Consider the following 109,794-nt stretch of genomic DNA (forward strand, 5'->3'; position numbering starts at 1 on the left):
TCCGGCTTACCGTCCTGCCGTGGCTTGTCGTGAGTGGTATTTAGGGTTCTAACCCTAAATACCACTCACGACAAGCCACGGCAGACCACCCGGCTACCACATCCGACGACTTCGCCACAGCACCATCTGACGTACCCAACGCCACTGGGGCGCATCGGCCCGGGAGTCAAACATCGAGCGCGCCGCGGTCCGCTAGCCGACGCGCTCGGCCCGCTGCCGGGCCAGTTCCTCGACCGCGCTGGGCAGGGTGGTCTCGAAGTCGATCAGCTTGGCCCAGGTCGGGGTGATGATGATCCGGACCATGCCGTCGTAGAGCGAGCGCACCTCGCGTTCCCATTCGACCCGCTGTTCGGGGGTCATCTCGTAGCTGCCGTTCATCTGCAGGTACTCCTCCGGGATGCCGTCGACGACGTCCAGTTCCGCGCGGCCGCGGACGAGGAGGATCGTGGGCGGATGCACCTCGGTGTCGATGGTGAGGGCGACCGCGGGGTTGGCGCGCAGGGACGGCAGCTTCGGGGAGTTCTTCGCCGTGCACAGGACGATGTGCGTGCCGTTCCAGGTGAAGGCGATGGGGATCGAGCGCGGGGTGCCGTCCTTGGCGACGTAGGCCAGCCGGGTCACGTCGCGGGCCAGTAGTTCGCGGCTGAGCGGGCGGTTGAGCACCTCGGTGATCTCGTTCTGCTGCATGGTCGGTCTCCTTCTCCGTGCCGGGGCCTTCGTGGTTGCTTCTGCCCCTGGGACGGAGCCGGCGGAGCGTTCTCGACACACGCCGGGGAGATTCTCAGCGGCCGAGTGCGTCGAGGGCGCCGGCGACCGCGGCGGCCTTGAGGTCGGCGACGGGGACGTCGGGGAACTGCATGCAGACGTCCTGCAGGCCGCCGAGGGCCAGGATCGCCCTGGCCTGCTGTTCGAGGGTCGGCGACGGGCCGCTGATCAGCTCGGTGAGGCGGGTCCGCCAGCCCAGGACGCGGTCGACGAGCCCGAGGTCGGCCAGGGTCGGCAGCTCGGACAGCAGCATGACGACGTCGGCGCGGTGGCGGTAGTTGAAGTCGAAGAAGCCTTCGATCAGCTCGCGCACCGGCGCGTCGCCGCGGGCTTCCTGGTCGAGGAGGAACTTCTCGCCGTCGTCGAGCAGGGGTTGCACGATGCTGCGGACCAGGTCTTCGCGGGACTGGAAGTGGTAGTAGAGCGCGGGTTTGGTGATGCCGAGCCGGTCGGCGATGTCCTGGAGGCTGGTGCGCTGGACGCCTTGGCTGGTGAACAGGTCGCGGGCGACGTCGAGGATGCGCTGCTTGGTGTCGGAGGGCTTCGGCACCGCCCCAGCATAACTGACTTAACGATAGGTAAGGAACTGTGGTACAACTTACCTACCGTTAAGTCAGGGAGGTACTCGTGCGGATCCTCGTCTCCGGCGCCAGCATCGCCGGCCCGGTGCTGGCGTACTGGCTCACCCGCCACGGCTTCGCCGTCACCGTCGTGGAGCGCGCGCCGGCCCTGCGCAAGACCGGCGGCCATGCCGTCGACCTGTTCCGGCCGGCCATGGACATCACCGAACGGATGGGCGTCCTGCCGCGGGTGGCGGCCGTCGCCACCGGCACCACCCGGATGACGGTGCACCGCGAAGGCAGCGACAAGCCCATCCGGGTGGACCTGGCGAAGGTCTTCCAGGCCACCTCCGACCGGCACGTCGAGGTGATGCGCGACGACCTCAGCGAGATCTACTACGACGCCGGCCGCGACGCCGTCGAGTACCTCTTCGGCGACTCGATCACCGGCATCTCCCCCGACGGCGACGTCACCTTCGAGCACGCGCCGGCACGCCGCTTCGACCTCGTCGTCGGGGCCGACGGGCTGCACTCGAACGTCCGGCGCCTGGTGTTCGGGGACGAGGCCGGGCTGACGACGTTCATCGGCGCGTACCTTGCGGTGCTGTCCCTGCCGGACGCCCTCGGCCTCGACGGCGAAGCCGTCACCCACCTCGGTCCCGGCCGCACCGCCTCCCTCTACAGCGCCGGGCACCTGGACGACGCGCGCGCGGTGTTCCTGTTCCGCCGCGACGAGCCGCTCGACTACCACCACCGGGACGTCCCGCGGCAGCAGCAACTGCTCCGGGCAGCTTTCTCGGGGATGCACCCGCAGGTCGCCGGCTGGCTGGCCGGCCTCGACGGCCCGGGCCCGTTCTACTTCGACTCGATCACCCAGCTGCGGCTGGACACGTGGTCCCGCGGGAGGGTGACGCTCGTCGGCGACGCCGGATACTGCCCCGGCCCGGCGGTCGGGGGCAGCACGAGCCTCGCCGTTCTCGGCGCGTACGTCCTGGCCGGCGAGCTGGCCGAGGCGAACGGGGACCACGAGCGTGCCTTCGCCGCCTACGAGCGGGAGATGGGCGAACTGGTGCGCCGCAGCCGGGCGTTCGCGATGGGCGCCGCGCGAAGCCTGATCCCGGCGTCGCGCTCCGGGGTGTGGGCGCTGGCCCGCGGCGGGCAGCTGGTCTCGGCACTGCCTGCCGGGCTGACGCGGGCGATCGCGAAGCTCAACACCGGCGGCGTGCGCATGCACGACTCGATGCGGGTCAAGGACTACGCGGCGAAGGCGACGGCCTGACGCTGGAGGGGACCCGCGGGCCCCCTCCAGCCACGACGGCGGGATCTTCTCGAACTCTGTCGGTCACCGGCGGAAACCGGGCGGGCGCGCGGAAAGGAACCCGCGCGCCCGCACCCCCAGTGGCCCGGCGGAACCCGCCGTCAGGGGACAGGAGACAACGAGTACCGCGCTGGATACGGGGCAAAGTGACGGATTTCAGCCCACCAGCAACCCCGGATCGTTCTCCGGCGCCCCCGCCGGCCACCACTCGTCCCCCTCGCGCCGGTACGGGTGCCACCGGCCCCGGCGATCCAGCCTCAGCTGCACCTCGCCGACCGTGCACCGGTTCCGCTCGAACACCGGCTCCTCCTCGGCCTCCGCCAGTGCCGCCCGCGCGGCCGCCACCACGGCTTTCGGCGGCGTCCACGGCGTCTCCAGCACCTCCAGGCCGTCCTGCCCGCCGTACCGCCACGCCGCAACCGCCCGCGCCGACCCCGCACCCAGCCGCGCCGCCGCCGAGGGGAACTCCGCGGCCAAGCGGACCGCGTCGTGCCGCCGCCCCGGCCACGGCCGCCCCTCCGACAACGCCCGCGCCTGTCCGGCGGCGTTGGCCACCAGCAGCGCGAACGTCTCGGCCGGCACCCCGGGTGCCGCCGGGATCGACGGGGCTCCCGACGGCCGGAACGCGGCCAGGTCGGGCAGCTCGCCCGGCACCCGGTCCGCCGCCGGTTCCGCGACCGGCACCGGCGCCGTGCGGCTCTCCAGCTCGTCGCGGATCTCCCGCTCCCCCTTGCCGCGCATCAGCAGCAGCAGGAACGGGTCCGCGTCGAGCAGCCAGGAAGCCTGGAACGACAACGCCGCCGCGTGCCGGCACGGCAGCTCCCAGCCCGGGCAGTCGCACTCGGGATCGAGGTCACCGATGCCCGGCAGGAGGTCGACGCCGGCCGCCTCGACCAGGTCGGGGGGCAGGTCGCGGTCCAGCAGCGCCGCCAGGTGCCCCGCGCGGGAGGCGACGCGGTCGAGCAACCGCGTCCAGTCCGCCTCCGGCAGTTCCGCCAGCCGCAGCTGCGTGCGGTACGGGCCGCCGTCGGCGTCCTCGACCACCGCCGCGATCCGGCCCGGGCTGACCGTGATCGGGCCGACCAGGCCGGCCGCGGCGTATTTGCGGCCCTTCTTCAGCTGACGCAGGTCCAGCGCGGTGTCCTCCATCGCGTGCACCCACGCCCGGCCCCACCACGAACGGGCGAGGTGCCCGGCCGCGCCGAACGCGGGAAAGCCGCGTACCCGGTCGTCGCTCATCCGCGGCTCCTCAGCTCGACGAGCTCGGCCAGCTCGGTGTCCGACAGTTCCGTCAACGCGGCCTCGCCGCCGGCCAGCACGGCCTCGGCCAGTGCCCGCTTCTCCCGCAGCATCGCCGCGATCCGGTCTTCGACCGTGCCCTCGGCGACGAGCCGGTGCACCTGGACCGGCCGGGTCTGCCCGATCCGGTACGCCCGGTCGGTCGCCTGGTCCTCCACCGCCGGGTTCCACCAGCGGTCGAAGTGCACGACGTGGTCGGCGCGCGTGAGGTTCAGCCCGGTCCCGGCCGCCTTCAGCGACAGCAGGAACACCGGTACCGCACCGTCCTGGAACCGCGCCACGAGCTCCTCCCGACGCGCCACCGGCGTCCCGCCGTGCAGCAGCTGCGTCGCGATCCCGCGCCCGGCCAGGTGCTTCTCCAGCAGCCGCGCCATGGCGACGTACTGGGTGAACACCAGCACCGCGCCGCCGGTGGTGAGGATCGTGTCCAGCAGCTCGTCGAGCAGGTCCACCTTGCCCGACCGGCCACCGGGCTCTTTGAGGTACTGCGCCGGGTGGTTGCAGATCTGCTTGAGCGCGGTCAGCAGCTTGACGATCCGGCCGCGGCGGGCCATGCCGTCGCTGGCGGCGATGTCGGCCATCATCTCCCGCACGACCGCCTCGTACAGCGCCACCTGGTCCGTGCTGAGCGCCACCGGCCGGTCGGTCTCGGTCTTCGCCGGCAACTCGGGCGCGATCCCCGGATCGGATTTCCGGCGCCGCAGCAGGAACGGCCGCAGCAACCGCGAAAGCCGGTCCGCCGCCACCGGATCCCCGGCCTCGATCGGCTTCGCCCAGCGCGTCCGGAACTCGCTCAGCGACCCCAGCAGCCCGGGCGTGGTCCAGTCGAGGATCGCCCACAGTTCCGAGAGCGTGTTCTCCACCGGCGTGCCGGTCAGCGCCACCCGCGCCGCCGACGGCACCAGCCGCAGCGCCTTCGCCGTACCCGAGCGGTGGTTCTTGACGTGCTGGGCCTCGTCGGCGACCAGCAGCCCCCACCGCACCCCGGCCAGCGGCGCCGGATCGGTGCGCAGCGTGCCGTAGGTCGTGAGGACGAACCCGGCGGCATCCTCGACGTCGTCCAGGGACCGGGCGCTGCCGTGGAAGCGCCGCACCGGCACGCCGGGGGCGAACCGGCGGATCTCGCGTTCCCAGTTGCCCAGCAGCGAAGCCGGGCACACCACCAAGGTCGCCCCCGCAGCCCGGTGCAGGTGCAGCGCGATCAGGGTGACCGTCTTGCCCAGGCCCATGTCGTCGGCGAGGCACCCGCCGAGGCCGAGCCCGGTGACGGTGGCCAGCCACTGCAGCCCCCGCAGCTGGTAGTCCCGCAGCGTCGCGGCCAGCCCGGCCGGCGGCGCCGGTGGTTCCGGAGGCTCGGACAGCCGTTCCCGCAGCCGCGCCAGCCAGCCGTCGGTGACGACCTCGACCACCTCGCCGTCGACCTCGGTGCTCCCCGACAGCACCGCGCCCAGCGCGTCGACCGGGGTCAGCGGTTTGAGGGCCCGCTCCCGCGCCTTCGCCGCCAGCGCCGGGTCGACCAGCACCCACCCATCGCGCAGCCGCACCACCGGGCGGCGTGCCTCGGCGAGCGCGTCCAGCTCCGCCTCGGTCAGCACCGCACCGCCCAGGGCGAGCTGCCAGTCGAACGCCAGGGCGCGCCCGCCGCCGAAGAACGACGGCAGGTCACCCGGGGTGTCCCCGGCGCGGACGACGGCCCGCGCGGTCAGCGACCCCGCCAGCTCGGCGGGCCAGTGCACGTCGATCCCGGCCGCCGCCAGCCGTGGCGCCGCGGCCGCGACCAGCTCGGTGACGTCGTCCTCGGCCAGCTCCAGCTCGGCCGGCACGGCCGAGGTCAGCAGCGGTCCCAGCGCCGGCCACACCTGCGCGCCGCGGCGCAGGGCCAGCAGGACGTCGATGCGCGCCCGCGGCCCGAACCGCCCGGTCTCCCACAGCTCCGCCGCGTCGGCGACCTGCCCGGGGTCGGCCAGGCTGTGCACCTGGACCACGGCGTGGAAGCGGCCGGAGCCGAACCCGTCCGGGGCTTCGAGCCGCAGCGACACCCGGATTCCCGAGTCCAGGCCGGCGGCCAGATCGTCCGCCCAGACGCGCAGGGAATCCGCGCGCTGGGGCGCGACGGCGGCGAACAACCGCGTCCCGGCCGCCTTGGCCGCGGCGGGAGTGCGGGGCAGCGTGTCGGCGACGGCGTCGAGGAACGCCCGCAGCAGCGGCCCCGGCGCGCGGTCGTCCGGGGGCATCGCGGCCGCGAGGTCGCGCAGCCACGCGGCTTCCGCCGGTTCCAGCGGCCCGGCGCGCCAGGCGTCGTGCCCGGCCGCGGTGACCCCCGGCAGCAGCCGCCCCGCGGCGACCAGCCGCACCGCTGCCTGCGCCGCCGTCGCCCAGAAGGCGTCGGCGCCGGCCAGCAGTTCCGGCAGACCGTCCGCAATGGACAGCTCGCGGCCGTCGACCACCAGGCGTCCCGCCCGCGGTGGTTCGCCCGGTTCGAAGTGGACGTTCAGTTCCCCAGCCTCCCGTACCGGCGCACCGACAACGGCACGAACACCGCCAGCAGCACCAGCGGCCAGACCACGGCCATCGGCACCGCGTGCGAGCTCACCCAGGACGTGCCGGCCGCGCCCGGGTTGCCGAACAGCACCCGCGCCGCGGTCACCGTGGCGGACAACGGGTTCCACTCTGCCACGGCTCCCAGCCAGGCCGGCATCGTCGAGGTCGCCACGAACGCCCCGGAAAGGAACCCGAACGGGAATTCGAGGGTCTGCGCCAGCGACACCATCGACGGATCCGACGTCAGCAGGCCCAGGTAGATCCCGGCCCACACCAGCGCCATCCGCAACAGGAGCAGCAGGCCGAGCGCCGCGAGGGTCTCGCCCGGGCTGCCGTGCGGGCGCCAGCCGACGGCGAGCCCGCAGCCGACCAGCACCGCCAGCGCGAGCACCGCGTTCACCAGATCCGCCGCCACCCGCCCGGTGAACACCGCCGACGGCGCCATCGGCAGCGACCGGAACCGGTCGGTGACGCCCTTGCCGGTGTCGTCCAGCACCGCGATCATCGTCCCCGAGAGCCCGAAGGCCATGGTCATCGCGAACATCCCCGGCATCAGGAACTCGCGGTAGGAGCCGCCGCCGGGCACGCTCATCCCGCCGCCGAGCAGGTAGGCGAAGATCAGCACCATCAGGATCGGGAAGGCCACCACGCCGGCCAGGCGGGCCGGGCGCCGGCCCAGTTGCGCCAGATAGCGCTGGGTCAGCGTCCAGCCGTCTTCGAGCGCCCACCTCATCGCGACACCTTCCCCGTCAGCTCCAGGAACACTTCGTCGAGCGTCGGATGCCGCAGCGCGACATCGGCGAACGCCAGCTCGGTCGCGGCCAGTTCACGCACGACGTCGGTCAGCATCGACGGCTCGGCCGGCGCGCTCACCCGCAGTTCTTCGGTGACCGGCTCGGCGCCGGTGACCCGGGCGAGCAGCCCGGCCGCGGCGCCGAGGGCGTCGGGGTCGGTGAGCACCAGCTCGATCCGGGTCGCCCCCAGCGAGCCCTTCAGCTGCGCCGGGGAGCCTTCGGCGATCACCCGGCCGTGCTCGACGAGGGAAATCCGGTCGGCCAGCCGGTCGGCCTCCTCCAGGTACTGCGTCGTGAGCAGCACCGTCGTGCCGTCCGCGACCAGCGACCGCACCGCCCGCCAGACCTCGGCGCGGCTGCGCGGGTCCAGCCCGGTCGTCGGCTCGTCGAGGAACAGCACCCGCGGCGCCGCCAGGAGCGAGGCGGCCAGGTCGAGCCGCCGCCGCATCCCGCCCGAGTAGGCCGACACCGGCTTCGACCCGGTATCGGCGAGGTCGAACCGTTCGAGCAGGTCGTCGGCGCGGCGGGTGGCCTCGCGCCGGCCCAGGTGGTGCAGCCGGCCGAAGAGGATCAGGTTCTGCCGTCCGGACAGGATTTCGTCGACGGCGGCCTGCTGCCCGACCAGCCCGATCGAAGCACGCACTTTCGCCGGTTCGGTGGCGACGTCGAACCCGGCCACCCGGGCGACACCGCCGTCGTGGCGCAGCAGCGTCGAGAGGACGCGGACCGCGGTCGTCTTGCCCGCACCGTTGGGTCCCAGCAGGCCGCACAGGGTGCCGGCCGGGACGGAGAGATCGAACCCCTCGAGGGCGTACGCGTCGCCGTAGCGCTTGCGGAGTCCCTCGGCGTGAATGTGTGCGGTCATCGTCCCCCACTAACTCTGTACGCTGTACGAAGAAGAGGTTAGCACAACTCTGTACGTCGTACGGAAATCGGGTGGGCAGAATGACCGGCGTGAGCACGCAGGAGAACGGTGACGGCGACCCGCGGCGGGCGATCGAGCTGCTCTGGGGCGTCGCGGCACCCCCGCGCCGCGGCCCGAAACCCAAGCTGGCCACCGCCGACGTCGTGCACACGGCGGTGGCGCTGGCCGACGCCGACGGCATCGAGGCCGTCACCATCCGCCGGGTCGCCGAACAGCTCGGCGTCTCCCCCATGTCGCTCTACACCTATGTGCCGGGCCGGGCGGAGCTGCTGGACCTGATGATCGACCACGTCCACGGCGAACTGGCGGCTCCCGAAGAGGGGCTCGGCTGGCGGGCCGCGCTGACCGCCATCGCCGAAGACCAGTGGACGCTGTTCCACCGCCACCCCTGGCTGCTGCAGGTCACCACCAGCCGGTCGGCACTGGGCCCGCACAGCTTCGCCAAGTACGAGCGGGAGCTGCGCGCGATCGACGGCATCGGCCTCGGCGACGTCGAGATGGACGCCGTGGTCAGCCTCGTCACCGGCCTGGTCCGCGCCACCGCGCGCAGCTCCCTCGACAACGCCCGACTCGTCCGCGCCACCGGGCTGACCGACGCCCAGTGGTGGGAGCGCGCGTGGCCGGTGCTGGCCGGCATCCCGGCCGCCGACGCGGCGCACTACCCGATCTCCTCCCGCGTCGGCCAAGCTGCCGGTGAGGCCCACAACGCCGCCGAGAACCCGGCCTACACCTTCCGCTTCGGCCTGGCCCGGGTCCTCGACGGCATCGAAGCGCTGGTCAGCACCCGCCCCCGGCGTCTTGAATGACTCATTCCTGGCGTGCGACGCCAGGAATGAGTCATTCAAGACGTGCGGACCGGCGGTCGGAGCGCCAGCAATAGCCGCGCCGGGCGCCAGGTCCCGCCGTCGGGCGCCCGCGGAACGTCCTCGGTGAGCGCCAGGTCCGGGAAGCGCGCGAACAGCGACGACAGCGCCACCTCGGTCTGCACCCGCGAAATCGAAGCGCCCAGGCAGAAGTGCGGCCCGTGCGAGAAGCCCAGCTGCGCCGGCCCCGAGCGGGTGACGTCGAAGCGGTCCGGGTCGTCGAACGCCCGCGGGTCGCGGTCGGCGGCCACCATCGCCGCCGTCACCCGCTCGCCCTCGCGGATCAGCTCCCCGCCGATCTCGACGTCCTCGCGCGCGAACCGCGGCGTGGTCAGCAGCTGCGGGCTGCACCAGCGCATCAGCTCCTCGACCGCCCCCGGCCACCACCCGGCGTCCGCACGCAAGAGGGCCAGCTGGTCCGGGTGCCGCAGCAGCGCTTCGACGGCGTTGGCGATGAGGTTCACCGGTGTCTGCCCACCCAGGACCAGGTGCCAGACCAGGGTGACCAGCTCGGTGTCGGTGAGCCGGTCACCGTCCTCGGCCTGGATCCGCACCAGGTCGCCGATGAGGTCGTCGCCCGGCTCGGCCCGGCTGCGCGCCACGGCTTCCTTCGCGCCTTCGATGATCGCCGGGATCGCCGCGGCGAAGTCCGGCCCCACCCCGCTCGAGACCGCGGCGCCATAGCCGCGCCAGCGGGGCCGGTCGGCTTCGGGAATGCCGACCAGCTCGCAGATGACGTCGATCGGCAGCGGCCGCGCGAAGTGCGGAACCAGGTCGACGACGCCGTCCTCGGCGTGCCCCGGCAGTTCGTCGAGCAGCCGGGCGGTGATCGCCGCCAGCCGGGGCCGCAGCTGCGCGGCCCGCTTCGGCGTGAACGCCGGGGCGACCAGGCGCCGCAGCCGCAGGTGCTCTTGGCCGTCCTTCTCGGCCATCGTCTCCAGGTACGCGAGGCAGTGGTCGGGGATGCCCGGCGGCCGCATAAAACTGCCGGAGTTCACCTCGAACCGGGCGTCGCCCAGCATCGCGCGCGCTTCGGCGTAGCGGGTCACGGCCCAGAACGGGCCGAACCCGGGGATGACCAGCCTGGCCACCGCGCTCGCTTCCCGCGCGTGGTCGTAGGCGGTGAACGGGTCGGTCAGCACCTTCGGTTCGGTCAAGTCGATCTCGGGGGTCATCCACCACTCCAGATGTTGATATCAGATGTTCTAATCATCTCAGTGGTCACGGTATCTTGGCTCGCGATCCCACGGCAAGGAGGACCATGGTCAGGCTCAGCAGGGCGCAGACCCAGGAACGCAACCGCGCCAAGGTGCTCACCGCCGCCCGCGACGAGTTCGCCCGCCGCGGCTTCCGCGAGGCGAAGATCGACGTCATCGCCGAACGCGCCGAACTCACCCGCGGCGCGGTCTACTCCAACTTCCCCGGCAAACGCGCCCTGTACTTCGCGGTACTGGCCGACCTCGCCGAACGCGCGCCCCGGCCCGCCACCCCACCGCGGGACCCGTCCGCGGCCGACGTCCTGGCCGCGTTCGCCCGCGCCTGGATCGCCCGGCTCCCGCTGTCCACCGACAGCGACAGCGAAGAGGCCCGCCTCGCCCGCGACCTGCTGCCCGAGGTCCTCGCCGACGAGCACACCCGCCGGCCCTTCGCCGAGCTCATGCGCGTCGACGCGATCCTGCTCGGCCTCGCTCTCGAACGCGTCCGCCCGGGCCGCCGTCTCGTGCGGGTCGCCGAAGCCGCGCTCACCACGCTGCACGGCGCGAGCCAGCTCGCCTCCGCCGCACCGGGCTTCGGCGAGCCGTTCCACCTCGTCACCGCCTGCGCCGCCCTGCTCGACCTCGGCCTGAGCGACGACTGGCCGGCCGAGCCGCCGATCACCACCCAGGCCCGGCCCGCGAGCGCGCCGTGGCAGCCCCCGACGGCGACCGACTTGCTGACCGGCGAAGCCTTCCGGCCCGGCGACGGCGTCGTCACCGTCCTCGGCCTGCACCGCGCCGCCGCCTTCGAAGAGGCCCTCCGCACCGGCGCCGACGTCACCGCCGTGCTCGTCACCAGCGACCCCGGCGAACTCGCCCCGCTGGCCCGGCTCGCCGTCGCCGACCTGCGCGGCTGCCTCGACCAGGCGATCGCGCCACCGGCCCGGCCCCGCCTGCGCCTGGTCTGCGACGCCGGTGGCGAACTCGCGGCGGCCGCCGGCGTCACCGCCGTCAGCGACGCCACCGAGACCGCCGTCCGTGTCGAAGCCGGCCGGATCGTCGTGCGCGCCGACGGGTTCGGCGCGTGTCACGCCGCGGCTGTCGGTCCCGGACCGTCCCGTTCGTCGGGGAGCTGACCGGCCGGAAAGGAGCGGGTGGTGGATGTCGAGACCGCGGTCGCCGAGGCGTTCCGCGAGGAGTGGGGCCAGGTCGTGGCCACGCTCATCCGGATCACCGGCGACTGGGACCTGGCCGAGGAGTGCGCCCAGGAAGCCTTCGCCCTCGCCCTGCGCACGTGGCCCCGCGACGGCATCCCCGACCGGCCGGGCGCCTGGCTGACCACCGCCGCCCGCCACCGCGCCACCGACCGGCTCCGCCGCGACGCCGTCGGCGCCGCCAAGCTCAGGGAGGCCGGCCTCGTGCGAGTCCCCGACGAACCCGAACCCGACGACAGCGGCGTCACCGACGACCGGCTGCGGCTCATCTTCACCTGCTGCCACCCCGCGCTGGCCACCGAAGCCCAGGTCGCGCTCGCGCTGCGCACCCTCGCCGGCCTCTCCACCGCCGAAATCGCCCGCGCCTTCCTCGTCCCCGAAGCGACCATGTCCCAGCGGCTCGTGCGGGTGAAGCGCAAGATCCGCCACGCCCGCATCCCCTACCGCGTCCCGCCCCCGCACCTGCTGCCCGAACGCACCAGCGCCGTGCTCGGCGTCCTCTACCTGACGTTCAACGAGGGCTACTCCGCCAGCGCCGGGCCCGATCTGCTCCGCCCGGACCTCGCCGCCGAGGCGCTCCGGCTCGCCCGCGTACTCGCCGGGCTGATGCCCGACGAACCCGAAGCACTCGGCCTGCTCGCCCTGATGCTGCTCCAGCACGCCCGCCGCGCCACCCGCGTCGACGCCGGCGGCGTCCTCGTCCCCCTCGAAGAGCAGGACCGCACCCGCTGGGACACCGCCGCGATCGCCGAGGGCACCACCGTCCTGGAGACCGCGCTGCACCGCCGCAGGCCCGGGCCGTACCAGATCCAGGCCGCCATCGCCGCCTGCCACGCCACCGCCGCCCACGCCGCCGACACCGACTGGCCCCAGATCGCCGGCCTCTACGACCAGCTGCGCAAGCACGTCCCCAGCGCCGTCGTCGAACTCAACCGCGCCATCGCGATCGGCATGGCCGACGGACCGGCCGCCGGGCTCGCCCTCCTCGACGCGCTGCCGCTGGCGGGCTATCACCTGCTGGCGGCCACCCGTGCCGACTTCCTCCGCTGCCTCGGCCGCCACGCCGAAGCCGCCCACAGCTACGCCGAGGCCCGCGACCTCGCCGGCACCGAAGCCGAACGCACCTACCTCACGCGAAGAATTTCGGAACTGGTGTCGGTCCCGGGCGACGCCGTTCGTCGGGCGGGTGAAGCCCGACCACCGGAGGAACTCCCATGACGACCCTCGCCGTCCCCGGCGCCACCCTCACCTACGACATCCACGGCCCGGTGTTGCTGCTGGTCCCCGGCGGACCCGCCGACGCCCAGGTGTTCACGCACATCCGGCCACTGCTTGCCGACGACCACACCGTCGTCACCTACGACCCGCGCGGCCTGTCCCGCAGTCCCCTCGACGGCGCCCCCGGCCAGGACACCGTCCGCGACCACGCCGACGACGTGCACCGGCTGCTCGGCGAAGTCGGCCCCGCCGACGTCCTGGCCAGCAGCGGCGGCGCGATCACCCTGCTCGAGCTCCTGCGTCACCACCCCGCCGACGTCCGCACGGTCGTGCTGCACGAACCGCCGGTCACCCGTTACCTGCCCGCCGACGTCCGGAACGGACCCGACATCCCGGCCCTGTTCCGCGACCACGGCCTCGCCGCCGCCTTCGCCGCGTTCATGAAGGTCGTCGGCGTCGACCCCGCCCCGCCGCTCGACCCGCGCGCCGAAGCCAACTTCGCCTACTTCTTCGGCCACCTCATGCCCGCGACCGGCGCCTACGAACCCGACCTCGACACGCTCCGGGCGACACCGGCGCGGCTGGTGGTCGCCGTCGGCGAGGAGTCCGCCGCGCTGCCGGTCCACCAGGCCGCCGTCGGGCTGGCCGCGGCCCTCGGCGTCGGCACCGAGGTGTTCCCCGGGGGCCACGGCGGATTCGACACCGACGCGGAAGCCTTCGCCGCGCGCCTGCGCGAAGTCCTGAAAGGATGCTGACATGCAGTACCTGCTGATGATCTGCGGCGACGAAACCGCCGAAGAACATGCTCACGACGGCTGCGGCGGCTGGAGCGAGGACATGGAACGCCGCGGGAAGATCCGCGGTGGTGGCGGCCTGCGCCCGCCGTCGGAAGCCACCACGATCCGCGTCCGCGAAGGTGAGGTGCTGCTCACCGACGGGCCGTTCACCGAAGCCAAGGAACAGATCGGCGGCTTCGTCGTCCTCGACTGCGCCGACCTCGACGAAGCTCTCGAACTCGCGGCCCGCCACCCCGCCGCGACCTACGGCAGCATCGAGGTCCGCCCGATGCTCGGACCGGAGGACTTCGCCTGATGCCTGCCGTGGTCGAGCGGCCCGCCCAGCGCTACGTCGCCGAACGCGCCACCGTCGGCATCCCGGACTTCCCGCGGATCGCCGACCGGCTGCCACCCCTGATCGGCACCCTCGCCACCGGCGGCGTCGCCCTGGCCGGAGCCCCGTTCTTCCGCTACCGGGTGCTGCACCCCGGCCCGCGGTTCACCGTCGAAGCCGGCGTCCCCATCGACGGCGAGCACACCCCGGACGAGCCTGCCTTCCTCGGCGAACTCCCGGCGGGCCGGTACGTCCTGGACACCTACGTCGGCGCTCCCGGCGGCCTCGCCGCCGCCACCGAGGCCGTCCTCGCCTGGGGTGCCGCCGAAGGTCTCACCTGGGACCGCACCGACGGCTCCGACGGGGAGGTCTGGGGCTGCCGCCTGGAAGTGCTGCGCAGCAACCCCCGCGAGGTCCCGGACCCCACACAGTGGGTCACCGACCTGCTCTTCCGCATCGACGGCTAGTACTACAGGGACAGTTCTTCGGTCGGCGTGGCAGTGGTGGCTGGTCTGCCGGGACAGGAACGGCCAACTTACCGCTCGCAGCAGCCAACTCACGCACCGCAACGGCCAACTCGCCGGACACGCAGGTGAGTTGGCTGCTGCGGTTGCTGAGTTGGCCGTTGCGGTTGGTGAGTTGGCCGTTGCGGACTCCCCGCGCTGTCGGTAGTCACGTGACCGTTGGGCCTGACGCGCCGTACCGCTCACGACAGGTGCGGCAGGCCGGCCGGCCGGGTTTTGCCAGGTCGCGCGCACAAGTGTCCCTGAAGTACTAGCCGCGCCCGGTGAGCACGGCCGCGACCAGGCAGCCGAAGCCCGCCGTGCTCACCAGCGCGCGCAGGATGTTCCAGCGCACCCACGTCGTCTCGAACGCCGCCCGCACCGCCGCGTAGTCGTCGCCACCGCGGTCGAGGGCGTTGTTGAGCGGGATGTTGACCGCCCCGGTGATCAGCACCATCGCCACCAGCAACACGAACCCCGCGATCACCCACGGCCGCGGCCCCGGGTGCAGGAACACCGCCACGCCCGCCAGCAGCGGCGCGCCCAGGAACGTCAGCATGAACACCGGGTTCACGATCGCGAGGTTGATCCCGCGCATGCCCTCGACGAACGTCTTGTCGTCCGCGCGCGCCAGGCCCGGCAGCACCGAGCAGGCGTAGGCGTAGAACAACCCCGCGATCAGTCCCGCCGCGACCAGCGCGGCCACCAGTACCACCGTCGACATCGGTTTCCCCTTCTCCGTCACCGCGTCCAGACCCCGGTCGCCGCGGCGACCCGCGCGAAATCGGCGAAATCCGTCGCCGGACGGCCCAGCACCCGCGCCACGTCCGACGTCACCGACTCGTTGCGGCCGTCCAGCACGTGCGCGAACAGCTCGGTCAGCGCGCCGACCTCCGCCTCGGGCACCCCCTGACTCGCCGCCGCGGTCGCGAACTCCGCTGCCGAAACCGGAACATAGCGGACATCCTGCCCGGAGGCGGCGGCAATCTCCGCGGCCGCGTCGGCGAAACTCAGCAGCCGCGGCCCGGTCAGCTCGTACAGCTCGCCGGTGTGGCCGGGTTCGGTCAGCACCTTCACCGCGACGTCGGCGATGTCGCGGACGTCGACGAACGGCTCCGTCACCGTCCCCGCGGGCAGCACGATCTCCCCGGCGCGCACGGCGTCGAGGAGGAAGTGCTCGCTGAAGTTCTGCGCGAACCAGCTGCACCGCAGGATGGTCCAGCCGGTCCCGGCCGCCCGGACGATCCCTTCGCAGGCCTCGGCTTCCTCTTCGCCGCGGCCGGACAGCAGCACCAGGTGCCGTACCCCGGCGGCCACGGCGAGCTCGGTGAACGCCCGGATGTCGTCGGCGGCCTGCGGCACCACCAGATCGGGGTAGTAGGTCAGGTAGACCGCGTCGACGCCGGCGAGCACCGCCGCCCAGGTCCCGCGATCGCTCCAGTCGAACGGCGGCGCCCCGCGCCGCGACGTGATCCGCACGCCCACGCCGCGTTCACGCAGCCGGTCCGCCACCCGGCGCCCGGTCTTGCCGGTGCCACCCACCACCAGGAAGTTCGTTGTCATGCCGTTCAGTCAAGCGGCTACCGGTGAGACTCTCCATGGTTCAAAGCCTCGATCCCATGTTCCAGCGTCTACAGTTGGCAGTATGGACCCGCTCGCTGCGCTCCTCGACGGACCTCGCGCCCATGGCGCGTTCCTGCTGCGCTCGGTGCTGACCCCGCCGTGGTCGCTGCGCATCGAAGACCGGGCGCCGCTGACCGTGGTGTCGGTGGTGCGCGGCGACGCGTGGATCGTGCCCGACGGCGGCGAAGGCGTCGTGATGGGGGAAGGCGACGTCGCGATCACCCGCGGCCCGGATCCGTACCTCGTCGCCGACCACCCGTCCACCCCGCCGCAGGCGCTCATCCTGCCCGGCCAGGAATGCCGCACCCCCGACGGTGGTCACCTGACCGAACTCGCCGACGTCGGGGTCCGCACCTGGGGCCACGGCACCGACGGCCCGGTCGTGCTGCTCACCGGCACCTACGGCATGGAAGGCGAGCTGAGCAAACGGCTCCTCGCCGCGCTGCCGCCGGTGCTCGTGCTGCGCGCGGCCGACTGGCCGACCCCGCTCGTCGGACTGCTCGCCACCGAGATCGGCAAGGACGTCCCCGGTCAGGAAGCCGTCCTCGACCGGCTGCTGGACCTGTTGCTGATCGCCGCGCTGCGCGCCTGGTTCGACCGGGCGGACACCAGCGCCCCGGCGTGGTACCGAGCACACGAGGACCCGGTGGTCGGCCAGGCACTGCGGCTGCTGCAGCACCAGCCGGCCGAGCCGTGGACGGTTGCCAAGCTCGCGGCCGACGTCGGGGTGTCCCGGGCCGCGCTGGCTCGCCGCTTCGCGGCCACGGTGGGCGAGACCCCGATGGCGTACCTGACGGGGTGGCGGCTCGCGCTGGCCGCGGACCTGCTGCGCCAGCACCCGGAGACGACGATCGCCTCGATCGCCCGCCAGGTGGGCTACGGCAGCGCGTTCGCTCTCAGCGCGGCGTTCAAGCGCGAGTTCGGCGTCAGCCCGCAGCACTACCGGCTTCGGTGAATCACTTCAGTTCGTCGCCGAGCCGATCGAGCCAGTCGCCGGTGCCCTGTTCGCGCCACTCCGGCTTCTCGGCGCCGTCGAGGAAGGTGTCCTGCTCGGTGAGCACCAGCCGGGTGCCGTCACCTTCGGCGAACAGCTCCACGGTCGTGGTCGAGACGGTCGCGAGCGCGCCGTCGCCGGTGAGCGTGCCGGAGAAGACGATCCGCTGCTCGGGCACGATGTCGTGGTAGGTCGCGACGAAGGTCAGCACGCCGCCGGCGGGGGTACGGCCTTCGACGGCTTCCCGGCCACCGGCGCGGAAGTCCAGCTCGTGCTCGCCCGCGGAGACGAACCAGCGTTTCTTCGCCTCCGGGTCGGCCCAGGCGGCGAACACCCGCTCCGGCGGCACCGGGTAACTGCGCTCGAGGCTGAACGTGCTGTGCAAGACGGTCATGACGTGCTCCCTTCCGTGGTCTCCGGCCCGGCGAGGAAGTCGCCGAGCCGGTCGAGCCTGCTCTCCCACGTGGTGCGCTGAAGCCCCAGCCACTGCTCGCCGGCGCGCAGCATCTCCGGCTCGATCCGGCAGGTGCGGACGCGGCCGGTCTTCTCCGACCGCACGATCCCGGCGGTCTCCAGCACCTGCAGGTGCTGGACGACGGCGGCGAGCGACATGGTCAGCGGCTCGGCCAGCTCACTGACCGACGCCGGGCCGCGCACGAGCCGCTCCACCAGCGCCCGCCGGGTCCGATCACCCAAGGCACGAAACACCAGGTCCAGCGACTCCTCATGGTTAAGCACCTACTTAAGTTAACGCGGCCGCGGCGATCAGTCAAGTAACTGCTTAAGTGTTTCGGGGAGGTCAGGTGTCTTCCGCAGGACCGTGAGCACGCCTGCCAGCTCGCGTTCGGCGGCGTCGGCCCGGCCGGCCGCGATACGCAGTTCGGCGCCGAGGTTCGTCGTGGTGTCGTGCATCGACCGGACGGTCTGCTCGTGCGCCGCCTGCAGCTCGGCGAGCCGCTGGTCGAACCCGGCACGCAGGCGCTCCGCCTCCGCGCGGGCACGGTCGAGGGCCGCTTCGTGCGCCGCGGCCGCCTTGGCGTGGTCGCCGCGTACGGCGTCGAGAGCGGCCTCCTGCGCCGCGCTTGCTTTCGCGTGCTCGTCACGTGCGGCGTCGAGGCGTTCCTGGAGGGCGTCGGCGCGCGCGGCGGCGGCCTGACCTCGACCGCGTTCCTCTTCCAGCGTGGTTCGCGCGGCCGCCAGCTCGGCGGTCAGCGTGGCGATCACCGCCGCGCGTTCGCCGGCGAGTGCCGCGGACGCATCGGCCCGATCGGCGACCCGGGCGAGTTCGTCGCGGACCGCGGTCAGCTGCCCTTCGGCCCGCTGTTGCTCCTGGAGGGCGGCCCGCCGGGCGGCGCGCTCCTCGTCCCGCTCCCCGAGCGCGGCCGCCCGTTCCCGCTCCGCTTCGGCCGCCGCGGCGACGGCGGATTCGGCGATGTCCCGGGCCTGGGCGGCTTCGGCTTCCGCACGGCCACGCTGCAGGCGGTGTTCGTCCGCCTCGGCGAGCGCGGCGTCCCGTTCGGCCAGAGCGGTGGTGGTCGTCGCCTCGAGCTGGTGGCGCAGCGTCGTCAGGGTCTCGACGAGCCCGCGGGCCGGTTCGAGTATCCGGTCGACCTGGCCGGCGAGCGTCGTGACGGCGGTGTCGTCCAGCTCGGTGTCGCTCTCCCGCAGCGACTCGGCGTCCGAGAGCACAGCCTCGGCGTCACGGCAGCTGAGGTTGCGGCGGCCCCAGGTTTTGCCGTCCTGACAGAAGCGCGCCCGGCTCCCGCGTCCCACCGCCGGCGGCAGCGGTGCCCCGCACCTCCGGTACTCGCATACCCGCACCTGACCTGCATCTTCCGTCATGGTTGCCACCCTATCAAAGATTCTAATCAGAACTAAAAGCAACTGTTCTAAATCTAAAGATTAGATAGAGTGGTCTTGAGTTCGGATAAGGTCACATATCCCAACTCAGAACCAGACAGAAGATCGAGGGTGCACCGAGGTCAAATTCGGGCCCCGAAAAACTGGGACCCTCAGAACGTCAACCGCGAGTTGACGCGCGCTTCCGCTCCAGCAGCGCCCGCTCCGCGGCGTTGTGGGTGAGATCGATGGCCGCCGCGTAAGCCGCGGCCGCCTCCCCTGGCCGGCCGGCCCGGTCCAGGAGGTCCGCCCGGATCGCATGGAACAGCGGGAACCGCGGCAAGTCGAGGTCTTCGACCAGCTCCAGCGCCACGGCGGGGCCGTCGACCTCGGCGACCGCCACCGCCCGGTTCAGCGCCACCACCGGCGTCGGCGTGTGCGCCAGGAGCTGGTCGTAGAGCGCCTTGACCTGGAACCAGTCCGTGGGCGCGTCACTGTGGACGGCCTGGATCGCCGCCTGGATCTGGTACGGGCCCGGCTGGTTGCGGCGCAGGCAGCGGCGGACGATCTCCTGGCCCTCGGCGATCAGGTCCGCGTCCCAGCCTGACCGGTCCTGCTCGGCCAGCAGCACGACTTCGCCGGATGAGGTCGTGCGTGTCTCGCGGCGGGCGTCGATCAGCAGCATCAGCGCCAGCAGACCCCAGACCTCGGGCTCGTCCGGCATCAAGCCCGCCAGGACGCGGGTGAGCCGGATCGCTTCGCGGCACAGCTCGGCGCGGATCAGCTCCTCCCCCGCGCTGGCCGCGTAACCTTCGTTGAAGATCAGGTACAGCACGGCGAGCACCGCGGCCAGCCGCGCCGGCAGGTCCGCGTCCCGCGGGACGCGGTACGGGATGCCCGCGTCGCGGATCTTGTTCTTCGCCCGGACGATCCGCTGCGCCATCGTCGGCTCGGCGACCAGGAACGCGGCCGCGATCTGACCGGTGGTGAGCCCGCCGAGCAGCCGCAGCGTCAACGCGACCTGCGCCGGCCGGGCCAGCGCCGGGTGGCAGCAGGTGAAGATCAGCCGGAGCCGCTCGTCGGGCACGGCGCCCTCCTCCACGGACTCGGTTTCGGTGTGGAGCAACGCCCCCTGGGCGTGCTTGTCGGCCCGGGCCGCCTCGCGGCGCAGCCGGTCGATCGCGCGGTTGCGGGCGGTGGTGATGATCCACCCCGCCGGGCTCGGCGGGAGCCCGGCGGACGGCCACCGCCGGACCGCTTCGGCGAACGCGTCCTGCACCGCTTCTTCGGCGACGTCGATGTCGCCGAAGACCCGTACCAGGACCGACACCGCGCGGCCGTACTCCGCGGCGAAGACGTCCTCGACGCTCATCCTTGGAACGGCCGCACCTCGACCGGCAGCGGGGCGACGGCGTCGGCGAGCCGGCCGCCCCAGGTCAGCGCGGCGTCGAGGTCGGGCGCGGTGATGATCGTGAACCCCCCGAGGTGTTCCTTGCCCTCGGTGTAGGGGCCGTCGGTGACGAGGGTGTCGCCGTCGGCGGCGCGCAGCACGGTGGCACTCGACGGCGGGTGCAGCCCGCCCGCGAACACCCACGCCCCGGCGGCCTTGAGGTCGGCGTTCAGCGCGTCGAGCTTGCGCACGATGCCGTCCAGGACTTCCGGCGATGGGGTCGGGCCGTCGGGCTGGTAGATGCTGAGCAGGTACTGCTTCACGTCGTCCTCCTCGGATCGGGCTTCCGACGTTGATACGAACGGCACCCGCGTGGATCGACACGTGAACCTACCGAGATCCCGTAACCTCGGCGCGTGCCCGAGCTGGAACCGGTGACCGACGCCGCGCTGAGCGCCCACGAGCGGCTGGCGCTGCTGGACGAGGCCGCCGCCCGGCACGTCGACGAGCAGCGGCCGCCCAACACGCTCAAGGCCTACGCCCAGGACTGGCAGGTCTGGCAGGACTACACCACCGAGGCCGGGATCCCGCCGCTGTCGGCGACGATCGGCGCGCTGACCGGGTTCGTCGTGTGGCTGGAACGCGGCCGCACCCTGCGGCCGGACGAACGGGCCGTGCCCGAAGTACCCGAACGGGCGGCCCCGGCGGCGCCGTCGACGATCGAGCGGCGGCTCACCGGCGCACTCGCCGGGCTGCGCCACCACAAGGTGATCGTCGACCCCGAAGCCAGCCGCGCCGCGTGGCGGGCTCTGAAAGGATATCGGCAGCGGCTGGCACGGGAGGGCGTCCAGCGCGGCCGCGGCAAGGCCACCATGGTCACCCTCGCCGACCTGCGCGCGATGTCGCGAGCGTGTCCCGACACGCTCGCCGGCGCCCGCGACCGGGCGATGCTGCTGATCGGTTTCCCGATCGCCGCGCGCTGCTCCGATCTGGCGAACCTGCTGGTCACCGACGTGCAGCCGGTCGACGACCGGGGGCTGGCGGTGACCGTGCGGCACGGCAAGAGCACCGGCGACATGGTGGTCCCGCGACGCGAGAGCGCCGACACCGACCCGGTCCGGGCGTGGCACGCCTGGCGGTCGGGCGCGGGGATCGCCGAGGGGCCGGCCTTCCGCCGCGTGGATCGGCACGGCAACGTCGGCGAGCCCGCGTTGAGCACGACCGGCGTCAACCAGATCCTCACCCGGGCGGGGGTCCGCGCGGGGCTGCCGTACCCGGTGACCGGGCACTCGCTGCGATCCGGGTTCGCCACCGAGGCGCGCCGGGCCGGGGCCGACGACCTCGCGATCGCCGACCAGGGCCGCTGGGTTCGCGGCAGCCGGGCGCTGTACGAGTACATCCGACGGGTCGACCAGTGGAACGACAACGCGGCGGGCGCACTCGACCTCTGAGCTACGGCACCGATCGGGTCGCGCCGACGACTTCGCCGTCCCAGCGGGCGAGCCAGCTGCCGCAGACGCAGCGCACGTAGTCGAGCCGGGGAGTGACGGGCTGCGCCGCGGCCGCCGGGAGTTCGGCGAGCGGCCAGCCGCAGCGGGGGCAACGGTTCCGGTCCATGCCCCGATCGTGCTGTAATGGCTCAGTGCACTTCAACCCTTACGGCGGCCCGGCCGCGCTGGTGGCCGCCGACCTGGTGAACGCCGGTTCCGCGAGCGAGCTCCTCGACGGGATGGTCCGCAACGGCATGGCCATCCCGGCCCTCACCGACGGCGAAGCGATCGTGATCGGCGCCTGGAGCCGCCGCCTGCGGCCGGTGTTCGCCGCCGCCGTCGCCGACCGTCCGGAGCTGGTCAACGAGCTGCTGGCCGAAGCGGCGTGCCGCCCGTACATCACCACCCACGACGGCAAGCCGCCCCACCTGCACTACTCGGCGGAGGACGCCGGGCCGGTCGGTCGGGTCCGCGCGTACACCGCGGGCGGGCTGGCCCACCTGGTGTGCGAGGCCCCGGACCGCCTGGGCATCTGCAACCGCGAAGGGTGCGAAACGGCGTACGTCGATACCTCGCGCAACGGGCGTCGCCGGTTCTGCTCGACGCGCTGTGCCACGCGGGTGCACGTCGCCGAGCACCGGGCCCGGCAGGTCAGCGCCTAGGTCAGCTCGTGGACGGCCGCGGCGGAGCTGTCGTCGGACAAGCCGAGGACCAACGTCCGGTCCGGGAGCGCGACCGCGCTGAGGAGGTCGCCCCACAGCTCGAGCCGGTACGGCAGTTCGGAACCGTCCCGAAGGTCGCGCACCGTCGTGTTCCGCTCGTAGTCGCAGGCGACCGCGATCGGGGTGCCGTCCGGAAGGGACGTGCACACGACCGCTTCCTGGGCGTCGATCAGGCCGGTGATGGTGTGGCGCAGGGCGCGGCGCCGCAGGTCCCAGATGCGGATCGTCTTGTCCCGGCTCACGGACACGGCGATCGGCGTGCCGTCGGGCAGTGTCGTGGTGTCGATCGCCTGCACGGAATCGGTGTGGCCGCGCAGCTCGAACCGGGTCTTCCCGTTCTTCAGGTCCAGTGCCTTGATCGGACCGTCCCAGTCGGTGGCCAGGGCGACCGCCGTGCCGTCGGGCAGCACCACCGGGTACATCCCGTCGACGCACACGTCGTAGGAGCTGTTGGCGACCTTCCCGAGTGCCTGGTGGTCCCGCAGGTCCCACAGCCGGATCCCCTCGGACACGTTGTGGACGACCACGGCCGGCGTGCCGTCGGCCAGGGACAGGCAGCTCACCCCGTGCGGCTCGTAGCCCACTTTCAGGGGCGCGCTGCGTTGCGACCCGTCACGGAGGTCCCACACCCGGGCGGTCCGGTCCGGGCTGACCGTCACCGCGACCGGGACACCGTCCGGCAGGACCATGGTCGCGATGCCCACCACGTCGTGGGTGTGGCCGTCGAGCGTGTGCCGCCACGAGTCGTCGGACAGGTCCCACACCCTGGCCGTGTTGTCCCGGCCGCCGGTGATCGCCACCGGGGTGCCGTCGGGCAGGACCAGCGCCGTCATCGACTGGAGGTCGCCTTTGTGCCGGCCCAGCGTTCGCGTGCGCGGCGGCTCCTCCTCCTCGGGTGTCCACTCGGCCGGGTCGACGTCGGCCCACGTCGCCTGCTCCTGCTCCGGCTGCGGCGCGGCCGGCCGGCCCTGCGTTCGCGGGCGTCGCGGCTCCTCCTTCGGTGTCCACTCGGCCGGGTCCACGTCGACCCACGTCGTCTCGGCGAACACCGGCGGGAACCGGATGTCGGCGTTGGCAGCGCTTTCCGCGGCGATGGCCGCGGTCATGGTGCGCTTGGCCCACAGCAGGACCCCGACGAACACGATCGCCACCATCGACCCGACCACGATGGCGGCGGCGGTCAACCCCGCCATCCCCAAGACGATCACGATTCCGATCATGGGGAACAGCCCGAAGCCCGCGACCTTGGCCGCGGTCATCCCGGCCTCGAACGACGGCGGCTGCGGCGAGGGCAGGACGACCGGCGGCGCCGGTGGCAAGGCGGTCGGCGGCGCCGGTTCCGGAGCCGGTTCGGGCAGGTCCGCCACCAGCCTCGTCAGCTCGTCGCGCAGCCGCGCCGCGTACACCGCGCGCACCCGCTCGTCGAACTCCGGCAGGTCGAGCACCCCCGCCTCGACGGCCTCGTGCAGCTGCGCCACCACGGCTTCCCGATCCACATGGGACGCCCGCGGCGACCGGGCCGCGCCCGCACCGGCGGGCAGATCGGCCACCAGCGCGGCCAGCTGCGCGTCGCTCGTTGCCCGCCGGACCGCGGCCACCCGGTCGTGCTGCTCGGCCGGATCCAGCAGCCCACCGGCGACCGCGGCCTCGATGCGCGCGACGGCCTGATCGCGTTCGGTGTGACTGGCCTTGGCATCCAGCTTGCCGACCACGGCATCGACGTCGGCGTAGGTGACGGCCCGGTTCAGCAGTTCCTCGGCGCCGGCGTAGGCGCGTGCGTCGAGGCGTCCGTCGGTCAGGGCACCGGCCAGCCGGACCAACGCCTGTTCCCGGTCGGCGGCGGAGATCCGCAGTTTCGGCCCGGTCCGGCCGGAACCATCGGGCAGATCGACGACGGCCGGCGTCAGGTCCTTGCGCACCCGGGCGGCCTGGACGACCGTCAGCCGCCGTTCGTACTCGGCCAGATCGAGCCGGCCTTCGCGCAACGCCGCGTCCAGTGTGCGGGTGGCCGCCGCGCGGGCTTGATCACCGATTCGGACTTCCCCAGTCATCGCGGGAGAATAGCGACCCGTCCCGGATGGTCAGCGGTTGGTTCCTTCGGCGTAAGGCTTTCTCGCCCGCCACGCGAAGACCGTCGGCGTGGGCGCGCCGCCTTCGGCGAATCGCTCGAACACCAGGCCTGCCTCGAGGACCGCGTCCAGCAGCGCGGGCAGCGGCCGGTGGGTCGCGCCGACCTTGTCCCGCAGGCCCCGGTCGGTCCACGACTCCATGGTCCAGCCGGGCTCCCGGTAGCCGGGCCGGATGACGACCGCGCGGCCGTCGGCGCGGTCGGCGAACCCGCCGCAGAAACACGGGTGGACGCCGAGGTGCACGAACACCCCGCCGGGCGCCAGGACCCGGGCCGATTCGCGCAGCACGGCGGGGTATTCGGGCATGTCGGTGTGCACCATGATCGCGACGGCGGCGGGCAGCGCACCGGTGGCGATCGGCAATGCGGTGGCATCACATCGCAGGACCGGTAGTCGCGCAGCGGCGTGGCGCAGCATCCCGGCGGAGACGTCGACGCCGAGCGGGGTGCGACCGAGCTGCCGGATCCGGTCGGCGTGGGCGCCGGTGCCGCAGCCGAGCTCGAGGCACGGTCCCGTGCCCGGCCCCAGCAGGTCGCGCAGTATCGGCCCGAACTCGAGCGGGTCGTCGCGCCAGCTGGGGACGAGCGTGGTTTCGTACCAGTCGGCGATGGCGTCGTAGGAGGTCATCCTTCCCGTGTACCGGCCGGACGCGGGGAGGTCCACGGATTTCGCGCCGGGCGTTCTACAGCAACCGCAGCAGCCGTCCCGCCGCCGCTTCACGGTGCTGTTGCCGGTACATCGCCAGCGCCCGCGACCAGGTGTCCCGCGCCGCGCGCCGGTCACCGAGCGCTTCGTGGGCGCGGCCCTGCCGTTCCAGGGTGTCGGCGGCGAAGTACTCGCCGCCGCAGGCGAGGTACGCGGTCACGGCCTGCCGGTAGTAGCCGACGGCGGCCTGGTGCTCGCCGGTGTGGTCGGCGATGAAGCCGAGGCTGTCCAGCACGTCGGGTTCCAGCGTGGGGTGGCCGAGCCGGCGGATCAGCTGCAGGGAGGCCGCGCAGTGCGCCTGCGCGGGCTCGTACTGCCCGAGCCGGGCGTGGTACCAGCCGACCGAGTTCAGCGCGACGGCCTTGGCCTGCGGCAGATCCAGCTCGTCGTGCAGCCGCAGCGCGGTCCTCGCGTGCGCCAGCGCGGCGGCGGGATCGTCCTGCTGGCCGTAGGCCTGCGCGAGGATGACGTGCGTGCGGGCCTGCGCGGCGACGTCCCCGGACTGCTCGGCCAGGCGCAACGCTTCGGTCAGGTGCGTGCCGGCCTCCCCGTGGTTCCCGGCGTGCGCCGCGGCGTGCCCGAGACTCGCGTGGACGGCCATGCGCACCTGGCTCGGTTCCTCCGGGGCCACCGCGGCCAGCGCCGCCCGCCACGACTCGAGCCGGTCCCGCACCCGGCCCTGGCGTCGTTGCGCGACGTCGAGGCTCCACGCGAACCGCCACAGCACGTCGCCCCAGCCGCGGTCGGCCACGAGCCGGAACGCCGCGTGCAGGTTGGGCATCTCGACGGTGAACCACTCGACCGCTTCGGCCCGGCCGGCAAAGTGCCGCGGCTCGCACCCGGGGCGGGGTGGGTCCAGCGGGGGCACCGGGTACAACGGCTCGGCCAGCGCGCCGGCGGCGGCCGCGGTGTGCAGGGAGAACTCGACGAGCCGGGCCAGCGCGGCCTCCTGCTCCCCGGCCGGGACATCCCGCCGGGCGCACCGGATGGCGAAGAGCCGGATCAGGTCGTGCAGGCGCCAGCGGCCGGGTACGTGCTGCTCGACCAGGTGCAGCTGCTCCAACGCGCGCAGCACGGGTTGCGTCTCGGACACGGTGAGCCGGGCCAGCGCGGCGGCGGCGTGCCCCGCGATGTCGGGCCCGGGCGCGAGCCCCAGCAGAGCGAACAGCCGCGCGTGGGTGACGGGCAGGGTGTCGTAGGTCGACCGCAACACCGCCGGGAGGCTGGTGGCCACGCCGTCGTCGAGCGCGTCCAACCGGCTGTCGGTCTCTCGCAGCTCGGCCGCCAAGGCCGCGAGCGACAGCCGGGGCGCGACCGCCGCGCGTCCGGCGACGATACCCAGCGCCAGCGGATACCCCGAGCAGTACGCCAGCAGTTCGTCGACGGCACCGGGCTCCGCGGCCGGCCGGCCCGGCCCGAGCCTGGTCACCAGCAGCCGGCGTGCCTCCTGCGGGCTCAGCACGTCCAGCGGGAGCGGTCTTGCACCGTGCCCGATCACCAGCTCGGTCAGCGAACGCCGGGACGTCAGCACGACCACGCACGAGGAACCGGCCGGCAGCAGCGGCACGACCTGTGCCGAGTCGGCGGCGTTGTCCAGTACCACCAGCATCTTCCGGTCGGCCAGCACGCTGCGGTACAAGCCGGCCATGGCCTGTGTGGTCGACGGGATCGCCGTCCCGGCGATCCCCAGCGTCTCCAGGAAGCCCCGCAGCGCGGTCGCCGGCTCCATCGGCGGCGTCGACGGGCTGAAGCCGCACAGGTCGACGAACAGCTGCCCGTCGGGAAAGCGGTGTGCGTTGCGGCGAGCCCAGTTCAGCGCCAGCCACGTCTTGCCGATGCCGCCCGCGCCGGCGATCGAGGACAGGATCACGGCGCCACCGCGGGCGTCCGCGACCGCCGCGTCGAGAGCCGCCAGTTCGGCGTCGCGGCCGACGAACGCCGCCGGCGCCGCCGGAACCTGGCGCGGCGGCGGCAAATTCGCCGTGTCCCGCCGCGGCGCGGCCAGCGCCGGATCGGCGTTCAGGATGCGCGTGTGCAGTTCCTGGGTCCGCGGCGCGGGATCGGTGCCGAGCTGCTCGGCGAGCCGGTCACGCAGGGACCGGTAGTGCCCCAGCGCGTCGGCGCCGCGGCCGGCCCGGTAGAGCGCGAGCATGTATTGGGCGGAAACCCTTTCGTCCCAAGGGTGATCGGCCGCACGGGCGGCCAGTTCCGTGACCAGGCCCTGTTCCCGGCCGCTGCGCAGCCGGAGGTCGGCGTGGTCGCACACGGCGTCGAACAGCTCCCGGTCGAGTTGCTCCCGCTGCCTGGTGGCCCAGTCGCTGTCCAGGCCGCCGAGGGCGTGGCCGTGCCACAAGGCCATCGCCTGCTCGAACAATTCCGCCGCGACGTCGTCCTCGGCGGCCCGGGCTCGCGCGCAGAGCGCCCGGAAGCGGTGCACGTCGACCGCCGTCTCCGGGATCGCCAGCAGGTATCCGCCCGACCTCGCCACCACCTCCGCGGTCAGCAGCCGGCGCAGCCGGGACACGTAACTGGCCAGCGTTTCCCTGGCCCGCCGGGGCGGATCCGCGCCCCACACGCGTTCCGCCAGCTGCGCGGCCGGCAACACCCGGTTCGGCTCCATCGCCAGCGCCGCCAGCACGCACCTCTGTTTGGCCGGCCCGGCCGCCACCTGCCGCCCGGCCACGTACGTCGTCACATCGTCCAGAAGCACGACCTCGACCGTCATGGCGCTCCCCTCGCCAAGTCCAGGCATAGCCGACCCCGTGAGCGCGTCGCACCCGAACCGGGCGAAGTCCACACGAACGGCCGACACGGCGTTCGCAGCAGGCGATTGCAGGATTGCGCAACCCCGGCGCAATGCGGCGGCCGCATGCTCTGCGCCGAGGGGGAACAGATGAACCGAACGCCGATCGTCACAGTCTTCGTCACGCTGGCCGCCGTCGCCGCCGGCTGCGCCACCCCACCGGCCGCGCAGCCGGCGGCCCCGGTGCCCGACGCCCAGGTGCTGCACGATGCCGAACAGCTGGTGCTGCGCGACTGCATGGCCAGGGCCGGCTTCGAATACCGGATCACCCCGCCGTCGTCCGTGCCCGATCAGCGGGAGTTCCCATACGTCGTCGACGACGTCGAATGGGCCCGCAAGCACGGCTACGGCTCCGACATCCAGCAGCAGCTGGACGCTCTCCGTGCCGATGATCCCAACCAGCGTTACTTCCGGAGCCTGCCGGCGGATCGCCGTCCGGCGGCCGCGGCCGCCGCGAACGGCACGAAACCGCTCGGCCTCACCGCCAAGGACCCCGAGGGCGTCACCGTGACCCGCAGCGACCAGGGCTGCCGGACCGAGGTCTTCCGGGAGCTGTACGGCGACCCGCAGACGTGGTTCCAGGCCAGCACCACGGTCACCGGACTGAAGGCCCTTCGAGTACGACGCGTCATGGCCGACCCGAAGTTCGCCGCCGCGCTCGTCCCCTGGTCGGCGTGCATGCGCTCGGCCGGCTACGACTACTCGAGCCCCGCCGACCTGCGCGCCCGCCAGCCCGAGCAGCCGGTGCCGCTCGCCGACGAACAGCGCATGGCGGTCACCGAAGCAACCTGTGCCGGGCAGAGCGGGCTCGCCGCCACCGCCAAAGAACTCGACGCGCACTACGAAGCCGAACTGAACACGCAGTACCAGCCCGCGCTCGACACGCAGCACCGGCTGCAGCAAGCCGCCCTGCCGCATGCGCGGGAGCTGCTGCTCCGCCAGGACCGCCCGGGCTCGTAGGCCCGGGGGAAACGCACCATCAACGAGGGAGGACCACCATGCGCAAGTCCCGGATCGCCGCGGGGGCGGTCGCGATCGCCGCAACGGCACTGGTCGCCGGGGGCGTCACCGCCGAGGCGGCCACCGCGCCGCCCGCGTCACCGGCCACCGCCCAGGCCAACGGATACTTCTACACCTATAACGGCACCTGGTTCACCGATTTCTGCGCCGCTTGGAGCGGAAACTCCGGGGACTGGGGAGGCTGCGCCAACCAGGACGAGTCGCTGTGGAACAACGGCTACCCCGGCCGTCTCGACGACGTCCTCGTCTACTGGGGCACGGGCCCGTCCGGCGCATGGCGCGGGGTCTGCAACGGCGACGCACTGCCCGAGCTCTCCGGATTGACCTTCGACTGGAGCGGTGGCGCCAGGGGCAACGGCGAGTCGATCTGGCACAACATCGCCGCGCACAAGTGGGCGACGCTCGGCGGCGTCTGCGCCTAGCCGGACGTGGTGCGCGCCACCGCGAGGTGGCGCGCACCACACGGCTCGGCTCTGCCTACACTGGACACATGAGCAAGCGCTTAGTGACCCTGGGGGACTCGTTCACTGAAGGCGTCGGTGACGACGATCCCGCCGCCCCGAACGGCGTGCGCGGCTGGGCCGACCGCGTCGCCGAGCAGCTCGCCGCCCGCGAACCGGACTTTCGGTACGCCAACCTCGCCGTCCGCGGCAAGCTGATGCCGCAGATCCTGGGCGAGCAGCTCGAGCCCGCGCTGGCCATGGAACCCGACCTCGTCACCCTCTACGCCGGTGGCAACGACCTGATGCGGCCCAAGGTCGACATCGACGCGCTGATGGTCGGCTACGAGGCCGCGGCCGCGAAGATCCGCGCGACCGGCGCCCGGCTGGTGCTGTTCACCGGGGTCGACGGCGTCGAGGACCCGCTGTTCCGCGCGATCCGCGGCCGGGTGGCCATCTACAACGAGCTCGTGCGCGGCATCGCGGCCCGCCACGACGCGCTGCTGGTGGACCTGTGGTCGATGCGGCAGCTGTGCGACCGCCGGCTCTGGGCGCCGGACCGCCTGCACCTCAACGCGCTCGGGCACACCGAGGTCGCCATCGAGGTGCTGCGGGTCCTCGGTGTGGAGCATCCGCTGGTCAACCCGGAACCGGCGCCGCGTGCGGTGCTGAGCCCGGCCGAGCGCCGGAGCCAGAACCTGCAGTGGGCGCGGGAACACGCGCTGCCGTGGGTGCGGCGGCGGGTGAAGGGCGAATCTTCCGGGGACACCTTGGCCGCGAAACGCCCGACGCTGGCGCCGATGGACTCAGCGCCGGTCCCCCGCTGACGGGCGGAGGCCGTCGAAGAGGATGGCCACGGCTCGGTCGCGCACGGTTGCGTCCGGGCCCGCGTACTCGGCGGCCCGCGCGACGCCGATGATCACCGGGACCAGCTCGCCGACGACGAGGTCGGCCCGGACCGCGCCCGCCGCCTGCGCGCGCGACAGCAGCACGCCGAGGGCCGTCAGCAGCCGCGCGCCGATGTCGGACTTCGCCACCGGCACCGTGACCCCGGCCGCGGTGAGCGCCTCGAAGTAGGCGTTCTTCGCGCTCGACATCTCGACCCAGCTGGTGAGGAATGTGAAGAACGCGCGCCCCGGTTCGGCGGACTCCGCGGCCACCGCCGTCTCGGCCTCGTCGACGAACCGGCTCAGCCGCGCGAAGAGCACCGCTTCGAGCAGCGCCTCCTTCGTCGGGAAGTGCCGGAACACCGTGCCGATGCCGACGCCGGCGACGCGGGCGACCTCCTCGGTGGGCGCCCCGGTGCCCTTGGCGGCGAACACGCTCTCGGCCGCCTCCAGGACGCGCGCCCGGTTGCGCCGGGCGTCGGCGCGCAGCGGTTTCGACTCGGCGGGGTCAGCCGCGGCGGGGGTCACCAGCCGATGGTAACGGGGCCTGATCGGGCAGCGAGTCCAGCAACCGGGCCAAGGCCCGCGGCACGTGCGAGCGCCAGCCGCCACCCATGATCCGGCGGGAGACGCGCTGGAACTCGTCGTCCGGGTCGAACCCTTCGTGGCTGAGGAACAGCCGGGTGCCGGTGCCCTCCGGTACCAGCCGCCAGGTCACCGTCCACTGCGGACCCCAGCGGATGCTGAGCTTGCGCTCGGGCTCGACTTCCAGCACCTCGCACGCCACCGGGCCGCCGGCGAACCCGGCCGCGGGCACCGGCTCGGCCAGCAGCTCGAACCGGTGCCCCACCACGGGTTTGATGTCGTTGGGCATGCTGATCCAGCGTTCCAGCAGGGCCGGCTCGGTCAGTGCGCGCCACACCTTGCGGGCCGGGTGGGCGAGGAACTGGTCGACGTGGATCGCGGTGGGGTCGTCCTCGGTCACAGGTCTTCCTCTTCGTCCAGCAGGTCGCGCAGGTTGGCGAGCTTGGTGCGCCAGAAGCGCTCGTACGGGGTGAGCCAGTCCGCGACTTCTTCGAGCGGGGCCGCGTCGAGACGATAGAGACGGTTGCGGCCCTGGCGCTGTTCGGTGACCAGGCCCGCCTCGCGAAGCACCCGGAGGTGTTCCGAAAGGCTGGGCCGGGCCATCTCGAACCGTTCCGCGATCGCGCCGGCGGCCATCGGGCCGTCGAGCAGCAACCGCAGCACCTCGCGCCGCGCCGGGCTGGCGAGCGCGGCGAAGACGTCGTCGTTGACCGGCATCAGCGGGGCACGGCGCCGAAGCCCGACGGCTCGAGCAGGCCGATCGTGTGACCGTCGACGTCCTTGAACGACGTCGCCCGGCCCCACGGTTGCGCCTCCGGCTCGGCGACCTCGACCCCGGCCGCCCGCAGCGCGGCGACCTCGGCGTCGACGTCGGTGGTCTGCAGCTGGAAGTGCCGCGGTCCCGGTTCGACGCCGGTGACCTGCTGGTCGGTCAGCACCACCCCGGTCTTCGCCCCCTTCGGCGCGACCAGCACGAACCGGCCGCCTTCGGGCGTGCGGCGGTCGACGAGGGCGTCGAACCCGAGCTTGCCGACGTAGAAGTCCCGCGCGCGGGCGTGGTCGGCGACCGGCAGGGTCAGGAACTGCACGTGGGTGATCGTCATGCAGCCGACAATACGTAGGATATCTCCTACGCGTCAAGCGGGTGGCCGAACCATCGTTCGAGGGCCGCGCGCAGGGTCTTGCGTTCCGTGTCGTCCGGCTCCGCCGAGCCGGTCGCCCAGGCGACGTACCCGTCGGGCCGGATGAGCAGCGCGGTCGCGTCACCCTCCGCGTGGCCGGGGACGAGGTCGACCCGGTCGGTCCAGCCATTCAGCTCGTCGCCGAGCGTGCCGGTGAAGTCCAGCAACAGCGGCCGGGCCGTCGCGGTCAGCTCGGCGAGCCGGGTGCCGTCGGCCAGCACGAGGTCGGGGGCCCAGCGGCCGTCGAGCGGGTGGTCGGTGCCCGGCTCGTACCGGACGTCGGCGCCGGACAACAGGTCCGCGATGTGCTGCACGGTGCCGGGCAGCCGGAGGAGTTCGCCGAACAGTTCGCGCAGCGCGGTGACGTCCCGGCCCGGGTTGATGAGCGCGGACTGGGCCTGGGTGTGCATGACGACGCGCTCGGCGACCGGGCGGCGTTCGCTCTCGTAGGTGTCGAGCAGGCCGGCCGGCGCCCAGCCGCGCAGTGTGGCGGCGAGCTTCCAGCCGAGACCGGCGGCGTCCTGCAGGCCGAGGTTCAGGCCGGGGCCGCCGATCGCGGAGTGGACGTGGGCGGCGTCGCCGACCAGCAGGACCCGTCCGTCGCGGAATTTCTCGGCGAGCCGGGTGTTGCGCCCGCGCAGCCGTCGCAGCAGGTGCGGGCCGTCGCCCTCGGGCTCGCCGAGCGGCAGGTCGAAGCCGAGGACGCGCCGGACGCTCGCGCGCAGGTCGCCGAGGGTCATCGGCGGCTCGTCGACGTTCTGCTGCGGGTCGGTCCACTCAATGGTGCTGACTCCGGTGCCGGTGGGGAACGGGGCGTAGATGAACAGGCCGGTTTCGGTGCGGTAGTGGAAGAACGGCGGGATGACGCCGTGGCCCGGTACCCGCAGGCCGCCCGATTCCGGGTCGGCGAACTCCGCGGGCACAGTGGCGTTCGCGGTGTGGGACAGGGTGCGGTCCTCGGTGACGCCCGGGAAGCCGATCCCGGCGAGCTTGCGGGTGACGCTGCGGCCGCCGTCCGCGCCGACGAGGTATCGGGCATCGAGCCGGTACGGGCCATCGGGCCCGGCGACGTCGAGGGCGACCGCGTCGGCGTCCTGTGTCAGGCCGGTGAGCTCATGGCCGCGCCGGATCTGCACGCCCAGTTCGGTGGCGCGTTCCTCGAGCATCGCGGCGACGCGGCGCTGGGGTACGCCGAGGACGTTCATCGGATTGCGCTCGGCGAGGGTGAGGTCCAGGCGCATCGCGCCGAAGACGAACGCCGGCGCGGGCGGCGCGATCGGGCCGGCGAGCCGCTCGTGCAAGCCGCGGCGGTCGAGGAGGCGGACGACCTGCCCGACGAGGCCGTTGGCGCGATTCTCGGTGGTGGGTTCGGGCAGCTGTTCCAGGACCAGCGGCCGGACGCCGGCGAGGGCGAGTTCGCAAGCGAGCATGAGGCCGTTGGGGCCGGCTCCGGCGATGACGACGTCTTCCATGGCGGAACTCCTTGTTTTTGAGCATGGCGAAGCAGCCCGGCGTGCGGGCGCGTTTTCGGATGAGTGGTCTAGCGGGGTTCGGGCAGGCCGGCGGCGAGCCGGCCGAAGACGTCCCGCAGGACGTCTTCGAGGGACGGCCGCGGATCGGCGACCAGCCACTGCTGGGTGACGACGTTGACCGCGGCACCGACGACGCCCGCGACGAGCCGCGGGTAGACGTCCCGGTTTACATCGGTGCCGGTGCGTTCGGCGACGGCGAGCGCGAACTCGGCTTCGGCGGCCGCGCCGGCCTTCTGGAACTCGCCTTGCAGGGCAGGTTCGGCGACCATCAGCCGCAGCCCTTCGACCCAGCTCTCGTCGGCGGCCTGCCCGCTGGGCACGGGTTCGCCGAGCGCGAACCCGTCGAGCGCGGCATGGGTGATGGCCTCCCAGATCGGTTCACCGGCCGGCCGGTCCCGCAGCGCGGCGGCGATGGCGCAGGCCCGGTCGTGGTGCCGGGCGACGATGGCTTCGCCCTTGCTGCCGAAGTAGTTGCTGAAGGTCCGGGTGGACACCCCGGCTTCGGCGGCGATGTCTTCGATCCGGACGTGGTCGAAGCCGCGTTCGACGGTCAGCCGGATCGCCGCCCAGCTCAGCGCGATGCGCGTTTCCCGCTTCTTGCGCTCACGCAGGCCGGCGCGGTCGGTGTCCATGAGGCCACCATAGCGAAAGATGCCGAATCTGCAAAGTTGCTCAGTCGGCAAGTTTTTCGGCGGGCGGTTCGGGGCGGAGCACCCGGCGCACGGCGTCCCGCAGCCACCGGTGGCCGCCGTCGGCGGCGTGGCGCGGGTGCCAGGCCATGCCGATCTTCAGGGGTGGCAGTGGCAGCGGGATGTCCAGCAGGCGCAGGCCCAGCGCCTGCGCCACGTCGCCGAGTGGCGAGCGAGATTCACCCGGCAAGGCGGCCGGGACCAGGCAGACCACGTCACCGGCGGCGGCCAGCGCCATCGCCGCCAGGTGCCCGGGCAGGACGGCGCCGACCCGGCGGGTGAGCCCGTGTTCGGCCAAGGCCGCGTCCAACGGGCCGGTGAAGCGGCCTCGGCGGCTGACCGCCACGTGCTCCGCCGCGGCCAGCCTGGCGGGCGTCAGGGTGCCTTCGGTCAGCGGGTGCCCGGCGCGGACGCCGGCCGCCATCCGCAGCGTGATCAGCTCCTCGACCCGGGTCTCCGGGTCGACGTGGCCGATGTTCCCGATCTCCAGGTCGATCCGGCCTTCGCGCAGTGCGGGGCCCGCCTCCCACTCCTCGGCCAGCACCCGGAGCGAAACGCCCGGCGCTTGGCGGCGGGCCAGTTCGAGCAGCCCGGGCACGACCGCCGCGCCGACCACGTCCGCGGCCTGGACGGTGATGGTGCGCCGCAAGGCGGCCGGGTCGATCCCGCCGCCCGCGGTCAGCAGGGCTGCCAGCCCGCGGACCACCGCGGCGGCTTCGTCTCGCAACGCTTCGGCCCGGGGCGTCGGCACCATCACCTGCCCGGCCCGCACCAGCAACGGATCCTGGAGCACCCGGCGCAGCCGGGCCAGGGTGCGGCTCATCGCCGCGGGCGAAGTGCGCAGCCGCTCCGCGGCCCGGGTGACGCTCTGCTCGGTCAACAGGGCGTCGAGGGCGACGGCGAGGTTGGCGTCGAGGTTCGGCAGAGGACCGCTCACCAGCGTTGTTCCGTTTCGGGCAATGATTGCTTGCTGAAGTTCCCATTGTGGCAATGCGGTGCGGATCCGCACGATCGAGGGGTCATTCCGATCCGACTCAGACCGCGAGGTTTCCATGATCGTCATCACCGCGCCCACCGGCCAGATCGGCGGGCGCCTGCTGTCTTTGCTGCTCGAAGCCGGCGAGGAGCTCCGGGTCGTGGTCCGCGATCCGGCCCGGCTCCCCGAGTCCGTACGGGACCGGGTCGAGGTGGTCACCGGCTCCCACGGCGACGCCGCGACCGCCGAGCGCGCCTTCGCCGGGGCCGACGCCGTGTTCTGGCTGGTGCCGCCGGACGGCTCGGTCCCGCCCGAGCAGGCCTACCTCGGCTTCACCCGCCCCGCGGCGCGGGCGTTCGCCGAACTGGGTGTCGGCCACGTCGTCGGCGTCTCGGCGCTCGGCCGCGGTACCCCACTGGCCGCCCGGGCCGGGCTGGTCACCGCTTCACTGGCCGTGGACGACCTGATCGCCGGCTCCGGCGTCGCCTACCGCGCGCTGGCCTGCCCGTCCTTCTTCGAAAACCTGCTGGAGGAGGCCGGCTCGATCCGGGCGCACGGCGTCTTCACCGACACCGTCGCCGCGGACCGGAAGGCCCCGCTGGTGGCCGTCGCCGACATCGCCGCGACGGCCGCCGGGTTGCTGCTGGACCGCTCTTGGACCGGCGCCGCCAGCGTTCCGGTGCTCGGCCCGCAGGACCTGTCACCGGACGACCTGGCCCGCATCATGACCGAGGAGCTGGGCCGGCCGGTCCGCTACCACCGCGAGTCACTCGAGGAGCTGCGGGCCACGTTGCTCGGCTACGGCCTCGATGCCGCGTTCGTCGAGGGCATGGTCGCCATGAAACGCGCCAAGGACGAAGGCCTGGACGCCGGAGTCGCCCGCTCAGCGTCGGCGGGCACCGAATTCGCGCGGTGGTGCGCCACGACCCTCAAGCCCGCCGTTCTCGCCGTCCCGGAGGCAGCCGATGCCCGCTGAGCCGATCGTCACCGCGTTCATGCTGGTCAAGACCACGCCCGAGTGGCTGGCGTTGACCGTCGCCGAACGGATCCACGCGTTCGAGACCGAGATCGTTCCGGTGATCGAAGCCCGCTCCCAGGGCGTCCGCTCCCGCTTCTACGACACGGAGTTCTACTCGGCGCGGGTCACCGACGTCTGGGTCTGGGAGGCCGACGACCACGACGCCTACCGGCTGCTGATCGACGCGCTGCGGGAAACCCCGTTCTGGGACCGCTACTTCGAGGTCGTGGACCTGCTGGTGGGCCTCGAGAACGGCTACGCACAGACCTACGGCGTGGAGCCGGTGGCCACCATCGCCACTTGAGTCCCGCACCACCTCCGGTGCCCGGTCACCGACTGGACGAGAAACCGGTCATCCATCGCCGAAATCGTTCCCAAGCGTCACACTGTCGTGTGACATCGGTCACCGGAGGTGTTGCGAGATGGTTCTGGGAGACAGTGGCGTCACTCACCAGGTGGCGCCGGAGCGCAAAGTGCAAGTACGGCGGGCGGCGCTGGCGAGCGCCGTCGGCACGACCATCGAGTGGTACGACTTCTTCCTCTACAACACCGCGGCGGCCTTGGTCTTCCCGCACCTGTTCTTCCCCGCTTCGAGCGCCTACGCCGGCGCCATGCAGTCCTTCGCCACCTACGCGGTCGGGTTCGCCGCCCGGCCGGTCGGGGCCGCCATCTTCGGGCACTGGGGCGACCGGATCGGCCGGAAGGCGACGCTGATCGTCACGCTGCTGCTGATGGGCATCTCGTCCGGCGTGGTCGGGATGCTGCCCGGGACGTCGGCGATCGGTATCGCCGCCCCGGTGATCCTGGTGCTGCTGCGGCTGGTGCAGGGCATCGCGATCGGCGGCGAGTGGAGCGGCTCGGTGCTGCTCGCCATGGAATGGGGCGACCAGCGCAGACGCGGGCTGCTCGGCAGTTTCGCGCAGATCGGCGTCCCGGTCGGGCTGGTGCTGGGCACCGGCGGGATGACGCTGCTGTCGGCGACGCTCTCCCCCGAGGCCTTCGACTCGTGGGGCTGGCGGATCCCGTTCCTGCTCAGCCTGGTGCTCGTCGCGGTCGGGCTGGTGATCCGGCTGAAGATCCTCGAGACGCCGATGTTCGCGAAACTGGTCGAGAACCGGCAGACCGCGCGGACACCGGTGCTCGACGCGATCCGGCACCACTGGCGGGAGATCCTGCTCTCCGCCGGGGTCCGGTTCAGCGAGCAGATGCCGTTCTACCTGTTCACCAGCTACGTGCTGATCTACGTCGTGTCACGGCACGAGTTCAGCAAGACCTTCGTGCTCAACGCGGTCCTCGTCGGGGCGGCGTGCGAGCTGGCACTGATCCCGCTCTTCTCGGCGCTGTCGGACACCTTCGGCCGCAAACGGGTCTACCTGTGCGGGGCGGTGCTGACCGGGCTGATCGCCTTCCCGTACTTCACGATCCTGGCGCACGGCAGCCACGCGCTGGTGTTCGTCGCGGTCGTCGTCTCCTTCGTCCCGCACGCCCTCCAGTACGGCCCGCAGGCGGCGTTGATCGGCGAAAGCTTCCCGACGCACCTGCGCTACGGCGGCGCGGGCCTGGGCTACCAGCTGGCGTCGGTGTTCGCGGGCGGGCCGGCGCCGCTGCTGGCGACGTGGCTGCTGCACAAGACCGGGACGCCGTACGCGATCTCCGGCTACATCGTCCTGGCCGCGGTGGTCTCCATCTTGTGCGTGATCTTCCTGAAGGACCGCTCCAAGGCCGACATCGACGACGTCACCGTCTACCGCCGAGCCTGAAGCGCCCCAATGTGGCCTTGGTTGCGTCTGACGCACCCAAGGCGGCCTTCGGTGCGTCTCACGCACCGAAGGCCGCCTTGGGGCGCTCGGGTCAGCGGCGCGGGCCGCCCGGGGGGCCGCCGAACGGGGGCTGCTGCGGGAACGGGCCGGTGCCCGGGTTCTGCTGCTGCGGGCCGCCGAACTGGCCCGGCGGCGGAGCCTGCGGCGGCGGGCCCTGGTACTGGCCACCCGGTGGCGGACCGGCCGGCGCCTGCGGCTGCGGCAGTGCGGGCTGGCCGCTCTGCGGCGTCGGAGGCTGCTGCGGCGCGGGCGTGACCTCCGTGCCGCGTTCCTCGTCGGGCTCGGCCTGCTGCTGGGCCGGGCGCGGGATCGACGGCCGCGCGGGCGGCGACGCCGGCACCCCGATCGCCGGGACCTCCTTGCGCGCCACCGCTTCCGCGGCCGCGACGGCCTCGGCGACCTTCGGGTCGCTCTTGGTCTCGAACCAATCGGCGACCTCTTCGTCGTCGAGGTCGGGCCTGGCCGGGACGTCGTCGTCCTTCGGCGGCTCGTAGCGGAACACGCCGTCGTCGCCCGGGGCACCGAGCGCGCGGGCGAAGCCTTCGAGGGCCTTGCCGTAGTCGCTGGGGATCATCCAGACCTTGTTCGCGTCGCCCTGGGCCATCTGCGGCAGCGTCTGCAGGTACTGGTAGGCCAGCACCTCCGGGGTCGGGCGGCCGGCCTTGATCGCGGCGAACACCTTCTCGATCGCCTTCGCCTGGCCCTGCGCCTGCAGGTAGCGCGCGGCCCGCTCACCCTGGGCCCGCAGGATGCGGGACTGCCGCTCGGCCTCGGCGGCGAGGATGGTCGCCTGGCGCGCACCTTCGGCGGAGAGGATCTGGCTCTGCTTCTGGCCTTCCGCGGTCTTGATCGCGGACTCCCGCTGACCTTCCGCGGTGAGGATCATGGCGCGCTTCTCGCGGTCCGCGCGCATCTGCTTCTCCATCGAGTCCTGGATGGAGGGCGGCGGGTCGATCGCCTTCAGCTCGACGCGGCCCACGCGGATGCCCCACCGGCCGGTTGCCTCGTCGAGCACCCCGCGCAGCTGGGTGTTGATGGAGTCGCGGGAGGTCAGGGTCTGCTCGAGGCTCATGCCACCGACCACGTTGCGGAGCGTGGTGGTGGCCAGCTGCTCGACACCGACGATGTAGTTGGAGATCTCGTACACCGCGGCGCGCGAGTCGGTGACCTGGAAGTACACGACCGTGTCGATCGACACCGTCAGGTTGTCCTCGGTGATCACCGGCTGGGGTGGGAACGAGACGACCTGCTCGCGCAGGTCGATCCGGGCGCGCACCTTGTCCAGGAACGGCACGAGGATGTTGAGGCCGGGCGAGGCGACCGTGCGGAACCGGCCGAGCCGCTCGATCACGGCCGACTGCGCCTGCGGCACCACCATGACCGCCTTGGCGATCGTGATGATCACGAGCAAGGCCAAGGCGATGACCAGGCCGATCACAAATCCGGTCAAGAGAATTTCCCCTTACCTAGTACCATTCTTGCGCGGTTGACGGCGTTCCGGGTGCAGCGGGCGGGCTCACCGCGAGCTGCAGTTCCTTGGTGGTGATGCCCCAGCGGCCGGTGGTGTCGTGCAGGACCGTCCACACTGTACGGTGCAGGTCCCCGGGCGCGGTGACGGCGCGCTCGGCCGTGGTCAGGCCGGCTTCCTGCCGCAGCGCGGTGCGGGCCAGCTGCTCGATCGCGAGCGCCGGGGCGGAGATTTCGTAGGTGGCCAGGCGCGGGTCGGTGATCGCGAAGACGACCTCGAAGCCGATCAGGACTTCGTGCCCGTCGCCGGCTTCGACCGGGCGCGGCGGGGCCGAGAGGATCTGGTCACGGAGGTCGACGCGGGCGCGGACCCGGTCGGCGAACGGGAGCACGAAGTGGCGGCCGGGGCCGAGCACGGCGCGGAACTGCCCGCCACGTTCGAGCACCGCGGCGTGGCCCTCGCCGACGATGACGAGTCCGAGGCTCACGGTTCGTCCGACACGACGGCGGTGGCGCCGGAGATCTCGACGACCGTGACCGAGGTGCCGGGCGCGATGGGCGGGAGGTGCGCCGACATGCTGCGCGCCGACCAGACGTCGCCGGCCAGCTTCACCTGACCCGTCTCGGAGTCCACTGTGGACACGACAACCGCGCGGGCGCCGATCAGTGCGTCGATGCCGGTGTGGTGGGCCGGGCCGGAGAGCAGGCGCCGCTTGAGTGCGGGGCGGACCAGCAGGAGCATCCCGACAGAGGCGACGGCGAACACGGCGACGTCGATGACCAGGTTCCCGGTGAGGACCTCGGCACCGGCGCCGAACAGCGCGGCGACCCCCAGCATGACCAGCACGAAGTCGCCGGAGACGACTTCGGCGATCACCAGGGCGATCCCGACGATCAACCAGACCAGTGCCCAAGACATGGCTTCATGCTCTCAGATCGCGCCGGTTCGCACCGGCGCGGTGACGGGACGTGACCTTCGCGTAACCTTGGACAATTCGGACATTCAGCCCTCTTCCGTCGGCTCGGTGACGAAATCGATGAGCCGTTCCACGGCCCCGATGAGCGGGGTCTCGAGGTCACGGAAACTGCTCACCCCGCTCAGGACACGCTGCCAGCCTTCGAAAGGTTGCCCCCAGCCGAGCGCGTCGCAGATGCCCTGCTTCCACTCGGTCCCGCGGGGGATCTTCGGCCAGGCCTCGATCCCGACGGCTTCGGGCCGCACGGCTTCCCAGACGTCGATGTAGGGGTGGCCGGTGACCAGCACGTTCTCGTCGCGGACGGCCTCGACGAGCCGGGTTTCCTTGCTGCCGGGCACGAGGTGGTCGACCAGGACGCCCAGGCGGCGGCCGGGCCCGGTGCCGAACTCGGCGATCCGGTCGGCGAGCACGTCGACGCCGTCGAGCGGCTCGACGACGACGCCTTCGACGCGCAGGTCGTGGCCCCAGACGCGTTCGACGAGCTCGGCGTCGTGCTTGCCTTCGACCCAGATGCGCGAGTCGCGGGCGACGCGGGCCTTCAGGCCTTCGACGCGAACCGAACCGGACGCCGAGACCCGGCGGGCCGGCGCCGTCGCCGGGGCCCGGTACGGCACGAGCGTGACCAGCTTGCCTTCGAGGAGGAACCCGGCGGGGGTGAGCGGGAAGACGCGCCGGCGGCCCTTGGCGTCTTCGAGCACGACGTTCCCGTACTCGATCTTCACCACCGCGCCGCAGAAACCGCCGGCCGGGTCCTCGACCACGAGGCCGGGTTCGGCGGGCACCTCCGGCACCTTCTTGCGGCGCGGGCCGGCGAGCACGTCGTCATAGGAATGGGAGCGCACGACCTGGGAACCTAGTGGCCGCGAGCGCCCAGGCGGGTCATGCCACGCCGGTCAGCGCGCCAACTCCAGGACCGCATCGGTGAACGGCGTCCGCTCGCCGCGGCGCAACGACGGCAGCGCGATCAGCGGCGCCATCGCGACGCACCAGGCCCGGACGCGCTCGGCGTCGAAATCCGTCACGTGCGGAGCGAGCGCGGCGATGCCGTCGTCGAGGGTCCCGCCGGCCGCCATCGGGACGTAGACGAAGTCGATGGCGTCGAGGGACGGGTCACCGAGACCGGGGCGTGGGTCGATGGCCACCGCACCGCGTCCGGGGCCGGCGTCGAGGACGTTGGCCGGGTGCAGGTCGCCGTGGATGAGCGTGACCGGCCCGCCGGCGGCCAGCGCCAGCGCACGTTCCCGCCCCTTGGCCAGGACCTCGGCGCTCAGGTGCCCGGCGGCGGGGGATTCGCGGCGACGGCGTTCGGAGAGGGTGAAGATGAACTCGATGCCCTCGGCCAGCCGCCGGAACTCGCCGCGTGGTTCCACGGAGTGCAGCTGGTCGAGCAGCTCGCCGATCTCGGCCCACGGCACGTCGCGACCGGACAGCTCGGTACCCGGGACCAGTCCTTCCAGCAGGATGGCGTTGGCGTCGAGGTCGGCGTCGAGCACCTGGACGACGCGGGAGCAGCCGGCCCAGGCGCTCAGCCCGGTGAACTCCAGCCGGGCGACTTCCGGGTCCGGGGTCAGTTTGAGGACCCGCAGGCCGCCGCCGGGGCCGGTGCACAGCAGGGTGCGGCCGGTGTTGCCGGGCCGGGCTTCGCGGACGGTCAGCCGCCACTTCGCGGTCAGGCGGGCGACCAGGCCGGGGAGGGCGTCGCACCACGGCTCGGCCAGTTCCGCGCCGAACCGGTCGACGAGCCGCGCGCGGGCCGGGTCGTCGATCAGAACAGCGTCCATCAAACAGCGTCCGTCAGAACAGCGTCCGTCAGAACAGCGGCCGTCAGAACAGCGGCCACGGGATGGCCCGCCACTCGTCGCCCGGTGCCGGGAAGATGCCCTCGGCGAGCAGCACGTCGGCGCGGGCGGCCAGCGCCCGGATCTCGAACTTGGTGATGTGCTCGGCGAGGGTCTTGCCGAGGCCGCCGTCGATCTCCGAGCGCAGCTTCCGCAGCTTCTCGACGGTGTCCGGCGGCAGCGGCTCGCCGATCCAGCCCCACAGCACGGTCCGCAGCTTGGGGTCGGTGTGCAGGCAGATGCCGTGGTCGACGCCGTAGACGCGGCCGTCGACGCCGGGGAGGAGGTGGCCGCCCTTGCGGTCGGTGTTGTTGACGACGATGTCGAGCACGGCCAGATCGCGCAGGCCGGGGTGGTCGGCGTGGGCCAGCACCGCGGGCTCGCCGAGCCGGTCCTGGGCGTGCAGCACCGGGCGCCAGCCGTCGGGAACGTCGTCGGGCGGCAGGACTTCCACCAGATCGTCCTCGGTGGTTTCGATCCACAGCTGGACCATGCCGGGGCCGAACGGCCCGTCGCGCAGCACGGTCGGCGGGATCGCGCCGACACCGGCGGCGTCGGCGATGATCGCGGTCGCGACCTCGCGCCCGGCCAGGGTGCCGTCGGGGAAGTCCCACAGCGGCCGCTCCCCCGACACCGGCTTGTACACGACCCGGCCGGTGACGCCGTCGAGCTCGATGGCGCAGAAGAGCGTGACGTTGGAGGCGTCGACCAGCCGGCCTTCGACGTCGATGCGGCCGTGGGTGACGAGTTCGCGGGAGGCGGGATCGGCCGCGTCGGGCGTCATGGTCAGTCTTCGTCCGCGTCGGTCTCGCGCCGGTAGCCGTTCTGCCGTGGGCAGATGTGCCCGGTCGGGTCGAGCGGCTCCGCGCACAGCGGGCACGGCTTGCGGCCGGCGTTGACGACGCGGTCGGCCCGCTCGGCGAAGGCGCGGGCGGCGGCCGGGCTGAGGAAGACGCGGACGGCGTCCGGGCCCTCCTCGGTGTCGTCGAGCACGACCGTTTCGTCGACCTCGCCCTCGGTGATGGCGAGCAGCTCGATGACGACCGCGCTGCTGTCGGCGTCCCAGCCGAGGCCCATGGTGCCGACGCGGAACTCCTCCTCGACCGGCACGGTGAGGGGGTCGAGGTCGACGAGGTCCTCGGGAGCGTCGTCGGGGACGTCGGCACCGAACCGGCTGGCGACCTCCTCCAGCAGCGAGCTGAGGCGCTCCGCGAGGACGACGACCTGCTGTTTTTCGATGGTGACGCTGATGGTGCGCACGTCCTCCGAAGCTTGGAGGTAGAACGTGCGATCGCCGGGCTCGCCGACGGTGCCGGCGACGAACCGATCCGGCTGGCGGAAGACGTGGATTACGCGAGACATAGCACTGACGACCCTAGGCCACCGGCGCATGATCGGCATCCGCCGCCCCACCCTTCGCGGGCCGCTAGCCTCGGGGGGTGTCTCGGATCTCCCCGTACGGAACCTGGTCATCGCCCATCACCGCCGCCGAGGTGGCCGCCGCCGGTGGCGGCCCGCAGTGGCTCGACGTCGTCTCCGGCGAGGTGTGGTGGGCCGAGGCGAGACCCGGTGAGCAGGGCCGGGTCTCGCTGGTCCGGGCGGTGCCGGGCGGCACGGAGGACGTGCTGCCGGCGCCGTGGAACGTCCGCAACCGGCTGCACGAGTACGGCGGCCGGCCGTGGGCGGTGGCCGACGGGGTCGTGGTGTTCACGCACTGGGCGGATCAGCGCGTGTACGCGCAGAGCGAAATCGGCGTGGTGGCGCTCACGCCGTCCCCCGCGCAGCCGCAGAGCGTCCGCTACGGCGACCTGCGGGCCGGGCGGCCGGGCGAGGTGTGGGCCGTCCGGGAGCGCAGCACCGGGCCGCGTCCCACCGACATCGAGCGGGAACTCGTGGCGATCGCGGTGGACGGCGGCGGCGAGCGGGTGCTGGCCGCGAGCCACCGGTTCCTGACCGTGCCGAAGCTGTCGCCGGACGGCCGCCACGCGGCCTGGTTCGGCTGGGACCACCCGCTGATGCCGTGGGACGGCACCGAGCTGTGCGTGGCTCCCGTCGACGAGGATGGCGCGTTCGGGCCGCATCGGGTGCTGGCCGGCGGCGCCGACGTGTCGGTGTGCCAGGTCGAGTGGGAGACGCCGGCGACGCTGCTGGCGCTGGCGGACCCCGAGGGCTGGTGGAACCTGCACCGGGTCGGCCTGGACGGGTCGGTGGCGAACCTCGCGCCGGTCGAGCAGGAGCTCGGCGGGCCGCTGTGGAAGGTGGGGTCGCAGTGGTTCGCGCCGCTGGGCGGCGGGCGGCACGCGGTGCTGTCCTCGGGCCGGCTGGCGGTGCTCGACGAGGCCGACGGCACCGTGGCGCCGGTGGCCGGCGAGCTGACCGCCTGGTCTTCGACGGGCTTCGCGGTGTGCGGCGACACGGTCGCCGGCGTGGCGGGTGGGCCGGCCCGGGAGTCCGCCGTGGTGCGGGTTTCTTTCGAGGGCGTGGTGACGGACCTGACGCCGCAGCCGGAGCTGCCCTCGGCGTTCCTGCCGGTGCCGCAGGAGCGGGTGTTCAGCACGGCGGACGGCGAGACCGTGCCGGTGGTCTACTACCCGCCGCGGAACCCGGACTTCGCGGCGCCCGACGGTGAGCGGCCGCCGCTGCTGGTGCACGTCCACGGCGGCCCGACCGGGCAGCACTTCGCCGAGCTGGACCTGGACATCGCGTACTTCACCAGCCGCGGCATCGGCGTGGCGGCGGTGAACTACGGCGGGTCGACCGGGTTCGGGCGGGCCTACCGGGAACGGCTGCGGGAGCAGTGGGGCGTGGTGGACGTCGCCGACTGCGTCGCGGTGGCCGAGGCGCTGGTGGCGGCCGGGCTGGCCGACGGCGACCGGCTGGGGATCCGCGGCGGCAGCGCGGGCGGGTTCACCGCGGCCGCGTCGCTGACGACGACGAAGACCTACCGGGCCGGCACGGTGATGTACCCGGTGCTGGACCTGGCCGGGTGGACCGGGACCGAGGGCGACACGCACGACTTCGAGTCACGGTACCTCGACGGGCTGGTCGGGCCCCTGCCCCAGGCGCGGCAGCGGTACGTGGCGCGTTCGCCGCTGGCGAACGTCGGCGGGCTGGCCGGGCCGGTGCTGTTCCAGCAGGGCCTGGATGACCGGATCTGCCCGCCGGAGCAGGCCGACCGGTTCGTGGCGCGGCTGGCCGGGCGCGGGATCCCGTACGCCTACCAGCGGTTCGACGGCGAGCAGCACGGCTTCCGGCAGGCGGCGACGATCGTGGCGGCACTGGAGGCGGAATTGTCGTTCTACGGCCAGGTGTTCGGCTTCGAGACGCCGGGCGTCGCGCGGCTGGAGCTGTCCCGGTGAGGCCGCCGCGGCTGCGGGCCGGGGACACCCTCGCCCTGGTGGCGCCGGCCGGACCGGTGCCGGCGGACCTGCTGGAGAAGGCGCTGCCGGTGCTGCGCGGCTGGGGCGTCGAGGTGCGGGTCGGGCCGTGCGTGCGCGCGGAGCCGGGGTCGCCGCCGTACCTGTCGGCTCCGGACGCGGCGCGGGCGGCGGAGTTCACCGAGGCGTGGCTGGACCCCGGGGTGCGGTGCGTGCTGGCGGCGCGGGGCGGGTACGGCGTGCAGCGGATGCTGGACCTGGTGGACTGGGCGGCCCTGCGCGCGGCGGGCCCGAAGGTACTGGCCGGATCGTCGGACATCACGGCGTTGCACCGGGCGGTGGACGTCCACCTGGGACTGTCCACAATGTTCTCCCCGATGCCGGCGAGCGTGCTGTTCGACGACTTCGCTCATGAGCACCTGCGGCGGTCGCTGTTCGAGCCGGAGCGCACCGTGGTGGTCCGCGGCGGGTCGGCGCTGGTGCCCGGCCGGGCGTCGGGGACGTTGACGGGCGGGAACCTGTCGCTGCTGGCGGCCGGGATCGGGACGCCGGAGCACGGCTCGGCGCGGGACGCGATCGTGCTGCTGGAGGACGTGACGGAGAGCGTGTACCGGCTGGACCGGATGCTGACGCAGCTGCTGCGCAGCGGCTGGTTCGCCGGGGTCCGCGGGATCGTGCTGGGTTCGTGGGCGGCGTGCGGGCCCCTGCCGGAGGTGCGTGCGTTGCTGGTGGACCGGCTGGTGCCGCTCGGGGTGCCGCTGGTGGAGGAGTTCGGGTTCGGGCATGTGGCGTCGTCGCCGACGTTGCCGCTGGGGGTGCCGGTGACGCTCGACGCGGACCTGGGGACGTTGACGTTCGCCTCCCCCGCGCTGACGTGAAGCTCTCGTCGCCGGAGGCCCGCGCGCGGTTCGCCGCCGCGCGGGTGGCCCGGCTGGCGACGGTGTCGGCGGACGGCGTGCCGCACCTGGTACCGGTGACGTTCGCGGTGCACGACGACTCGGTGGTGTTCGCGGTGGACCACAAACCGAAGTCGACGACCGCGCTGCGCCGGCTCCGCAACATCGCGGAGAACCCGGCGGTGTGCTTCCTGGCCGACGGCTATTCCGAGGACTGGTCGGAGCTGTGGTGGGCCCGCGCGGATGGCGTCGCGCGGGTGCTGCCCGCGCACGCCGGACCGGCGGAGTGGCTGGTGGCGAAGTACGAGCAGTACGCGGCACGGCCGCCGGAGCACGCGGTGGTACTCACCGACGTGCACACGTGGAGCGGCTGGTCCGGCTCCGGCTAGCAGTTCGTGAAGGCCACCTTGAGGAACTTCAAGTTCCTCAAGGTGGCCTTCACGAACTGGGTCAGCCGCGGAGGAACTTCTCCGGGCGGCGCCAGGCGTCGATGATGCCCAGCGGGTCCGGGCGCAGCAGGGAGGCCGCGGAGTAGAGGCTGGCCAGCACGACCCCGGCGATGAACCACCAGTCGTACAGGGCCTGCTCGCCCGTCGGGTAGTACACGAGCGTCACGAACACCGATACCGCCACCACCAGCGCCAGGTGGCGAGGCTGCCACTTGAACGCCGACAGGAGCACGAAGCCCCAGGTCAAGTACCACGGCAGGGTCGGCGGCATGAGGATCGCCACGGCCAGGAGCGAGATGCCGGCGCGGTAGACCGCCTCGGTGCCGCCACCGCGGGCGAGCCACCACTGGCGGACGCCGATGGCGATCAGCAGGAGCATGCCCGCCGCGCGGGCGACCGTCACGAACGGTGAGACCTGGACGTCCACGATCAGGTGGACCAGGTTGTAGAACACCTCGCCGATGCCGGTCGGGATGTTGAGCCAGTTGGCGATGAGCTGGGGCGCTTTGAGGCCGGACCACCAGCCCAGGTTGAGCGAGCCCAGCGAAATCCACGTCCCCGCGACGAACACCGGCAGGAACAGGCCCACCGAGGCCGCGCCGGCGCGCAGGAAGTTGCGGACCTTCGACTCGCCCGTGAGGTGGTTGGCCCACATCCAGACGATGAACGGCAGCGCGATCGCCGCGGTGGGCTTGATCAGCATGCCGATCGTGACCAGGACGACCGCGAGCACGTGCTTGCGTTCCAGGGCGGCGAGGACGCCGATGGTGAGGAACGCGAGCATCATCAGGTCGTTGTGCGGGCCGCCGAAGAGGTGGATGACCATCATCGGGCTGGCCACCGCGAGCCACAGCGCGACCGGGAGCTTGCCGCCGAGGTGCTTGACCAGCCGCGGGAGCGCCCACAGCGTCCCGGCCAGGCCCACCAGCAGCACGACGCGCATCAGGATGACGCCGAGAATCATGTTGTCGCCGGTGGTGGCGACCACGCCCTTGGAGATCAGCAGGAACAGCGGCCCGTACGGGGCCGGGGTGGTCTGCCAGAGCGGGTGGACGTTCTGCACGACGTTCGGCAGCACGTCGAGCTCGGCCGGGCCGTTGGCGTACGGGTCGAGCCCGTAGAGCAGCTGGGCGCCCTGGCCGAGGTAGGAGAAGACGTCGCGGGTGAACAGCGGCGGCGAGATGAGCAGCGGCGCCATCCAGCACCCGGCAGCGACCAGGACGGGGCGGCTGCCGACGCGGCCGAGCAGCACGTAGCGGCCGAGCCGGACCCAGGCCCAGACGACGAGGCCGAAGCCGGTGTAGAGGACGGCGTTGGCGAGCATGCGCCCGTGGCCGTAGCGGATCCACGAGAGCGGGCCGTGGCCGAGCACGGGATCGTTGATCAGGATGCCGCCGGCGCCGAACGCCGCGAGCATCAGCAGGGTGCTGCCGACGGTGCCCATCGCGATCGTGCGGTACGGGAATCGGGAGGGCACGCGGAGCCGCTCGGCCAGTCCGGTCGAGGGCGTCTGTGCGGGGTCGGTGGTGGTCGCCATTTCCGTTCGGAGATTACACACTGCGCTCGTGCGGGGTTCCCGCAGTGCCGGTTTTCGGGCCCCGCCCCGCGGTCGTGAGTGGTAAGTAGGGTTCTAACCCTACTTACCACTCACGACCAGCCGCGGCAGACCGCTGTGGGCGAGGGTCAGGTTTCGACGGTGCGGCGCTGGGCGGTGCCGCCGGGCAGGGCGGCCAGCAGGGACTTCGTGTACTCGTGCTGCGGGTCGAGCAGGACCTGTTCGACGGTCCCGGTTTCGACGAGCTTGCCGCGGTACATCACGGCGACGCGGTCGGCGATGTTCCAGGCCAGGCCCAGGTCGTGGGTGATCACCAGGGCGGCGAGGCCGAGTTCGCGCCGCAGCCGCAGCAGCAGCGCGAGGATCTCGCCCCGCACCGAGGCGTCGAGCGAGGCGACCGGTTCGTCGGCGACCACCATCGACGGTTCGAGCGCCAGTGCCCCGGCGATGACGACGCGCTGGCGCTGGCCGCCGGAGAGCTGGTGCGGGAGCCGGTCGGCGTACTTCCCGGCGGGCCGTAGCTCGGCGGCCTCCAGCGCCCGGTGGACGACGGCGCGTTCGTCGGCGAGTTTGTGGATCCGCGGGCCCTCGGCCACGGCCTCGTACACGGTGTGGGCCGGGTTGAGCGCACTCGTCGGGTCCTGCAGGACGAGCTGGACCTGACGGCGGTAGGCCTTGAGCCCGGCGCCGCCGGCGGGCACCGGCTTTCCCGCGTAGCGGACCACGCCGGAGTCGGGTTTCTGCAGGCCGAGCAGCGTCCGGGCGAGGGTGGTCTTGCCGGAGCCGGACTGGCCGACCAGTGCGACGATCTCGTCGCGGGACACCGTGAGGTCGACCCCGGCGACGGCGTCGATGCGCCTGCCGGTGCGGTCGCGGAAGGACACACGCAGGTTCTCCGCGGCCAGCAGCGGCTCCCCCGCCACCCGCTCCGGGGGTTCGGGCGGCAGCGGATTGCTGGTGGCCGGGGCGAAGCGCGAGACCGGGTCGCCGACGGTGGGGAACGCCGCGGCCAGCGCTCGCGTGTGCTCGTGGCGAGGCGAGCCCATCACCTCGGCGCTGGGGCCTTCCTCGACGATCTGCCCGTCGTACATCACGGCGATGCGATCGCAGGTGGCGGCGAGCACGGACAGGTCGTGGCTGATCATGATCAGCCCGATGCGCTGGTCGGCGACCAGCTTGGTGAGCAGGGCGAGGACCTGGGCCTGGACGATGACGTCGAGGGCGGTGGTCGGCTCGTCGGCGATGATCAGCCGGGGTGAGCAGGCCAGGGCCATGGCGATCATGACGCGCTGCTTCTGTCCGCCGGACAGCTCGTGCGGGTAGGCGCCGGCGCGGCTCGGGGGCAGGTCGACCTGGGTGAGCAGGTCGGCGACGCGGGCGTCGACCTGCGCGTCGGTGAGGGCTTTCCCGGACGGCGGGTGCAGGCGCAGCGGTTCGGCGATCTGCTCGCCGATCTTGCGGACGGGGTTGAGCGCGTGCATGGCGCCCTGGAACACCACCGACGCCTCGGCCCAGCGGACCGCGCGCAGCCGTCCCCACTTCATGGTGGTGACGTCCTGGCCGTCGAGGAGGATCTCGCCGGTGATCTTCGCCGTGCGGGGCAGGAGCCGCAGCACGCTCATCGCGACGGTGGACTTGCCCGAGCCGGATTCGCCGGCGACGCCGAGGGTGCCGCCGGGGTCGAGGGTGAGGCCGACGCCGCGGACGGCGGGGACGGCGGTGTCCCCCACCGCGTAGGTGACGTTCAGGTCCTGGAGCTGCAGCAGCGGGGTGGTCACTTCTTCAACCTCGGGTTGAACACGGTCTCCAGCCCCCGGCCGACCAGGGTGAAGAAGAGGACGACGAGGACGATGGCGATGCCCGGCGGGAGCACGTTCCACCAGGCGCCGCGGCTGATGGCGCCGTTGTTGAGCGCGTTCTCCAGCACCAGGCCCCAGGTGATGGAGTTGGGGTCGCCGACGCCGAGGAACGACAGGGTCGCGTCGGCGATGACGGCGTTGCCGACGACGAGGGTGGTGTTGGCCAGCACCAGCGGCATCACGCCGGGCAGGACGTGCCGGCCGATGATGTGCAGGTGGCCGCCGCCGAGGGCGTGGGCGCGCTCGATGTAGGGGCGGCTTTCGATGGTCAGCGTCTGGGCGCGGACGAGCCGGGCGGTGCTGGGCCAGGCGGTGAGGCCGATGGCGATGATGATCGTGCCGACGCCCTTGGGCAGCACCGCCGAGAGCGCGATCGCGAGGATCAGCGAGGGCAGGACCAGGAAGAAGTCGGTGAACCGCAGCAGCGTCGCCGACACCCAGCCGCCGAAGTGGGCGGCCGTGATGCCGATCAAGGTGCCGATGACCACCGACAGCAGCGCGGCGGAGAACCCGACGAGCAGGGAGATCCGGGTGCCCCAGACGGTCATCAGCAGCACCGAGCGGCCGAAGTTGTCGGTACCGAGCCAGAAGTCGGCGTTCGGCGGGGACAGCGGTGCCCCGGTGGCCTTGGTGACGTCGAGGCCGCTCTCGTCGCTGATCAGCGGCAGCAGCAGGGCGACGAACACGGTGGCGCCGAGCAGGACGAGCCCGGCGAGCGCGGCGCGCTGGCCGGCGAACTCGCGCCAGGTCCTGGCCAGCGACGCGCGGCGGCGGCTCCAGGCGATCTGCCGCGGTGTCTCGGCGGTGGTCATGAGGTACGCACCCTCGGGTCGAGCACGCGGTAGAGCAGTTCCGCGAGCAGGTTCATCAGCACCACCGCGCCCGCCAGCACGGTGAACACGCCTTGGAGCACCGGCAGGTCCGGCCCGTGCAGGGCGTCGTAGGTCAGCTGGCCGAGGCCGGGCCAGCTGAACACGGCCTCGACGGTGACCGCGCCGGCCAGCACCGAGCCGAACTGCATGAACACCAGCGTGGTGGTCGGCAGCAGGGCATTGGGGACGGCGTGGCGGCGGCGGACGAGGTCGTCGCGCAGCCCCTTGGCGCGGGCGGTGGTGAGGTAGTCGGCGTTCATCTCCCCCAGCAGCGACGACCGCATGATCAGCATGTACTGGGCGTAGAACACCGCCAGCAGCGTCACGCACGGCAGCACCAGGTGGTGCAGGACGTCGAGGGTCTGGGACAGGACGTCGGGGGCGGCGTCCGGGGAGTGCATGCCGCGGCTGGGGAACAGGCCGCCCGTCGCCACGAGCAGCATCAGGCCGAGCCAGAACTGCGGGACCGACCAGAGGGTCAGGGCGAGCCCGGTCTGGGAGCGGTCGAAGAAGCTGTCGCGGCGCCAGGCGGCGCGGATGCCCAGCCAGAGCCCGAGGACGACGGCGAGCAGGGTGGCGCTGCCGACGAGCAGGATGGTCGGCCAGAGGCGTTCGCCGATCATGTCGGCGACCGGGCGGCCGTTGTTGAGCAGCCGGGACTCGCCGAGGTCGCCGTGCAGCAGGTTCCAGAAGTAGTTCCCGAACTGGACGAAGACGGGCTTGTCGACGCCCATCTTCTCGCGCAGCTCGGCGATCATCTGGGGGCTGGTGGGGTGGTCGCGGGTCATGGCGGCGACCGGGTCGCCGGGCAGCATCCGGAAGAGGAAGAAGAACAGCACGATCACCAGCGCGATGCTGATCAGCGCTTCGACGATCTTCGTGAGCACGAACCGGGCCGTGCCGGTACCGCCGTGGTGCTCGTCAGGGTCGACGAGCACCACGGCCTGGTCGGGGGTGGTCATCTCTTACTCGCGGTCCTCTGCGGTCTTGCCGCGACGGCCGAGCATGATGCCGCCGCCGACGAGGACGACCACGACGACCGCGCCGATGACGATCCACAGCACGGTGTTGCCGCTGCCGGAGTCGGCGGCGTTCGTGGTGCCCGCCGGGGTGGCGCCGTAGACGCCCCAGTAGCCGGTCTGCTCGAGGATGGCGCCCTTGGGCTGCGGCTGGGTGGTGAACGCGGAGAACTTGTCGGAGCGGTAAGCCTCGAGGGCGTTCTGGTAGTCGAGCACGATCGTCGGGAACTGGCTGTAGAGCCGGGCCTGTGCCTGCTTGACGTACTCGGCGCGCTTGGCGTCGTCGGTTTCGGTGAGCTGCTTCTTGTAGATTTCGTCGTACTGGGTGTCGCAGAAGAAGGTGTCGGTGCTGCCGCCCTTGCCGTCCGGGGCGGGCCGCGCGCCGCAGGTGTGCAGCGAGAGGGCGTAGTCCGGGTCGGGGTTGGTGCCGTAGCCGCCGATGGCGAGGTCGTACTTGCCGGCCTGGGTGCGGTCGGACAGCTCGTCGTCGGAGACGAGGTCCTGCTTGACGGTGATGCCGATGTCCTTGAGCCAGCCGGTGACGTACTGGGCGACGCCCTGGTCGTAGCTGCGGTTGGCGTGGCCGGTCAGGCGCAGTTCCAGCTTGGCGCCGCCGGGGGCGGTGCGGGCGCCGTCGGGGCCCTTCTTGTACCCGGCCTGCTCGAGGGTGGTGTTGGCGGCGGCGAGGTCGAACTTGACCTTCTCACTGTCGCTGGGGTCCCAGTGGTAGTCGGCGTAGATGGCCGGCACGACGCCGCCGCCGACCTGGCCGAGGCCCTTGAGGACCTTGTCGACGATGGCCTGGGTGTCCACCGCCTGGGTGATGGCCTTGCGGACGTTGAGGTCCTTGAGGACCGGGTTGCCGTCCCCGATCGGGTTGTTGGCGTTGTCGGTGACGCCGAAGTTGATCGACAGCTCGTCGTAGCGGCGGCCGGGGGCGGCGTTGGTGGTGATGCCCTGCTGGCCCTTCAGCGCTTCGAACTGGTTGGGGTTGAGCCGGTTGATGACGTCGACTTCGCCCTGCTTGAGCGCGTTGACCGCGGCCTCGGTGTCCTTGAACACCAGCAGCTGCAGTTCGTCGACCTTGGGGGCGCCGCGCCAGTAGTCCTTGTTGGCCTTGAACTTGACGTACTCGTTCGGCTTGTACTCGGTGAGCTGGTAGGGGCCGTCGGAGACGCCGGCGACGGCGAGGGTGTCGGTCGAGGGGGCGTTGAGGTCCTTGATCGGTTCCCAGATGTGCTGGGGCACGATCGGCACGTCGAGCAGGTTCATGTTGACCTGGACGGCCTTGGTCTTGACGACGAGCGTGGTGTCGTCGGGTGCGGTGACCGTCTCGAAGTTGGCCACGTAGTTGCCGTTGGCGGTGCGGGCGTTCTCGTCGGTGAGCATGCGGTTGAAGGTGAACGCCGCGTCCTTGGCGGTCACCGGCTGCCCGTCGCTCCACTTGACGCCGCTGCGGATCTTGAACGTCCAGGTCAGCTTGTCCGGCGACGGGGTCCAGGACTCGGCGAGCGCGGGCGAGGCTTCGGCCTTCTCCGCGTTCGGGATGGTCAGGAACTCGAAGGTGAACCGGCCGATCTGCGTCGAAGCCGAGAGCGCCGCGGTGAAGGGGTTCAGGTGGTCGATGCCGGTGGTGAGCGCGACCCGCAGCACCTTGCCCTGCTGGGCCTGTGCGGGAACGGCGAGCGGGATCGCCGCCAGTGTCGCGGCCGCGAAGACCGCGCCCACGCGGGCGAATCGCCCGGATCTGCGTTGGAACTGCACCGAAAACCACCCCATCGTTCGCTTGTGAACCTCCCCAAGGACGAGAAGTAACCACATATCGGGACAACCGCGCAATATGTTGCCGCCTCGGCAGGTGCCCGATCGTTATCGACCCGCTGATCGTCACGCTGAGTGACATTCGGCGATGGTGGCGTTTCGCGTCCGGGGGCCGGGCGCGCTGGCTAGAGTGCCCGGCATGCGCATCCTGATCTCGGCGGACATGGAGGGCGCCACCGGTGTCACCTGGACCGACGACGTCGTGCCCGGTTCGCCGCAGTGGGACCGCTTCCGGCGGCTGTTCACCGGCGACGTCAACGCCGTGCTGGCCGGGCTGTACGAGGCCGGGGCGAGCGACGTGCTGGTCAACGAAGCGCATTCGTCGCAACGGAATCTGCTGCTGGAGGACCTCGACCCGCGGGCGCGGATGCTCACCGGGCGGCACAAGCCGCTGTCGATGATGCAGGGCATCGATTCCGGTGTGGACGGTGTGGTGTTCCTCGGCTACCACGCCGGCGCGGGCTTCGACGGGGTGCTTTCCCACACCTACCTGGAGAACCAGATCACCGGGGTGTGGCTGGACGACGTCCCGGCGAGCGAGGGGCGGCTGAACGCGGGCATGGCCGCGGAGTACGGCGCCCCTGTCCTGCTCGTTTCGGGTGACGACAAAACGTGTGACGACGCCCGTGATTACGCTCCGGAGGCGGAGCTGGTCCAGGTGAAGGAGTGCGTGAGCCGGTACGCGGCGATCTGCCTGCCGCCGGCGCGCACCGCGGAGCTGCTGACCGGCGCGGCCGCCGACGCGATGGCCCGGGCAGGCCGGGAGGAACGGCGGGTGAGTGCGCACCGGATCGAGGTGGAGTTCGACGCGAGCCACCTGGCGCAGGCGACGGCGGTGATCCCGACGGTGGAGCAGATCGGGACGCGGCGGGTCGGGTTCGACGCGCCGACCATGACCGAGGCGATGAAGGCGTTCAAGGTCGTCACGGCGATCGCGGCGGGGGCGGTGCAGGGTATTTATGGCTGATGTCGTCGAGCTGTGCGCGGACCTGATCCGGTTCGACACGACCAACCGCGGTGGCAACGACGCCGAGCCGGAGCGGCCGGCGGCGGAGTACGTGGCCGCGTTCCTGGACGGCCTGGGCATCCCCTCGCGGATCCTGGAGGCCGCGCCCGGGCGGGCCAGCGTGATCGCGCGGGTGCCGGGGACCGATCCGGCGCTGCCGGCGCTGCTGGTGCAGGGGCACCTGGACGTCGTCCCGGCGGACGCCGCGGACTGGTCGGTGCCGCCGTTCGCCGGCGAGGTGCGCGACGGCTACCTGTGGGGCCGCGGCGCGACCGACATGAAGGACTTCGTCGCGATGGTGCTGGCCGCCCTCGCCGGCGGGGCGCGGCCGCGGCGTGAGCTGGTGCTGGCGTTCGTCGCCGACGAGGAGGACCGCGGGGACTGGGGCGCGCACTGGCTGGTGGCCGAGCACCCGGAGCTGTTCGAAGGGTGTGCCGCGGCGATCAGCGAGTCGGGTGGCTACACCTACCACGTGCCCGCTGCCGACGGCCGGAATGTGCACCTGTACCCGGTCGGGACGGCCGAGCGCGGGACGGCGCACCTGCGGCTGACCGCCCGCGGCCGGGCCGGGCACGGTTCTCGCCCGAACGAGGAGAACGCCGTCACCCGGTTGGTGGGTGCGCTGCACCGGATCGCCGCGCACCGGTGGCCGGTGTCGCTGACCCCGGCGGTGCGGGCGTTCCTGGAGCGGACCGGCGCGGCGCTGGGCGTCCCGGTCGACCTGTCGTCGCCGGGCGGGGTGGACGCGGCGGTGGCGGCCCTGGGCCCGGCCGGCTCGCTGGTGGTGCCGACGGTGCGCAACAGCACGACCCCGACGATGCTGGACGCGGGCTACAAGGTGAACGTGATCCCGTCGACGGCGACCGCGCAGGTCGACGTCCGGGTGCTGCCGGGCACCGAGGAGTCGTTGTTCGCCGCGCTGGACGAGCTGCTCGGCGAAGGCGTGACGCGCGAGTTCGTCGCGCACCAGCCGCCGGTGCAGGCGCCGGTGGATTCCCCGTGGTTCGCCGCGATGGCTCGTGCGTTGCAGGAAGAGGATCCCGAAGCCGTGGTGGTCCCGTACTGCCTGGGCGGCGGGACGGACGCGAAGGCGTTCACCCGGCTGGGGATCGACTGCTACGGCTTCGCGCCGCTGTGGCTGCCGAAGGGGTTCCCGTACCGGGCGATGGCGCACGGGGTGGACGAGCGGGTGCCGGTGGCCGGCCTGCACTTCGGCACCCGCGTCCTGAACCGGTTCCTCGAGAGCTGCTAGCTCGGCCCGTCGGCGAAGGCACGGCCGAGGAGCGCGAGCAGGCGCTCCCAGTGGAGCTGCCGGCCGGCGGGGGCGAAGGCGTCGGTGTCGGCCATGGTGAAGCCGTGGACGGTGCCGGGGTAGATCTCCGAGGTGTACTCGACCCCCGCGGCGTCCAGAGTCCGGTTGAGTTCGGCGAGCGCCTCGGGCGTCAGGTCGGTTTCGGCGTGGCCGAAGTGGACCCGGGCGGTGAGCCGGTGCAGGGTGTCAGGCCCGGCGGCGCCCACCGGGGCGTGGAATCCGGCGAGGGCGGCCACCCGGTCGGGGTGGGCGGCGGCGGTGTGCGTCGCCAGGAGGCCGCCGATGCAGTACCCGGTCACCGCGACCGGGCCGGGACCGACCTCGGGCCGGGTGGTGAGGAACTGCAGGTAGGCGTCGGCGTCACGCAGGATCCGTTCGGTGGTGTGCGCTTGGATCATCGGCATCAGCTCGGCGAAGATCGCGGGCCGGGCTTCTTCGCCGATGTGCTCGGGAAGGTCGAGCACCGGCGCCGGGCCGTGGCGGTAGAGGAAATTGGGGACGAGCACGTAATACCCGTGACCGGCCAGTTCTTCGGCCAGTTCCCGCAGCACGGGCCGGATGCCGAAACCGTCCGGGTACATCAGCACCCCGGCGTGCGGCCCGCCGTGGCCGGGGAATGCAGCGAAAGCGTCGGCCTGACCGTCCGCGGTGGGGATCTGCAGTGAGGTGGTGGGCATGATGACCGAGCCTAGATGAGTGCTGCGCAAGCCCGGGCTGGTGATCGACGACCCTGAACTGCGCTCTCAGGGTGCAGGCACGGCACCGATCTGCTGCAGCACGCCGAGGAGGTCGGGCTGCCCCCGCTCCTTGATGATCTTTCCGCCTGCCAGGTAGTAGAAGTTCATGGCCTGGACCGAGATCGTCCTTCCGCTGGCCGGGATTCCGAAGAACTCGCCCTGGTGCGTTCCACGCATGGTGAACCGGGCAGCCACCGTGTCGCCCTCGGTGACGGTCTCTTCCAGCGTCCACCGGACATCCGGGAAGCCCGCGCGCATCATCGCGATCAGCTCCAGGTAGCCCTCGGGCCCCCGCAGCGGTTCCGGGTGGCTTGGCGCATGAAACTCGGCGTCCGGGGCGACGACCTCGCGGGCAAGATCCTCGTCGGCTGTGTTGATGAACTCGACGAAGCGACTCATCACGGATTCGGTGGATTGCGGCGACATGTCCGTCCGCCTCTCTTCTTGCACTTCCTCGCCACGAGCGAGCGGAACTCCTACCGTACATCGATTCGATGTGTGCATCGAATCGATGTACGGTAGGACCATGGCCATGCTTGACCTGGCGATCCTGGGCTTCCTGGCCGAGCGGCCGTTGCCCGGACATGAACTGCGCCGCCGCGTCTCGGAGCTGATGGGCTACACCCGGCCGGTGAGCGACGGCAGCCTGTACCCGGCGATCAAGCGTCTTGCCGCGGCGGGCCTGCTGAACCGGCGCGCGGACCCCGCGGGAGGTGGGGCCCGCTACCTACTGACGGTCACCGCCGCCGGACGTGCCGACCTGCTCAGGCGGCTTCGCACGCCGGCTGAGCACGAGATCAGCGACTTCACGCGGTTCTTCACGATCTTGGCGTTCCTGTCCCTCCTACCGGACGTCGACGAGCAGCATGCGGTGCTGCGGCGGCGATTGGAGTTTCTGGAGGCACCGGCGAGCTTCTTCTACGAGGGCGGCCGGCCGCTGCGCGCCGAGGACAGCGCCGATCCCTACCGGCGCGGCATGCTGCTGACCGCCCGCGCCATCAGCAGCGCCGAACGCGCCTGGTTGCACCAGGTGCTGGACGGTGACCAGCCGGCCGCCGCGCGCGCCGAGACCGATCCTCCGACGCCTGAAAACCCGTCAGCCGATCAAACCCGAAAGTAGCCGCTCATGCTTGCCTCCTGGTACGACCGCCAAGGGCCCGCCGCCGACGTGCTGCGCGTCGGCGAACTGCCCGACCCCACCCCCGGCCCGGGCGAGGTCCGCGTTCGCGTCACCGTCTCCGGGGTCAATCCCGGCGACACCAAGAAGCGGCGCGGTTGGCTCGGCTCGTCGATGCCCTTCCCGCGGGTGATCCCACACAGCGACGCCGCCGGGGTCATCGACGCCGTGGGCGATGGGGTGGACGAGCGCCGCGTGGGACAGCGGGTGTGGACCTACGGCGCCCAGTCGTACCGGCCCTTCGGCACGGCCGCCCAGTACACCGTCGTACCCGCCGGTCTGGCTGTCCCGCTGCCCGGCCACCTCGGCGACGAGCTCGGCGCGGCCCTGGGCATCCCCGGCATCACCGCCCACCGCGCCGTGTTCGCCGACGGCCCGGTGGACGGCAAGCTCGTGCTGGTGCACGGCGTCCTGGGCGGGGTCGGTTCCCTGGCCGCTCAGCTCGCTCGCTGGGGTGGGGCGAGGGTGCTCGGCACGGTCCGGCGCGGCGCGGACCTCGCACAGGTCGACCCGGCTGTCGTGTCCCACGCCGTGGCGCTGGACCAGCAGGACCCGGCGGCGGCCATCCGCGCGTACGCGCCCGAGGGCGTGCACCGGGTCGTCGAGGTCTCCCTGTCCGACAACGCCGACCTGGACAACGCCGTCGTCGCGAACGGCGCGGTCATCGCCGCCTACGCGACGCGCGTGGATCGGACCGAGATCCCCTTCTGGAACCTGCTGTTCACCAACGTCGTCCTGCGCTTGGTCGGCAGCGACGACGTCCCCGAAGAGGCGAAACGCCAGGCAGCGCGCGATCTGACCGCCGCGGCCGCCGTGGGCGCCCTGACCGTCGAGGTCGGCGACCGCTATGAACTGGCGGACATCGCCAAGGCCCACGACCGCGTCGACGCCGGTGGCCGCGGCCGCGTCCTGGTCACCCTGCCCCGATGACCCCACCCCGTCCTCCGCTTCGGCGCCGGCTGAAGGGCGGCGGACGACTGCCACCGGATCACGGCACCACGACGAGTTTTCCGGCGGCGCGGTCGTCCTCCATGTACCGGTGGGCGGCGGCGATGTCGGCCAGTGGGAAGACCCGGTCGACGTGCGGGCGGTAGGTGCCGGCCTCGACGTCGCCGACGATCCGCTGCAGCAGTTCCGTGCTGCCTTTGAGGTCGTCGCTGTGGAAGGCGGTCAGCTTGGTACCGGAGGGGATCGTGGCGATGGGCTCGAAGTCCGGGACGATCCAGCCGCTGAGCGAGCCCGCCACGCACACGGTGCCACCGCGGCGGACCAGGCGCAGCGAGTCCACGGCCGTGCGGGCGCCGACGAGGTCGAGGACCCAGTCCGGGCCGTCGGGCCACAGCTCGGCCAGGCCGGTCAGCGGGCCGCCGTCGTCGATGAGGACGTGGCCGGTCAGCGCGGCGGCCTTGTCCGGCCGCCGGGTGGTGGCGGCGACGTCGAGGCCGTGGCCGGTCGCGATGGCGGCGGCGGCCAGCCCGACCGACGACGTGCCGCCGCGGATCAGCAGCCGCCCGGTGCTGCTCGGTCCGATCCCGAGTGCGTCGAGTGCACCGTGGGCGGTCAGGTACGTCTCGGGGAGGGCGGCGAGGACGTCCCAGGGCAGGGTGGTGGTGACCGGCATCAGCAGCGGGTTCGGCAGCAGGGCGTATTCGGCGTAGCCGCCGTCGAAGGCGCGGCCCATCTCCCCCATCATCGCCGCGACCGTGGTGCGGCCGGGGAGCCGCGGGTCGGTCGAGGCGGCGACCGTGCCCACGCATTCGATCCCGAGCACCCGCGGGAAGACGACGCCCGGGGAATGCCCTTGCCGGGTCCGCAGCTCCGACCGGTTCAGGCCGGCGCCCTTCACCTGTACCAGGCTCCAGCCGTCCCGGACCGCCGGGACCGGCAGCTCCCGGATCTCCAGTACGTCCGGGTCACCGGCCCGGACGCACACCGCAGCTCGCATCGTGTTCATGGGTCCCACTCTCACCGGCGGGCGCGGTGGCCGACCACCGGTAGAATGCCAAGTCATGCCCATTGGCCGCCAACCCGCGCCGGCCTCGCGGATCTGGCCGTCCGGCGGGGTGCACCTGTGGCCGCCGGGCGGCACCAGCGAGGCGGACGTCCACGAGCGGGGACACCTGGTCTACGCGGCCCGGGGCGTGCTGTCGGTGCACACCGAGCGGGGGACGTCGATCGTGCCGGCCAACCGGGTGGCCTGGACCCCGGCCGGGTTCGTCCACCGGCACCGCGCGCACGGCCACACCGACATGCGGATCGTGTTCCTGCCCGCGCCACTGGCCCGGCTGATTCCGGGTCACCCGGCCGTGTTCACCGCTTCGGGGCTCGCCCGCGAGGTGCTGCTCGCCCTCACCGGCCCGCGCGAGTACGACCGGGCGGCGAGTGCCCGCCTGCGCCGGGTTTTGGTCGACGAACTGCGCGAAGCGCCCGAGCAGCCGCTGCACCTGCCCGAGCCGCGCGACGACCGGCTGCGGGCCATCGCGCGGCGGCTGTACGAGGAGCCCGGGGACACCACCTCGCTGGCGGAACTCGGGCAGCGGATCGGCGCCAGCGCCCGCACCCTCAGCCGGTTGTTCCGCGACGAGCTCGGGATGACGTTCCACGAGTGGCGCACGCAGGTGCGCGTCGGCCACGCGCTGGTCCTGCTCGCCGACGGCCACGACACCGCCTACACGGCACGGGCGTGCGGCTGGGCGAACCCGAGCCACTTCATCGCGGCGTTCACGGCGGTGGTGGGGACGACCCCCGGGCGGCACCGGGCCAGCGGGTGAAGGTGGCCCAGTAGCGGGCGCCCTCGCGGATGGTCTCCAGGCTCACCAGCCGGACGCCGTCCTGGGCGACGGATTCGATCTCGGCGCGGCTGAACGGCCACGGCGGCCCCTCCCCCGTCGCGATGCCGGTGCTTTCCTCCGCGACTTCGCTGACCAGCGCCGTGCCGCCCGGGGCCAGGAATCCGGCCAGGGACGCCACCGCCGCGGGCCGGAACTCGCGCGGCATGGCCTGGATGTTGATGATCTCCACGACCAGGTCGAACGCGTACGCCCACTCCCCCGGCGGGTTCAGCAGGTCGGCCACGACGTAGTCCACTTCGGACCGCGGGAACCGGGCACGGGCGGCCTCGACCGCGGCCGGTGCGACGTCGAAGGCGGTGACGGCCCAGCCGGCCGCGGACAGCAGTTCCGCGTCGTCGCCCAGCGCGCTGCCCACCACCAGGGCCCGGCGACCCTCGCCCGGGTGGACCCACGCGGCCAGGTCGGCGTTCGGTTCGCCGCGGGTCCACGGGACCTCGGCTTCGCCGCGGGCGGCGGCGGTGTAGAGCCGGTCGAACCAGGCGGTCGGGTCTCCTTCGGCGAGGGAGGCGCGGGCGAGGACGCGGTCGGCGGGTTCCGATGTCGTCATGGTCGTGACGATAGCGACGACACCGGAACCCGCGGCGGCGTTTACGGCGCGACCGGTCCCGGGATGGCGTGCAGCTTCTCCCCGGCCCAGTGGACGACGTCCCGGACCGGCGAGGCCGGCGGCGCGGGCCGGAAGTTGGCGGCGTCGTCGATGCTGCCGGTGCCGTCGTAGACCGCCCGCTGCGGGTAGGCGAACACCGGCCGGGTGCGGGTGACGGTGCCGTCGGCGTCGCGGCCGGTCGTGGTGACCACGGTGGGCGTGGTGCCGCGTTCGACCCAGGCGACCAGCTGCTTGAGCGGGTCGAATTCGGTGAGCGTGGTGCCGCCGCCGCAGTGGTAGAGGGACGGGACCATGAACAGCCGCGCCCAGTCCTGCGGGCGGCCCTGGGTGAGCCGCTGGTAGTAGTCGAGGGTGCCGGCCGGCGGGATGGCTTCGTCGGCCCAGCCGTGCCAGAGCAGCAGCTTGCCGCCGCGGCGCTGGAACGCCGAGAGGTCGAGGCTCATCGCGTCGTAGCGGACGCCGACCGGGGTGAGCCGGTCGAACTCCGCCTTGGTGAAGCCGAACGTGTCGACCGTCGAGGCCGGGGCGCCGATCGGGTAGCCGAGGTAGCGCAGGTAGTTGTCGGCGAGGTTGCGGGCGAAGGCGGTCCCGTCGGTTTCGGGGGTGGCGATGATCCACCCGGCCCAGGACAGCTCGGATCCGGGCAGCTGGCCGCCGGGGTAGAGCCGGGTGCCGCGGGCGTCGGTGGGCGGCGAGTACAGCTTGCGGACCACGGCGGCCTGGGCCGGGGTGAGGCAGGACGGCGTCTCGGCGCCGGTGCAGGTCAGCGTCGCCGGGTCGAAGCGGCAGGCGCGCGGGTCGTCGAGCTGGCCGTCGGCGAGCCCGTCGAGGCGGTCACAGGCGGCGAGCACGGCGTCGTGCAGGGCGGGCAGCTTGGCGGCGGTGAGGATCGGGCTGCCGTCGGCGGCGCTGTTCACCCGCGCGAGCCAGGTCTGGTAGACCCCGAGCAGCGGGCCCCAGTAGTTCGCGGGCGCGCCGGCGTCGATGCCGTCGAAGTCCGCCGGGTAGCGCTGGGCGAGCAGCAGGCCTTCGCGGCCGCCGTCGGAGCAGCCGGAGAAGTAGGACTTGCGCGGCGGAGCGCCGTAGAAGGCCTGGATGATCCCTTTCGAGGCGCGCGAGACGACGTGGGGTGCGCGGAACTCGAAGTCGTTGCGGGCGGCCTGATCGGTGGCGCCCCAGCGGCCGTCGTCGACGACGGCGGGGGTCGTGCCGACGTGGCCGTCGTCGGTGGTGGCGACCGCGACGTCGCCGCCGTGGGGCAGGCCGCAGTCGGCGAAGGCGGGCGGGTTGACCAGGCCGCAGAAGCCGCCGCAGCCGTACTGCAGGTAGCGCCCGGCGTAGGTCTTGGTGGGCAGGCGCAGCTCGAACCGGACGGCGGGTTCGACGTAGCCCTTGACGCCGCAGTATTCGGGATCGGTTCCGGTGGCTGCGACGACGGCCGCCGAGGTGACGTGGGTGGCCGCGCCCGGGAGGGTGAATCCGCGGACCAGGTCGGCGCAGGCGGTCACCGGCCGGACGGTCGATTCCGGCGCGGCGGGGGCCGCAGCCGGGGTGAACGTGGTGGTGGCGAGCGTGAGTGTGGCAATGGCGGTGAAGATCCTGAACGTTCTCATCGGGCCCCCGTTTTCCGCGTTGTCTGATTCCGGTCAGGTTTGGCGAGCGGTCTTGACATCGATGTCACCCGCGCGTTTCCCTTCGTTGGCGCCGCCGGTCCCCGCCCGCGCGGCGCTGCTGAATCCGCCCTCCGAGCTTGGAGCAACGATGCCCCGAAGCGCCAGACCGCCGGTCGCATTCCTGGTGACCGCCGCCGTGGTCGCCGCCGGCCTGGTCGCCCTCCCCGCGGCCTCGTCCGCCGCCGAAGACGCCCTTCCCGCCGACTTCTCGTCCTCCTTCGAGCCCGGCGATGTCCAGCCGACGTGGACCGACACGGTCGACACCGACGCGGCGGGCAAGCCGCGCGCGTCCGGGATCAACGGCGCGAACGGCACCGCGATCCCCGGCGACATCCGCGGCAAGGTGACCGAGACCGGCGCCAGCAGCGAGAACAGCGGCGGCGGCGAGGTCGTGTCGAACCTCGTCGACGGCACCACCGACACCAAGTGGCTGTCCTGGGACCCGACGGCGTGGGCGCAGATCACGCTGTCGGAGCCGACGTCGATCACGCACTACGCGATCTCCTCGGCCAACGACTTCGCCGAGCGCGACCCGAAGGACTGGACGCTGCAGGGCTCGAACGACGCGAGCGCCTGGGCCGACCTGGACAAGCAGTCCGGCCAGGCGTTCGCCGAGCGGTTCCAGCAGAAGGACTACAAGCTGGCCGCGCCGACCCCGGCGTACAAGTACTTCCGGCTGACCATCACCGCCAACAACGGCGGCCCGATCCTGCAGCTGTCGGAGCTGCTGCTGGCCAACGACGAGCCGGCCCCGCCGCCGCTGCCGAACATGCGCAGCTTCACCGACTCCGGCCCGACCAGCGGGTACACGAACAAGAACCGCGTCGGCTTCACCGGGCTCAAGGCGTTCCGCTACTCCGGCAGCCAGACCGCGCAGGGCCACGGCTGGTCCTACAACAAGGTCTTCGACGTCGACGTCCCCGTCGTGCCCTCGACCGAGCTGTCGTACAAGGTCCAGCCGCAGTTCATCACCGGCGACCTGAAGTACCAGAGCACGAACGTGGCGATCGACCTCGTCTTCACCGACGGCACCCGGCTGCGCGACCTCGGCGCGACCGACCAGTACGGGTTCCCGCTGACGCCGGAGGGCCAGGGCAAGAGCAAGGTCCTCTACACCAACCAGTGGAACCTGGTGCGCTCGGCGATCGGCACGGTCGCCAAGGGCAAGACGATCGACCGGATCCTGGTCGGCTTCGACAACCCGGACGGCCCCGGCTCGCTGCAGGGCTGGCTCGACGACGTCAAGATCTCCGCGACGCCGACCCCGCCGGCCAGCACCCGCCCGACCGACAACGTCCTCACCACGCGCGGCACGATGGCCAACGGCACCTTCTCCCGCGGCAACAACTTCCCGGCCACGGCGGTGCCGCACGGGTTCAACTTCTGGACCCCGGTGACCGACGCCGGGTCGAACAGCTGGCTGTACAACTACAGCACCCAGAACAACGCCGACAATCTGCCGGCGCTGCAGGCGTTCAGCGTGAGCCACGAGCCGAGCCCGTGGATGGGTGACCGGCAGAGCTTCCAGGTGATGCCGTCCGCGGCGGCCGGGGTGCCGGACGCCAACCGCGACAAGCGGGCGCTGGCGTTCAAGCACAGCGACGAGACCGCGCGGGCGCACTACTACGGCGTGCAGTTCCAGAACGGGATCAAGACCGAGATCGCCCCGACCGACCACGCGGCGGTCATGCGGTTCGCCTTCCCGGGTGCGGACTCGAGCCTGATCTTCGACAACGTCAACAACTCCGGCGGCCTGACCCTCGACCCGGCGACGGGCACGCTGAGCGGGTTCACCGACGCCAAGAGCGGCCTGTCGGCCGGCGCGGGCCGGATGTTCGTCTACGCCACCTTCGACAAGCCGGTCTCCGCGGGCGGCAAGCTCACCGGGCAGGGCCGCGACAACGTCACCGGCTACCTGCGGTTCGCCGCCGGCGCCGACAAGACGGTGACCATGCGGATCGCGACGTCGCTGATCAGCGTGGACCAGGCGAAGGCGAACCTGGCGCAGGAGATCGCGCCGGAAGCGACCTTCGACTCCGTCCGCGACGCCGCGCAGCGCACCTGGGACGACCAGCTGAAGGTGATCGAGGTCGAGGGCGCGTCGAAGGACCAGCTCACGACGCTCTACTCGAACCTCTACCGGCTGTTCCTCTACCCGAACTCCGCGTTCGAGAACACCGGCACGAAGGAGAAGCCGAAGTACCAGTACGCCAGCTTCGTCTCGCCGAAGACCGGGGCGGACACCCCGACGCAGACCGGGTCGAAGATCGTCGACGGCCAGACCTACGTCAACAACGGGTTCTGGGACACCTACCGCACGACGTGGCCGGCGTATTCGCTGCTCACGCCGGAGATGGCCGGGAAGATGGTCGACGGGTTCGTGCAGCAGTACCGCGACGGCGGCTGGATCTCGCGGTGGTCCTCGCCGGGCTACGCCGACCTGATGACCGGCACCAGCGCCGACGTCGCGTTCGCCGACGCCTACCTCAAGGGCGTCAAGAACTTCGACGTCAAGTCGTTCTACGACGCGGCGCTGAAGGATGCGACGGTGACCCCGCCGAACAACGCGGTCGGCCGCAAGGGCGTGGACCAGGGCATGTTCCTGGGCTACGCGCCGAACACCGCCGACCACGGGTTCTCGTGGTCGATCGAGGGGTACGTCAACGACTACGGCATCGCCAACCTGTCGAAGAAGCTCTACGACGAAGCCCCGGCGAGTGACCCGCGCAAGCAGGAGTACCTCTCGAACTACGAGTACTTCACCAGCCGGGCCCAGCAGTACGTGAACCTGTTCGACCCGAGCGTCGGGTTCTTCCAGGGCCGGGACGCGGCGGGCAAGTTCAGCCGGTCGCCGCAGGACTACGACCCGCGGGTGTGGGGCATCGACTACACCGAGACCAACGGCTGGGGCATGGCGTTCTCCGTGCCGCAGGACGGTCAGGGCCTGGCGAACCTCTACGGCGGCAAGGCGGGCCTGGCGAAGAAGCTGGACGCGTTCTTCGCCGACCAGGAGACCGCCAACTTCCCGGGCACCTACGGCGGGGTGATCCACGAGATGCGGGAGGCCCGCGACGTCCGGATGGGCCAGCTCGGCCACTCCAACCAGGCCTCGCACCACACGCTCTACATGTACGACTACGCGGGCCGGCCAGCCAAGACGCAGGAGAAGGTCCGCGAAGCGCTCTCGCGGCTCTACACCGGCAGCGAGATCGGCCAGGGTTACGCGGGTGACGAGGACAACGGCGAGCAGTCGGCGTGGTGGACGTTCAGCGCGCTGGGCTTCTATCCGCTGCAGATGGGCAGCCCGGACTACGCGATCGGGTCGCCGCTGTTCAAGAAGGCGACGATCCACCTGGCCGGCGGCAAGGACCTGGTGATCAACGCGCCGAAGAACAGCGCGAAGAACGTCTACGTCCAGGGTGTGAAGGTCAACGGCAAGGCGTACTCCTCGACGTCGCTGCCGCACGAGCTGATCACCCGCGGCGGGAAGATCGACTTCGACATGGGCCCGAACCCCTCGTCGTGGGGCACCGGCCCGAACGACGCGCCGAAGTCGATCACCACGGGCGACGCCGCCCCGGCGCCGCTGCACGACGAGACCGGCCCGGGCCGGGGGACGCTGTCCACTTCGGACGGCTCCGATGCGGGCGCGCTGGTGGACAACACCTCGCGCACCCAGGCCGCGGTCACCGGGGCCGTGCAGTACCAGCTGAACAACACCGACGAGGCCGTCACGAACTACACGCTGACGTCCCAGACCGGTGCGGGCGACCCGAAGAGCTGGGTGCTGAAGGGCTCCTACGACGGCAAAACCTGGGCGGTGGCCGACCGGCAGGAGAACCAGGCGTTCAGCTGGCGGCAGCAGACCCGCGCGTTCAAGGTGGCCGACCCGGCGCACTACGCCTACTACCGGCTCGAGGTGACCGCGACCAGCACCGGCGCCCCGGCGCAGCTGGCCGAGTTCGAGCTGCTGGGCAAGCCGGACGCGGCGTGCACTCGGACGATCACGGGGACGCAGTCCGGTCCGCTGTCGGTCACTTCGGGCACGGTGTGCCTGCAGGACGCCACGGTGTCGGGTCCGGTCACGGTCGCTCCGGGCGCATCGCTGGTGGTGCGGGGCGGTTCGGTGAAGGGACCGCTGGCCGCGACGGGTGCGGCTCAGGTGGTGCTGAACCGCACGAAGGTGGGCGGTCCGGTGGCGATCACCGGGGCGACCGGCCAGGTGTCGATCGAGCTGACCGACATCGGCGGCCCGGTGGCGCTGACCGGCAACCACGGGCCGGTGCTGACGTGGAGCACGGTCGGCGGCCCCCTGGCGTGCGCGGTGAACAACCCGGCCCCCACCGACCACGACCTGCCGAACACGGTCCGCGGCCCAGTCGCCGGGCAGTGCACGAAGATGTAGTCCCGGGCGATCGCCCTCGGGTGGGCACTTTCACGTGAAAGTGCCCACCCGAGGCCGGGGCACTTTCACGTGAAAGTGCCGCCCTTCGGCCGTGCGGTTAGGACGTGTCGTTGTAGCGGGTGGCGATCGCCGTGGCCCGGGCGTGCAAGGCCGTGCGCAGCGAGTGGGGGGTGAGGGCTTCGGCGTCCGGGCCCAGCTGCCACAGCGCCCACTCCGCATGCCACGCGTCCTGGTAGGTGACCTCGAACCGCAGCCAGCCGGATGCCTCGGGCTCCTCCGCGCGGACCGCCACCGCCGCGTTCAGCAGGTCTTCCCGGCGGGCCGGGCGCACCCGGACCCGCACCGTGAGGTGGCCGTCGGCCAGGAACCCGGCGCAGCGTTGCCGCCAGATGCGGTCCAGGTCGACCTCGCCCGGCCGTTCGGCCGGTTCGGGAAGTTCCTCGGCGGCCAGGATCCGCGACAGCCGGTAGGTCCGGTCCGCGCCCGCTCTGGTCGCCAGCAGGTAGCCGCGGTCGCGGACGGTGACCAGGCCGATCGGGTCCACGGTGCGCCACCGCGGCTCCCGGCCGGTGGCCGCGTAGTGGATCCGCAGCCGGTGGCCGGCGAGGACCGCGCGGCGGACCTCGAGCATCGTCGAGTGGTCCACCTCCTCGACGACGGGACGGCGGGAGAGCAGGTCCGTCTCGGGTTCGACGAGGAACCGCTCGGCGGTGGCCACCTGCGTCTCGGGCAGGGCGTCGGCGACCTTGCGCATGGCCGAGGCCAGCGCCGGGCCGAGCCCGAAAGCCCGCCCGGTGGTCATCAGGGCCAGGGCCTCGTCGTGGTTCAGCCCGGTGAGCTCGGTCCGGAAACCGGGCAGCAGCGCGAACCCGCCGTGCCGGCCGCGTTCGGCGTAGACCGGGACGCCCGCCGCCGACAGCGCGTCGATGTCGCGCAGCACCGTGCGGGTCGACACCTCCAGCTCGCGGGCCAGGACGTCCGCGGTCAGCCGGCCGCGCCGGCGCAGCAGCAGCAGCACCAGGGAAACCAGCCGGTCGGCACGCACCTCGAAACCGTAGCGAATACCCGACACAGGATGTCGTGATTGCCCGGAAAGCTCCCCGTCGCAGCAATCGCAACGAACGGAGCTGAAGTGACACTGGAACGAACGGCGGTCAACCCGGTGACGTGGTCCCTGGAACTGGGCTTCAACCAGGGGGAGGTCGTCTCCGGGCAGACCCGCACCCTGTACTGCTCGGGACAGACGTCGATGGACGCCGAAGGCAAGCCCCGGCACGAGGGGGACATGGCCGCCCAGCTCGCGCTGAGCCTGGATAACCTGGAGGCCGTGCTCGCCGAGGCCGGCATGTCCCTGGCCAACCTGGTCCGGCTGAACGTCTACACCACCGACGTCGACGGGCTGTTCCCGCACTACGGCGTGCTGGCGGCGCGGCTGGGCGCCGCCGGGGTGGCCCCGGCCACGACGATGCTCGAGGTGAGCCGGCTGGCGGTCCCGGGCCAGCTGGTCGAGCTGGAGGGCACCGCCGTCGCGTAGAAAGGACACTGCTGCCCGCCCCGGTGCGGGCAGCAGTGTTTCAGCACGCTGCGCCGTTCGGCGGCCGTTACGGTAAGCGCATGTCCGACGCGGTGTTCTTCTCCTCCTTCGAAACCGGTGACCCGCAGCCGGTGGACCCCGGCCTGCACGTCGGCGGCGGCCCGGAGCGCTCCCCCACGGCCAAGACCGGCGTCGGCTTCACCGGCACCCACGCCCTGCGCTACACCGCCCGGCCCCGCGCCGTCCTGTTCGAACTCGACGCGCTCGTCACCGGCCGCACCGAGCTGTCCTACGTGGTCTTCCCGGTGGCCGACGGCGAGATCCCCGCCTACCACGCCACCCGCGTCAGCCTCGACGTCGAGTTCGCCGACGGCACCTCCGCCGGGTTCGACCCGGTGGACGACAAGACGCTGTGGGTGGACCAGTGGAACCTCGTCCGCCGCCCGCTGGGGGCCTTCGCCGGGCGCCGGATCAGCCGGATCGTGCTGCGCACCGCCTCCCCCGACGACGACGTCACCGGCTGGCTCGACGACGTCCGGATCGCCGAACGCCCCGAGCCGCCGCGCGACGCGGTCGACTGCGTCCGCACCACCCGCGGCACGCACTCCAGCGGCGACTTCTCCCGGGGCAACAACTTCCCGGCCACCGCCGTGCCGCACGGGTTCAACTTCTGGACCCCGGTCACCGACGCCGGCGTGACCAACTGGCTCTACTCCTACCACCGCCACAACGACGAGCAGAACCGTCCCGCGCTGCAGGCGTTCGCACTGTCGCACCAGCCGAGCCCGTGGATGGGCGACCGGCACACCTTCCACCTCATGCCCGGCACCGGTCCGGTGCAGCCCGACCGCCGCAAGCGCGCACTGGCCTTCAGCCACGAGGACGAGACCGACTCGCCGCACCACTACGGCGTCCGGTTCGCCAACGGGATGACCGCCGACCTCGCGCCCACGTCGCACGCGGCGATCATGCGGTTCACCTTCCCCGACAAGCACGGCTGGCTGCTGTTCGACAACGTCGGCAACCGCGGCCGCCTCCGCCTGAACGCCGACACCGGCGTGATCACCGGGTACACCGGAGTCCGCAGCCGGCTTTCCGCCGGGGCGCGCCGGATGTTCGTCTACGCCGTGACCGACGCCCCGGCCACCCGCGGCGCCAAGGTCCGCTTCCCGCCGTGGCGGCGGGTCTCGGGCTACTTCGAGTTCGACGGCCCCGACGTCACGCTGCGGATCGCGACGTCGCTGATCAGCCTCGCCCAGGCCAAGCGCAACCTGGAGCTGGAGATCCCGGCCGGGACGACGGTCGAGGAAGTAGCAGCCCAGGCGAGAGGGTTGTGGCAGGACGAGCTCGGCCGCGTCGAGGTCGAAGGCGCCACCGAGGACCAGCGGACCACGCTGTACTCGAACCTCTACCGGCTGTTCCTGTACCCGAACATCGCGCACGAGAACACCCCGAAGGGGATCCGGCACGCCAGCCCGGTCGTGCGCCGGTGGTGGCCGAGCACCCGCCGGCGGACCGGCGCGAAGGTCGTCGACGGCGAAATGTACGTCAACAACGGCTTCTGGGACACCTACCGCACCACCTGGCCCGCCTACGCGCTGCTCACGCCGGAACGCTGCGGGCGGATGATCGACGGCTTCGTCCAGCAGTACCGCGAAGGCGGCTGGATCTCCCGCTGGTCCTCCCCCGGCTACGCGGACCTGATGACCGGCACCAGCTCGGACGTCGCCTTCGCCGACGCCTACCTCAAGGGCGTCCGCGACTTCGACGTCGAGGCCGCCTTCGATGCCGCGCTGAAGAACGCCACCGTGACCCCGCCGCGCCGCGCGGTCGGCCGCAAGGGCCTCGAAGAGTCGATCTTCCTCCACTACACGCCGGTGTCGGTCCACGAAGGACTGTCCTGGGCGCTGGAAGGCTGCATCAACGACTTCGGCCTGGCCAACCTCTCCGGGGCACTTTCACGTGAAAGTGCCCCGGAGCAGGCCCGGGCGTATGGCGACTACGCCGCCTACTTCCGCGAGCGCGCCAAGCACTACGTCCACCACTTCGACCCGGCGATCGGCTTCTTCCAGGGCCGCCACCGCGACGGCCGCCGCAAGTTCGCCCCCGAGGGCTACGACCCGGCCGCCTGGGGCGGCGACTTCGTCGAAACCAACGCCTGGAACACCGCCTTCACCGCGCCGCACGACGGCCCCGGCCTCGCCGCCCTCCACGGCGGCACCGAAGGACTCGAAGCCAAGCTCGACACCTTCTTCGCCACCCCGGAGACCGGACGGCGGCCCGGCGCGTACGGCGGCCTGATCCACGAGATGACCGAGGCCCGCGACGTCCGGATGGGCCAATACGGCCACTCCAACCAGCCGTCCCACCACATCCCCTACGTCTACCACCACGCCGGCGCGCCCGCGAAGACCCAGGCCGTCGTGCGGGAGGTGCTGCGGCGGCTCTACCTCGGCAGCGACATCGGCCAGGGCTACCCTGGCGACGAGGACAACGGCGAGATGTCCGCCTGGTACGTCTTCAGCGCGCTGGGCTTCTACCCCCTCGCCGTCGGCAGCCCGCGCTACGCCATCGGCTCACCGCTGTTCGAGAAGGCGACCGTGCACCTGGGCGAAGGCCGGAAACTGGTCGTCCACGCGCCCGGCAACACCGGCGAGACCGTCTACGTCCGCGGGCTCACGGTCAACGGCGAACCGCACGATGCCACGTCGATCGCCCACGCCACCCTCGCCGCCGGCGCCGAGCTCGTCTTCGACCTGACGACCGAACCGACCGACTGGGGCGCCCCGCCGCCACCCGCCGAGCACCCGGCCCCGGTCACCGACCTGACCGGCACCGCGACCAGCTCCGACGGCACCAAGATCGGCGCCCTGTTCGACGACACCACCCGCACCCAGGTCACCTTCCGCAGTGCCACCCCGGAGATCGAGTTCACCGTCACCGGCGAACCCCGCGAAGTCACCATGTACACGCTGACGTCCGGTGATCGTCGCGGCGACGCGAGCGCGTGGGTGCTGGAAGGCTCCGACGACGGCACCGAGGACGGCACCGGCTGGACCACGCTCGACGAACGCGACGGCGAACTGTTCCGCTGGCGCCGCCAGACCCGCCCGTTCGTCCTCGCCACCCCGGCCGCACACGCCCGCTACCGGCTGCGGATCACCGCCACCCGCGGCCGCCGCGCCACCCTCGCCCAATGGGAGCTCCTCGCCCGATGAACCAGTTCCGCACCGCCGCCCTCGACCGGCTCGCGGCGGCCGACCCCGGCCTGGTCCGGTTGCGGCTGGCCGGCTCCGCCGTCCTCGGCATCGTCCTCGCCGTGGTCGCGCTGCTGCCCGCGCACGTCCCGCTCACCGTCACACTCGTCGGCGCCATCGCCGCGATGATGACGGCGTTCACCGTCAACGACCCGACCCCGGGCGGCCAGGCCGTCACGCTGGTCCTGGCCTTCCTCACCGGCGCCGCGTCGATCACCGTCGCCAGCCTCGGCTCGGGACTGGCACCGCTCGACAGCATCGTGTTCGTCCTGCTGATCTTCGTCGCCGTCTATGCCCAGCGCTTCGGCGCCCGCGGTACCGCACTCGGCTCGATCGCCTTCTTCCTGTTCTTCTTCCCGATGTTCCTGCAAGCCCACGTCAAGCAGGTGCCGCAGCTGCTGATGGCGCTCGGCGTCGGCGTCCTCGCCAACGCCGTCGTCCGGTTCGTCCTGTTGCGGCACAACGCCGCGGCCGAGTTCCTGCGCGTGCGCCGCGCCTTCCGGGCCCGCCTCGGCGCCGTCGTCCGCGCCACCGAGGCCTACCTCGCGGTCAACGGCAGCGAGCGCACCCGCAAGCAGCTGCGCTCGGCGCTGGCACGGCTGCACGAATGCGTGCTGCTGATCGAGGACGCCGCCCCCGACGTCGTGGACGCCCGCGCCGCCGACCGGCTGCGCCGCCGCGCCATCGAGGTCGAGCTCGCCGTCGGCTGGCTGACGATCACCGTCCAGCGCACCTGCTCGGTCGAACTCACCGCCGAGGTCCGCGACGACCTGATCGCCCGGCTCGCCCGCTTCCGCGCCCTGATGGAACGCGACCCGCGGGAACTACCGCTGATCAGCGAGACCGGCGAATACAGCCGGATGCTCGTCGAAGGCAGCCGGATCGACGAACACGCCGCGCCCGGCGACGGCGTCCGCAAGGCACTAGCCGAACTGGCGCTCGCCGACGACCGCGCCCAGCGCGCCGCCACCCCGGAGTACACCGAGGACCCGCTCGAAGAGGACGACGCCGAGCCGGCACCGAAGTTCGCCTACGACAACCGGACCCGCAGCGCGATCCAGGCCGTCGTCGGCGGCGGGCTCGCCGTGCTCGGCGGCACCCTCGTCTCCCACCAGCGCTGGTACTGGGCCGTGCTCACCGTCTTCGTCGTGTTCATCGGCGCCTCCAGCGCCGGCGCGACCTTCGTCAAGGGCGTCCGCCGCCTCGGCGGCACGCTGATCGGCATCGTCGGCGGCGTCCTGCTCGCGGTGGGAGTCGGCGGCAACACCGCGGCCACCCTCGGCCTGATCCTCGTGTGCGTGTTCGGGATGGTCTACACCGCGCGGGTCTCCCAGGTGGTGATGGCGTTCTTCGTCACGAGCATGCTCGGCCTGCTCTACAGCCTGCTCGGCACATTCAGCCTCGAAGTGCTCTGGATCCGCGTCGCCGAGACCGCTGTCGGGGCCGCCGCCGGCATCCTCGCCGCGGTCGTCATCGTCCCGGTCCGCACCCGCGCGGTGATGCTCGACGACATCGCCGCGGTGCTCGACGACCTCGAAGAGTTCCTCGAGCACACCTGCGGCCTCCTCGCCGGCGAGGAGAACGTCAACATCATCGAGCTCTCCCGCGACCTCGACCGCAGCGTCGAGCAGGTCCGCACCACCATCGAACCGCTGACCCACCCCGTGAACCTGCGCAGCGCCCGCCGCGACTACGGCTGGCACGTGCTCACCACCCTGGAAACCATCGCCTTCCGCGCCCGCCACGTCGCCGCCCGCGCCCAGCCCGGCCAGCTCACCGGCGCCGACGCCGACCGGCTCCGCCGGTTCACCGGACGGCTGCTGGCCAACATCGACGTCCTCCGCACCGCGCTCGACGCCCCGGGTGGCCCCACACCCGGCACGCTCGTGCGCGACGACGGCACACCCGTCTCCGACCGCGTCGAAGCGGCCGAAACCCGGGCCGTCCTCTCCAGCCTCAGCCACCTCGACGAAGCCCTCGTCTCCCTCGGCCGCGTCTTCGGCGTCGAAGCCACCGATCCCCGGACCCCGGCGAAGCCCTGACCGGGGCCGGAGCGGCGCGGCTGTCGACCGCGCCGCCCCTCTGGACCTCCGGTCACCCGGAGCCGATCACGGACAGGACAACCACGCGAAGTGGTACGTGGTGGTGATGCTGCCGTCGGTCGAGTCCATCGTGACGTAGCTGGTCGTCTTCTTCGGGTCGGACGTGCCGGCCGCGGCGCGCAATTCGGTGTTGATGTTCAGGTTGCGTTCCTCGCCGCAGGGCTTGAACACGATCGCCCCGACTTCCGTCTTGTCGGTGAAATGCCAGTCGTCTTCGAACGCCCCGGTCAGCGGGTGTTGAATGTAGGCTGTCGGGGAATTGCCCTGGAAATAGTAGTTCGCTCTTTCCAGGCCGGTCGCGCCGCGTTCCAGGTGGGCGAATCCGCGGTAGTCGGCCTGCGCGATTCCGTACGTGAAGCCCTGCGGCACGTGCACCCGCAGGCCGATCTGGCAGTTCTTCCGGGCGTCCAGCGGCCCGGCACCGACCCCGACCAACGCCGTGTAGGCGCTATAGGTCACGGTGAACGCGGTGTTGTCCTGCGAAACCGCGACCGCGGACGTGCCGAGCGGGCAGCCCGTGCCGATGGCGTTCACGACGTCGATGACGATTTTGTCAGGCGGCGGAGGAGTGTTCCACGAATGCGGGGCGACCACTGAGGACAGCGCCATTACGGCAGCAACGACCGCAGACAGCATCGGAATCCTTCCCAATACATTCAAATTGGGGACGGGGGCCGGACCATGGTAGCGGAAGGATCATGGAAGCAAACCCCGCTGAACGGAGCAACGCTGCACAGACGTCCCACCAAGCGGCATTGCTCACGTTTCGACAATTTTCACAAGTTCCATTCCAGGGGGCGTGAATAAATGCGCGGAGAAAACGATTTCGCGCCCCCGCTCCCCCGGCGACCGCCCACGATCACCCGCGTGACGTCCGGCTCAGCCGATCAACGCCGCCGCCCGCCCCAGCGTCTCCACCCCCGCCACCGGCCACGGACCGGCAGTGATCACCACCGCATGATCGATGCCCCACCCGGCGAACTCCGCACAGCGCCGCGCGAACGACTCCGCCGACTCACCGGGCGCCAGCCGGGTGCTGATCGTCTTCTCGATCTCCCCGTAGGGCCGCCCCACCTCGTCGCAGTGCCGCCGGAGGACGGCGAGCTTGTGCCGCACCGTCCGCCCGCCGTCCGGGATGTCGAACACGTTGCACGCGTCGGCGTAGCGGGCCACCAGCCGCAGCGTGCGCCGCTCCCCCGCACCGCCGACGAGGATCGGCGGCCGCCGCACCGGCCGCGGGTTCCCGATGGGACGCTCGAGCCGGTAGTACTCGCCTTCGAACGGCGACTCGTCACCCGCCCACATCCGCAACGCCAGCCGGACGGTCTCCTCCATCCGCGCGAACCGCTCACCCACCGGCGGGAACGGCAGGCCCATCGCCCGCGCCTCCCCGTCGTGGTGGCCGGCACCGATACCGAACCGGGCCCGCCCGCCGGACAGGACGTCCAGCGTCGTGACCGCCTTGACCAGCAGCGCCGGCGGCCGGAACGTCACGGCCGAGACCATCGTGCCCAGCCCGATCCGGGCGGTCCGGCCGGCCAGGAAGCCCAGCGTCGTGTAGGCCTCGAGCATGGCCGAGTCCGCGGTGCTGTGCGGGTCGGCCTGCAGGAGATGATCGGCCACCCATAGGGTGTCCAGCCCGGCGTCCTCGGCCGCCACCGCGACCGCCCCGAGCTCGTCGGTCAGCTTGTCCGGCCACGAGAAGTCCGTGACCCCGATGCTCAGCCGCATGATTGCTCCCGCCGGTCCGGTTCGACGCTCACGGCCGCGGCCCACCGGGAGCGAACGGCGGCGGGCCGCCGATCGGGCTCAGGTGGATCCCGGCCAGCCGCCACCGGTCGTCCTCGCGGACCAGCACGTGCGTCGCGCGGAAGCGGCCGCTCGCCGGGTTTCCCTGGTGGGTCGCGACCTGCTCGTGCACGCCGATCGCGATCGCGGTGGCGCCGAAGCTTCGGACCTCGACCTCGGCCCAGTCCAGCTTCTCGGTCACCAGCGCGCCGCCGTCGTAGCGCGCCAGCCACTGGTCACGGTCCAGCACGAACCCCAACGGCCCGACCAGGCGGAACCCGTCGGTCGCCAGGCCCGCCAACGTCGAGGTGTCGCCACGTTCCTCCGCCGCGGCCCACACCCGGCCGAATTCGCGGACCTGCTCTTCGGTGCTCATCGTGTTCCCCTTCCGTTCGATGCCTCAACATTAGAAGTCTAACCGTTAGATGTCAAACGCTTAGACTTCTCGGCATCTGCGCTAAGGTCACCGACGTGCCAGCACCCACCACCGCCCCCATCGGCGTCATCCTCGCCCGCACCGCCAAAACCGCAGGCCGCGCCTTCGACCACGCCCTCGCCGCCGCCGGCGGCTCCCAGCCCGTCTGGCAGATCCTCATCTCCCTCAAAACCACCCCCGCCGCCAACCAGCGCGAACTCGCCGACACCGTCGGCATCCAAGGCGCCACCCTCACCCACCACCTCAACGGCATGGAAGACGCCGGCCTCGTCACCCGCCGCCGCGACCCCGCCAACCGCCGCGTCCACCTCGTCGAACTCACCAACGACGGCGAACAGCTCTTCCTCAAGCTCGCCTCGGCCGCCATCGCCCACGACGAACGCATGCGAAAAGGCCTCTCCGACGCCGAGATCGCCCAGCTCGCCGACCTCCTCCGCCGCCTCGCCGCCAACGTCGCCGACAGCTGAAAAGCGCGCAGTGACAACCGGGGCTCCGCCCCGGGCCGGGGGCTCCGCCACCCGGACCCCCGAAAAGCGAGCTGTGACAACCGGGGCTCCGCCCCGGGCCGGGGGCTCCGCCACCCGGACCCCCGAAAGCGATCCGCGCAACAGTGACTGGACGCACCCGACCCGCAACGCCCAGGAGGGATAGGCTCCACAGCACTAGCCAAAGTCGTCTCAAGCTGGAGAACCGCAATGACCCAAGCCCCAGTCAACGTGACCGTCACCGGCGCCGCCGGCCAGATCGGCTACGCGCTGCTCTTCCGCATCGCGTCCGGTCAGCTCCTCGGCCAGGACGTCCCGGTGAAGCTGCGGCTCCTCGAGATCCCGCAGGCGGTCAAGGCGGCCGAGGGCACCGCCATGGAACTCGAAGACGGCGCATTCCCGCTGCTGGCCGGCACCGACATCTTCGACGACCCCAAGCAGGCCTTCGAAGGCACCAACATCGCCCTCCTCGTCGGCGCCCGCCCCCGCAGCAAGGGCATGGAGCGCGGCGACCTCCTCGAAGCCAACGGCGGCATCTTCAAGCCCCAGGGCGAAGCCATCAACGCCGGCGCCGCCGACGACATCAAGGTCCTCGTCGTCGGCAACCCCGCCAACACCAACGCCCTCATCGCCCGCTCGCACGCCCCCGACGTGCCCGCCGACCGCTTCACCGCGATGACCCGCCTCGACCACAACCGCGCCCTCGCCCAGCTCTCCAAGAAGCTCGGCGTCCCCGTCACCGAGCTCAAGAAGCTCGCCATCTGGGGCAACCACTCCGCCACCCAGTACCCCTCGGTCCAGCACGCCGAATTCGGCGGCAAGAGCGTCGCCGACGCCGTCGACCAGGCTTGGCTCGAAAGCGACTTCATCCCCACCGTCGCCAAGCGCGGCGCGGCCATCATCGAAGCCCGCGGCCTCTCCTCCGCCGCCTCGGCCGCCTCCGCCGCCATCGACCACGTCCACACCTGGGTCAACGGCACCCCGGCCGGCGACTGGACCTCCGCCGCCGTCGCCTCCGACGGCTCCTACGGCGTCCCCGAAGGCCTCATCTCGTCCTTCCCGGTCACCGCCGAGAACGGCCAGTACAAGATCGTCCAGGGCCTCGAGATCGACGACTTCTCCCGCGCCCGCATCGACGCCTCCGTCGCCGAACTCGTCGAGGAACGCGACACCGTGCAGAAGCTCGGCCTCATCTGAAGCTGAGCCACCCGAACGAAGAAGGGGCCGCCGTCACCACGTGACGGCGGCCCCTTCTCGTACCCGGACGCTCAGGCAGCCAGCAGATCCGTCCGCGCCTGCAGCAACGCCTCGGCACTCAGACCGCCCCGCACACCCCCGACCTCACCGGTCAGATCATCGCGCGGCTCGGCGTAACCACCGGCCACCCCGGCACCGTAGGCCGCAGCCGTCGCGGCGATGAAAGCCAGCCCGAACCCGGCGGCCTTCCCGAACGCCCGCGCACCCGCGTGCGTAGTCACTTTCGCCGCCGCGGCCGCCGTGGCGGCCGCGCAGCTCACCGGCGTCACCGGAAACTCGACCTGCAAACGAACGAGCGTGCCGGCTTGTGCGCCGGCGGCTTCTTCGATCCTGTTCATCGCTGTCCTCACGGTTGGGGCCGACTCGAGCACGCCCGACGCTAGCTCCGCACCCCGGACCCCACATCCACCTATTTGACGAGGACACCGCGGGTTCAGAGATCCGCGGAACAGACTCTCCGCATCGCCTGAAGCGAACACCGCACGCTCACAGCGAAACCGCCGCCACCCGGCGATCTTCGGCCCTACCGTCGCCCCATGACCCTTCTCGCCGTACCCGACCTGCAGACCCCCGGCCAAGCCCCCCACGACTCGGTCTACGAACAGCTCCTGCGCGACCGCATCGTCTTCCTCGGCTCCGAAGTCAACGACGAAGTCGCCAACCGGATCGTCGCCCAGCTGCTCCTGCTCGCCGCCGACGACCCCGCCAAGGACATCACCTTCTACATCAACTCACCCGGCGGCTCCGTCACCGCCGGCATGGCCATCTACGACACCATGCAGCTCGTCAAACCCGACGTCTCCACCTGGGGCCTCGGCTTCGTCGCCTCCATGGGCCAGTTCCTGCTCTCCTCCGGCACCCCGGGCAAGCGCTACCTGCTGCCCAACACCCGCATCGTCATGCACCAGCCCTCGGCCGGCATCAGCGGCCCCGCCGCCGACATCGCCATCCAGGCCGAGGTTTTCGGCAGGATGAAACGCCGCATCGCCGAAATCACCGCACGCCAGACCGGACAGACCGTCGACCGCATCACCACCGACGCCGACCGCGACCGCTGGTTCGACGCGGACGAAGCCCTTACCTACGGGTTCGTCGACCACATCGTGACCGGCGGCTGACCTTCCCCGTCGTTGCTGTTCTTCGTGCGAAAAGGTGCCCGGGCGATTTTCTTGAAAGATCGCCCGGGCGTATAGGCCGTTATACACTTGGAGAGATCACCAGAGTGATCGGGTTGTTTCAGACCCCGCCGAGGCCTCGGCGGGCCAGGAGCGGCTCGATCTCGGGGTCGCGGCCTCGGAAGGCGCGGAATGCGTCCATGGGGTCGATGCTGCCGCCGCGGCCGAGCAGTGTGCGGCGGAAGTGGTCGCCGTTGGCGCGGGTCAGTCCCCCGTTGTCGCGGAACCATTGGACGGTGTCGGCGTCGAGGACTTCGCTCCAGATGTAGGAGTAGTACCCGGCGCTGTAGCCGCCGCTGAAGATGTGGGCGAAGTAGGTGGTGCGGTAGCGGGGTGGGATGGCGTCGACGGCCACGCCGGCTTTCACGAGCGCTTCCGTTTCGAACCGCTGCACCTCCTCTACCCGGTCGTCGACGCCGAGGCCGTGCCAGGCCTGGTCGAGCAGGGACGCCGCGAGGTATTCGGTGGTGGAGAACCCTTCGCCGTACTGCTGGGCGGCGAGCAGCTTGTCGACCTGCTCTTGCGGCAGGGCCTCGCCGGTCTCGTGGTGCTTCGCGTAGTGGGCGAGGACTTCCGGCCACAGCATCCACATCTCGTTGACCTGTGAGGGGTACTCGACGAAGTCGCGGGGGACGTTGGTGCCGGAGAAGGTCGGGTAGCGGACCGCGGAGACCAGCGCGTGGAGGGCGTGGCCGAACTCGTGGAACGCGGTGACGAGTTCGTCGAAGGTGAGCAGCGTCGGCTCCCCCGCCGGCGGTTTGTTCACGTTGAGGACGTTGACCACGACCGTCCGGCGGCCGAGCAGCTCGGATTGGTCGACGAAGGTGTTCATCCAGGCGCCGCCGCGTTTGGCGTCGCGGGTGTAGAGGTCGAGCAGGTACAGGCCCAGCGGGGTGCCGTCGGCGTCGAAGACCTCGAAGGTCCGGACTTCCGGGTGGTACTTGGGCAGGTCGTCGCGTTCGGTGAAGGTCAGGCCGTACAACTTGGTCGCGGCGAAGAAGACGCCGTCGAGGTACACGCGGTCGGCCTCGAAGTACGGGCGCAGTGCCTCGGTGTCGACCTCGAAGCGCTCGCGGCGGACCTGGGCGGCGTAGAACGGCCAGTCCGACGGCCGCAGTTTCGCACCCGGCACGTCGGCTTCCAGCAGCTGCTGGAGTTCGGCGGCTTCGGCGCGGGCGTTCGCGACCGCGGCGGGCGCCAGCCGTTCCAGCAGCCCGGCGGCGGCTTCGGCGGTCTTCGCCGTCTCGTCGGCGATGACGTACGCGGCGTGGTTGGGGTAGCCGAGCAGGGCGGCCCGTTCCGCGCGCAGGCGCACGATCTCGGCGACGACGGTGTTGTTGTCGAGATCGTTGCCGCGGTTGCCCCGGGCCATCGACGCGGTGTGGATGCGCTCGCGGACGTCGCGGTTGCGCAGGGTCTCCAGCGGTGAGGCCTGGCTCGTCGGCAGGCTCAGCGTGAGCACGTACTTGCCGTCCTCGCCGCGCGCGGACGCCGCTTCGGCCGCGGTGGCGATCGCGCCTTCGCCGAAGCCGTCGAGCTCGGCGCGTTCGTCGATGACGACGGCGAGCTCGTTGGTGTCCTTGAGCAGGTTCTGCTGGAACGTGGTCTGCAGGGTGGAGAGCTGCTCGTTGAGCTCGCGCAGGCGGGTCTGTTCGGCCTCGCCGAGGCCGGCGCCGGCCCGGCTGAAGTCGGTGTGCCGCCGTTCCAGCAGCCGCAGCGACTCCTCGTCGAGGCCGAGTTCGCCGCGGCGCCGGTGGAGGGCGTCGATCCGGGCGAACAGCTGCGGGTCGAGGTGGATGGCGTCGTGGTGGGCGGCCAGCTTCGGCGCGAACTCCGCCTGGATGGCCTGGATCTCGTCGGTGCTGTTGGAACCGGACAGGTTGTAGAACACGCTCGCCACCCGGCCGAGCAGCTCGCCGGCGCGCTCGAGGGCCACGATGGTGTTCTCGAACGTCGGCTCGGCGTCCTGGGCCGCGATCTGCTCGATCTCCGCCGCGTGCTCGGCCAGCCCGGCCTCGAACGCGGGCCGGTAGTGCTCGTCGGAGATCCGGTCGAAGGGCGGCAGGGCGTAGGGCAGCTCGCTGGGTGCGGCGAACGGATTGTCCGGCGAAATCATCGGGCAGGCTCCTGGTCGGGGACAACACTCGGTCCCGCCACCCTACGGGGTCCCCCGGTGTCGATGTCAGCGCTTTCCGGAGGTGGCCGGGGTCACCGGCCCGTGGTACCGCCCACGACCGCGTCGCTGCTCGGCGTGGCCTTCTTGCCGCGCTTCGGCTTGGGTTCCGGCGGCACGATGCCGCGCAGGTCGCCGCCGGGGTCGTTGACCCGCATCACGAAGGGCCGGGTCTCGGTGTAGCGCACGACCGAGATGGACGCCGGGTCGACGACGATCCGCTGGAAGGCGTCGAGGTGCTGGCCGAGCGCGTCGGCCAGGATGGACTTGATGACGTCGCCGTGGCTGCACAGCAGCCAGACGGCGTGGTCGCCGTGCTCGGCGGTGATCCGCCGGTCGTGGGCGCGGACCGCGGCCACCGAGCGTGCCTGCATCGCCGCGAGCCCTTCGCCGCCGGGGAACACCGCGGCCGAGGCGTGCCCCTGCACGACCCGCCAGAGCGGCTCCTTCGCCAGGTGCTTGAGCTCCTTGCCCGTCCAGTCGCCGTAGTCCACTTCGGACAGCCCGGGCTCGACGACCTTGTCGAGGCCGCGGGCGGCGGCCAGCGGGCCGACCGTCTGCTTGCACCGCAGCATGGGCGACACGACGAGCCCGGCCAGCGGCACGCCGTCGAGGCGTTCGACGAGCTTGTCCGCCTGGGCGCGCCCGGTGTCGTCGAGGTTGACCTTCGGGGACCGGCCGGCCAGGACGCCGGATCCGTTGGCCGTCGATTTGCCGTGCCGGAGCAGAATGACCGTACTCACGAGCCCCACCCTACGTGGGGACCGATCACCCGGACGCCCCTACCGCACTGGTCGTGAGTGGTAATTAGGGTTAGAACCCTAATTACCACTCACGACAAGCCGCGGCAGACCTGCCATCAGCTGGTCAGTGGCTGGTCAGTGGCCGACCGGCCCGGCGTTCGGGTCGAGCGCGCCGGTGAAGATCAGCACGAACAGCAGCACGCCGAGGACCAGCCGGTACACCACGAACGGCACGAAGCTGCGCTTCTTGATGTAGGCCATCAGCCACGCGATCACGATGTACCCGACGCCGAAGGCGACCAGCGTGGCCAGGATCGTCGGACCCCACTGGGCAGGCACGTTGCCCGAGCCGATGTCCTTGAGCTTGTACACCCCCGAGCCGAACACCGCCGGCAGCGCCAGCAGGAACGAGTACTCCGCTGCCTCCGCGCGGGTGTAGCCGAGCAGCAGGCCCGCGCTGGTGGTGCCGCCCGAGCGGGACACGCCGGGGATCAGGGCCAGTGCCTGCGCGAAGCCGAACCCGAGCCCGTGCGGCACGGTCAGGTCGTCCAGCGTGCGGTCCTGCTTCCCGATCCGGTCGGCGATCAGCAGGATCACGCCGAACACGATGAGCACGGTCGCGGTGATCCGCAGGTCGCGGAACGCGCTGTCGATCTGGTCCTGCAGCAGCAGCCCGAGCACCACGATCGGCAGCGAGCCGACGATGATCAGCCAGCCCAGCCGGGCGTCCGGGTCGCGGCGCCACTCTGCCTTGTACAGCGAGAAGAACCAGGCCCGCAGGATCTTCCCGATCTTCGGCCCGAAGTAGATGATCACCGCCAGCTCGGTGCCGATCTGGGTGACGGCGGTGAACGCCGCGCCCGGGTCGTCCCAGCCGGCCAGCGCCGCGACGATCCGCAGGTGCGCGCTCGAGGAGATCGGGAGGAACTCGGTGAGGCCCTGGACGAGGCCCAGGACCAGTGCTTCGAACCAGCCCACGTCAGGCCACCCCCGCCAGGTCCAGGGCCTCGACGGCCGTGCGCAGGGCTGCGGCCGGTTCCGGCGTGTACGGCGACACCGACAGGGTGGTCACGCCGGCTTCGGCGTATTCGGTCATTTTCTCCGCGATCCGTTCCTTCGGGCCCAGCAGCGACGTCGCGTCGAGGAACTCCGGCGGTACCGCCGCCATCGCCCCCACCCGGTCGCCGGCCAGGTACTTCTCCTGCACTTCGGCGGCCTCGGCCGCGAATCCCATCCGGCACGCCAGCCGGTTGTAGAAGTTCTTCTCCTTGCTCCCCATCCCGCCGAGGTAGAGCGCCGCGTAGCCGCGGACGGCGTCCGCGCAGGTCCGCCAGTCGTCGCCGGGCACCAGCGGCACGGACGGGACGACGTCGAAGCCGTCCAGGCTGCGGCCGGCCCGCTCGGCACCGGCGCGGACGTGGGCCAGCTGCTCCCCCGCGTGGGCCGGCGAGAAGAACACCGGCAGCCAGCCGTCGGCGATCTCCCCGGCCAGCTCCAGGTTCTTCGGGCCGATCGCGGCCAGGTAGAGCGGGATGTGCTTGCGGGCCGGGCGGACGGTCAGCCGCAGCGCCTTGCCCGGGCCGTCCGGCAGCGGCAGCGTGAAGTGCTCGCCCTCGAACTTCAGGCGTTCCCGCCGCAACGCCGTCCGCACGATCTCGGCGTACTCGCGCGTGCGGCTCACCGGCGAGGCGAAGCGGACGCCGTGCCAGCCCTCCGACACTTGCGGGCCGGACACGCCGAGACCGAGCCGGAACCGGCCGCCCGACAGCGTGTCGAGCGTCGCGGCGGTCATCGCCGTCATCGCCGGGGTGCGGGCCGGGATCTGCAGCACGGCGGCACCGACGTCGATCCGCGTCGTCTGCGCCGCGATCCACGAGAGCACGGTCACCGCGTCCGAGCCGTAGGCCTCCGCGGCCCACACGACCGCGTAGCCGAGTTCGTCCGCCTGTTTCGCCAGGGCCAGGTTCGCGGGGTCGTTCCCCGCTCCCCAGTAGCCGAGATTGAGTCCGAGTCGCACGGGGCCAGACCCTAACGGGGGCCTTGATCGCGACACGACTCACCTTGGTCTCCTCCGGACGGGGCAGCCCACTAGGCTCGGCGGTCGTGGAAAAGCGACTGCTCGGCCGCTCGGGACTGCGCGTCTCCCGGATGGCGCTCGGCACCATGACCTGGGGTGGCGACACGGACGCGGAGGAGGCGGCCAGCCAGCTGGTCGCCTTCGTCGACGCCGGCGGCACCCTGGTGGACACGGCCGACATCTACGGCGAAGGCGAGAGCGAGCGGGTACTCGGCTCGCTGCTCGGCGACCTCGTGCCCCGCGACGACGTCGTCCTCGCGACGAAGGCCGTCGCCAAGCGCGACGACGGCCCCTTCGGCGGCGGCGCCTCGCGCGGCGCGCTGCTCACCGCGCTCGACGGTTCGCTCAAGCGGCTCGGCACCGACCACATCGACCTGTGGCAGCTCCACGCCTGGGACGACTGCGTCCCGCTCGCCGAGACGCTCTCCGCGCTCGAGTACGCCGTGACCAGCGGGAAGGTCCGGTACGTCGGCGTCTCGAACTACGCGGGCTGGCAGCTGGCCACCGCGACCGCCGGTGCCTCGGCGCTCGCGCCGATCGTGTCCACCCAGGTCGAGTACTCGCTGCTGGAGCGCGGGGTGGACCGCGAGGTCGTGCCCGCGGCCGAACACCACGGGATCGGCCTGCTGCCGTGGGCGCCGCTGGGCCGGGGTGTGCTGACCGGCAAGTACCGCACCGGCACGCCCGCCGACTCCCGCGGCGCGAACAGCGCCTACGCCGGCTACGTCGAGCACCACCGCACCGACCGCGCCGCCCGGATCGTGCAGGCGGTCGCGACCGCCGCCGACGGCCTCGGCACGTCGCCGCTCGCGGTGGCCCTGGCCTGGGTCCGCGACCGGCCCGGCGTCGTCGCCCCGGTCGTCGGGGCCCGCGACACCGGCCAGCTCACCGGCTCGCTGACGGCGGAGGCCATCACCCTCCCGCCCGCCATCCGGTCCGCACTCGACGACGTCAGCGCGATCGAGGTCGGCTACCCCGAACGCTGGCCGCGGTGAGCGCCAGGTGTCTGTTCGGTGACACGCACGTGACGGCACGGGGATCAAGGAGCATGCTGGTGAAGACCGCCCGCCGAGGGACATCTGGAGGCCACAACGTGCGTCGGCTCGCCGCCGTGTCGTGGATCGCGATCCCGCTCGCCGGTGTCCTCGTGCTCTCGGGCTGTTCGTCGGCCAAGTCGACCTCCGACGACCTGCAGATCGTGGCGAACCCGACGGCCGCACGCCCGGCCGTCTCCCCCGCCGTGACCGTGAAACCCGCCGGTCAGGTGCTGGGTTCCGGCTCGGTGTCGGCGGTGGCCGTGGACGCGAAGACGTCGACCCTGGTCGTGGCCGTTCCTTCGCCCCCCGCTCTGCTGTTGTACGACTTGAACGCACCTACGTCACCCCCGGTGAATATGCCGTTATACGGCGCGGCCTCGCGGCTGACGGCGGCGCCGGGGCGGATCGAGATCGCCGAGCCGGATCAGGGTGTGGTGCAGCAGCTGACGTTTCCGGACCGGAAGCTGACGGAGACGAAGACGGGCGGGCAGCCGGCGTCGAGCATCGCGTACGGGTCGGATCGGCTGGTCGCGATGGGGGCGGGCAAGGACATCCGGGTGCTGCCGTCGGCGGGTCCGGCGCGGACGATCGGCGGGCAGCTCTACAGCGCCGATGACGTGGTCGACACCGGGGACGGTGTGGTGGTGCTGGATCGGCTGCGGACGGCGGTGTTCTCGGTGGACGTCGCGGCGGGGAAGGTCGACGAGGGTTTGCGGGCGGGCGACGGTGCCGCGAACGCGGTGGCGGACTCCTACGGGCGGGTGCTGGTGACGGACGCGCGGGCGGGGGCGCTGCTGGCATTCTCGGCGGGGCCGCTGATCCTGCGACAGCGTTATCCGGTGCCCGGTGGGGCGTACGGGATCGCTTATGACGCGACGCGCAGCCTGGCGTGGGTGACGCTCACCGCACGGAACGAAGTGGTCGGGTTCGATGTCCGCGGGGGCGAGCCCGTGGAGAAGTACCGGTTCCCCACCGTGCGCCAGCCGGACTCGGTCGGGGTGGACGAGAAGAGCGGCCGGGTGATCGTCGGCTCGGCCGCCGGAGAAGGGGCCCAGGTGATCCAGCCATGACAGCGGTCAGCGAGGCGGTGGTCGAAGGGGATTGGGAGTATCGCCGTCTGCACCTCCCGCCGGGTGTGTCCCGGCGTGCGGCGGCGATCCAGCTCTCCATCCACGCGGAGTTCGCGGGCTGGGAACTGCGCACTGTGCGGTTGTACGCCGACGGCACGCGCCGGGTCTGGCTGCGCCGCAAGAAGACGGCGCAGAGCCTGCCCGGCGCGCTACCGACCTAGTACTGCAGGGACACTCACCGTCAGCCGTGGCTGGTGGTCGTGAGTGGTAATTCGGGTTAGAGCCGACGGTCACTTGACTACCTACGGCGCGGCGGGCGTCTGCGCCGACCGGCCCGGAACGGCCAACTCACCCGCGGGAACGGCCAACTCACCCACACCGCCGGCGAGTTGGCCGTTCCGGTGCGTGAATTGGCCGTTCCGGGCGGTGAGTTGGCCCTGCTGACAACGTGGGTCGGCAAAGACCGTTCGCCAGAACCCTGCTTACCGCTCACGACCAGTTGCGGCAGACCGACGTCCAGGTGGGCCGGGTGATCTCGTACTCGACCTCGCCCTGTTCGGCCCCGGCGATGGGATCGTCGTAGGTTCCGGCGGAGATGTAGGCCCGGGCGAAGGACAGCCCGGACGCGGTCATCGTCGCGCGCGACGGGGTGTTGACCGCCATGGTCTGGGCGAAGACGCGGTCGAGCCCGAGTTCGGCGAAGCCGTACCGGACGAGCTCCCGCGCTCCCTCGCTCGCGTAGCCCCGGCGCCACCGCTCCCGCAGCAGCCGGTAGCCGAGTTCGGCCTCGCCCTCGACCGCCGGCTGGTCCGGGCCGTGGGGTGGGCGCAGGAGCCACCAGCCGACGAATCCGGCTTCGGCGAAGCCCGCCCACAGTCCCAGCCCGTCACGTCCGGCGGCCAGCCGCCGCCGGTGCGCGGCTTCGGTTTCCGCGCGGGTCATGGCCCGGCCGGTGAGGTAGCGCATCACCTCGGGGTCGGCGTCCAGCTCGACCTCGTACTCGAGGTGCTCGTCGGCGAGCGGCACGAGTTCGAGCCGGTCCGTGCGCAACGTGGGCTGGTCCATGGGCCGATCATGGCAGCGCGGGCAACTTCTTTAGCCGACTACTCAGACGACGCCGTCGAGTTCGGTGCGCAGGCCGATCGCCTTGACCAGCAGGTGCCGCCCGGCGAACAGCAGCAGGGCGGCGGTCGTTCCCGCGGCGGCCGCGGCGGCGGTGCCGAGCCACACGCCGATGATGTCCATGCCGTCGGTCGGCGACGGGATGTCGGCGAGTGTGACGTAGCCGAACACCGCGGTGGTGACGGCGGTCGCCGCCACCACCGCGCCCACCACGACGTTCGCCCAGGCAAGCGCGGACGGCTCGAAGACCGTGCCGCGGCTCGCGCGGAGCAGCAGCATGCCCAGCCCGGCCAGCGCGACCTGCCCGCAGGCGACGAACGCGATCGCCGCCGTCACGAGCGGCACGCGGAACGGCGCGTAGGGCGGGAAGAGCTCGACCTGGTCGGCCGCGGTCACCGGGATGATGACGATCTGCGCGTACAGGCCGGCCAGGAACGCGACGGCCAGGAAAGCCTGGAGGGGGACCACGAGGATGCGAGGCATATATCGAGAATCGATGTATTCCACTCGACTGTCAACCGAACACGCGGTTCAGCCACGTGACCCAGGCCTTTTCCTCGGCGTCCACGTCGGTGCCCGGGGCGAACAGGTGGTGGCAAGCGACCATCGCGCCCTGGAAGCCGCGCACGAACCGGAACATCGCGTCCGCCGTCCGCACGCCCACCGCCTGGTCGTTCACCGCGTACACGACGCCGTCCAGGCCGTCCTGGCCGCCCGGCTCGATCCGGACCCGGTCGCCCTCGGCGGCCCGGGCCGGCAGGCCCAGCTCCGTGGCGAGCCGGGTCCACGCCGAGTCCCAGTCCCCCACCGGCGGGCCGAAGGCGGTCACCGGCACCGCGGTCCGGTCCGCGAAGTGCGTGACGTACTCGACCAGGGTGCGGAAGAACAGCTCGCCGCCCGTGGTCATCGCCTCGAACTCGTCCTCCCAGTCGTCGCCCGGCAGGAAGCCGCTCGTGACGCACCTGATCACCGTGCTGCCGCCGGCCCGGCCCTCGATGAGGAACTCGTAGGCGATCCGCCGTCCGTCCGGCGCAGGGTCGCTGCCGTAGGCGAGCTTCTCAGCCGGGTCCCACTCGCGGATCCGGTACTCCGGCCGGTACGCGCCGAAGGCGCCGCGGACCGTGCCGCCGGTGCCGCCTTCGACCTCGTTGCGGCCCATGAACCACGAGTCGATGCCCGGCCCGGTCGCGATGGCGTCCCACACCTGTTCCGGCGTCGCCCCGACTTCGGCGACGTCGGTCAGTTCGAACTCGTACCCCACCTCAGGACTCCTCCGGGACACTCGGGTGCACGGCGACGACCACCCGGTACGAGCGGCCCTTCTCGGCCGCCTCGTCGTGGTACTTCCCCACCAGCGCGGTGACCGCGGCGGTGAGCTCTTCGGCGAACGCGGCCCGGTCGACGGCGGAGGCGAACCGCACCTCGCCGTCGAGCGCGAACGTCGCCAGGCGTTGCTCGGCCCTGGCCGCGCCGGTGATCAGCAGGCCGACGTCGCGCACGAGCCGGCCGGCGACGGCCAGCAGCCAGCGGGCCGAGAGCCGGTCCGGCGAACGGGCCGGGTCGGGCTGCACCGCGGCCAGCGCCGTCGGCGAGATGACGTACGACGCCGCCGTCGCCCGCATCATCCGCTCGGTGACGTTGCCCTTGCGGCGTTCCTCGACCAGCTCCACCAGGCCGTGGCTCTCCAGCGCGCGCAGGTGGTAGTTGACCTTCTGGCGGGGCAGGCCGATGCGCGCGGCGAGCATCGTCGCCGAGGCCGGCTCGGCCAGTTCGGCCAGCAGCCGGGCCCGCACCGGGTCCAGCGACACTTCGGCCGCCGCCGCGTCTTCGATCACCGCCACGGGAAACATGCGCCCAGCATCCAACCGAACAGAGAAGTTGTCAAGAACGCTCGAGCTGTCGGTCCAGCAGGTGCTGGAAGTGCGGGCACGTCATGAGGTCGTCGTGCAGGCAGTCGCCCTCCAGGAGCTCGAGCGCCGCCTGGGCCCAGGCGATCCGGGCCCGCAGCCGGTCCCGCTGGCGGGCCGCCATCGCCGCACGGCCGGCCGCGGACCGGGCGCTCAGCATCGTCCGGATGTCCGCGAGCTCGAACCCGGCTTCCTTCGCGACCAGGATCGCGGCCACCCGGCGCAGGTCCGCGTCGGTGTAGCGGCGCCCGGCGCCCGCCCGGGCCGGAGCCAGCAGCCCTTCCGCCTCCCAGTAGCGCAGCACGTGCGCGGGCAATCCGAACCGGGCCGCCACTTCGCCGATTGACTTCATCCCGGCATTAAGTCGCAGGATGGGCGCCATGTCCACGTTGCTCAGCCTCCTCGACGCCCTCGACGACCGTCCGCAAGCCACCGGCCTGCGGGAACGCACCTACGAAGCCCTCGGCGACGTCGTGGTCGACGTCGGCTGCGGCGGCGGGCGGGCCGTCGGCGAGCTCGCCGCCCGCGGGGTGCGGGCCATCGGCGTCGACGCCGACCCGGCCATGGTCGAAACGGCCGCCGCCCGCTGGCCCGCGGGCGAATTCCACGTCGCCGACGCCACCGCGCTGCCCCTCGGCGCCGGCTCGGTCACCGGCTACCGCGCCGACAAGGTCCTGCACGTCCTGCCCGACCCCGCACTCGCGGTCGCCGAGGCCCGCCATGTGCTGGCTCCGGGCGGTCGCGCGGTGCTCACCGGCCAGGACTGGGACACCTTCGTCATCGACTCCGACGATCCGGCCCGCACCCGGTCGATCGTCCACACGCGCGCGGACGGCATGCCCCACCCGCGGATCGCGCGGCGGTACCGGAACCTCCTGCTGGACAACGGGTTCACCGACGTCACGGTCGAGGTCCACACGCTCGTCTGGACCGACGCCGCGGTCCTGCCGGTGCTCGCCAACCTCGGTGGCGACGGCGCCTGGCTGGCCGAGCAGGAGGCTCGCGCCCGCGACGACCGGCTGTTCGTCGCCGTGCCGATCTTCCTCGCCGCGGGGACGCGCGCTCAGCTCCGCTGACTCGCGTTGACCAGCGCGACGACCCGCGGCAGCACCTGGGCCGCGGCCTCCAGCGGCACGACGTGCCCGACTCCGGGCAGCACCACGGCCGTCCCGTTGCCGAGGCCCTGGACCCACTGCTCCACATCGGACGCGCGCACGATCCGGTCCCGCTCCCCCACGATCGCCGTCACCGGCAGGTCGGCGACCTGGGCCAGCGCGGCGTCGCGCGCGTAGGCGTCCATGGCCGGGCGGAACAGCGACACGGTGTGGGGCCAGTTGCCGCGGATCATCTTCACGGTCAGCTCGACCAGGTCCGGGTCCGGGTCGTCGCCGAACAGCCACCAGCGCAGTCCCGCGCTGACCGCCCGGCTGGTGTGCTCGCGCACGACGCCGAACACCTTCGAGCCGAGCACCGCTTCGAGGTCGCGGGCCAGCTTGCCCAGCGCGTTCGGCCAGGCGGCCGACACCTCGGCGGCGAGCGTGCCCGACGACGTCGCCAGCAGCACCAGGCCCGACACCCGCGCGGCGAACAGCTCCGGGTGCCGCTGCGACAGCGACATCACGGCCAGGCCGCCCATGTCGTGGCCCACCAGCACCACCCGGCCCTCGGGCACCTCGCGGGCCAGCAGCTCGGCGAGGTCGTCGCCGAGCTGCGCCATGGTCGCGGTGCCGCGCCGCGCCCGGCCCGATCCGCCGTGACCGCGCTGGTCGTAGGTCAGCACGGCCACCGGCCCGCCGGCCGCGTCCGGGACCAGCGGCGCGATGCGACCCCAGCTGCGCTGGTCGAGCGCGTAGCCGTGGACGAACACCACGGTCACCGGCGCGGCCGGGTCGCCCCTGCGGATCACCTGCAGGGGCGTGCCGTCGGCGAGCGCGAACCCGGTCATCAGGACGTGCGCAGGAACCGGTCCAGCACGCGGGTGCCGAACTTGAGCGCCTCGACCGGCACGCGCTCGTCGACGCCGTGGAACAGCGCCGAGAAGTCGAGATCCGCGGGCAGCTTGAGCGGGGCGAAGCCGAAGTTGCGGATGCCCAGTTCCTGGAACGACTTCGCGTCGGTGCCGCCGGACAGCATGTACGGCAGCGTCTTCGCACCCGGGTCCTCGGCCAGCACCGCGGCGGTCATGGCGTCCACGAGCGCGCCGTCGAAGGTCGTCTCGACCGGCGGGAGCTCCATCCACTCCTTTTCGATGTCCGGGCCGAGCAGCTCGTCGAGCTCGCGGTCGAAGGCCTCCAGGCGGCCCGGCAGGATCCGGCAGTCGACCGCCGCCTCGGCCACCGACGGGATGACGTTCGACTTGTAGCCGGCGGTGAGCATGGTCGGGTTGGCCGTGTCCCGCAGGGTCGCGCCGATCATCCGGGAGATGTTGCCCAGCTTGGCGACCGAGCCCTCCAGGTCGTCCTCGGGGAAGTCCCACCCGGTGATCTCGGTGACGCCGGCGAGGAACTCCTTCACCGAGTCCGTGAGCACGAGCGGGAAGCGGTGGTTGCCGAGCTTGGCCACGGCCTCCGCCAGCTTCGTGACCGCGTTGTCGCGGTGGATCATCGAGCCGTGCCCGGCGGTGCCGCGCACCCGCAGCTTCATCCAGCGGATGCCCTTCTCCGCCGTCTCGATGAGGTAGGCGCGGACGTCGTCCTTGAGCGTGATCGAGAAGCCCCCGACCTCGCTGATCGCCTCGGTGACGCCTTCGAACAGCTCGGGCCGGTTCTCGACCAGCCACTGGGCACCGTAGTGACCGCCGGCCTCCTCGTCGGCCAGGAACGCGAAGACCAGGTCACGCGGCGGCACGATGTTGTTCAGCTTGTAGTGCCGGGCCAGCGCGAGCGCCATCGCGCACATGTCCTTCATGTCGACCGCGCCGCGGCCCCAGACGTAGTCGTCCTGGATCGCGCCGGAGAAGGGGTGGACCGACCACTCCGAGGCGTCCGCGGGCACGGCGTCGAGGTGCCCGTGGATCAGCAGCGCACCCCGCGACCGGTCGGCGCCTTCGAGCCGGACGATCACGTTGTGCCGGTTCTTCCCGCCCGACTCGACGTAGGTGATTTCGTAGCCGGCGTCGGTCAGCTTCTCCGCCACGTACTCCGCCGCCGCCCGCTCGCCGACCAGCGTGTCGGGATCGCCGGTGTTGGTCGTGTCGATGCGGATGAGCTCGCTGGTCAGCGTGACGGCTTCGGCCGCGGCGGCTTCGATCAGGTTCGGTTCGGTCACCGGCCATTCCTATCATTGGCGCCGCCGGATACGACGTTATACAGGTTCGGCCTGCCGTCGCCGGTCGCGGACGTAGATGACCGGCGGCTTGCTCTCGCCGGGGCTGCGGCGGCTCATCTCGAACAGTGTCGTCGCGGTGATCAAATCGCTGAGCTTGGCGTAACCGTAGGTGCGGGAGTCGAAGTCCGGACGCTGCTTCGTGACGATGTTGCCGATGGCGGACAGCGAGGCCCAGCCGTCGTCGTCGGAAGCGGCTTCCACCGCGTTGCGCAGCACGGCCATCAACGCGAGGTCAGCCGCGAGTTGGTCGGCGCGAGCGGACGGCTTCTGCGCCGGCACCGCGTCGGCCGGCTCGGCCGCGCTGCCGGGGTAGCCGAGGTTCTCGACGTAGATGAACTTGTCGCACGCCGCGACGAACGGCTTGGGTGTCTTGCGTTCACCGAAGCCGTACACGGTCAGACCCGATTCGCGCAGCCGCGCCGCCAGCCGGGTGAAGTCGGAATCGCTGGAGACGATGCAGAACCCGTCGAAGCGGTCGGAGTACAGCAGGTCCATCGCGTCGATGACCATCGCCGCGTCGGTCGCGTTCTTGCCGGTGGTGTACGCGAACTGCTGGATCGGCTGGATCGACTGGGCCAGCAGCTGATCCTTCCAGCCTTTCAGGCTCGTCCCGGTCCAGTCGCCGTAGGCGCGCTTCACGTGCTCGGTGCCGTACTTGGCGACCTCGGCCAGCAGCGCCTCGGTGATCCCCGGTCGCGCGTTGTCCGCGTCGATGAGCACCGCCAGCTTGGCGGCGCTCTCACTGGCTGTGGCCATGCCGTGCTCCCCCGGTCGTCCTTGGGTCCGGGTGAATCTTGCCCGAACCGGGCACTCGACGCGCCCCGGTTTCCCGACCCGCGACAAACATGAAACAAATTCGGCTACTTGCCGGTACGTTGGCCCGGCACCGGCTGGTGGACTGTCAGTCATGTCACCCTCGAAAGCCCGCCTCGCCGTGGCCGGCACCGCTTCCGCCGTCCTGCTGCTGCTCGGGAGCGCCGGCACCGCCGATGCCCGGCCCGCCGCGACGCCCGCCGCGGTGGCGGCCGCCGCGCCGGCCTACGCCACCTGGATCGCCGACGTCACCGCGGTCACCACGCCGGCCGCCGCCTACCTCGAGCAGCGGCTCGCCGTCCCCGGGGGACGGAACGCGATCGTGCTCGACATCGACAACACCAGCCTGGAGAGCTACTACAACCCCGCGTTCACCACCCCCGCCGTCAAGCCGGTCCTCGCGCTCGCCAAGCTCGCCCAGGCCAAGGGCGCCGCGGTCCTGTTCGTCAGTGACCGCACCGAAGTGCTCCGATGGCCGACCGAGGGGAACCTGAAGGCGGTCGGCTACCCGAACGACGGGCTCTACCTGCGTCCCCTGTTCAACTTCGACCCGGTGCAGACCAACAAGACCAAGGCCCGGGTCGCCATCGAGCAGGCCGGGTACACCATCGTCGCGAACATCGGCAACAACCTGACCGACCTCGACGGCGGGCACGCCGAGCGGACCTTCAAGCTGCCCGACTACAACGGCACCCTGTCCTGACGGTTCAAGCGACGGGCGCGATCGTCGCCCCGGCCACCGGCGGGCAGGCGAGCAGCCGGTGCTCGCCTGCTCCCGTGGCCACGACGGACGCCAGCAGCCGCACCGCCTCGCGGCCGAGGGCGCGCCGCGGCACCTCGAAGCCGCTGATCTCGGGACCGGACGGCGGGCGGCCGAGAACGGCCAGGGAAAGGTCGCCGGGGACCGACACCGCCGCCGCACGCAGGGCTCGCTGCGCCGGGACGCACACCGCCTCGTCCACCACCAGCGCGGTCACGCCTTCGCCGAGCCAGCCGCGAATCGCCGTCGCGAGAACGGTGCCGTCGGTGCGGACCACCGAGCCGGGATCGGCGCCGATCCCGCGTTCGCGTTCGCGCGCCGCCGGCGTGTCCCCGGGCTCGCGCAAGTAGCGGATCCGCCGGTGCCCCGCCCGGCGCAGCCGGGCGAGCACTTCGGCCGAGGCCGACGCGTAGTCGGCGTCGACCCACGGAACGCAGCCGCCGGGCTCCTGGCGGCGTCCGATGTGGACGATCGGGTACCCGGTGGCGAGCTGCTCCACGGGGGTGGGACCACCGAGGAACAGGCAGCCGTCGGCGAGCCGGGTACGGCGAAGGAACCCGGGTCCGGGCGCGGTGAACATGATCAGGTCCTTGCCGAGCGCGGCCGCCTCCGCCTCGATGCCGGCCAGGATCGCCTGGTGCGCCTCGAACGCCGGGGTGGCGGCGCAGATCCCGAAGAGGTCGTGGCCCGCCTGCTGGTTCGCCAGCGGATCGGCGTACCCGAGCTGCTCCGCGGCTTTCAGCACCCGCAGCCGCGTCGACTCCGCCAGCCGGACCCCGGTGCGGTTGCCGCCGAGCACGACCGACACCGTCGCCTGCGAAACCCCGGCCACGCGCGCGATGTCGGTCTGCCGCACCCTGCCCATCGGGTACCTCGTTCGCCGCTCGCCGGGGTCAGCTGATCGATTCAGATTGCAAGCCCGGTTCGGGAGGCGTCAACGGTTTTGCCCGAAACTCCAGCCGATCCGGCCCGGTCATACCGGTGCCGGGTGGCAGGATGCCGCCATGCGCTCCCTCCCCCTCGACGGCGTCACGGTCGTGTCGTGCGAACAGGCGGTCGCCGCCCCGCTGGCCACCCGGCACTTGGCCGACCTCGGGGCCCGGGTGCTCAAGATCGAGCGGCCGGGCGGCGGCGACTTCGCCCGCGCCTACGACGAGACCGTGCACGGCCTCTCCAGTCATTTCGTCTGGCTGAACCGGTCGAAGGAGAGCGTCACCCTCGACCTCAAGAGCGACGCGGCGGCCGGGGTGATAGCCGCGCTGCTGGACCGCGCCGACGTGTTCGTGCAGAACTTCGCGCCCGGCGTCGCCGAACGGCTCGGGCTGGGCGCGGCCGCCCTGCGCGCCACCCGCCCGCGGCTGATCACGTGCTCGGTGTCCGGCTACGGCTCGACCGGGCCGTACCGGGACGCGAAGGCGTACGACCTGCTCATCCAGTCCGAAGCCGGGCTGGTCTCGGTCACCGGGTCCGAGGCGGAGCCGGCCAAGAGCGGCATCCCGGCCGCGGACATCGGAGCCGGGATGTACGCGTTCTCCGGCATCCTGTCCGCGCTGTACGACCGCGAGCGCACCGGGCAGGGCACCGAACTCGAGATCAGCCTGTTCGACTCGCTGGTGGAGTGGATGGGCTTTCCGCTGTACTACGCCGGGTACGGCGGGACGCCGCCACCGCGGACGGGCACCAGCCACGCCGCGATCGCGCCCTACGGCACCTTCACCGCGGGCGACGGGACCGAGGTGGTGCTGGCCGTGCAGAACGACCGCGAGTGGGCGGCGTTCTGCGAGCACGCGGTCGCCCGCCCGGACTGGGCCACCGACGCCCGGTTCGCCACGGGCAGCGCGCGCGTGGTGAACCGGGCCGCGCTGGAAGGCGAGATCGACGCGGTCTTCGCCACGCTCACCGGCACCGAACTGGAGGCGAGGCTGGGGGCGGGCCGCATCGCGCACGCCCGCCGCCGCGACCTGCCGGACGTCCTGGCGCACCCCCAGCTCACCGCGCGCGACCGGTTCGCCGAGGTCGCGACGCCCGCCGGGCCGGTCCGCGCGACGCTGCCGCCGATCACGGTCCCGGGCCGGGCACCGCGGATGGACCCGGTGCCGGCCCTCGGCGAGCACACGGACGCGGTCCTGACCGAGTTCGGCTTCGACGCGGAGGCGCTGCGACGTCAGGGTGCGGTGTAGCGCAGGGCGATCTTGTGCTCGCGCGGACGGCCGGTCTCGACGAAGCCCAGCCGTTCGTAGAACGCCTTCGCCCGCGTGTTGACGTCGAGGACTTCGAGCACGACGTCCTGGCCGCGTGATGCCGCTTCGGCGAGCAGCGTCCGGACGACGTGCCCGCCGACGCCGCGGCCCTGGTAGGCTGGGTCGACCTCGATCAGGCCGAGGACGGTCTCCGTGCCGCCGTCGAGGACGGTCAGCACGCCGGCGTCGCGGCCGTCGACGGTGATCACCTGTGTGTGCGCCGCGTCGAAGTTCTTCTCGTGGTGGGCGCGTTGCGCCGACTCGTCCCAGCCCCAGATCGCGTCGACGTACTCGCCGAGCGCACGCCGGTGCAGCCGGAAGCAGAACTCGGCGTCGCCCGGCCGGAGCCGGCGCAGCCCGACCCGGTGTTCCACGGTTCACTCCCCCAGGATGTGCCGGGCCCTGGCGAGCACCGGCTTGTCCACCATGCGGCCGTCCACAACGGACACCGAGTCCCCGGCCGTCACCACCCGGCGGGCCCAGGCGCGTTCCGCCTCGGTCGGCGCGAAACCGGCCCGGACCGGCCCCACCTGCCGCGGGTGGATGCACAACTTGCCGCCGAAGCCCATGCGGCGCGCGTACCGGACGTCCTCGTCCAGCCGCGAGTCGTCGCGCAGGTCCGTGGTGACGCCGTCCACCGGCGGGGCCAGCCCGGCCGCCGCCGAGGCGATCACCAGGCGCGATCGCGCGTAGGCGAACGGCTCCCGGTCCTCCGGCGCCACTCCCAGCTCCGCCGCCAGGTCCACGCTGCCGAACGCCAGCCGTCGCACCGACGGCACCGCCGCCAGCGCACCGGCACCTTCCACTCCCCGCGCGGTCTCGACGAGGGCGACCACCTCGCGGAACCCGGCAAGCACGCCCGGCGTCTCGGCCTTCGGCACCATCACCGGCACGCCCCGCCCAGCCACCAGCTCGGCGTCCGCGGCGAACCACGGTGTCCCCGGCGCGTTGATCCGGACCATCGCCCGGTTGCTCTCGAGCCATTCCGCCACCGCGGCGCGCGCGGAGTCCTTGGCCGCGGGGGCGACGGCGTCTTCGAGGTCGAGGAGCACGACGTCGGCGCCGCAGGCGACCGCCTTGCCGAAGCGATCGGGCCGGTCGCCGGGCACGAACAGGAACGTCGTCGCGGCCACCCGGGTCACGATAGCGGGTAAGGGCTCCGGCGGCTCCGGACTGCGTGATCACCCGATGCGGTCGCGGAGCCCTCAGGACGATCGTCGGCTCCACGACGAAAGATTAGGAGCCACCATGCGAGGCGACTGGATCCACGACTGGGTGCAGGTGGAGATGGAGTACCGGGCCGGGCCGCGCCCGCTGCCGGTGGTGCGGGATCGGCCGGCCTCGAAGCCGTGGAAGGCACTGCGGGCCGCGCTGTTCCCGCCCCGCCGGGCCGGGGTGCGCCACCCGTGACGGCGGTCAGCGGGCTCCGGCGTGCACCCGCTCGACCGTCTCGGTCAGGCCGTCGAGGCCGGGCAGGACCGCGTCCGCCACCGCCGGGTCCTGCGGGCCGGCGTGCCGGTTGACCCACACCCGCGGGATGCCCAGCGCCTGGGCCGGCACCATGTCGTGGAAGTGGCTCTGCGCCACGTGCACCCAGTTCGCGGCCGTGGCGTCGAAGGACGCGGCGAACCGCCGGAAGTGACCGTGCCCGGGCTTGTACTCGCCGACGTCCTCCGCGGTCACGATGGCGTCGACCGGCACCGCGAGCCGCCGCTGGGTCTCGCCGATCAAGTCGCGGTCGCAGTTGGTCAGCAGGGCGAGCCGCCAGCCCGCTTCCCGCAGCGCCGCCAGCGCCGGCCGGGTGTCCGGGAAGACCGGCCAGTACGGCAGCCCGGTCCCGAGCACCGACGCGTCGTCCGCCACCAGCTCGAGCCCGGCTTCGGCCGCGGTCCGGCGCACGGACTCGGCGAGCACCTCCCGGTAGCGGCGCACCGGCACCTCGGCCTGCACCTGCGGCTCGATGCCGTTGTAGACCTCGAGCAGCTCGGCGCCGCGGCCGGGGAACAGCAGCTCCAGCCCGGTGGTGATGCCGTGGCGCCAGTCCACCAGCGTGCCGAAGCAGTCGAACGTCGCCCAGCGGATCATCGTGTCCTCTCCCCTGCGTCGGTCAGGCCCCGCGCCGGGACGGCCTCATGCGGCGGGTGCCGGGCGCGGCGGCAAGTTCGTGAAGGCCACCTTCACTAACTCTAAGTCCCTCAAGGTGGCCTTCACGAACTCTAAGTCCCTCAAGGTGGCCTTCACGAACTCTGCCGCCTTCGAGGGACCTGTCTCAACTTGGCCGGACCGTGACCGACGCCCCGGGCCGCAGGGTGATCGTCCGCCGCCAGGTCCCGGCCCGCACCTCGAGCCGGGTGCCGCCGACGCTGCGGATCACCGCCCGGGTGACCTTCCCGTCGCGCCATTCGAGGTCGGCTTCGAACCCGCCGCGCGCGCCGATCCCGGTCACCCGGCCCGTCGCCCACGCCGAGGGCAGCGCGGGCAGCAGCTCCAGCACTCCCGGCCGGGAGTGGACGAGCATTTCGAGCATCGCGGCCGGCGCGCCGAGGTTCGCGTCGATCTGGAAGATCGTGTAGCTGCCCTGGCTGTACATGTCGAAGAAGTTGGGCGCGGTGCCGTTGCCGTTCGCCACCGACGGCCGCAGCACGGTGAGCAGCAGCCGGTAGGCGCGGTCGGCGTCCTTGAGCCGCGCCCAGCACGCCGAGCGCCACGCGGTCGCCCAGCCGTAGCTGTCCATCCCGCGCGCGATCAGCAGCGCCCGGACGCCGTCGAGCAGCTCGCGCGGTGCCGTGTCGGCGGCGATGCGGTCGCCCGGGAAGAAGCCGATCAGCGGCGACAGGTGCCGGTGGGTGGTCTCGCCGAGGTTGTCCGGCGACATCCATTCCTCCAGCCAGCCGGTCGACGGGCTCACCTTCGGCAGGTACAGCTGCTTCTGCAGCCCGGCGATCCGGTCGCCGTACGCGCGGTCCCGGCCCAGCACCGTGACAGCTTCGCGGTAGTGCTCGAACAGATCCCAGACGATCTCCTGCGCGTAGGTGATCCCGCGGGCGTCCTGCGGGCCGTGCTCGGGCGACCAGTCGTGGTCGTCGACGAGCACCTCACGGCCGTCGACGGTCATCGGGACCAGCCGCGCCTCCCAGAATTCGGCCGCCCCCTTCAGCAGCGGGTAGATCCGGGCGAGGTACGCCTTGTCCTGGGTGAAGGCGTAGTGGTCCCAGAGCGAGTTGCACAGCCACGCGTTGCCGCCGGGGTGCCACCACCAGCCCGAGCCACCGTAGATGTTGGTGGAGAACGCGACCGCCCAGCCGGCGACCTTGCCGCTGGTGTTGCGGTAGCGGTTCCTCGGGTCGTTGAACAGCCGGTTCGTGCTGTCCGTCCACACGGGAAGCTGCGCGAGGCAGTAATCGGCCAGGGCAGTGAAACTCTCGGGCAGCGCCGCGCGGTCGGCGAGCCAGTAGTTCATCTGGAGGTTGATGTCGGTGTGGTAGTCGCTCATCCAGTCCGGCGTGTTGTTGTTCTGCCACAGGCCCTGCAGGCCCATCGGCAGGCCGTCGCGCGAGCCGGTGATCGTCAGGTAGCGCCCGAACTGCAGGTAGCTCGCCTCCAGCTCCGGGTCGGGCACGCCCGGGTCGTCGTGGCGGGCGACCAGCCGCGACCACGTGTCGAGGGCGCGCTTCGCCGGCGTCGACGGGCCGAGGTCCACGCTCATCCGGTCGTACAGCCGCCGGTAGTCGGCGACGTGGGTGGCCCGCAGGGCGCCGCCGCCCGCGGCCAGCGCCGCGGCCGCCTTCCGCTTCGCCAGGGCCAGGGTGTCGAGCGAGGCGTCGAGGAACTTCCGCGCCGCGTCGGGCACGTAGTTCGTGCCACCGCTGAGCACGATGACGAGGTCGCGGCCGCTGAACGTGGTCCCGCCGGCCACCGTGCAGGCGTACTTCAGCCCGTTGGCGAAGCGGCCGGTGAACGCCCCCGCGCCGGCCATCGGCTCGCCGCGGGTGGGCTCCAGCGTCACCGAGCCGGTGACCGGCCCGCCGCTGAACCGGATCACGACGACGTCGTCCGGATGGCTCGCGAAGTACTCTCGGCGGTACTGCACGCCCTGGTGCCGGTAGGTGATGACGACCAGGCCGTTGCTGAGGTCGAGGGTGCGCCGGTAATCCGTGACGCCGGTGTGCGCCGGGACCGCGATCCGCAGCTTCGCGAGCAGGCCGAGCGTGCCGAACTTCTCGGTCTCGTAGGGGAACTGACCGTCGTCCTGGAGGACGTCGTTGGAGCCCCCGGTCCACAGCGACGCGTCGGCGAGGTAGAGGAAGTCCGCGGCCGGGTCACCACCGACGAGGGCACCGATCCGACCATTGCCGATCGGCAGGCCCTCTTGGATGATCTTGTTCTCGCTCGCGGGCGACGGATACCACAGCGTGGTGGCGCGCGACTCGGGGACGAGCTCCTCGACGGCCGGGCGCAGGACATCGGCGTTGACACCGAAGGGACGTAGCCCGCCCAGCGCCACACCGGCACCGACCGCGCCACCGAGCTTCAGGAAGGACCGCCGCGACGACGGGAGAGGCAGTTCGGGCATGGGTCATCCGTTCGGCGTTGGGCGGAAAACGGCCGCGAAGCCCGCCAAACATATGACCTATCCGGACCGGCGGTCAAGAATCTTCGGGATGGACCGGTTACCCGTGATCGACTCGCTCGGCCAGGTACTCGCGGAAGGTGATCTCGCCTTCGCGATGGCCGGGGGCCAGGTGCCCACCGCCGGCGTAGGCCCGGAACGTCTCCCCCGGCACCGTGAGCGGCACGATCCGCCGGCGTCGCCCGCTCGCCTCGCCGACCGCCTGGGCCAGCTCGGCCGCCCGGAGGATCTCCGGGCCGCCGAAGTCGGGCGCCGGGCCGGCCGGGTCGTCCAGTGCGTGGGTGGCGAGCCGCCGGGCGACGTCCCGGACGTCGACGGGCTGGAAGGAGATCCGCGGGACCGGCAGCACCGGCAGCCGGGACGCGCCGGAAAGCAGGCTGCGGACCAGGCCGTGGAACTGGGTGGCCCGCTGGATCGTGTACGGCAGGCCGGAGGCGGCGAACAGGTGCTCGGTGTCGTGCTTGGCCCGGTAGTAGCCGAGCGGGACCCGGTCGACGCCGACGATCGAGACGTACACCAGGTGCGGGCCGCCGGCCCACCGCGCCGCCTCGATCAGCGTGCGCGCGAGCTGCGTCTCCCGGCCGAAGTAGTCGGTGGCGCAGTGGACGACCACGTCCACGCCGGAGACGGCGGTGTCGACGCCGCGCCCGGTCCGCAGGTCGCCGCGGACGACGTCCGGGCCGGGCCGGCGACTGAGCACGCGGACCTCCTCGCCCGCCGCCCGCAGCCGCGCCACGACCGCCGAGCCGAGCCGCCCGGTGCCGCCGGTGACCAGGATCCGCACGTCGACCACCTCCGGCGCCATCCTGGCACGGCGCGGGCCCGCCGGGGAACGCTTCCCGGCGGGCCCGCGCAGTTTCGCTCAGCTGCGGGTGATGGTGAACGTGGTGGTGCGGTTGCGGATGTCCTCGGCGTTGTCGGCCAGGGTGAGCCCGGTGAAGGCCGCCGAGCCGACGGCCGGGCCCTGGTCCGGTTCCGGCAGTTCGTTGGCCCAGATCCCGATCCCCGACTTCGCGTCGAAGGCGTCCCCGCTGCGGTGCGCGCCGGTGATCGACACGTTCGTCAGCACGGTGTCCTCGACCGGGTGCTCCGGCGTGGTGCCGGTGTACTTGGTCTGGAACATGATGCCGCTGTAGGTCGGGCTCTGGATGTCCACATCGGACACCCGGATGCCGCGGAACTCCTTGGACGCCGAGAACAGCCAGATCGCCGGGAACGTCTGCTGACCCCAGAAGTGGCCACCGTCCCGCACGAGCGAGGCGTTCTGGACCGTCGTCGGCTGCGGCCCGAACCCGAGGAACGGGTAACCGAAGTCGAGCGAGCTGATCGTGATCGCCGAGTACGTCAGCGTGTCCGCGATGTAGAGGTTCCGGAAGGTGTTGCTGTACCCGCCGTAGACCGCGAGCCCGGCCGCGCGCCACGGGGTGAGCGCGGTCAGGTTCTCGAACACGTTGTCGTACTGGTTGCCCGGGTTCAGGTCGGTGGCGGCGAACAGCGCGAAGCTGTCGTCACCGGTGGACCGGGCCTCGATGTTCGTGACGCGGTTGCCGGTGCTCCCGTTCGTCAGGTTGACGCCGTCGGCGAAGGTGTCGCGGATCCGGGAGTTCCTGATCGTGGTGTTGTCCACGTTGGTGCCCCAGACCATGACGACCTGGTGCTCAACCCAGATGTTGTCGATCGTCAGGTTCGCGACGTTCGTCAGGTTGAACACCTTGCCGGGGCCGTCGATGCGGGAGGTGTAGTTGCCGAACACGGCGAACCCGCTGAACGTCGAGCCGTTGGCGCTTGTCTGGACGTCGATGCCGATGTCGGTGTTCTCCTGCCCGGCGGGTGCGGAGAACTTCGTGAACCACGGCCCGGCGCCGGTCACCGTGACGGCTTTGCCGTAGACGGTGAGCTTGCTCGACAGCGCGTAGGACCCGGCCGGCAGGTAGACACCGGTGAGGACGGTGTCCTGGCGGACCTTGTCGAGGGCGGCCTGCACGTCCTGCTGGGAGAACCCGGCGGGCACCGCGAAGTGCGCCGGGTCCGGGTTGGCGACCGCGGTCGCCTGCTCGAAGCTGACGAAGTCGATCGCGTAGTTCGTGGTGTTCGCCGCGTCCTTCTGCAGCTTGATCCGGCTGCCCGCGGACACGGTCGTGCCCAGCAGCATGCTCGCTTCGTCGTAGATGTGCCGCGGCCCGGCGCCCGGCGAGTTGCCCGGACCGGTTTCGGCGCCGTAGAGCCACGCGTAGTGCGAGGTCAGGTCGATCGCCTTGAGGAAGGTGCCGTCGACGTAGACGTTCAGCGTCGAGGTGAGGCCACCGCCGCCCGCGGCGTCCGGGATGGAGAACCGGGTGACCAGGGTGTTGGTCGCCGCCCGGGCGGTGAACTCCACCGAGGCGCCGGTCGAGTTCAGCGTCACGGCCTTGCGGCCCGACGCCTCCCCGGCGAGGTCGCCGATCGTGCGGTTCGGGCCGACGACGGCCGCGCCGCCCGCCAGCACGCCGTCTTCGGCCTCGTACATGTCGTAGGGCATGTTCGCGCCGCGGCCGACGAAGAGCGCCTGGGTGCTGGTGTTGTTGCCCTGTTTGACGGGCAGCTCGTTGACGTCGTTCGCGACGACCGTCTTGACGGTGTACCGGCCGTTGGCCGCCGTCCAGGTGCCCACGGTCACCGGCGCCGCGGTCGCGCCGGCGGCGATCGTTCCGCTGTAAGCCCCGGTCAGCGTCTTGACGACGGTCCCGTTCTGATCGGTGATCGTCACCGTGACGCCGTGGGTGCCGCCCGCACTCGCCACCGTTCCCTGGTTGCGCAGGGTCGTGGTGAAGGTGACCGTGTTGCCGGCCGAGGGGTTGCCGGGCGACCACGCCGTCGCGGCGACCAGGTCGGAGCTCTGCACCGGGCTGACGACCAGCGCCGTCGAGCCGGTGTAGGAGTTGTTGGCCTCGTTCTGCTCGATGACGGCGTTCGCCTCGTCGACCTTGGCCGTCACCTGGTAGCTGCCCGCCTCCCGGGTGCCGATGTTCGCCGGCACCGTCGCCGATGCGCCGGCCGCGAGCACCCCGACGTTCGCCGTGCCCACCTTGGTCGTGCCCAGGTAGAGGGTGACGTTCGTCGTGCCGGAGGCCGCCGTCCCGGCGTTGCGGACGGTCGCCGACGCCGTGATCGGGTCGGTCTCCACGGGGTTCTGCGGTGACCAGGACACGCCCGAGATCGTCAGGTCCGGGTTGGGTGCGGGGACGCCGAAGACCTGGAATTCCGCGGCCTGTCCGCCGCCCGCGCCGGAGTTGGCGGTGACGCGCAGGCGGACGTCGGCGGCGCGGCCGCCGAGCGGGATCGTCACGGTGTTGCCGGTCGCGGGACTGAAGCTGTAGGTCTGCGCGGCGACCAGCGTGGTGAAGGCGGATGCGCTCTGCTGACGGCCTTCGACGGCGATCGTCTGGGTCCGCGGGCCCCACGCCGGGTCGGGGTTGAGCTTCACCACGACCTGGTTCAGGTCGGCGTTGGCACCGAGGGCGACGGTCAGCAGGTTCGGGTAGGTCCCGCCGCCGCCCTCCCAGTAGGTGGTCACGGAGCCGTCGTCGGCGTTGGCCGCCACGTACGTCCACTCCGTCGAGGACGCCGTGATCGGCTTGCCCAGCGCGAGGTTCGTCCCGGCCTGGGTGCCGGTGCGCGTCACGGTGCTGCTGTCGGCCGACTGGTTGCCCGCGGCGTCCTTCGCGCGGACGAAGTAGGAGACCGTCGTGCCGTCGGGCTGGGTGTCGGTGTAGGTCAGGACGTTCCCGGCGACGCTGCCACGGAGCTGGTTGTTCGCGTAGACGTCGTAGCCGGTGACGCCGGTGTTGTCGGTCGAGGCCGACCAGGTGAGCCGGATCTGGCCACTCGCGGGCTGGGTGTAGGCGAGGGCGCCGGGCGCGGACGGTGGCTGCGTGTCGCCGCCGGCGGGCCCGTGCACCTCGAACTCCGCCAACTGGGCGGCGGGCCAGCCGGTGTTCGCGGTGACGTTCAAGCGGACGAACCGCGGCTTGCCGGCGACGTCCACGGTGACCGTGTTCGCCTTGGCGGGGTCGAACACGTAGCCGGCCGAGGGCTTCAGGTCGGTGAAGGTGGTCCCGTCGGTGCTGCCCTGGACGCCGAACGTCTCGGTGCGGGCGCCCCAGTTCGCGGCCGGCAGCTTCAGCACGAGCTGCGCGACGTCCGTCGGCGTGCCGAGATCGGCCTGGACCCACTGCGGGAACTGGTTGTTGCTGCTTTCCCAGTAGGTGTTCTGGTTGCCGTCGCCGACGTTCGAAACGGGATAGCCGGCCAGCTGGCTGCCGGCGGTGTAGGTCGCGGAGGCGGCTTGCGCGGCGGGCTGGACGGCCGCCGCGGCCGGGGCCGCGCTCGCCGGGGCGGCCGGCGCGGCCAGGAGCAGGGACAGGGCGGCGAAGGTGGCCGCGGGTGACAGCACTCGCTTCGTTCTCATGAGGATCCTCTGATCCGGGGAGGAGGGAGACGACTCGGAGCGAAACCGGGATCTTCCTGACAGCTGCCTCGATCTGCCGGTCAGTTGTCAGCTTCTTGCACTGATTCGTTCAAGAGTTACAGCGACGGCGGTCTCAAGTCAACGCCCGGACAGCAAAAGGCCTCCTCGCGGGGATGCGAGGAGGCCGTGGCGGCCGCGGTCAGGCGTGCACGGCACCGACCCGGATCGCGCGGGTGCCCGGGGCGTTCACCGGGTCGCCGCAGTGGGCGCAGACGGTGACCGGATCGAGGACCTCGCCGCAGGCGTGGCGCCAGAGGGTCGGCGGTTCGCCCTGGTGGACGTACTTGTCACCCCAGGCCATCAGGCCGAGCAGGACCGGCTGCAGCGCGCGGCCGGCTTCGGTCGGGTGGTACTCGTGGCGCGGCGGGTGGGCCTCGTACTGGACCTTCTCGAGGACACCCGCGTCGACGAGCTTGCGCAGCCGCGCGGCCAGGATGTCCCGGCTGGCCCCGGTGTTCTCGGCGATCTGGTTGAACCGCCGCTCCCCCAGCATGATCTCGCGCAGCGCCAACAGGCTCCAGCGTTCGCCGACGACCTCCAAGGCCTCGGCGACCGAGCACTCGCGACCACGCCGGACCATGCCACCTCCACGGGGTTGAAAATCCAACCTAGCACTTCAACCGCGTGTGACGTGTCGAACAGTCGAGTTGTGAATTCCAACCGACCCGGCGTATACCGGAGACATCCCGATCTGCGAGGAGGCAGATGTCATGACGGACGCGGTGATCGTCGACGCGGTGCGGACCCCGATCGGCAAGGGCAAGCCGAACGGCACCCTCGCCGGGGTGCACCCGGTCGACCTGCACGCCCACGCCCTGCGTTCGCTCGTCGAGCGCACCGGACTCGACCCGGCCCGGATCGACGACGTGATCAGCGGCGCGGTCGGCCAGATCGGCGAGCAGAGCATGAACACCGCGCGCTGGGCCGCGCTCGCCGCCGGGCTGCCGGAGTCGGTGCCCGCGGTGACCGTCGACCGCCAGTGCGGCAGCAGCCAGCAGGCCATCCACTTCGCCGCGCAGGGTGTCATCGCCGGCGCGTACGACGTCGTGATCGCCTCCGGCGTCGAGTCGATGAGCCGGGTGCCGATGGGCAGCCAGGTGGCCGGCCGCGACCCGTTCGGCCCGCAGGTCGCCGCCCGCTACCCGGAGGGGCTGGTGCCGCAGGGCATCAGCGCGGAACTCATCGCCGCGAAATGGGGGTTCACCCGGGCACAGTTGGACGAGTTTTCCGCGGAGAGCCACCAGCGCGCGGCGAAGGCGTGGGCGGACGGCAAGTTCGCGGGCGAAGTGGCGCCGCTCAAGGCGCCCGCCCTCGACGGCACGCTGCGCGAGGTCACGGCCGACGAGACGGTCCGGCCCGGCACCACGCCGGAAATCCTCGCCGGGCTGAAGCCCGCGTTCCGCGCCGACGTCTGGGAGCAGCGGTTTCCGGACCTTTCCTGGAGCGTCACCGCGGGCAACTCCTCGCCGATCAACGACGGCGCGGCCGCCCTGCTGATCACCAGCGGCGAGACGGCCGCCGCGCTGGGCCTGAAGCCGCGGGCCCGGATCCACAGCTTCGCCGTTGTCGGCGACGACCCGCTGCTGATGCTGACCGGCGTCATCCCGGCCACCCGCAAGGTGCTCGCCCGCGCCGGCCTCGACGTGGCGGACATCGACGCGTTCGAGGTCAACGAGGCGTTCGCCAGTGTCGTGCTGGCCTGGCAGCGCGAGATCGGCGCCGACCCGGCGAAGGTCAACGTCAACGGCGGCGCGATCGCCCTCGGTCACCCGCTGGGCGGCAGCGGCGCCCGCCTGGCGACGACGCTGCTGTCGGTGCTCGAGCAGACCGGCGGCCGCTACGGCCTGCAGACGATGTGCGAGGCGGGCGGCCTCGCCAACGCGACGATCATCGAACGCCTGGACTGATCCGCCAGGTAGGCCCGCAGCGCCGCCACGGCTCCCCCGGGATCCGCGGCGGCGACCGGGAACGCCTCGTCGAAGCCGAGGGAGAGCAGTTCCGCGCGCGTGTTCTTCAGCCGGCCGCCGATCACCACGGCCAGCCCACGCAACGCGGGGTCGGCGCGTACGCGGCGGAGCACGTCCACGCCCGGAGCGCCGAGCACGGTCGAAAGCACCACGCACTCCGGCCGGTCACGGCGGCAAGCCGCCGGCACGTCGGCCACCACGGACACGGTGTGGCCCTCCCGCTCGAGGATCACCTGCAACGCGACCAGGCTCCACGCGGCCGCGTCCAAACCCGACAAGACGACTCTCACCCCGGGCAGAGCCGCGGGTGAGCCCGGAAAATACGTCAGCCGGGGTCGGGTGGTTCCTCGACGCCGTCGCGGTCGGCCCACTCCAGCAGCGGGTCGAGGGAGAACACGGCCTTGTCGATGCCGGCGTGCAGATCGCCCAGTTCGGCGAAGCGGGCCGGGACGGTGGCGATCGTGAAGTCGCCCGGCTCGGCGTCGTCGATCTCCTCCCAGCGGATCGGCGTCGACACGGTGCCTTCGGGGTTGCCGCGGACCGAGTAGGCGCTGGCGATCGTGTGGTCGCGGGCGTTCTGGTTGTAGTCGACGAAGAGCAGCCGCGGGTCGCGGTCCTTGCGCCACCAGGTCGTGGTGACGTCGTCCGGAGCCCGCCGTTCGACCTCGTGGGCGAAGGCCAGCGCCGCCCGGCGGACGTCGGAGAAGCCCCAGCGGGGTTCGATCCGGACGTAGATGTGCAGGCCGCGGCCGCCGGAGGTCTTCGGCCAGCCGACCGCGCCGAGCTCGTCGAGGATCTCGTGGGCGACGTGCGCGACCCGGCGGACGCGGTCGTAGCCGCAGTCGGGCATCGGGTCGAGGTCGATGCGCCACTCGTCGGGCTTCTCGGTGTCGGCGCGCCGGGAGTTCCACGGGTGGAACTCCACTGTGGACATCTGCACGGCCCAGGCGACGTGTGCGAGTTCGGTGACGCACAGTTCGTCGGCGTGCCGGTTGTAGCGCGGGAAGGTCACCCGGACGGTTTCCAGCCACGGCGGGGCGCCATGGGGCACGCGCTTCTGGTGCACCTTCTCCCCCGCCACGCCGGACGGGAAGCGGTGCAGCATGCAGGGGCGTTCGCGCAGGGCGTTGACGATGCCGTCACCCACCGAGAGGTAGTAGTTGACCAGGTCGAGCTTCGTCTCGCCGCGGGCCGGGAAGTAGACCCGGTCCGGGTTGGAGATCCGGACGGTCCGGTGCCCGACTTCGAGCTCTACAGCCTTGTCCGCCATGGCTGAGACGCTAGCCGAAAACTCTCGCTACGGTGGGTTCGTGCGCCTGCCGCCGGACGGTCACGTCCA

The 109,794-nt window shown here is 72.0% G+C and carries 109 protein-coding genes (1 of these 109 only partly in view); 40 read left to right on the top strand and 69 right to left on the bottom strand.

Annotated features, from left to right (window positions below; all coding sequences use genetic code 11):
- Positions 1-192 precede the first annotated feature (192 nt).
- Both ACLJQF_RS38155 and ACLJQF_RS38160 read right to left on the bottom strand, forming a co-directional pair.
- A complete protein-coding gene (locus tag ACLJQF_RS38155; protein WP_410615149.1) occupies positions 193-687 on the bottom strand; it encodes a pyridoxamine 5'-phosphate oxidase family protein in 495 nt (164 codons plus the stop codon).
- 94 nt (positions 688-781) lie between these two features.
- Positions 782-1,315 carry a TetR/AcrR family transcriptional regulator gene (locus ACLJQF_RS38160; protein ID WP_410615150.1) on the bottom strand — a complete coding sequence of 178 codons (534 nt, stop codon included), beginning with the start codon at positions 1,313-1,315 and terminating at the stop codon, positions 782-784.
- Positions 1,316-1,392: 77 nt separating this feature from the next.
- On the opposite strand from ACLJQF_RS38160, the gene ACLJQF_RS38165 reads away from it, so the two are divergent.
- Positions 1,393-2,604, top strand: a complete 1,212-nt coding sequence (locus ACLJQF_RS38165; RefSeq protein ID WP_410615151.1) for an FAD-dependent monooxygenase — start codon at positions 1,393-1,395, stop codon at positions 2,602-2,604.
- Between the two features lie 195 nt (positions 2,605-2,799).
- Here ACLJQF_RS38165 and ACLJQF_RS38170 read toward each other — a convergent pair whose 3' ends face one another.
- Genes ACLJQF_RS38170 through ACLJQF_RS38185 form a run of 4 tightly spaced genes read right to left on the bottom strand, consistent with a single transcriptional unit; the run spans position 2,800 to position 8,142 of the window.
- A complete protein-coding gene (locus ACLJQF_RS38170) occupies positions 2,800-3,882 on the bottom strand; it encodes an SWIM zinc finger family protein (protein ID WP_410615152.1) in 1,083 nt (360 codons plus the stop codon).
- Complete coding sequence (locus ACLJQF_RS38175) at positions 3,879-6,389, bottom strand: DEAD/DEAH box helicase (RefSeq protein ID WP_410615153.1); 2,511 nt, start codon at positions 6,387-6,389, stop codon at positions 3,879-3,881. Before ACLJQF_RS38175 ends, ACLJQF_RS38170 begins: the two co-directional genes overlap by 4 nt.
- 44 nt (positions 6,390-6,433) lie before the next feature.
- A complete protein-coding gene (locus tag ACLJQF_RS38180) occupies positions 6,434-7,216 on the bottom strand; it encodes an ABC transporter permease (protein WP_410615154.1) in 783 nt (260 codons plus the stop codon).
- Positions 7,213-8,142 (bottom strand): ATP-binding cassette domain-containing protein, encoded by a 930-nt coding sequence (locus ACLJQF_RS38185; RefSeq protein ID WP_410615155.1) that lies wholly within the window; start codon positions 8,140-8,142, stop codon positions 7,213-7,215. The genes ACLJQF_RS38180 and ACLJQF_RS38185 overlap by 4 nt, the downstream gene beginning before the upstream one ends.
- 80 nt (positions 8,143-8,222) lie before the next feature.
- Here ACLJQF_RS38185 and ACLJQF_RS38190 point away from each other — a divergent pair, with 80 nt between their 5' ends.
- Positions 8,223-9,008 carry a TetR/AcrR family transcriptional regulator gene (locus ACLJQF_RS38190; protein ID WP_410615156.1) on the top strand — a complete coding sequence of 262 codons (786 nt, stop codon included), beginning with the start codon at positions 8,223-8,225 and terminating at the stop codon, positions 9,006-9,008.
- Positions 9,009-9,043: 35 nt separating this feature from the next.
- Here the strand turns inward: ACLJQF_RS38190 and ACLJQF_RS38195 are convergent, their stop codons facing one another.
- Positions 9,044-10,240 carry a cytochrome P450 family protein gene (locus tag ACLJQF_RS38195; protein ID WP_410615157.1) on the bottom strand — a complete coding sequence of 399 codons (1,197 nt, stop codon included), beginning with the start codon at positions 10,238-10,240 and terminating at the stop codon, positions 9,044-9,046.
- Between the two features lie 86 nt (positions 10,241-10,326).
- On the opposite strand from ACLJQF_RS38195, the gene ACLJQF_RS38200 reads away from it, so the two are divergent.
- Genes ACLJQF_RS38200 through ACLJQF_RS38220 form a run of 5 tightly spaced genes read left to right on the top strand, consistent with a single transcriptional unit; the run spans position 10,327 to position 14,270 of the window.
- A complete protein-coding gene (locus tag ACLJQF_RS38200; RefSeq protein ID WP_410615158.1) occupies positions 10,327-11,397 on the top strand; it encodes a TetR/AcrR family transcriptional regulator in 1,071 nt (356 codons plus the stop codon).
- Positions 11,398-11,418: 21 nt separating this feature from the next.
- On the top strand, positions 11,419-12,693 hold the full coding sequence (locus ACLJQF_RS38205; protein ID WP_410615159.1) for an RNA polymerase sigma factor: 1,275 nt from the start codon (positions 11,419-11,421) through the stop codon (positions 12,691-12,693).
- Entirely contained in the window at positions 12,690-13,448 is a 759-nt protein-coding gene (locus tag ACLJQF_RS38210; protein ID WP_410615160.1) for an alpha/beta fold hydrolase, read from the top strand. Before ACLJQF_RS38205 ends, ACLJQF_RS38210 begins: the two co-directional genes overlap by 4 nt.
- 1 nt (position 13,449) lies before the next feature.
- Positions 13,450-13,785: a YciI family protein gene (locus ACLJQF_RS38215; protein WP_410615161.1), complete on the top strand. Its 336-nt coding sequence runs from the start codon at positions 13,450-13,452 to the stop codon at positions 13,783-13,785.
- Complete coding sequence (locus tag ACLJQF_RS38220) at positions 13,785-14,270, top strand: AraC family transcriptional regulator (protein WP_410615162.1); 486 nt, start codon at positions 13,785-13,787, stop codon at positions 14,268-14,270. The genes ACLJQF_RS38215 and ACLJQF_RS38220 overlap by 1 nt, the downstream gene beginning before the upstream one ends.
- A 307-nt stretch (positions 14,271-14,577) precedes the next feature.
- Here ACLJQF_RS38220 and ACLJQF_RS38225 read toward each other — a convergent pair whose 3' ends face one another.
- Both ACLJQF_RS38225 and ACLJQF_RS38230 read right to left on the bottom strand, forming a co-directional pair.
- Positions 14,578-15,030: a DUF1772 domain-containing protein gene (locus ACLJQF_RS38225; RefSeq protein ID WP_410615163.1), complete on the bottom strand. Its 453-nt coding sequence runs from the start codon at positions 15,028-15,030 to the stop codon at positions 14,578-14,580.
- Between the two features lie 17 nt (positions 15,031-15,047).
- Positions 15,048-15,869, bottom strand: coding sequence for an NAD(P)H-binding protein (locus ACLJQF_RS38230; protein ID WP_410615164.1), 822 nt, complete (start codon positions 15,867-15,869; stop codon positions 15,048-15,050).
- An 82-nt stretch (positions 15,870-15,951) separates the two neighbouring features.
- Between ACLJQF_RS38230 and ACLJQF_RS38235 the strand changes: the two genes are divergently transcribed.
- On the top strand, positions 15,952-16,884 hold the full coding sequence (locus ACLJQF_RS38235) for an AraC family transcriptional regulator (RefSeq protein ID WP_410615165.1): 933 nt from the start codon (positions 15,952-15,954) through the stop codon (positions 16,882-16,884).
- 1 nt (position 16,885) lies between these two features.
- Here the strand turns inward: ACLJQF_RS38235 and ACLJQF_RS38240 are convergent, their stop codons facing one another.
- The 5 genes from ACLJQF_RS38240 to ACLJQF_RS38260 all read right to left on the bottom strand — a co-directional run bounded on the left by ACLJQF_RS38240 (position 16,886) and on the right by ACLJQF_RS38260 (position 20,475).
- Positions 16,886-17,317 carry an SRPBCC family protein gene (locus ACLJQF_RS38240; RefSeq protein WP_410615166.1) on the bottom strand — a complete coding sequence of 144 codons (432 nt, stop codon included), beginning with the start codon at positions 17,315-17,317 and terminating at the stop codon, positions 16,886-16,888.
- Positions 17,314-17,661: an ArsR/SmtB family transcription factor gene (locus ACLJQF_RS38245; RefSeq protein ID WP_410615167.1), complete on the bottom strand. Its 348-nt coding sequence runs from the start codon at positions 17,659-17,661 to the stop codon at positions 17,314-17,316. The genes ACLJQF_RS38240 and ACLJQF_RS38245 overlap by 4 nt, the downstream gene beginning before the upstream one ends.
- Before the next feature lie 27 nt (positions 17,662-17,688).
- The gene (locus tag ACLJQF_RS38250) at positions 17,689-18,765 is read right to left on the bottom strand and encodes a hypothetical protein (protein WP_410615168.1); all 1,077 of its coding nucleotides are present in this window, start codon (positions 18,763-18,765) and stop codon (positions 17,689-17,691) included.
- Between the two features lie 178 nt (positions 18,766-18,943).
- Positions 18,944-20,134, bottom strand: coding sequence for an RNA polymerase sigma factor (locus ACLJQF_RS38255; RefSeq protein ID WP_410615169.1), 1,191 nt, complete (start codon positions 20,132-20,134; stop codon positions 18,944-18,946).
- Complete coding sequence (locus ACLJQF_RS38260; protein ID WP_410615170.1) at positions 20,131-20,475, bottom strand: YciI family protein; 345 nt, start codon at positions 20,473-20,475, stop codon at positions 20,131-20,133. The genes ACLJQF_RS38255 and ACLJQF_RS38260 overlap by 4 nt, the downstream gene beginning before the upstream one ends.
- Positions 20,476-20,568: 93 nt before the next feature.
- Between ACLJQF_RS38260 and ACLJQF_RS38265 the strand changes: the two genes are divergently transcribed.
- A complete protein-coding gene (locus tag ACLJQF_RS38265) occupies positions 20,569-21,603 on the top strand; it encodes a site-specific integrase (protein WP_410615171.1) in 1,035 nt (344 codons plus the stop codon).
- 1 nt (position 21,604) lies between these two features.
- Here ACLJQF_RS38265 and ACLJQF_RS38270 read toward each other — a convergent pair whose 3' ends face one another.
- Entirely contained in the window at positions 21,605-21,769 is a 165-nt protein-coding gene (locus ACLJQF_RS38270; RefSeq protein ID WP_410615172.1) for a hypothetical protein, read from the bottom strand.
- Positions 21,770-21,794: 25 nt separating this feature from the next.
- Here ACLJQF_RS38270 and ACLJQF_RS38275 point away from each other — a divergent pair, with 25 nt between their 5' ends.
- A complete protein-coding gene (locus tag ACLJQF_RS38275) occupies positions 21,795-22,304 on the top strand; it encodes a CGNR zinc finger domain-containing protein (RefSeq protein ID WP_410615173.1) in 510 nt (169 codons plus the stop codon).
- Here the strand turns inward: ACLJQF_RS38275 and ACLJQF_RS38280 are convergent.
- The 3 genes from ACLJQF_RS38280 to ACLJQF_RS38290 are packed head-to-tail and all read right to left on the bottom strand — an operon-like array spanning position 22,301 to position 27,923.
- Entirely contained in the window at positions 22,301-24,415 is a 2,115-nt protein-coding gene (locus tag ACLJQF_RS38280; protein WP_410615174.1) for a DUF1707 domain-containing protein, read from the bottom strand. The genes ACLJQF_RS38275 and ACLJQF_RS38280 overlap by 4 nt on opposite strands.
- Before the next feature lie 30 nt (positions 24,416-24,445).
- Entirely contained in the window at positions 24,446-25,120 is a 675-nt protein-coding gene (locus ACLJQF_RS38285) for a class I SAM-dependent DNA methyltransferase (RefSeq protein WP_410615175.1), read from the bottom strand.
- A gap of 55 nt (positions 25,121-25,175) precedes the next feature.
- Complete coding sequence (locus ACLJQF_RS38290; RefSeq protein WP_410615176.1) at positions 25,176-27,923, bottom strand: BTAD domain-containing putative transcriptional regulator; 2,748 nt, start codon at positions 27,921-27,923, stop codon at positions 25,176-25,178.
- Positions 27,924-28,091: 168 nt separating this feature from the next.
- Here ACLJQF_RS38290 and ACLJQF_RS38295 point away from each other — a divergent pair, with 168 nt between their 5' ends.
- The 3 genes from ACLJQF_RS38295 (at position 28,092) to ACLJQF_RS38305 (ending at position 30,288) form a co-directional block, all read left to right on the top strand.
- Positions 28,092-28,961: a hypothetical protein gene (locus ACLJQF_RS38295; protein ID WP_410615177.1), complete on the top strand. Its 870-nt coding sequence runs from the start codon at positions 28,092-28,094 to the stop codon at positions 28,959-28,961.
- A 38-nt stretch (positions 28,962-28,999) separates the two neighbouring features.
- Positions 29,000-29,443 carry a hypothetical protein gene (locus ACLJQF_RS38300; RefSeq protein WP_410615178.1) on the top strand — a complete coding sequence of 148 codons (444 nt, stop codon included), beginning with the start codon at positions 29,000-29,002 and terminating at the stop codon, positions 29,441-29,443.
- A 68-nt stretch (positions 29,444-29,511) separates the two neighbouring features.
- On the top strand, positions 29,512-30,288 hold the full coding sequence (locus tag ACLJQF_RS38305; protein WP_410615179.1) for an SGNH/GDSL hydrolase family protein: 777 nt from the start codon (positions 29,512-29,514) through the stop codon (positions 30,286-30,288).
- Here the strand turns inward: ACLJQF_RS38305 and ACLJQF_RS38310 are convergent.
- From ACLJQF_RS38310 to ACLJQF_RS38340, 7 genes are all read right to left on the bottom strand, one after another.
- Positions 30,268-30,876, bottom strand: coding sequence for a TetR/AcrR family transcriptional regulator (locus tag ACLJQF_RS38310; protein WP_410615180.1), 609 nt, complete (start codon positions 30,874-30,876; stop codon positions 30,268-30,270). The genes ACLJQF_RS38305 and ACLJQF_RS38310 overlap by 21 nt on opposite strands.
- Complete coding sequence (locus tag ACLJQF_RS38315) at positions 30,857-31,333, bottom strand: SRPBCC family protein (protein ID WP_410615181.1); 477 nt, start codon at positions 31,331-31,333, stop codon at positions 30,857-30,859. The genes ACLJQF_RS38310 and ACLJQF_RS38315 overlap by 20 nt, the downstream gene beginning before the upstream one ends.
- Positions 31,330-31,650, bottom strand: coding sequence for a metalloregulator ArsR/SmtB family transcription factor (locus tag ACLJQF_RS38320; protein WP_410615182.1), 321 nt, complete (start codon positions 31,648-31,650; stop codon positions 31,330-31,332). The genes ACLJQF_RS38315 and ACLJQF_RS38320 overlap by 4 nt, the downstream gene beginning before the upstream one ends.
- The gene (locus ACLJQF_RS38325; RefSeq protein WP_410615183.1) at positions 31,650-32,036 is read right to left on the bottom strand and encodes a VOC family protein; all 387 of its coding nucleotides are present in this window, start codon (positions 32,034-32,036) and stop codon (positions 31,650-31,652) included. Before ACLJQF_RS38325 ends, ACLJQF_RS38320 begins: the two co-directional genes overlap by 1 nt.
- Positions 32,037-32,062: 26 nt before the next feature.
- Positions 32,063-33,586 carry an FAD-dependent monooxygenase gene (locus tag ACLJQF_RS38330; RefSeq protein WP_410615184.1) on the bottom strand — a complete coding sequence of 508 codons (1,524 nt, stop codon included), beginning with the start codon at positions 33,584-33,586 and terminating at the stop codon, positions 32,063-32,065.
- A 68-nt stretch (positions 33,587-33,654) separates the two neighbouring features.
- The gene (locus ACLJQF_RS38335) at positions 33,655-34,278 is read right to left on the bottom strand and encodes a TetR family transcriptional regulator (RefSeq protein ID WP_410615185.1); all 624 of its coding nucleotides are present in this window, start codon (positions 34,276-34,278) and stop codon (positions 33,655-33,657) included.
- A gap of 40 nt (positions 34,279-34,318) precedes the next feature.
- Positions 34,319-35,272: a LysR substrate-binding domain-containing protein gene (locus ACLJQF_RS38340; protein WP_410615186.1), complete on the bottom strand. Its 954-nt coding sequence runs from the start codon at positions 35,270-35,272 to the stop codon at positions 34,319-34,321.
- Between the two features lie 115 nt (positions 35,273-35,387).
- On the opposite strand from ACLJQF_RS38340, the gene ACLJQF_RS38345 reads away from it, so the two are divergent.
- The 3 genes from ACLJQF_RS38345 (at position 35,388) to ACLJQF_RS38355 (ending at position 38,089) form a co-directional block, all read left to right on the top strand.
- Positions 35,388-36,287: an NAD(P)H-binding protein gene (locus ACLJQF_RS38345; protein ID WP_410615187.1), complete on the top strand. Its 900-nt coding sequence runs from the start codon at positions 35,388-35,390 to the stop codon at positions 36,285-36,287.
- Positions 36,277-36,633, top strand: a complete 357-nt coding sequence (locus ACLJQF_RS38350; RefSeq protein ID WP_410615188.1) for a darcynin family protein — start codon at positions 36,277-36,279, stop codon at positions 36,631-36,633. Before ACLJQF_RS38345 ends, ACLJQF_RS38350 begins: the two co-directional genes overlap by 11 nt.
- Positions 36,634-36,751: 118 nt before the next feature.
- Positions 36,752-38,089: an MFS transporter gene (locus ACLJQF_RS38355; RefSeq protein WP_410615189.1), complete on the top strand. Its 1,338-nt coding sequence runs from the start codon at positions 36,752-36,754 to the stop codon at positions 38,087-38,089.
- 91 nt (positions 38,090-38,180) lie between these two features.
- Here the strand turns inward: ACLJQF_RS38355 and ACLJQF_RS38360 are convergent, their stop codons facing one another.
- From ACLJQF_RS38360 to ACLJQF_RS38390, 7 genes are all read right to left on the bottom strand, one after another.
- Positions 38,181-39,527, bottom strand: a complete 1,347-nt coding sequence (locus ACLJQF_RS38360) for an SPFH domain-containing protein (RefSeq protein WP_410615265.1) — start codon at positions 39,525-39,527, stop codon at positions 38,181-38,183.
- An 88-nt stretch (positions 39,528-39,615) separates the two neighbouring features.
- The gene (locus ACLJQF_RS38365) at positions 39,616-40,104 is read right to left on the bottom strand and encodes an SPFH domain-containing protein (RefSeq protein ID WP_410615190.1); all 489 of its coding nucleotides are present in this window, start codon (positions 40,102-40,104) and stop codon (positions 39,616-39,618) included.
- Positions 40,101-40,535 carry an NfeD family protein gene (locus ACLJQF_RS38370; protein ID WP_103339344.1) on the bottom strand — a complete coding sequence of 145 codons (435 nt, stop codon included), beginning with the start codon at positions 40,533-40,535 and terminating at the stop codon, positions 40,101-40,103. The genes ACLJQF_RS38365 and ACLJQF_RS38370 overlap by 4 nt, the downstream gene beginning before the upstream one ends.
- Positions 40,536-40,619: 84 nt before the next feature.
- Positions 40,620-41,435, bottom strand: a complete 816-nt coding sequence (locus ACLJQF_RS38375; RefSeq protein ID WP_410615191.1) for a DUF3097 domain-containing protein — start codon at positions 41,433-41,435, stop codon at positions 40,620-40,622.
- Positions 41,436-41,486: 51 nt separating this feature from the next.
- Positions 41,487-42,374 carry a phosphotransferase gene (locus ACLJQF_RS38380; protein WP_410615192.1) on the bottom strand — a complete coding sequence of 296 codons (888 nt, stop codon included), beginning with the start codon at positions 42,372-42,374 and terminating at the stop codon, positions 41,487-41,489.
- Positions 42,375-42,417: 43 nt separating this feature from the next.
- Complete coding sequence (locus ACLJQF_RS38385) at positions 42,418-43,215, bottom strand: SCO1664 family protein (protein WP_410615193.1); 798 nt, start codon at positions 43,213-43,215, stop codon at positions 42,418-42,420.
- Positions 43,216-43,217: 2 nt separating this feature from the next.
- Positions 43,218-43,793 carry a DUF3090 domain-containing protein gene (locus ACLJQF_RS38390; protein ID WP_410615194.1) on the bottom strand — a complete coding sequence of 192 codons (576 nt, stop codon included), beginning with the start codon at positions 43,791-43,793 and terminating at the stop codon, positions 43,218-43,220.
- Positions 43,794-43,870: 77 nt separating this feature from the next.
- Between ACLJQF_RS38390 and ACLJQF_RS38395 the strand changes: the two genes are divergently transcribed.
- Genes ACLJQF_RS38395 through ACLJQF_RS38405 form a run of 3 tightly spaced genes read left to right on the top strand, consistent with a single transcriptional unit; the run spans position 43,871 to position 47,093 of the window.
- Positions 43,871-45,790, top strand: coding sequence for an alpha/beta hydrolase family protein (locus ACLJQF_RS38395; protein WP_410615195.1), 1,920 nt, complete (start codon positions 43,871-43,873; stop codon positions 45,788-45,790).
- A complete protein-coding gene (locus ACLJQF_RS38400; protein ID WP_410615196.1) occupies positions 45,787-46,686 on the top strand; it encodes an LD-carboxypeptidase in 900 nt (299 codons plus the stop codon). Before ACLJQF_RS38395 ends, ACLJQF_RS38400 begins: the two co-directional genes overlap by 4 nt.
- Positions 46,683-47,093, top strand: coding sequence for a TIGR03668 family PPOX class F420-dependent oxidoreductase (locus ACLJQF_RS38405; RefSeq protein WP_410615197.1), 411 nt, complete (start codon positions 46,683-46,685; stop codon positions 47,091-47,093). The genes ACLJQF_RS38400 and ACLJQF_RS38405 overlap by 4 nt, the downstream gene beginning before the upstream one ends.
- A 61-nt stretch (positions 47,094-47,154) precedes the next feature.
- Here ACLJQF_RS38405 and mptB read toward each other — a convergent pair whose 3' ends face one another.
- The 5 genes from mptB to ACLJQF_RS38430 all read right to left on the bottom strand — a co-directional run bounded on the left by mptB (position 47,155) and on the right by ACLJQF_RS38430 (position 54,237).
- The gene (gene mptB / locus ACLJQF_RS38410; RefSeq protein WP_410615198.1) at positions 47,155-48,690 is read right to left on the bottom strand and encodes a polyprenol phosphomannose-dependent alpha 1,6 mannosyltransferase MptB; all 1,536 of its coding nucleotides are present in this window, start codon (positions 48,688-48,690) and stop codon (positions 47,155-47,157) included.
- A gap of 146 nt (positions 48,691-48,836) precedes the next feature.
- On the bottom strand, positions 48,837-50,486 hold the full coding sequence (locus tag ACLJQF_RS38415) for a dipeptide ABC transporter ATP-binding protein (protein WP_410615199.1): 1,650 nt from the start codon (positions 50,484-50,486) through the stop codon (positions 48,837-48,839).
- Positions 50,483-51,379 (bottom strand): ABC transporter permease, encoded by an 897-nt coding sequence (locus ACLJQF_RS38420; RefSeq protein ID WP_410615200.1) that lies wholly within the window; start codon positions 51,377-51,379, stop codon positions 50,483-50,485. Before ACLJQF_RS38420 ends, ACLJQF_RS38415 begins: the two co-directional genes overlap by 4 nt.
- Positions 51,376-52,401 carry an ABC transporter permease gene (locus tag ACLJQF_RS38425; RefSeq protein WP_410615201.1) on the bottom strand — a complete coding sequence of 342 codons (1,026 nt, stop codon included), beginning with the start codon at positions 52,399-52,401 and terminating at the stop codon, positions 51,376-51,378. Before ACLJQF_RS38425 ends, ACLJQF_RS38420 begins: the two co-directional genes overlap by 4 nt.
- Before the next feature lie 3 nt (positions 52,402-52,404).
- Positions 52,405-54,237 (bottom strand): ABC transporter substrate-binding protein, encoded by a 1,833-nt coding sequence (locus ACLJQF_RS38430; protein ID WP_410615202.1) that lies wholly within the window; start codon positions 54,235-54,237, stop codon positions 52,405-52,407.
- A 181-nt stretch (positions 54,238-54,418) separates the two neighbouring features.
- Here ACLJQF_RS38430 and ACLJQF_RS38435 point away from each other — a divergent pair, with 181 nt between their 5' ends.
- Together ACLJQF_RS38435 and ACLJQF_RS38440 are read left to right on the top strand one after the other, a co-directional pair.
- On the top strand, positions 54,419-55,246 hold the full coding sequence (locus ACLJQF_RS38435; RefSeq protein WP_410615203.1) for a M55 family metallopeptidase: 828 nt from the start codon (positions 54,419-54,421) through the stop codon (positions 55,244-55,246).
- Positions 55,239-56,537: a M20/M25/M40 family metallo-hydrolase gene (locus ACLJQF_RS38440; RefSeq protein ID WP_410615204.1), complete on the top strand. Its 1,299-nt coding sequence runs from the start codon at positions 55,239-55,241 to the stop codon at positions 56,535-56,537. Before ACLJQF_RS38435 ends, ACLJQF_RS38440 begins: the two co-directional genes overlap by 8 nt.
- Here the strand turns inward: ACLJQF_RS38440 and ACLJQF_RS38445 are convergent.
- Positions 56,534-57,274, bottom strand: coding sequence for a dienelactone hydrolase family protein (locus tag ACLJQF_RS38445; protein WP_410615205.1), 741 nt, complete (start codon positions 57,272-57,274; stop codon positions 56,534-56,536). The two genes, ACLJQF_RS38440 and ACLJQF_RS38445, sit on opposite strands and share 4 nt — an antisense overlap.
- 66 nt (positions 57,275-57,340) lie before the next feature.
- On the bottom strand, positions 57,341-57,760 hold the full coding sequence (locus ACLJQF_RS38450; RefSeq protein ID WP_410615206.1) for an ester cyclase: 420 nt from the start codon (positions 57,758-57,760) through the stop codon (positions 57,341-57,343).
- Between the two features lie 100 nt (positions 57,761-57,860).
- Here ACLJQF_RS38450 and ACLJQF_RS38455 point away from each other — a divergent pair, with 100 nt between their 5' ends.
- Together ACLJQF_RS38455 and ACLJQF_RS38460 are read left to right on the top strand one after the other, a co-directional pair.
- Positions 57,861-58,454, top strand: a complete 594-nt coding sequence (locus ACLJQF_RS38455) for a PadR family transcriptional regulator (RefSeq protein WP_410615207.1) — start codon at positions 57,861-57,863, stop codon at positions 58,452-58,454.
- A gap of 6 nt (positions 58,455-58,460) precedes the next feature.
- The gene (locus tag ACLJQF_RS38460) at positions 58,461-59,441 is read left to right on the top strand and encodes an NADPH:quinone reductase (protein WP_410615208.1); all 981 of its coding nucleotides are present in this window, start codon (positions 58,461-58,463) and stop codon (positions 59,439-59,441) included.
- A gap of 58 nt (positions 59,442-59,499) precedes the next feature.
- Here ACLJQF_RS38460 and ACLJQF_RS38465 read toward each other — a convergent pair whose 3' ends face one another.
- On the bottom strand, positions 59,500-60,465 hold the full coding sequence (locus tag ACLJQF_RS38465; protein ID WP_410615209.1) for a zinc-binding dehydrogenase: 966 nt from the start codon (positions 60,463-60,465) through the stop codon (positions 59,500-59,502).
- 55 nt (positions 60,466-60,520) lie between these two features.
- Here ACLJQF_RS38465 and ACLJQF_RS38470 point away from each other — a divergent pair, with 55 nt between their 5' ends.
- On the top strand, positions 60,521-61,282 hold the full coding sequence (locus ACLJQF_RS38470) for a helix-turn-helix domain-containing protein (protein ID WP_410615210.1): 762 nt from the start codon (positions 60,521-60,523) through the stop codon (positions 61,280-61,282).
- Here the strand turns inward: ACLJQF_RS38470 and ACLJQF_RS38475 are convergent.
- Entirely contained in the window at positions 61,233-61,910 is a 678-nt protein-coding gene (locus ACLJQF_RS38475; RefSeq protein ID WP_410615211.1) for a class I SAM-dependent methyltransferase, read from the bottom strand. The two genes, ACLJQF_RS38470 and ACLJQF_RS38475, sit on opposite strands and share 50 nt — an antisense overlap.
- Before the next feature lie 41 nt (positions 61,911-61,951).
- On the bottom strand, positions 61,952-63,583 hold the full coding sequence (locus ACLJQF_RS38480; RefSeq protein ID WP_410615212.1) for a tannase/feruloyl esterase family alpha/beta hydrolase: 1,632 nt from the start codon (positions 63,581-63,583) through the stop codon (positions 61,952-61,954).
- 148 nt (positions 63,584-63,731) lie between these two features.
- Between ACLJQF_RS38480 and ACLJQF_RS38485 the strand changes: the two genes are divergently transcribed.
- Positions 63,732-68,048 carry a GH92 family glycosyl hydrolase gene (locus ACLJQF_RS38485; protein ID WP_410615213.1) on the top strand — a complete coding sequence of 1,439 codons (4,317 nt, stop codon included), beginning with the start codon at positions 63,732-63,734 and terminating at the stop codon, positions 68,046-68,048.
- 97 nt (positions 68,049-68,145) lie between these two features.
- On the opposite strand, the gene ACLJQF_RS38490 is transcribed toward ACLJQF_RS38485, so the two are convergent.
- Positions 68,146-69,093, bottom strand: a complete 948-nt coding sequence (locus ACLJQF_RS38490; protein ID WP_410615214.1) for a helix-turn-helix transcriptional regulator — start codon at positions 69,091-69,093, stop codon at positions 68,146-68,148.
- Between the two features lie 93 nt (positions 69,094-69,186).
- On the opposite strand from ACLJQF_RS38490, the gene ACLJQF_RS38495 reads away from it, so the two are divergent.
- The 3 genes from ACLJQF_RS38495 (at position 69,187) to ACLJQF_RS38505 (ending at position 74,881) form a co-directional block, all read left to right on the top strand.
- Positions 69,187-69,582 (top strand): RidA family protein, encoded by a 396-nt coding sequence (locus ACLJQF_RS38495; RefSeq protein ID WP_410615266.1) that lies wholly within the window; start codon positions 69,187-69,189, stop codon positions 69,580-69,582.
- 80 nt (positions 69,583-69,662) lie between these two features.
- Positions 69,663-72,800, top strand: a complete 3,138-nt coding sequence (locus ACLJQF_RS38500) for a GH92 family glycosyl hydrolase (RefSeq protein WP_410615215.1) — start codon at positions 69,663-69,665, stop codon at positions 72,798-72,800.
- A complete protein-coding gene (locus ACLJQF_RS38505) occupies positions 72,797-74,881 on the top strand; it encodes an FUSC family protein (RefSeq protein WP_410615267.1) in 2,085 nt (694 codons plus the stop codon). Before ACLJQF_RS38500 ends, ACLJQF_RS38505 begins: the two co-directional genes overlap by 4 nt.
- A 66-nt stretch (positions 74,882-74,947) precedes the next feature.
- Here the strand turns inward: ACLJQF_RS38505 and ACLJQF_RS38510 are convergent, their stop codons facing one another.
- The 3 genes from ACLJQF_RS38510 to ACLJQF_RS38520 form a co-directional block, all read right to left on the bottom strand.
- Positions 74,948-75,577, bottom strand: coding sequence for a DUF4360 domain-containing protein (locus ACLJQF_RS38510; RefSeq protein WP_410615216.1), 630 nt, complete (start codon positions 75,575-75,577; stop codon positions 74,948-74,950).
- A gap of 243 nt (positions 75,578-75,820) precedes the next feature.
- A complete protein-coding gene (locus tag ACLJQF_RS38515; RefSeq protein ID WP_410615217.1) occupies positions 75,821-76,672 on the bottom strand; it encodes an LLM class F420-dependent oxidoreductase in 852 nt (283 codons plus the stop codon).
- A 28-nt stretch (positions 76,673-76,700) separates the two neighbouring features.
- Positions 76,701-77,105, bottom strand: coding sequence for a nuclear transport factor 2 family protein (locus ACLJQF_RS38520; RefSeq protein ID WP_410615218.1), 405 nt, complete (start codon positions 77,103-77,105; stop codon positions 76,701-76,703).
- A gap of 95 nt (positions 77,106-77,200) precedes the next feature.
- Here ACLJQF_RS38520 and ACLJQF_RS38525 point away from each other — a divergent pair, with 95 nt between their 5' ends.
- Positions 77,201-77,632: a MarR family winged helix-turn-helix transcriptional regulator gene (locus tag ACLJQF_RS38525; RefSeq protein WP_410615219.1), complete on the top strand. Its 432-nt coding sequence runs from the start codon at positions 77,201-77,203 to the stop codon at positions 77,630-77,632.
- Positions 77,633-77,860: 228 nt separating this feature from the next.
- Entirely contained in the window at positions 77,861-78,847 is a 987-nt protein-coding gene (locus ACLJQF_RS38530) for a malate dehydrogenase (protein WP_410615220.1), read from the top strand.
- Between the two features lie 71 nt (positions 78,848-78,918).
- Here the strand turns inward: ACLJQF_RS38530 and ACLJQF_RS38535 are convergent, their stop codons facing one another.
- Positions 78,919-79,245: a hypothetical protein gene (locus tag ACLJQF_RS38535; RefSeq protein WP_410615221.1), complete on the bottom strand. Its 327-nt coding sequence runs from the start codon at positions 79,243-79,245 to the stop codon at positions 78,919-78,921.
- A gap of 198 nt (positions 79,246-79,443) precedes the next feature.
- On the opposite strand from ACLJQF_RS38535, the gene ACLJQF_RS38540 reads away from it, so the two are divergent.
- The gene (locus ACLJQF_RS38540) at positions 79,444-80,025 is read left to right on the top strand and encodes a ClpP family protease (RefSeq protein ID WP_410615222.1); all 582 of its coding nucleotides are present in this window, start codon (positions 79,444-79,446) and stop codon (positions 80,023-80,025) included.
- Between the two features lie 118 nt (positions 80,026-80,143).
- Here ACLJQF_RS38540 and ACLJQF_RS38545 read toward each other — a convergent pair whose 3' ends face one another.
- From ACLJQF_RS38545 to ACLJQF_RS38560, 4 genes are all read right to left on the bottom strand, one after another.
- A complete protein-coding gene (locus ACLJQF_RS38545; RefSeq protein WP_410615223.1) occupies positions 80,144-82,198 on the bottom strand; it encodes a M3 family metallopeptidase in 2,055 nt (684 codons plus the stop codon).
- Positions 82,199-82,290: 92 nt separating this feature from the next.
- Positions 82,291-82,998: a histidine phosphatase family protein gene (locus tag ACLJQF_RS38550; RefSeq protein ID WP_410615224.1), complete on the bottom strand. Its 708-nt coding sequence runs from the start codon at positions 82,996-82,998 to the stop codon at positions 82,291-82,293.
- Positions 82,999-83,133: 135 nt separating this feature from the next.
- The gene (locus ACLJQF_RS38555; protein ID WP_410615225.1) at positions 83,134-83,976 is read right to left on the bottom strand and encodes an undecaprenyl-diphosphate phosphatase; all 843 of its coding nucleotides are present in this window, start codon (positions 83,974-83,976) and stop codon (positions 83,134-83,136) included.
- Between the two features lies 1 nt (position 83,977).
- A complete protein-coding gene (locus ACLJQF_RS38560) occupies positions 83,978-85,015 on the bottom strand; it encodes an LLM class F420-dependent oxidoreductase (RefSeq protein ID WP_410615226.1) in 1,038 nt (345 codons plus the stop codon).
- An 86-nt stretch (positions 85,016-85,101) separates the two neighbouring features.
- Here ACLJQF_RS38560 and ACLJQF_RS38565 point away from each other — a divergent pair, with 86 nt between their 5' ends.
- From ACLJQF_RS38565 to ACLJQF_RS38575, 3 genes are all read left to right on the top strand, one after another.
- Complete coding sequence (locus ACLJQF_RS38565; RefSeq protein ID WP_410615227.1) at positions 85,102-86,070, top strand: aldo/keto reductase; 969 nt, start codon at positions 85,102-85,104, stop codon at positions 86,068-86,070.
- 98 nt (positions 86,071-86,168) lie between these two features.
- The gene (locus ACLJQF_RS38570) at positions 86,169-87,182 is read left to right on the top strand and encodes a YncE family protein (RefSeq protein ID WP_410615228.1); all 1,014 of its coding nucleotides are present in this window, start codon (positions 86,169-86,171) and stop codon (positions 87,180-87,182) included.
- The gene (locus tag ACLJQF_RS38575; protein ID WP_004561940.1) at positions 87,179-87,403 is read left to right on the top strand and encodes a DUF5703 family protein; all 225 of its coding nucleotides are present in this window, start codon (positions 87,179-87,181) and stop codon (positions 87,401-87,403) included. The genes ACLJQF_RS38570 and ACLJQF_RS38575 overlap by 4 nt, the downstream gene beginning before the upstream one ends.
- Before the next feature lie 268 nt (positions 87,404-87,671).
- Here the strand turns inward: ACLJQF_RS38575 and ACLJQF_RS38580 are convergent, their stop codons facing one another.
- The 5 genes from ACLJQF_RS38580 to ACLJQF_RS38600 are packed head-to-tail and all read right to left on the bottom strand — an operon-like array spanning position 87,672 to position 90,563.
- Positions 87,672-88,247 carry a GNAT family N-acetyltransferase gene (locus tag ACLJQF_RS38580; RefSeq protein WP_410615229.1) on the bottom strand — a complete coding sequence of 192 codons (576 nt, stop codon included), beginning with the start codon at positions 88,245-88,247 and terminating at the stop codon, positions 87,672-87,674.
- Between the two features lie 42 nt (positions 88,248-88,289).
- Positions 88,290-88,787: a DUF2975 domain-containing protein gene (locus ACLJQF_RS38585; protein WP_410615230.1), complete on the bottom strand. Its 498-nt coding sequence runs from the start codon at positions 88,785-88,787 to the stop codon at positions 88,290-88,292.
- A gap of 31 nt (positions 88,788-88,818) precedes the next feature.
- The gene (locus tag ACLJQF_RS38590; protein ID WP_410615231.1) at positions 88,819-89,565 is read right to left on the bottom strand and encodes an SRPBCC family protein; all 747 of its coding nucleotides are present in this window, start codon (positions 89,563-89,565) and stop codon (positions 88,819-88,821) included.
- A 1-nt stretch (position 89,566) separates the two neighbouring features.
- Positions 89,567-90,154: an ArsR/SmtB family transcription factor gene (locus ACLJQF_RS38595; RefSeq protein ID WP_410615232.1), complete on the bottom strand. Its 588-nt coding sequence runs from the start codon at positions 90,152-90,154 to the stop codon at positions 89,567-89,569.
- Between the two features lie 31 nt (positions 90,155-90,185).
- A complete protein-coding gene (locus ACLJQF_RS38600; RefSeq protein WP_410615233.1) occupies positions 90,186-90,563 on the bottom strand; it encodes a MerR family transcriptional regulator in 378 nt (125 codons plus the stop codon).
- Between the two features lie 28 nt (positions 90,564-90,591).
- Between ACLJQF_RS38600 and ACLJQF_RS38605 the strand changes: the two genes are divergently transcribed.
- Positions 90,592-91,287 carry a methyltransferase domain-containing protein gene (locus tag ACLJQF_RS38605; RefSeq protein ID WP_410615234.1) on the top strand — a complete coding sequence of 232 codons (696 nt, stop codon included), beginning with the start codon at positions 90,592-90,594 and terminating at the stop codon, positions 91,285-91,287.
- On the opposite strand, the gene ACLJQF_RS38610 is transcribed toward ACLJQF_RS38605, so the two are convergent.
- Genes ACLJQF_RS38610 through ACLJQF_RS38620 form a run of 3 tightly spaced genes read right to left on the bottom strand, consistent with a single transcriptional unit; the run spans position 91,275 to position 94,294 of the window.
- Positions 91,275-92,156, bottom strand: a complete 882-nt coding sequence (locus ACLJQF_RS38610) for an alpha/beta fold hydrolase (RefSeq protein WP_410615235.1) — start codon at positions 92,154-92,156, stop codon at positions 91,275-91,277. The two genes, ACLJQF_RS38605 and ACLJQF_RS38610, sit on opposite strands and share 13 nt — an antisense overlap.
- Positions 92,156-93,478 carry a M20/M25/M40 family metallo-hydrolase gene (locus tag ACLJQF_RS38615; RefSeq protein ID WP_410615236.1) on the bottom strand — a complete coding sequence of 441 codons (1,323 nt, stop codon included), beginning with the start codon at positions 93,476-93,478 and terminating at the stop codon, positions 92,156-92,158. Before ACLJQF_RS38615 ends, ACLJQF_RS38610 begins: the two co-directional genes overlap by 1 nt.
- A gap of 36 nt (positions 93,479-93,514) precedes the next feature.
- Positions 93,515-94,294: an NYN domain-containing protein gene (locus ACLJQF_RS38620; protein ID WP_410615237.1), complete on the bottom strand. Its 780-nt coding sequence runs from the start codon at positions 94,292-94,294 to the stop codon at positions 93,515-93,517.
- A 151-nt stretch (positions 94,295-94,445) separates the two neighbouring features.
- On the opposite strand from ACLJQF_RS38620, the gene ACLJQF_RS38625 reads away from it, so the two are divergent.
- Entirely contained in the window at positions 94,446-95,054 is a 609-nt protein-coding gene (locus tag ACLJQF_RS38625; protein ID WP_410615238.1) for an HAD family acid phosphatase, read from the top strand.
- A 4-nt stretch (positions 95,055-95,058) separates the two neighbouring features.
- On the opposite strand, the gene ACLJQF_RS38630 is transcribed toward ACLJQF_RS38625, so the two are convergent.
- Positions 95,059-95,976 (bottom strand): LacI family DNA-binding transcriptional regulator, encoded by a 918-nt coding sequence (locus tag ACLJQF_RS38630; RefSeq protein WP_410615239.1) that lies wholly within the window; start codon positions 95,974-95,976, stop codon positions 95,059-95,061.
- Between the two features lie 139 nt (positions 95,977-96,115).
- Between ACLJQF_RS38630 and ACLJQF_RS38635 the strand changes: the two genes are divergently transcribed.
- Positions 96,116-97,291: a CaiB/BaiF CoA transferase family protein gene (locus ACLJQF_RS38635; RefSeq protein ID WP_410615240.1), complete on the top strand. Its 1,176-nt coding sequence runs from the start codon at positions 96,116-96,118 to the stop codon at positions 97,289-97,291.
- On the opposite strand, the gene ACLJQF_RS38640 is transcribed toward ACLJQF_RS38635, so the two are convergent.
- Complete coding sequence (locus tag ACLJQF_RS38640; RefSeq protein ID WP_410615241.1) at positions 97,276-97,725, bottom strand: GNAT family N-acetyltransferase; 450 nt, start codon at positions 97,723-97,725, stop codon at positions 97,276-97,278. The genes ACLJQF_RS38635 and ACLJQF_RS38640 overlap by 16 nt on opposite strands.
- A 3-nt stretch (positions 97,726-97,728) precedes the next feature.
- Entirely contained in the window at positions 97,729-98,484 is a 756-nt protein-coding gene (locus tag ACLJQF_RS38645) for an HpcH/HpaI aldolase/citrate lyase family protein (RefSeq protein WP_410615242.1), read from the bottom strand.
- 115 nt (positions 98,485-98,599) lie between these two features.
- Here ACLJQF_RS38645 and ACLJQF_RS38650 point away from each other — a divergent pair, with 115 nt between their 5' ends.
- Complete coding sequence (locus tag ACLJQF_RS38650; RefSeq protein WP_410615243.1) at positions 98,600-98,761, top strand: hypothetical protein; 162 nt, start codon at positions 98,600-98,602, stop codon at positions 98,759-98,761.
- Between the two features lie 6 nt (positions 98,762-98,767).
- Here ACLJQF_RS38650 and ACLJQF_RS38655 read toward each other — a convergent pair whose 3' ends face one another.
- From ACLJQF_RS38655 to ACLJQF_RS38675, 5 genes are all read right to left on the bottom strand, one after another.
- Entirely contained in the window at positions 98,768-99,436 is a 669-nt protein-coding gene (locus ACLJQF_RS38655) for an HAD family hydrolase (RefSeq protein WP_410615244.1), read from the bottom strand.
- Positions 99,437-99,620: 184 nt separating this feature from the next.
- Complete coding sequence (locus ACLJQF_RS38660; protein WP_410615245.1) at positions 99,621-101,924, bottom strand: glycosyl hydrolase family 95 catalytic domain-containing protein; 2,304 nt, start codon at positions 101,922-101,924, stop codon at positions 99,621-99,623.
- 97 nt (positions 101,925-102,021) lie between these two features.
- The gene (locus ACLJQF_RS38665; RefSeq protein WP_410615246.1) at positions 102,022-102,786 is read right to left on the bottom strand and encodes an SDR family oxidoreductase; all 765 of its coding nucleotides are present in this window, start codon (positions 102,784-102,786) and stop codon (positions 102,022-102,024) included.
- Positions 102,787-102,843: 57 nt separating this feature from the next.
- A complete protein-coding gene (locus tag ACLJQF_RS38670) occupies positions 102,844-106,428 on the bottom strand; it encodes a discoidin domain-containing protein (RefSeq protein ID WP_410615247.1) in 3,585 nt (1,194 codons plus the stop codon).
- 199 nt (positions 106,429-106,627) lie between these two features.
- The gene (locus ACLJQF_RS38675) at positions 106,628-107,068 is read right to left on the bottom strand and encodes a winged helix-turn-helix transcriptional regulator (protein WP_410615248.1); all 441 of its coding nucleotides are present in this window, start codon (positions 107,066-107,068) and stop codon (positions 106,628-106,630) included.
- A gap of 130 nt (positions 107,069-107,198) precedes the next feature.
- Here ACLJQF_RS38675 and ACLJQF_RS38680 point away from each other — a divergent pair, with 130 nt between their 5' ends.
- Positions 107,199-108,395: a thiolase family protein gene (locus ACLJQF_RS38680; protein WP_410615249.1), complete on the top strand. Its 1,197-nt coding sequence runs from the start codon at positions 107,199-107,201 to the stop codon at positions 108,393-108,395.
- Here ACLJQF_RS38680 and ACLJQF_RS38685 read toward each other — a convergent pair.
- On the bottom strand, positions 108,326-108,745 hold the full coding sequence (locus ACLJQF_RS38685) for a hypothetical protein (protein WP_410615250.1): 420 nt from the start codon (positions 108,743-108,745) through the stop codon (positions 108,326-108,328). The two genes, ACLJQF_RS38680 and ACLJQF_RS38685, sit on opposite strands and share 70 nt — an antisense overlap.
- A gap of 35 nt (positions 108,746-108,780) precedes the next feature.
- Positions 108,781-109,725, bottom strand: a complete 945-nt coding sequence (ligD, locus tag ACLJQF_RS38690) for a non-homologous end-joining DNA ligase (protein ID WP_410615251.1) — start codon at positions 109,723-109,725, stop codon at positions 108,781-108,783.
- Between the two features lie 40 nt (positions 109,726-109,765).
- Here ligD and ACLJQF_RS38695 point away from each other — a divergent pair, with 40 nt between their 5' ends.
- A protein-coding gene (locus tag ACLJQF_RS38695) for a PHP domain-containing protein (RefSeq protein WP_410615252.1) crosses the window boundary here: on the top strand, positions 109,766-109,794 show its 5' end (the start). 808 nt of this gene lie beyond the right edge of the window; 29 of the gene's 837 nt are visible here — the first part of the coding sequence; it begins with the start codon at positions 109,766-109,768; its stop codon lies beyond the right edge, outside the window.

Origin of the sequence: Amycolatopsis sp. lyj-109 (assembly GCF_046548995.1) — a bacterium.
Taxonomy (GTDB): domain Bacteria; phylum Actinomycetota; class Actinomycetes; order Mycobacteriales; family Pseudonocardiaceae; genus Amycolatopsis.

What these genes read in the sequence shown, in the direction of transcription:
- ACLJQF_RS38155 (WP_410615149.1), bottom strand. Translation starts at nt 687, where the DNA reads ATGCAGCAGAACGAGATCACCGAGGTGCTCAACCGCCCGCTCAGCCGC.
- ACLJQF_RS38170 (WP_410615152.1), bottom strand. Translation starts at nt 3,882, where the DNA reads ATGAGCGACGACCGGGTACGCGGCTTTCCCGCGTTCGGCGCGGCCGGG.
- ACLJQF_RS38180 (WP_410615154.1), bottom strand. Translation starts at nt 7,216, where the DNA reads ATGAGGTGGGCGCTCGAAGACGGCTGGACGCTGACCCAGCGCTATCTG.
- ACLJQF_RS38185 (WP_410615155.1), bottom strand. Translation starts at nt 8,142, where the DNA reads ATGACCGCACACATTCACGCCGAGGGACTCCGCAAGCGCTACGGCGAC.
- ACLJQF_RS38190 (WP_410615156.1), top strand. Translation starts at nt 8,223, where the DNA reads ATGACCGGCGTGAGCACGCAGGAGAACGGTGACGGCGACCCGCGGCGG.
- ACLJQF_RS38195 (WP_410615157.1), bottom strand. Translation starts at nt 10,240, where the DNA reads ATGACCCCCGAGATCGACTTGACCGAACCGAAGGTGCTGACCGACCCG.
- ACLJQF_RS38200 (WP_410615158.1), top strand. Translation starts at nt 10,327, where the DNA reads ATGGTCAGGCTCAGCAGGGCGCAGACCCAGGAACGCAACCGCGCCAAG.
- ACLJQF_RS38210 (WP_410615160.1), top strand. Translation starts at nt 12,690, where the DNA reads ATGACGACCCTCGCCGTCCCCGGCGCCACCCTCACCTACGACATCCAC.
- ACLJQF_RS38215 (WP_410615161.1), top strand. Translation starts at nt 13,450, where the DNA reads ATGCAGTACCTGCTGATGATCTGCGGCGACGAAACCGCCGAAGAACAT.
- ACLJQF_RS38220 (WP_410615162.1), top strand. Translation starts at nt 13,785, where the DNA reads ATGCCTGCCGTGGTCGAGCGGCCCGCCCAGCGCTACGTCGCCGAACGC.
- ACLJQF_RS38225 (WP_410615163.1), bottom strand. Translation starts at nt 15,030, where the DNA reads ATGTCGACGGTGGTACTGGTGGCCGCGCTGGTCGCGGCGGGACTGATC.
- ACLJQF_RS38230 (WP_410615164.1), bottom strand. Translation starts at nt 15,869, where the DNA reads ATGACAACGAACTTCCTGGTGGTGGGTGGCACCGGCAAGACCGGGCGC.
- ACLJQF_RS38235 (WP_410615165.1), top strand. Translation starts at nt 15,952, where the DNA reads ATGGACCCGCTCGCTGCGCTCCTCGACGGACCTCGCGCCCATGGCGCG.
- ACLJQF_RS38240 (WP_410615166.1), bottom strand. Translation starts at nt 17,317, where the DNA reads ATGACCGTCTTGCACAGCACGTTCAGCCTCGAGCGCAGTTACCCGGTG.
- ACLJQF_RS38250 (WP_410615168.1), bottom strand. Translation starts at nt 18,765, where the DNA reads ATGACGGAAGATGCAGGTCAGGTGCGGGTATGCGAGTACCGGAGGTGC.
- ACLJQF_RS38255 (WP_410615169.1), bottom strand. Translation starts at nt 20,134, where the DNA reads ATGAGCGTCGAGGACGTCTTCGCCGCGGAGTACGGCCGCGCGGTGTCG.
- ACLJQF_RS38270 (WP_410615172.1), bottom strand. Translation starts at nt 21,769, where the DNA reads ATGGACCGGAACCGTTGCCCCCGCTGCGGCTGGCCGCTCGCCGAACTC.
- ACLJQF_RS38280 (WP_410615174.1), bottom strand. Translation starts at nt 24,415, where the DNA reads ATGACTGGGGAAGTCCGAATCGGTGATCAAGCCCGCGCGGCGGCCACC.
- ACLJQF_RS38285 (WP_410615175.1), bottom strand. Translation starts at nt 25,120, where the DNA reads ATGACCTCCTACGACGCCATCGCCGACTGGTACGAAACCACGCTCGTC.
- ACLJQF_RS38290 (WP_410615176.1), bottom strand. Translation starts at nt 27,923, where the DNA reads ATGACGGTCGAGGTCGTGCTTCTGGACGATGTGACGACGTACGTGGCC.
- ACLJQF_RS38295 (WP_410615177.1), top strand. Translation starts at nt 28,092, where the DNA reads ATGAACCGAACGCCGATCGTCACAGTCTTCGTCACGCTGGCCGCCGTC.
- ACLJQF_RS38300 (WP_410615178.1), top strand. Translation starts at nt 29,000, where the DNA reads ATGCGCAAGTCCCGGATCGCCGCGGGGGCGGTCGCGATCGCCGCAACG.
- ACLJQF_RS38305 (WP_410615179.1), top strand. Translation starts at nt 29,512, where the DNA reads ATGAGCAAGCGCTTAGTGACCCTGGGGGACTCGTTCACTGAAGGCGTC.
- ACLJQF_RS38320 (WP_410615182.1), bottom strand. Translation starts at nt 31,650, where the DNA reads ATGCCGGTCAACGACGACGTCTTCGCCGCGCTCGCCAGCCCGGCGCGG.
- ACLJQF_RS38325 (WP_410615183.1), bottom strand. Translation starts at nt 32,036, where the DNA reads ATGACGATCACCCACGTGCAGTTCCTGACCCTGCCGGTCGCCGACCAC.
- ACLJQF_RS38330 (WP_410615184.1), bottom strand. Translation starts at nt 33,586, where the DNA reads ATGGAAGACGTCGTCATCGCCGGAGCCGGCCCCAACGGCCTCATGCTC.
- ACLJQF_RS38335 (WP_410615185.1), bottom strand. Translation starts at nt 34,278, where the DNA reads ATGGACACCGACCGCGCCGGCCTGCGTGAGCGCAAGAAGCGGGAAACG.
- ACLJQF_RS38345 (WP_410615187.1), top strand. Translation starts at nt 35,388, where the DNA reads ATGATCGTCATCACCGCGCCCACCGGCCAGATCGGCGGGCGCCTGCTG.
- ACLJQF_RS38350 (WP_410615188.1), top strand. Translation starts at nt 36,277, where the DNA reads ATGCCCGCTGAGCCGATCGTCACCGCGTTCATGCTGGTCAAGACCACG.
- ACLJQF_RS38355 (WP_410615189.1), top strand. Translation starts at nt 36,752, where the DNA reads ATGGTTCTGGGAGACAGTGGCGTCACTCACCAGGTGGCGCCGGAGCGC.
- ACLJQF_RS38360 (WP_410615265.1), bottom strand. Translation starts at nt 39,527, where the DNA reads ATGGTGGTGCCGCAGGCGCAGTCGGCCGTGATCGAGCGGCTCGGCCGG.
- ACLJQF_RS38370 (WP_103339344.1), bottom strand. Translation starts at nt 40,535, where the DNA reads ATGTCTTGGGCACTGGTCTGGTTGATCGTCGGGATCGCCCTGGTGATC.
- ACLJQF_RS38380 (WP_410615192.1), bottom strand. Translation starts at nt 42,374, where the DNA reads ATGGACGCTGTTCTGATCGACGACCCGGCCCGCGCGCGGCTCGTCGAC.
- ACLJQF_RS38385 (WP_410615193.1), bottom strand. Translation starts at nt 43,215, where the DNA reads ATGACGCCCGACGCGGCCGATCCCGCCTCCCGCGAACTCGTCACCCAC.
- ACLJQF_RS38390 (WP_410615194.1), bottom strand. Translation starts at nt 43,793, where the DNA reads ATGTCTCGCGTAATCCACGTCTTCCGCCAGCCGGATCGGTTCGTCGCC.
- mptB (WP_410615198.1), bottom strand. Translation starts at nt 48,690, where the DNA reads ATGGCGACCACCACCGACCCCGCACAGACGCCCTCGACCGGACTGGCC.
- ACLJQF_RS38420 (WP_410615200.1), bottom strand. Translation starts at nt 51,379, where the DNA reads ATGACCACCGCCGAGACACCGCGGCAGATCGCCTGGAGCCGCCGCCGC.
- ACLJQF_RS38425 (WP_410615201.1), bottom strand. Translation starts at nt 52,401, where the DNA reads ATGACCACCCCCGACCAGGCCGTGGTGCTCGTCGACCCTGACGAGCAC.
- ACLJQF_RS38430 (WP_410615202.1), bottom strand. Translation starts at nt 54,237, where the DNA reads ATGGGGTGGTTTTCGGTGCAGTTCCAACGCAGATCCGGGCGATTCGCC.
- ACLJQF_RS38435 (WP_410615203.1), top strand. Translation starts at nt 54,419, where the DNA reads ATGCGCATCCTGATCTCGGCGGACATGGAGGGCGCCACCGGTGTCACC.
- ACLJQF_RS38440 (WP_410615204.1), top strand. Translation starts at nt 55,239, where the DNA reads ATGGCTGATGTCGTCGAGCTGTGCGCGGACCTGATCCGGTTCGACACG.
- ACLJQF_RS38445 (WP_410615205.1), bottom strand. Translation starts at nt 57,274, where the DNA reads ATGCCCACCACCTCACTGCAGATCCCCACCGCGGACGGTCAGGCCGAC.
- ACLJQF_RS38450 (WP_410615206.1), bottom strand. Translation starts at nt 57,760, where the DNA reads ATGTCGCCGCAATCCACCGAATCCGTGATGAGTCGCTTCGTCGAGTTC.
- ACLJQF_RS38455 (WP_410615207.1), top strand. Translation starts at nt 57,861, where the DNA reads ATGGCCATGCTTGACCTGGCGATCCTGGGCTTCCTGGCCGAGCGGCCG.
- ACLJQF_RS38460 (WP_410615208.1), top strand. Translation starts at nt 58,461, where the DNA reads ATGCTTGCCTCCTGGTACGACCGCCAAGGGCCCGCCGCCGACGTGCTG.
- ACLJQF_RS38465 (WP_410615209.1), bottom strand. Translation starts at nt 60,465, where the DNA reads ATGAACACGATGCGAGCTGCGGTGTGCGTCCGGGCCGGTGACCCGGAC.
- ACLJQF_RS38470 (WP_410615210.1), top strand. Translation starts at nt 60,521, where the DNA reads ATGCCCATTGGCCGCCAACCCGCGCCGGCCTCGCGGATCTGGCCGTCC.
- ACLJQF_RS38475 (WP_410615211.1), bottom strand. Translation starts at nt 61,910, where the DNA reads ATGACGACATCGGAACCCGCCGACCGCGTCCTCGCCCGCGCCTCCCTC.
- ACLJQF_RS38480 (WP_410615212.1), bottom strand. Translation starts at nt 63,583, where the DNA reads ATGAGAACGTTCAGGATCTTCACCGCCATTGCCACACTCACGCTCGCC.
- ACLJQF_RS38485 (WP_410615213.1), top strand. Translation starts at nt 63,732, where the DNA reads ATGCCCCGAAGCGCCAGACCGCCGGTCGCATTCCTGGTGACCGCCGCC.
- ACLJQF_RS38500 (WP_410615215.1), top strand. Translation starts at nt 69,663, where the DNA reads ATGTCCGACGCGGTGTTCTTCTCCTCCTTCGAAACCGGTGACCCGCAG.
- ACLJQF_RS38505 (WP_410615267.1), top strand. Translation starts at nt 72,797, where the DNA reads ATGAACCAGTTCCGCACCGCCGCCCTCGACCGGCTCGCGGCGGCCGAC.
- ACLJQF_RS38510 (WP_410615216.1), bottom strand. Translation starts at nt 75,577, where the DNA reads ATGCTGTCTGCGGTCGTTGCTGCCGTAATGGCGCTGTCCTCAGTGGTC.
- ACLJQF_RS38515 (WP_410615217.1), bottom strand. Translation starts at nt 76,672, where the DNA reads ATGCGGCTGAGCATCGGGGTCACGGACTTCTCGTGGCCGGACAAGCTG.
- ACLJQF_RS38520 (WP_410615218.1), bottom strand. Translation starts at nt 77,105, where the DNA reads ATGAGCACCGAAGAGCAGGTCCGCGAATTCGGCCGGGTGTGGGCCGCG.
- ACLJQF_RS38530 (WP_410615220.1), top strand. Translation starts at nt 77,861, where the DNA reads ATGACCCAAGCCCCAGTCAACGTGACCGTCACCGGCGCCGCCGGCCAG.
- ACLJQF_RS38535 (WP_410615221.1), bottom strand. Translation starts at nt 79,245, where the DNA reads ATGAACAGGATCGAAGAAGCCGCCGGCGCACAAGCCGGCACGCTCGTT.
- ACLJQF_RS38540 (WP_410615222.1), top strand. Translation starts at nt 79,444, where the DNA reads ATGACCCTTCTCGCCGTACCCGACCTGCAGACCCCCGGCCAAGCCCCC.
- ACLJQF_RS38545 (WP_410615223.1), bottom strand. Translation starts at nt 82,198, where the DNA reads ATGATTTCGCCGGACAATCCGTTCGCCGCACCCAGCGAGCTGCCCTAC.
- ACLJQF_RS38575 (WP_004561940.1), top strand. Translation starts at nt 87,179, where the DNA reads ATGACAGCGGTCAGCGAGGCGGTGGTCGAAGGGGATTGGGAGTATCGC.
- ACLJQF_RS38580 (WP_410615229.1), bottom strand. Translation starts at nt 88,247, where the DNA reads ATGGACCAGCCCACGTTGCGCACGGACCGGCTCGAACTCGTGCCGCTC.
- ACLJQF_RS38585 (WP_410615230.1), bottom strand. Translation starts at nt 88,787, where the DNA reads ATGCCTCGCATCCTCGTGGTCCCCCTCCAGGCTTTCCTGGCCGTCGCG.
- ACLJQF_RS38595 (WP_410615232.1), bottom strand. Translation starts at nt 90,154, where the DNA reads ATGTTTCCCGTGGCGGTGATCGAAGACGCGGCGGCGGCCGAAGTGTCG.
- ACLJQF_RS38600 (WP_410615233.1), bottom strand. Translation starts at nt 90,563, where the DNA reads ATGAAGTCAATCGGCGAAGTGGCGGCCCGGTTCGGATTGCCCGCGCAC.
- ACLJQF_RS38605 (WP_410615234.1), top strand. Translation starts at nt 90,592, where the DNA reads ATGTCCACGTTGCTCAGCCTCCTCGACGCCCTCGACGACCGTCCGCAA.
- ACLJQF_RS38610 (WP_410615235.1), bottom strand. Translation starts at nt 92,156, where the DNA reads ATGACCGGGTTCGCGCTCGCCGACGGCACGCCCCTGCAGGTGATCCGC.
- ACLJQF_RS38620 (WP_410615237.1), bottom strand. Translation starts at nt 94,294, where the DNA reads ATGGCCACAGCCAGTGAGAGCGCCGCCAAGCTGGCGGTGCTCATCGAC.
- ACLJQF_RS38625 (WP_410615238.1), top strand. Translation starts at nt 94,446, where the DNA reads ATGTCACCCTCGAAAGCCCGCCTCGCCGTGGCCGGCACCGCTTCCGCC.
- ACLJQF_RS38630 (WP_410615239.1), bottom strand. Translation starts at nt 95,976, where the DNA reads ATGGGCAGGGTGCGGCAGACCGACATCGCGCGCGTGGCCGGGGTTTCG.
- ACLJQF_RS38635 (WP_410615240.1), top strand. Translation starts at nt 96,116, where the DNA reads ATGCGCTCCCTCCCCCTCGACGGCGTCACGGTCGTGTCGTGCGAACAG.
- ACLJQF_RS38650 (WP_410615243.1), top strand. Translation starts at nt 98,600, where the DNA reads ATGCGAGGCGACTGGATCCACGACTGGGTGCAGGTGGAGATGGAGTAC.
- ACLJQF_RS38655 (WP_410615244.1), bottom strand. Translation starts at nt 99,436, where the DNA reads ATGATCCGCTGGGCGACGTTCGACTGCTTCGGCACGCTGGTGGACTGG.
- ACLJQF_RS38660 (WP_410615245.1), bottom strand. Translation starts at nt 101,924, where the DNA reads ATGCCCGAACTGCCTCTCCCGTCGTCGCGGCGGTCCTTCCTGAAGCTC.
- ACLJQF_RS38665 (WP_410615246.1), bottom strand. Translation starts at nt 102,786, where the DNA reads ATGGCGCCGGAGGTGGTCGACGTGCGGATCCTGGTCACCGGCGGCACC.
- ACLJQF_RS38670 (WP_410615247.1), bottom strand. Translation starts at nt 106,428, where the DNA reads ATGAGAACGAAGCGAGTGCTGTCACCCGCGGCCACCTTCGCCGCCCTG.
- ACLJQF_RS38675 (WP_410615248.1), bottom strand. Translation starts at nt 107,068, where the DNA reads ATGGTCCGGCGTGGTCGCGAGTGCTCGGTCGCCGAGGCCTTGGAGGTC.
- ACLJQF_RS38680 (WP_410615249.1), top strand. Translation starts at nt 107,199, where the DNA reads ATGACGGACGCGGTGATCGTCGACGCGGTGCGGACCCCGATCGGCAAG.
- ligD (WP_410615251.1), bottom strand. Translation starts at nt 109,725, where the DNA reads ATGGCGGACAAGGCTGTAGAGCTCGAAGTCGGGCACCGGACCGTCCGG.